At 40.8% G+C, this 115,343-nt stretch carries 90 protein-coding genes and 3 pseudogenes (2 of these 93 running past the window's edge); 30 read left to right on the forward strand and 63 right to left on the reverse strand.

Features of this window, described 5'->3' with window-relative positions; all coding sequences use genetic code 11:
* Nucleotides 1–1,518: the 5' portion of an NAD-dependent malic enzyme gene (locus N473_RS15400; protein WP_063368683.1), read on the reverse strand. It extends 177 nt beyond the left edge of the window; only the first 1,518 of its 1,695 coding nucleotides appear in the window; it begins with the start codon at nucleotides 1,516–1,518; its stop codon lies beyond the left edge, outside the window.
* Nucleotides 1,519–1,690: 172 nt separating this feature from the next.
* Nucleotides 1,691–3,463, reverse strand: a complete 1,773-nt coding sequence (gene ggt / locus N473_RS15405) for a gamma-glutamyltransferase (protein ID WP_063368684.1) — start codon at nucleotides 3,461–3,463, stop codon at nucleotides 1,691–1,693.
* Between the two features lie 81 nt (nucleotides 3,464–3,544).
* On the opposite strand from ggt, the gene rrtA reads away from it, so the two are divergent.
* Entirely contained in the window at nucleotides 3,545–4,135 is a 591-nt protein-coding gene (rrtA, locus tag N473_RS15410; protein WP_063368685.1) for a rhombosortase, read from the forward strand.
* A 98-nt stretch (nucleotides 4,136–4,233) separates the two neighbouring features.
* Here rrtA and N473_RS15415 read toward each other — a convergent pair whose 3' ends face one another.
* The 5 genes from N473_RS15415 to N473_RS15435 form a co-directional block, all read right to left on the reverse strand.
* Nucleotides 4,234–6,717: a prolyl oligopeptidase family serine peptidase gene (locus N473_RS15415; RefSeq protein ID WP_063368686.1), complete on the reverse strand. Its 2,484-nt coding sequence runs from the start codon at nucleotides 6,715–6,717 to the stop codon at nucleotides 4,234–4,236.
* A gap of 279 nt (nucleotides 6,718–6,996) precedes the next feature.
* The gene (locus N473_RS15420; RefSeq protein ID WP_063368687.1) at nucleotides 6,997–7,935 is read right to left on the reverse strand and encodes a YeiH family protein; all 939 of its coding nucleotides are present in this window, start codon (nucleotides 7,933–7,935) and stop codon (nucleotides 6,997–6,999) included.
* A gap of 57 nt (nucleotides 7,936–7,992) precedes the next feature.
* Nucleotides 7,993–9,141, reverse strand: a complete 1,149-nt coding sequence (locus N473_RS15425; RefSeq protein WP_063368688.1) for a 5-(carboxyamino)imidazole ribonucleotide synthase — start codon at nucleotides 9,139–9,141, stop codon at nucleotides 7,993–7,995.
* A 1-nt stretch (nucleotide 9,142) separates the two neighbouring features.
* Nucleotides 9,143–9,625, reverse strand: a complete 483-nt coding sequence (gene purE / locus N473_RS15430) for a 5-(carboxyamino)imidazole ribonucleotide mutase (RefSeq protein WP_039610090.1) — start codon at nucleotides 9,623–9,625, stop codon at nucleotides 9,143–9,145.
* Nucleotides 9,626–9,804: 179 nt separating this feature from the next.
* The gene (locus tag N473_RS15435; protein ID WP_063368689.1) at nucleotides 9,805–10,020 is read right to left on the reverse strand and encodes a hypothetical protein; all 216 of its coding nucleotides are present in this window, start codon (nucleotides 10,018–10,020) and stop codon (nucleotides 9,805–9,807) included.
* Nucleotides 10,021–10,156: 136 nt separating this feature from the next.
* Here N473_RS15435 and N473_RS15440 point away from each other — a divergent pair, with 136 nt between their 5' ends.
* Complete coding sequence (locus N473_RS15440) at nucleotides 10,157–10,681, forward strand: TetR/AcrR family transcriptional regulator (protein WP_063368690.1); 525 nt, start codon at nucleotides 10,157–10,159, stop codon at nucleotides 10,679–10,681.
* A gap of 91 nt (nucleotides 10,682–10,772) precedes the next feature.
* The gene (locus N473_RS15445) at nucleotides 10,773–12,560 is read left to right on the forward strand and encodes a sensor domain-containing diguanylate cyclase (RefSeq protein ID WP_063368691.1); all 1,788 of its coding nucleotides are present in this window, start codon (nucleotides 10,773–10,775) and stop codon (nucleotides 12,558–12,560) included.
* A 21-nt stretch (nucleotides 12,561–12,581) separates the two neighbouring features.
* Here the strand turns inward: N473_RS15445 and N473_RS15450 are convergent, their stop codons facing one another.
* Both N473_RS15450 and N473_RS15455 read right to left on the reverse strand, forming a co-directional pair.
* On the reverse strand, nucleotides 12,582–14,204 hold the full coding sequence (locus N473_RS15450) for a PepSY-associated TM helix domain-containing protein (protein ID WP_063368692.1): 1,623 nt from the start codon (nucleotides 14,202–14,204) through the stop codon (nucleotides 12,582–12,584).
* The gene (locus N473_RS15455; RefSeq protein ID WP_063368693.1) at nucleotides 14,201–14,512 is read right to left on the reverse strand and encodes a hypothetical protein; all 312 of its coding nucleotides are present in this window, start codon (nucleotides 14,510–14,512) and stop codon (nucleotides 14,201–14,203) included. Before N473_RS15455 ends, N473_RS15450 begins: the two co-directional genes overlap by 4 nt.
* A 1,064-nt stretch (nucleotides 14,513–15,576) precedes the next feature.
* Here N473_RS15455 and N473_RS15465 point away from each other — a divergent pair.
* On the forward strand, nucleotides 15,577–17,376 hold the full coding sequence (locus tag N473_RS15465) for an acyltransferase family protein (protein WP_063368695.1): 1,800 nt from the start codon (nucleotides 15,577–15,579) through the stop codon (nucleotides 17,374–17,376).
* Nucleotides 17,377–17,545: 169 nt separating this feature from the next.
* Here N473_RS15465 and msrA read toward each other — a convergent pair whose 3' ends face one another.
* Nucleotides 17,546–18,757, reverse strand: a complete 1,212-nt coding sequence (gene msrA, locus N473_RS15470; RefSeq protein ID WP_196766424.1) for a peptide-methionine (S)-S-oxide reductase MsrA — start codon at nucleotides 18,755–18,757, stop codon at nucleotides 17,546–17,548.
* A 400-nt stretch (nucleotides 18,758–19,157) separates the two neighbouring features.
* Between msrA and N473_RS15475 the strand changes: the two genes are divergently transcribed.
* The 8 genes from N473_RS15475 to N473_RS15510 all read left to right on the forward strand — a co-directional run bounded on the left by N473_RS15475 (nucleotide 19,158) and on the right by N473_RS15510 (nucleotide 27,324).
* Nucleotides 19,158–20,672 carry a leucyl aminopeptidase gene (locus N473_RS15475; RefSeq protein WP_063368696.1) on the forward strand — a complete coding sequence of 505 codons (1,515 nt, stop codon included), beginning with the start codon at nucleotides 19,158–19,160 and terminating at the stop codon, nucleotides 20,670–20,672.
* A gap of 164 nt (nucleotides 20,673–20,836) precedes the next feature.
* On the forward strand, nucleotides 20,837–21,493 hold the full coding sequence (gene pxpB, locus N473_RS15480; protein ID WP_063368697.1) for a 5-oxoprolinase subunit PxpB: 657 nt from the start codon (nucleotides 20,837–20,839) through the stop codon (nucleotides 21,491–21,493).
* Nucleotides 21,487–22,425, forward strand: coding sequence for a biotin-dependent carboxyltransferase family protein (locus N473_RS15485; RefSeq protein ID WP_063368698.1), 939 nt, complete (start codon nucleotides 21,487–21,489; stop codon nucleotides 22,423–22,425). The genes pxpB and N473_RS15485 overlap by 7 nt, the downstream gene beginning before the upstream one ends.
* Complete coding sequence (locus N473_RS15490) at nucleotides 22,422–23,159, forward strand: DUF969 domain-containing protein (protein WP_046355092.1); 738 nt, start codon at nucleotides 22,422–22,424, stop codon at nucleotides 23,157–23,159. Before N473_RS15485 ends, N473_RS15490 begins: the two co-directional genes overlap by 4 nt.
* Nucleotides 23,156–24,178: a DUF979 domain-containing protein gene (locus N473_RS15495; RefSeq protein ID WP_063368699.1), complete on the forward strand. Its 1,023-nt coding sequence runs from the start codon at nucleotides 23,156–23,158 to the stop codon at nucleotides 24,176–24,178. Before N473_RS15490 ends, N473_RS15495 begins: the two co-directional genes overlap by 4 nt.
* Nucleotides 24,171–24,833 (forward strand): pyroglutamyl-peptidase I, encoded by a 663-nt coding sequence (gene pcp, locus N473_RS15500; RefSeq protein ID WP_063368700.1) that lies wholly within the window; start codon nucleotides 24,171–24,173, stop codon nucleotides 24,831–24,833. Before N473_RS15495 ends, pcp begins: the two co-directional genes overlap by 8 nt.
* 202 nt (nucleotides 24,834–25,035) lie before the next feature.
* Nucleotides 25,036–26,709 (forward strand): asparagine synthase B, encoded by a 1,674-nt coding sequence (gene asnB, locus N473_RS15505; protein ID WP_063368701.1) that lies wholly within the window; start codon nucleotides 25,036–25,038, stop codon nucleotides 26,707–26,709.
* 141 nt (nucleotides 26,710–26,850) lie between these two features.
* Nucleotides 26,851–27,324: a peroxiredoxin gene (locus N473_RS15510; RefSeq protein WP_063368702.1), complete on the forward strand. Its 474-nt coding sequence runs from the start codon at nucleotides 26,851–26,853 to the stop codon at nucleotides 27,322–27,324.
* A gap of 171 nt (nucleotides 27,325–27,495) precedes the next feature.
* Here N473_RS15510 and N473_RS15515 read toward each other — a convergent pair whose 3' ends face one another.
* Nucleotides 27,496–28,473, reverse strand: a complete 978-nt coding sequence (locus N473_RS15515; RefSeq protein WP_063368703.1) for a DUF1852 domain-containing protein — start codon at nucleotides 28,471–28,473, stop codon at nucleotides 27,496–27,498.
* A 406-nt stretch (nucleotides 28,474–28,879) separates the two neighbouring features.
* On the opposite strand from N473_RS15515, the gene N473_RS15520 reads away from it, so the two are divergent.
* Together N473_RS15520 and N473_RS15530 are read left to right on the forward strand one after the other, a co-directional pair.
* A complete protein-coding gene (locus N473_RS15520) occupies nucleotides 28,880–29,692 on the forward strand; it encodes a sulfite exporter TauE/SafE family protein (RefSeq protein ID WP_063368704.1) in 813 nt (270 codons plus the stop codon).
* A gap of 269 nt (nucleotides 29,693–29,961) precedes the next feature.
* Nucleotides 29,962–30,168 (forward strand): hypothetical protein, encoded by a 207-nt coding sequence (locus N473_RS15530; protein ID WP_063368706.1) that lies wholly within the window; start codon nucleotides 29,962–29,964, stop codon nucleotides 30,166–30,168.
* A 55-nt stretch (nucleotides 30,169–30,223) separates the two neighbouring features.
* Here the strand turns inward: N473_RS15530 and N473_RS15535 are convergent, their stop codons facing one another.
* The 5 genes from N473_RS15535 to N473_RS15555 form a co-directional block, all read right to left on the reverse strand.
* Nucleotides 30,224–31,129, reverse strand: a complete 906-nt coding sequence (locus N473_RS15535) for a glycine betaine ABC transporter substrate-binding protein (RefSeq protein ID WP_231099576.1) — start codon at nucleotides 31,127–31,129, stop codon at nucleotides 30,224–30,226.
* Between the two features lie 322 nt (nucleotides 31,130–31,451).
* Complete coding sequence (locus N473_RS15540) at nucleotides 31,452–32,669, reverse strand: YncE family protein (RefSeq protein WP_063368708.1); 1,218 nt, start codon at nucleotides 32,667–32,669, stop codon at nucleotides 31,452–31,454.
* 228 nt (nucleotides 32,670–32,897) lie between these two features.
* Complete coding sequence (amt, locus tag N473_RS15545; RefSeq protein WP_196766419.1) at nucleotides 32,898–34,802, reverse strand: ammonium transporter; 1,905 nt, start codon at nucleotides 34,800–34,802, stop codon at nucleotides 32,898–32,900.
* A gap of 254 nt (nucleotides 34,803–35,056) precedes the next feature.
* Nucleotides 35,057–37,066, reverse strand: coding sequence for a methyl-accepting chemotaxis protein (locus N473_RS15550; protein WP_063368709.1), 2,010 nt, complete (start codon nucleotides 37,064–37,066; stop codon nucleotides 35,057–35,059).
* Nucleotides 37,067–37,362: 296 nt separating this feature from the next.
* Nucleotides 37,363–39,396 carry a winged helix-turn-helix domain-containing protein gene (locus N473_RS15555; RefSeq protein ID WP_063368710.1) on the reverse strand — a complete coding sequence of 678 codons (2,034 nt, stop codon included), beginning with the start codon at nucleotides 39,394–39,396 and terminating at the stop codon, nucleotides 37,363–37,365.
* Between the two features lie 145 nt (nucleotides 39,397–39,541).
* On the opposite strand from N473_RS15555, the gene N473_RS15560 reads away from it, so the two are divergent.
* Nucleotides 39,542–41,857 carry a CocE/NonD family hydrolase gene (locus N473_RS15560; RefSeq protein WP_081221210.1) on the forward strand — a complete coding sequence of 772 codons (2,316 nt, stop codon included), beginning with the start codon at nucleotides 39,542–39,544 and terminating at the stop codon, nucleotides 41,855–41,857.
* A gap of 285 nt (nucleotides 41,858–42,142) precedes the next feature.
* On the opposite strand, the gene N473_RS15565 is transcribed toward N473_RS15560, so the two are convergent.
* The 6 genes from N473_RS15565 to N473_RS15590 all read right to left on the reverse strand — a co-directional run bounded on the left by N473_RS15565 (nucleotide 42,143) and on the right by N473_RS15590 (nucleotide 47,597).
* Nucleotides 42,143–44,014 carry a DUF885 domain-containing protein gene (locus N473_RS15565; RefSeq protein WP_231099577.1) on the reverse strand — a complete coding sequence of 624 codons (1,872 nt, stop codon included), beginning with the start codon at nucleotides 44,012–44,014 and terminating at the stop codon, nucleotides 42,143–42,145.
* A 180-nt stretch (nucleotides 44,015–44,194) separates the two neighbouring features.
* Complete coding sequence (locus tag N473_RS15570) at nucleotides 44,195–44,821, reverse strand: LysE family translocator (RefSeq protein ID WP_063368712.1); 627 nt, start codon at nucleotides 44,819–44,821, stop codon at nucleotides 44,195–44,197.
* 99 nt (nucleotides 44,822–44,920) lie between these two features.
* A complete protein-coding gene (locus tag N473_RS15575) occupies nucleotides 44,921–45,301 on the reverse strand; it encodes an MmcQ/YjbR family DNA-binding protein (RefSeq protein WP_063368713.1) in 381 nt (126 codons plus the stop codon).
* 3 nt (nucleotides 45,302–45,304) lie between these two features.
* The gene (locus tag N473_RS15580) at nucleotides 45,305–45,733 is read right to left on the reverse strand and encodes a DUF3574 domain-containing protein (protein WP_196766420.1); all 429 of its coding nucleotides are present in this window, start codon (nucleotides 45,731–45,733) and stop codon (nucleotides 45,305–45,307) included.
* Between the two features lie 131 nt (nucleotides 45,734–45,864).
* Complete coding sequence (gene def / locus N473_RS15585) at nucleotides 45,865–46,368, reverse strand: peptide deformylase (RefSeq protein WP_063368715.1); 504 nt, start codon at nucleotides 46,366–46,368, stop codon at nucleotides 45,865–45,867.
* 212 nt (nucleotides 46,369–46,580) lie between these two features.
* Complete coding sequence (locus N473_RS15590; RefSeq protein ID WP_231099578.1) at nucleotides 46,581–47,597, reverse strand: D-cysteine desulfhydrase family protein; 1,017 nt, start codon at nucleotides 47,595–47,597, stop codon at nucleotides 46,581–46,583.
* Nucleotides 47,598–47,867: 270 nt separating this feature from the next.
* On the opposite strand from N473_RS15590, the gene N473_RS15595 reads away from it, so the two are divergent.
* Both N473_RS15595 and N473_RS15600 read left to right on the forward strand, forming a co-directional pair.
* A complete protein-coding gene (locus N473_RS15595; protein WP_155735626.1) occupies nucleotides 47,868–48,584 on the forward strand; it encodes a hypothetical protein in 717 nt (238 codons plus the stop codon).
* A 323-nt stretch (nucleotides 48,585–48,907) separates the two neighbouring features.
* On the forward strand, nucleotides 48,908–49,795 hold the full coding sequence (locus tag N473_RS15600) for an alpha/beta hydrolase (protein WP_063368717.1): 888 nt from the start codon (nucleotides 48,908–48,910) through the stop codon (nucleotides 49,793–49,795).
* A 72-nt stretch (nucleotides 49,796–49,867) separates the two neighbouring features.
* On the opposite strand, the gene N473_RS15605 is transcribed toward N473_RS15600, so the two are convergent.
* A complete protein-coding gene (locus N473_RS15605) occupies nucleotides 49,868–50,269 on the reverse strand; it encodes a GFA family protein (protein ID WP_063368718.1) in 402 nt (133 codons plus the stop codon).
* A 144-nt stretch (nucleotides 50,270–50,413) separates the two neighbouring features.
* Between N473_RS15605 and N473_RS15610 the strand changes: the two genes are divergently transcribed.
* Entirely contained in the window at nucleotides 50,414–52,906 is a 2,493-nt protein-coding gene (locus N473_RS15610; protein WP_063368719.1) for a cation:proton antiporter, read from the forward strand.
* Between the two features lie 5 nt (nucleotides 52,907–52,911).
* Here the strand turns inward: N473_RS15610 and N473_RS15615 are convergent, their stop codons facing one another.
* Nucleotides 52,912–53,412 (reverse strand): DUF523 domain-containing protein, encoded by a 501-nt coding sequence (locus N473_RS15615; protein ID WP_063368720.1) that lies wholly within the window; start codon nucleotides 53,410–53,412, stop codon nucleotides 52,912–52,914.
* Between the two features lie 256 nt (nucleotides 53,413–53,668).
* On the opposite strand from N473_RS15615, the gene N473_RS15620 reads away from it, so the two are divergent.
* Together N473_RS15620 and N473_RS15625 are read left to right on the forward strand one after the other, a co-directional pair.
* Entirely contained in the window at nucleotides 53,669–55,678 is a 2,010-nt protein-coding gene (locus N473_RS15620) for an alpha-amylase (protein ID WP_063368721.1), read from the forward strand.
* A 128-nt stretch (nucleotides 55,679–55,806) separates the two neighbouring features.
* Nucleotides 55,807–57,216: pseudogene (locus N473_RS15625) on the forward strand (alpha-amylase); the annotation flags it as partial.
* Nucleotides 57,217–58,040: 824 nt separating this feature from the next.
* Here N473_RS15625 and N473_RS15630 read toward each other — a convergent pair.
* From N473_RS15630 to N473_RS15645, 5 genes are all read right to left on the reverse strand, one after another.
* A complete protein-coding gene (locus tag N473_RS15630; RefSeq protein ID WP_063368723.1) occupies nucleotides 58,041–58,304 on the reverse strand; it encodes a hypothetical protein in 264 nt (87 codons plus the stop codon).
* 128 nt (nucleotides 58,305–58,432) lie between these two features.
* Nucleotides 58,433–58,723, reverse strand: a complete 291-nt coding sequence (locus tag N473_RS15635; protein ID WP_063368724.1) for a hypothetical protein — start codon at nucleotides 58,721–58,723, stop codon at nucleotides 58,433–58,435.
* Nucleotides 58,724–58,819: 96 nt separating this feature from the next.
* Nucleotides 58,820–58,966, reverse strand: coding sequence for a DUF7710 domain-containing protein (locus tag N473_RS26535; protein WP_196766421.1), 147 nt, complete (start codon nucleotides 58,964–58,966; stop codon nucleotides 58,820–58,822).
* Nucleotides 58,967–59,070: 104 nt separating this feature from the next.
* Nucleotides 59,071–59,682, reverse strand: a complete 612-nt coding sequence (locus N473_RS15640; protein WP_063368725.1) for a hypothetical protein — start codon at nucleotides 59,680–59,682, stop codon at nucleotides 59,071–59,073.
* A 35-nt stretch (nucleotides 59,683–59,717) separates the two neighbouring features.
* Nucleotides 59,718–60,221 (reverse strand): hypothetical protein, encoded by a 504-nt coding sequence (locus tag N473_RS15645; protein WP_063368726.1) that lies wholly within the window; start codon nucleotides 60,219–60,221, stop codon nucleotides 59,718–59,720.
* Between the two features lie 84 nt (nucleotides 60,222–60,305).
* Between N473_RS15645 and N473_RS15650 the strand changes: the two are divergent.
* A pseudogene (locus N473_RS15650) lies at nucleotides 60,306–61,213 on the forward strand (IS110 family transposase).
* Nucleotides 61,214–62,075: 862 nt separating this feature from the next.
* Here N473_RS15650 and N473_RS15655 read toward each other — a convergent pair.
* The 12 genes and pseudogenes from N473_RS15655 to N473_RS15720 form a co-directional block, all read right to left on the reverse strand.
* Complete coding sequence (locus N473_RS15655; protein WP_063368727.1) at nucleotides 62,076–62,738, reverse strand: hypothetical protein; 663 nt, start codon at nucleotides 62,736–62,738, stop codon at nucleotides 62,076–62,078.
* Nucleotides 62,739–63,233: 495 nt separating this feature from the next.
* Complete coding sequence (locus N473_RS15665) at nucleotides 63,234–63,713, reverse strand: hypothetical protein (RefSeq protein WP_063368729.1); 480 nt, start codon at nucleotides 63,711–63,713, stop codon at nucleotides 63,234–63,236.
* Between the two features lie 591 nt (nucleotides 63,714–64,304).
* The gene (locus N473_RS15670; RefSeq protein ID WP_063368730.1) at nucleotides 64,305–65,129 is read right to left on the reverse strand and encodes an alpha/beta hydrolase family protein; all 825 of its coding nucleotides are present in this window, start codon (nucleotides 65,127–65,129) and stop codon (nucleotides 64,305–64,307) included.
* A 161-nt stretch (nucleotides 65,130–65,290) separates the two neighbouring features.
* Nucleotides 65,291–65,815: a hypothetical protein gene (locus tag N473_RS15675; RefSeq protein WP_063368731.1), complete on the reverse strand. Its 525-nt coding sequence runs from the start codon at nucleotides 65,813–65,815 to the stop codon at nucleotides 65,291–65,293.
* A gap of 957 nt (nucleotides 65,816–66,772) precedes the next feature.
* Nucleotides 66,773–68,398 carry a methyl-accepting chemotaxis protein gene (locus N473_RS15680; RefSeq protein ID WP_081221211.1) on the reverse strand — a complete coding sequence of 542 codons (1,626 nt, stop codon included), beginning with the start codon at nucleotides 68,396–68,398 and terminating at the stop codon, nucleotides 66,773–66,775.
* Between the two features lie 828 nt (nucleotides 68,399–69,226).
* A complete protein-coding gene (locus tag N473_RS15690) occupies nucleotides 69,227–71,776 on the reverse strand; it encodes a glycoside hydrolase family 3 protein (protein WP_063368733.1) in 2,550 nt (849 codons plus the stop codon).
* Nucleotides 71,773–73,026 (reverse strand): sugar MFS transporter, encoded by a 1,254-nt coding sequence (locus tag N473_RS15695; RefSeq protein WP_063368734.1) that lies wholly within the window; start codon nucleotides 73,024–73,026, stop codon nucleotides 71,773–71,775. The genes N473_RS15690 and N473_RS15695 overlap by 4 nt, the downstream gene beginning before the upstream one ends.
* Nucleotides 73,027–73,119: 93 nt before the next feature.
* Nucleotides 73,120–76,086 carry a TonB-dependent receptor gene (locus tag N473_RS15700; protein WP_063368735.1) on the reverse strand — a complete coding sequence of 989 codons (2,967 nt, stop codon included), beginning with the start codon at nucleotides 76,084–76,086 and terminating at the stop codon, nucleotides 73,120–73,122.
* 580 nt (nucleotides 76,087–76,666) lie between these two features.
* Nucleotides 76,667–79,324: pseudogene (locus N473_RS15705) on the reverse strand (family 16 glycosylhydrolase); the annotation flags it as partial.
* Nucleotides 79,325–79,604: 280 nt separating this feature from the next.
* Nucleotides 79,605–80,447 carry a LytR/AlgR family response regulator transcription factor gene (locus N473_RS15710; protein ID WP_063368737.1) on the reverse strand — a complete coding sequence of 281 codons (843 nt, stop codon included), beginning with the start codon at nucleotides 80,445–80,447 and terminating at the stop codon, nucleotides 79,605–79,607.
* Between the two features lie 15 nt (nucleotides 80,448–80,462).
* A complete protein-coding gene (locus tag N473_RS15715) occupies nucleotides 80,463–81,569 on the reverse strand; it encodes a sensor histidine kinase (RefSeq protein ID WP_063368738.1) in 1,107 nt (368 codons plus the stop codon).
* A 255-nt stretch (nucleotides 81,570–81,824) separates the two neighbouring features.
* On the reverse strand, nucleotides 81,825–82,811 hold the full coding sequence (locus N473_RS15720) for a rhodanese-related sulfurtransferase (RefSeq protein ID WP_039608899.1): 987 nt from the start codon (nucleotides 82,809–82,811) through the stop codon (nucleotides 81,825–81,827).
* 265 nt (nucleotides 82,812–83,076) lie between these two features.
* On the opposite strand from N473_RS15720, the gene N473_RS15725 reads away from it, so the two are divergent.
* The gene (locus N473_RS15725; protein ID WP_063368739.1) at nucleotides 83,077–84,405 is read left to right on the forward strand and encodes a DEAD/DEAH box helicase; all 1,329 of its coding nucleotides are present in this window, start codon (nucleotides 83,077–83,079) and stop codon (nucleotides 84,403–84,405) included.
* 3 nt (nucleotides 84,406–84,408) lie between these two features.
* Entirely contained in the window at nucleotides 84,409–85,236 is an 828-nt protein-coding gene (locus tag N473_RS15730) for a S1 RNA-binding domain-containing protein (RefSeq protein ID WP_063368740.1), read from the forward strand.
* A gap of 130 nt (nucleotides 85,237–85,366) precedes the next feature.
* Here the strand turns inward: N473_RS15730 and N473_RS15735 are convergent, their stop codons facing one another.
* The 4 genes from N473_RS15735 to N473_RS15745 all read right to left on the reverse strand — a co-directional run bounded on the left by N473_RS15735 (nucleotide 85,367) and on the right by N473_RS15745 (nucleotide 87,924).
* Nucleotides 85,367–86,464 carry a serine hydrolase domain-containing protein gene (locus tag N473_RS15735; RefSeq protein ID WP_063368741.1) on the reverse strand — a complete coding sequence of 366 codons (1,098 nt, stop codon included), beginning with the start codon at nucleotides 86,462–86,464 and terminating at the stop codon, nucleotides 85,367–85,369.
* Between the two features lie 176 nt (nucleotides 86,465–86,640).
* Nucleotides 86,641–86,817: a DUF6435 family protein gene (locus N473_RS26280; protein WP_155735627.1), complete on the reverse strand. Its 177-nt coding sequence runs from the start codon at nucleotides 86,815–86,817 to the stop codon at nucleotides 86,641–86,643.
* A 94-nt stretch (nucleotides 86,818–86,911) separates the two neighbouring features.
* A complete protein-coding gene (locus N473_RS15740; RefSeq protein ID WP_063368742.1) occupies nucleotides 86,912–87,268 on the reverse strand; it encodes a VOC family protein in 357 nt (118 codons plus the stop codon).
* A 215-nt stretch (nucleotides 87,269–87,483) separates the two neighbouring features.
* Entirely contained in the window at nucleotides 87,484–87,924 is a 441-nt protein-coding gene (locus tag N473_RS15745) for a GFA family protein (protein WP_269202349.1), read from the reverse strand.
* A 368-nt stretch (nucleotides 87,925–88,292) separates the two neighbouring features.
* Between N473_RS15745 and N473_RS15750 the strand changes: the two genes are divergently transcribed.
* The 3 genes from N473_RS15750 to N473_RS15760 all read left to right on the forward strand — a co-directional run bounded on the left by N473_RS15750 (nucleotide 88,293) and on the right by N473_RS15760 (nucleotide 94,285).
* The gene (locus N473_RS15750) at nucleotides 88,293–89,174 is read left to right on the forward strand and encodes an alpha/beta hydrolase (RefSeq protein WP_063368743.1); all 882 of its coding nucleotides are present in this window, start codon (nucleotides 88,293–88,295) and stop codon (nucleotides 89,172–89,174) included.
* Between the two features lie 813 nt (nucleotides 89,175–89,987).
* Nucleotides 89,988–93,149 (forward strand): M43 family zinc metalloprotease, encoded by a 3,162-nt coding sequence (locus tag N473_RS15755; protein WP_063368744.1) that lies wholly within the window; start codon nucleotides 89,988–89,990, stop codon nucleotides 93,147–93,149.
* Between the two features lie 134 nt (nucleotides 93,150–93,283).
* Entirely contained in the window at nucleotides 93,284–94,285 is a 1,002-nt protein-coding gene (locus tag N473_RS15760; protein WP_081221216.1) for a sensor domain-containing diguanylate cyclase, read from the forward strand.
* Nucleotides 94,286–94,325: 40 nt separating this feature from the next.
* Here N473_RS15760 and N473_RS15765 read toward each other — a convergent pair whose 3' ends face one another.
* Nucleotides 94,326–95,513 (reverse strand): hypothetical protein, encoded by a 1,188-nt coding sequence (locus tag N473_RS15765; RefSeq protein WP_063368746.1) that lies wholly within the window; start codon nucleotides 95,511–95,513, stop codon nucleotides 94,326–94,328.
* 463 nt (nucleotides 95,514–95,976) lie between these two features.
* Here N473_RS15765 and N473_RS15770 point away from each other — a divergent pair, with 463 nt between their 5' ends.
* Both N473_RS15770 and N473_RS15775 read left to right on the forward strand, forming a co-directional pair.
* On the forward strand, nucleotides 95,977–98,151 hold the full coding sequence (locus tag N473_RS15770; RefSeq protein WP_063368747.1) for a LodA/GoxA family CTQ-dependent oxidase: 2,175 nt from the start codon (nucleotides 95,977–95,979) through the stop codon (nucleotides 98,149–98,151).
* A gap of 2 nt (nucleotides 98,152–98,153) precedes the next feature.
* The gene (locus tag N473_RS15775; protein ID WP_063368748.1) at nucleotides 98,154–99,248 is read left to right on the forward strand and encodes an NAD(P)/FAD-dependent oxidoreductase; all 1,095 of its coding nucleotides are present in this window, start codon (nucleotides 98,154–98,156) and stop codon (nucleotides 99,246–99,248) included.
* 288 nt (nucleotides 99,249–99,536) lie between these two features.
* Here the strand turns inward: N473_RS15775 and N473_RS15780 are convergent, their stop codons facing one another.
* The 8 genes from N473_RS15780 to N473_RS15815 all read right to left on the reverse strand — a co-directional run bounded on the left by N473_RS15780 (nucleotide 99,537) and on the right by N473_RS15815 (nucleotide 104,501).
* Nucleotides 99,537–99,878 (reverse strand): hypothetical protein, encoded by a 342-nt coding sequence (locus N473_RS15780; RefSeq protein WP_063368749.1) that lies wholly within the window; start codon nucleotides 99,876–99,878, stop codon nucleotides 99,537–99,539.
* Between the two features lie 788 nt (nucleotides 99,879–100,666).
* Nucleotides 100,667–101,224: a hypothetical protein gene (locus tag N473_RS15785; protein WP_155735629.1), complete on the reverse strand. Its 558-nt coding sequence runs from the start codon at nucleotides 101,222–101,224 to the stop codon at nucleotides 100,667–100,669.
* An 84-nt stretch (nucleotides 101,225–101,308) separates the two neighbouring features.
* Nucleotides 101,309–102,190 carry a PhzF family phenazine biosynthesis protein gene (locus N473_RS15790; protein WP_063368751.1) on the reverse strand — a complete coding sequence of 294 codons (882 nt, stop codon included), beginning with the start codon at nucleotides 102,188–102,190 and terminating at the stop codon, nucleotides 101,309–101,311.
* Nucleotides 102,191–102,252: 62 nt separating this feature from the next.
* On the reverse strand, nucleotides 102,253–102,705 hold the full coding sequence (locus tag N473_RS15795; protein WP_063368752.1) for a pyridoxamine 5'-phosphate oxidase family protein: 453 nt from the start codon (nucleotides 102,703–102,705) through the stop codon (nucleotides 102,253–102,255).
* A 52-nt stretch (nucleotides 102,706–102,757) separates the two neighbouring features.
* Nucleotides 102,758–103,249, reverse strand: coding sequence for a hypothetical protein (locus N473_RS15800; protein ID WP_063368753.1), 492 nt, complete (start codon nucleotides 103,247–103,249; stop codon nucleotides 102,758–102,760).
* Between the two features lie 47 nt (nucleotides 103,250–103,296).
* On the reverse strand, nucleotides 103,297–103,641 hold the full coding sequence (locus N473_RS15805; protein WP_063368754.1) for a VOC family protein: 345 nt from the start codon (nucleotides 103,639–103,641) through the stop codon (nucleotides 103,297–103,299).
* Between the two features lie 33 nt (nucleotides 103,642–103,674).
* Complete coding sequence (locus tag N473_RS15810; protein WP_063368755.1) at nucleotides 103,675–104,124, reverse strand: GNAT family N-acetyltransferase; 450 nt, start codon at nucleotides 104,122–104,124, stop codon at nucleotides 103,675–103,677.
* Between the two features lie 2 nt (nucleotides 104,125–104,126).
* Nucleotides 104,127–104,501 (reverse strand): MazG nucleotide pyrophosphohydrolase domain-containing protein, encoded by a 375-nt coding sequence (locus N473_RS15815; RefSeq protein ID WP_063368756.1) that lies wholly within the window; start codon nucleotides 104,499–104,501, stop codon nucleotides 104,127–104,129.
* Between the two features lie 226 nt (nucleotides 104,502–104,727).
* On the opposite strand from N473_RS15815, the gene N473_RS15820 reads away from it, so the two are divergent.
* Entirely contained in the window at nucleotides 104,728–105,582 is an 855-nt protein-coding gene (locus tag N473_RS15820) for a CPBP family intramembrane glutamic endopeptidase (protein WP_063368757.1), read from the forward strand.
* A 133-nt stretch (nucleotides 105,583–105,715) separates the two neighbouring features.
* Here N473_RS15820 and N473_RS15825 read toward each other — a convergent pair whose 3' ends face one another.
* The 5 genes from N473_RS15825 to N473_RS15845 form a co-directional block, all read right to left on the reverse strand.
* Entirely contained in the window at nucleotides 105,716–108,646 is a 2,931-nt protein-coding gene (locus tag N473_RS15825) for a M14 family metallopeptidase (protein WP_063368758.1), read from the reverse strand.
* A gap of 206 nt (nucleotides 108,647–108,852) precedes the next feature.
* Nucleotides 108,853–109,224 carry a DUF2237 family protein gene (locus N473_RS15830; protein ID WP_063368759.1) on the reverse strand — a complete coding sequence of 124 codons (372 nt, stop codon included), beginning with the start codon at nucleotides 109,222–109,224 and terminating at the stop codon, nucleotides 108,853–108,855.
* Between the two features lie 199 nt (nucleotides 109,225–109,423).
* The gene (locus tag N473_RS15835) at nucleotides 109,424–111,058 is read right to left on the reverse strand and encodes a methyl-accepting chemotaxis protein (RefSeq protein WP_063368760.1); all 1,635 of its coding nucleotides are present in this window, start codon (nucleotides 111,056–111,058) and stop codon (nucleotides 109,424–109,426) included.
* Between the two features lie 933 nt (nucleotides 111,059–111,991).
* Complete coding sequence (locus N473_RS26290; protein WP_155735630.1) at nucleotides 111,992–112,153, reverse strand: hypothetical protein; 162 nt, start codon at nucleotides 112,151–112,153, stop codon at nucleotides 111,992–111,994.
* 70 nt (nucleotides 112,154–112,223) lie between these two features.
* Complete coding sequence (locus N473_RS15845) at nucleotides 112,224–112,466, reverse strand: helix-turn-helix transcriptional regulator (protein ID WP_155735631.1); 243 nt, start codon at nucleotides 112,464–112,466, stop codon at nucleotides 112,224–112,226.
* A 202-nt stretch (nucleotides 112,467–112,668) separates the two neighbouring features.
* Here N473_RS15845 and N473_RS15850 point away from each other — a divergent pair, with 202 nt between their 5' ends.
* A complete protein-coding gene (locus N473_RS15850; protein WP_063368761.1) occupies nucleotides 112,669–112,935 on the forward strand; it encodes a helix-turn-helix transcriptional regulator in 267 nt (88 codons plus the stop codon).
* Nucleotides 112,936–113,596: 661 nt separating this feature from the next.
* Here N473_RS15850 and N473_RS15855 read toward each other — a convergent pair.
* From N473_RS15855 to N473_RS15870, 4 genes are all read right to left on the reverse strand, one after another.
* Nucleotides 113,597–114,007 (reverse strand): GNAT family N-acetyltransferase, encoded by a 411-nt coding sequence (locus tag N473_RS15855; RefSeq protein WP_063368762.1) that lies wholly within the window; start codon nucleotides 114,005–114,007, stop codon nucleotides 113,597–113,599.
* 108 nt (nucleotides 114,008–114,115) lie between these two features.
* The gene (locus N473_RS15860; RefSeq protein ID WP_231099579.1) at nucleotides 114,116–114,466 is read right to left on the reverse strand and encodes a lactoylglutathione lyase; all 351 of its coding nucleotides are present in this window, start codon (nucleotides 114,464–114,466) and stop codon (nucleotides 114,116–114,118) included.
* Nucleotides 114,467–114,525: 59 nt separating this feature from the next.
* A complete protein-coding gene (locus tag N473_RS15865) occupies nucleotides 114,526–115,032 on the reverse strand; it encodes a GNAT family N-acetyltransferase (RefSeq protein WP_063368764.1) in 507 nt (168 codons plus the stop codon).
* A gap of 194 nt (nucleotides 115,033–115,226) precedes the next feature.
* On the reverse strand, nucleotides 115,227–115,343 hold the end of the coding sequence (locus N473_RS15870; RefSeq protein WP_063368765.1) for a carbon-nitrogen hydrolase family protein. 621 nt of this gene lie beyond the right edge of the window; 117 of the gene's 738 nt are visible here — the last part of the coding sequence; its start codon lies off the right edge, out of view; its stop codon occupies nucleotides 115,227–115,229.

Raw genomic sequence — 115,343 nt, forward strand, 5'->3', positions numbered from 1 at the left:
GCTACCCTTACCAGTATTTGCCCAAGGTGATGATTCTGCTAGTGTTTCACTCGCAACCATCAACATTGATTCCGTAATACGAGTCGCCTTTGCGGCAAGTGCACCTAAACCAATGCCTGGGAAAATATAACTGTTATTACACTGAGGAATTACATGTGTTTTGCCGTCAAACTCAACAGGTTCAAAAGGACTACCAGTAGCAACAATCGCCTGACCTTGAGTCCATTCAATAACATCCTTTGGATGTGCTTCCACTTGGCGAGATGGGTTACTCAGTGGGAAAATAATAGGTTGCTCACAGCCTGAATGCATTGCTTTAATGACTTGTTCAGTGAATAAACCAGGTTGGCCTGATACACCAATTAAAATGTCAGGTTGTGCACAGTGCATCACATCTAGCAAAGATGCGTATTCTCCACTATAGTTCCAGCTTTCTAAGTTTGCTGAAGTCTGTACGAGAGCAGCTTGGAAGTCTCTAAGCCCTTCCATTCCTTCTGTTAATAGACCAAATCTATCAACCATAAATACTTGGCTACGAGCTTGATCATCCGAAACGCCTTCAGACACCATTTGTGCGATAATCTGTTCCGCGATACCACAACCTGCAGAACCCGCGCCCACAAAGACAACTTTCTGTTCTGAAAGCTTGGCTCCTTTAACACGACACGCAGCAAGCAAAGAGCCTACAGTGACAGAGGCTGTACCTTGGATATCATCGTTAAAACAACAAATTTCGTCACGGTAGCGCTTTAACAATGGCATTGCGTTTGGCTGTGCAAAATCTTCGAATTGCAGCAATACATTTGGCCAACGGCGCTTAACTGCTTTGATAAACAGGTCTAAAAACTCATCGTATTCTTCTTGGCTAATACGCTTATGCCTTGCCCCCATGTACATTGGGTCGTTTAATAATTTCTCATTATTAGTACCAACATCCAACATCACAGGTAGCGTATATGCAGGGCTGATACCCCCACACACAGTATATAAAGCAAGCTTACCGATCGGGATCCCCATTCCACCGATACCTTGGTCACCTAGGCCAAGAATACGTTCACCATCAGTGACAACAATAACCTTTACTTTGCCTTTTGTCGCATTTCGTAAAATGTCATCGATGTTATGGCGATCTTCGTAAGAAATGAACAATCCACGAGAGCTACGGTAAATATCAGAGAACTTTTCACATGCATCACCAACAGTCGGAGTGTAAATGATAGGCATCATTTCTTCCAAGTGATCTCTCACTAGACGGTAATAAAGCGTCTCGTTGTTATCTTGAATAGCTCGTAAATAAATATGTTTGTTTAGATTATCTTTGAAACTTGAAAATTGTTGATAACAACGTTCTACCTGCTCCTCAATTGTTTCATAACGAGGAGGTACTAAACCTGCAAGGTTGAAGCTTTCACGCTCACGCTGGCTAAATGCACTGCCTTTATTTAGAAGCGGAGTTTCCAATAAAGTTGGGCCAGAATATGGGATATAGAGGTAATTAGGGTCGGTTTGTTTAGTCATATTTACAAGCTGTGACTCTTAATTTTTTGATATAAGGGATCATTATTGTCTAAGTACACAAATTTTCAATATCTTTAGTGCACATCAGACCAATAAAACGGCCCTGTAAACGGAAGAGAGATCCGTAAACAGGGTTATACATTATAACTGAATAATCTGTAATATCCTACGCTTACTCGCTAGATTCTCCGAGTGCGACCCCTTCTCTTCGAGGATCTGCACCACCAAAAAGAAGGCCTTCTTTAATTTCGATTGCATGGATCCCTGAATTTAGGTCAGAGATACGTACTTTGTGTCCTTTCGACTCAAGCCATGGCTTCATTGCTTTAAGCGCAGTTCCTTTCTCCAAAGTCGTATACTTATTCCTATTGGTCACTCTAGGAAGGTTTATCGCTTGTTGAGGAGTGAGGCCCCAGTCCAATACACCAATCACTGTTTGGGCAACATAATTTATAATTCTGCTACCTCCAGGAGAACCAACAACTAACTTTAAACTACCATCTTTATTGAAAACCATTACAGGCGCCATTGAGCTTCTTGGCCGCTTATTTGGTTCTACTCTATTGGCAACCCAGTTTCCCCCGACTTTAGGCGCTAGCGAAAAGTCAGTAAGTTGGTTGTTCAATAGGAAGCCATTAACCATCACCGTAGATCCAAAACCCATCTCAATGGAGCTAGTCATAGAAACTGCGTTACCTTTACTGTCTACAATGGAAAGGTGGGTAGTCGAGGGTAATTCATAGCTGTTATCTTGTGCATACGTTAATTTGCCTTTGGTAGGATCGCCCACTGGCATATTTTGATTGTCCCTCTCGCCAATTAATTTAGCTCGAGACTTCAAATAAACTGGGTTAAGTAGCCCTTGTGTAGGTACATCAACAAAATCTGGGTCCGCAATATAAAAGTTACGATCAGCGAATGCTAAACGGGAGGCCTGTGTAAATAAATGAACAGCTTCTGGGTCATTTGGCTTATATTGTGCTAGCTTTTTACCTTCCAACAGCTTTAATATTTGTAATACCGTTAAGCCCCCACTGCTGGGAGGTGCCATTGAGCAGACTTTGTAGTCGTGGTAAGAAGTACAAACTGGGTGACGCTCTTTACTCTGATAATTAGCCAAATCTGACATTGATAAATGACCTGGTGCTATTTCAGAGTTTTGTACCGCCTTTACCATATCCTCGGCATACTTACCTTCATAGAAAGCCTTTGGTCCATACTCTGCGATTTCTCTATACAAGCTAGCTAATTCAGGGTTTTTAACAAGTGCACCAATTTCTAAAGCTTTTCCATTAGGATAAAAGTATTCTTTGGCTGGGGACAGCTTTGTGAGACCCGGATTAAACTCCTTTTTTAACAGCATATGCAATCTTGGCGATACCTTAAACCCTTTACTTGCAAGTTCAATAGCGGGTTTAAATAACTGTTTCCACTTAAGTACACCATATTTATCATGTGCTTGCTTCATTGAATGAATGATGCCAGGCACACCCACCGAGCGCCCGCCAACAACCGCTTCTATCCATCTTACAGGTTTGCCCTCTTTGTCTAAAAAAAGCTTATGATCAGCTTTTTTAGGCGCGGTTTCTCGGCCATCGAAGGTTGTTAAATAGTCATTTTGTTTATCGTAATGAAGAATGAAAGCGCCCCCTCCAATACCTGAAGATTGCGGTTCAACCAATGTGAGTACAAGCTGTGCAGCAATCGCTGCATCAATAGCGCTACCACCTTGCTGTAGCATCAACTGCCCAGCTTTACTCGCATGAGGATTGGCTGCAACAACCATGTATTTTTCTGAAATTTTTTCTTTTTTAAGAGTAAGCCCTGTTGCCGCCTCCGGCTCCCTCGCTTCTCTTTTTTTAGGGTCAGCTTGATCTGCTAGCGCAGGAAAGCTGGATGCAAGTATGAGTGCAATGAATGTTTGCTTAAATTTGATTGTATTCATTATTTATTTTCGATCTTCGTTGGCATCATAAAAGTTAACAGGCACAATATATAAAAATACCTTTATTATTGTAGACATAGCATGTTTGGTTTCAACCTTCCTATCAGCCCTCAATACATAATTCCACCGGTAACTCTGGCGATAATCGCGACGTTACTAATGCTGTTTGATATGCGAGATACCCTTGAGTTTCATCGTCAGTTGATCAGTGAAGGTCAAATTTGGCGAATTTGGAGTAGTCAATATATCCACACTAACTGGATGCACTTAGTTTTGAACCTTGTCGGCATTTTATTTATATGGGTACTGCATGCGGAGCATACGTCAATACGCCGCTATTTTACACATGTATTATTACTCGGATTATGGACCGGGTTAGGTATATGGCTATTTTGTCCAGATATCAGAGTATACACAGGATTGAGCGGATTGCTACACGGAATTATTGTTTGGGGCGCGCTTAAAGATATTCAAATGAAAGAGCCAACCGGTATGCTTTTATTCCTGGGCATTGGGGGTAAACTCGCTTGGGAGCAATATGCTGGACCAAGTGCAGAGGTAGGTAACTTAATAGATTCTCGTGTGGCAATAGAATCGCACCTTATTGGCGCAATAGGTGGACTTTTGCTGGCAATCCCTTTACTAAAAAGTAACCACAACTCTGTCTCTTAAACAGGCAGTAAATAACGCAATTTAACAGTGTAGAATGAATTCGCACTGCTCAATAAGATTCAAAAAAGCCAGCAATATGCTGGCTTTTTGTATTTTATTTAAAGGTTTTCTTTAAATAGCTTGTAGATACGACGATATTCATCTAACCAGCTTGAAGGTTGAACGAAACCGTGCGGTTCTACCGGGTAGATAGCTGTTTCAAAATTTTCTTTTTCAAGTTCAATGAAACGCTGCACTAATCTGACCACATCTTGGAAAAACACATTATCATCAATCATTGGCGCATTGATTAATAGAGGTTTATTTAAGCCTTCTGCAAAGTAGATTGGTGAGCTTCGCTTATATGCAATTGGATCTACATCAGGTCTATTCAAAATATTTGACGTGTACGGGTCATTGTAATATGCCCAATCAGTAACAGGACGAAGTGCAGCACCTGCCTGGAAAAGTTCAGGTTGCGTAAACAATGCCATAAAGGTCATGAAACCACCGTAAGACCCACCATAAGTACCTACAGAACCTGAGTCTACATTAGCGTTTTCAGTCATCCATTTAACGCCATCGGCCAAGTCTTGAATTTCAGGCGTGCCCATTTGACGATAAATTGCTGTACGCCAGTCACGACCATAACCTTTAGAAGCACGGTAATCCATATCCATTACTACATAGCCTTCGCTGGCAAGTAGTGAGTGGAACATAAACTCGCGGAAATAAACCGACCAACCCATATGTGAGTTTTGTAAGTAGCCTGCTCCGTGATTAAAGATAACCGCTTTGCGCTTTTTACCCGTTTCACCAGGTTTGTAATCAGCCGGATAATATACTTTCGCATAAATAGGCTCATCGGTGTGGCTAGATGGTACAGCAACTATCTTCGGGGCTATTAGCTTTTTGTTTAAAAACTCGTCTGATACAGTATTTGTTAGGCGCTTAGGCTGGGCATTAGGTTTTGCATCAGCAACATAAAGCTCTGTTGGCATCATTATCTTCGAGTGCTTAAGCAATACTTTTGACTCATCAGGACTTAAAGAGTAATCCGTTAAGCCATTGAGATCTGTAATTGCAACTTTCTCTTTGGTATTTACATCAACCGTGTAAATTTCATAAATACCTGGGTGATCAACATTTGCCTTAAAGAAGAACTTGCTGTTGTCACGGGTAAGTTTTGGTTCAGAAACAACAAACTTACCTGAAGTCAATTGCTTAGCTTTGCCATCAATAGGCTTTACATATAAGTGACTATAACCAGATTCTTCGGATAGGAAGAACAGCGTATCTTCGTTATTCAACCAACCAAAATCATTGTAAGCATAGTTAACCCAAGCTTTGTCATGAAGTCTATGTTGAGGTTCAAGCTCACCTTTATCAAAATCTAATGTGGCGATCCAACGGTCTTTGTTGTCCCATGCTTTAAACATTAAGGCAACTTGATCGCCTTTGCTATTCCACTGAATTGGAGACTGCGACCAGTACCAATCTAACATCATCTTGATAGCTCGCGGCTCTTTTACAGACTTGTAAGTCTCACCTATTGCTTCAGCATTTTCTCTTTTGACATCCGCTAAGACGTCTTCATCAAACCCAGGTAATGTCTCAAAGCCAATCGATTTTTCAACACCCGTTTTTAAATCGAAATAACGTACTTCAACTTCTACTGGTTTGTTATCAGCGACTCTGCTTCGAGCTTGCACTGGATCGATGTTACCATCTTGTCCAATGTAGTTTGGCATAATGTCTTTACTAGTCGCTTGAGAAAAAACATCATCTTTACTCACTACCACGATGAGCTTGTCGCCGCTTGGGGAAATACTTGACTCTACAAGTCTATTCCCTTCGCCAAGGTATATTTGCTGGTTTGCAATTGAGCCATTTTGCGACTCAATATCTGCTTGACGAGCTTCCCTATCAAGAGCATTTTTATGAGTAAGCGCGACATAATCAATAAGTTTATGTTGCTCTTTAGCGATGTAAGTTGATGGCTCTGGCGTACCCTGTGGCTTATTACCTAGGTGTAGCTTTACAAGTTCTTGTGTCAGGCCTGTTTCAACATCAACAGAGAAAATTGTATTCTTTACTTTATATGCAAGCTGTCCAGAGTTCATGAACTGGATAATTCTTTCTTTTTCACTTGATAGAGTCAGCTGTTTAATCTGTTGCGTTTCAGTATTTTTGACAAAAATATTTCCTTGAAACGTGTATGCTTGCAGCTTACCATCGGCAGAGTAAATGGCGTTATTACTACCAATCTTATGAAGGTCTGACAAAGCGATTTGCTTTGTACCTTTACCATTGATTGAAAAAGTATCCCTAAGCTGATTGCCTACTTGTTTTTGATTGAAGTAGATTGTCTCGCTATCTGCACCCCAGTACGCACCTTCTGGAGAGCGACTTATCCAATCTGGATCAGCCATAGCTTGCTCGAGCGTAATATTTTCGCTACCAAAATCAAGCGGTGTTTGTACGTTTTCTGCAACAGTTTTCGTACTATTATTTGCGTTTTCAAGATCAGATTGTTGGCTTGTTGTTTGACAGCCCGTTAGCAGTAAACCTGCTACGGCAATGCTCAAAAGGGATTTTTTCATTAGAGCTCTTCTTTTAAGATTTTAATCGTCGCAATTTAATCAAAAGATAGAACATTATTCGATAGGTTTAAGACCAATAAACAAAGTTTTTAGCTTGTTTGCAGGTGTGTTCACAAAAAGATAACAATGAAGGGTAAAAAAAGGCCAGTAAAGCTACTGGCCAAATACTCTCTGCGCTCACATAGTCGTTGATGAACAACGAATATGAAATGAGGCATATCCAAGCCTCACATATTAAGACTAGTGCAAAATTAAAAGGTTCAAAAAAATTTAGTAATTTTATTTAATAAAACCATCAATAATTAATACAAGTATGACAGAGCTAACAATAATCCATAAAATCAATGCCATAACGAAAGGTTGCCAGCCGCATTGCGATAGAACTTTTTTTGAAATCCCAGAGCCAATCAAAAACAAGGTACCAACCAGCAGTGCTTTGGCTCCCTCGTAACTTAATTCCCAAATTGGTTTGAGCGATGGTACCCAAGTATTAATTCCTGCGGCTAATAAAAAGCCAATAATAAACAGGGGGATACTTGCGCGTTCCTCCGATCGCCAAAACACACCTGCCAAAGCTGTGTAAGGGACAATCCACATTGCACGAGTTAGCTTAATTGTCGTTGCCATAGCAAGTGCTGCGGGACCGTAGGCAGCTGCAGCCCCAACAACACTGCTCGTATCATGAATGGCAAGCGCACTCCAAACAGCAAATTGACTTTGGCTAAGTTCAAAATAATGACCGAGCCAAGGGAATACCAACAGACCAACAGCATTAAGTGAGAACACAATGGCCAGTGCTACGGCGATTTCGTCTTGTTTAGCTTTGATCACCGGCGCCATCGCTGCAATAGCGCTGCCACCACATATGGCTGTACCAAACGATATCAAAGTCCCTGTATTTTTGTTTAAACGAAAAAGCTGAGTTAAAATCTCGCCCAGGCCAATAATTGCGGTAATACTGACAATGGTTAAAACGATAGAGCTTCGACCGACCTCCAACACTTGCATGATGTCTACATTGAACCCTAGCCCTATTACTGAAATTTTAAGCAGCATCTTTGATAAATTTGCACTTTTAATTTCGAACGGATTTCCTAAAAAAAGCGCAAATGCAATGCCTAAAAAAAGCGCGCTTGCAGAGCCCAACAGTGGGCTAATAGATGCAATGAAACAGAATATGTATAACGCTTTAGAATAGTTTGGGTTATTCGTGAACATAGACGGACTTAGTAAATACTTAATACAATAAAAAGCCGAGCTATTGCTCGGCTATTTTTAATTCAAAATCAAACTGTGGCTTGTGGCACCGACACCAGGATAATCATCCTCAGGGAGGATATCAGCGAGCTCTGCTAACCTCTCACCTAATTGATGCAAGTTGTCTGCCGACACATTGATATGTCCCATCTTACGACCTGGTTTTGACTCTTTACCGTACCAGTGACTTGTACAATCAGACACAGTTAAAACACTGTGTGGAATGTTTTGCTGTCCGAGTACATTGATCATCGCCGTCGGCCTAACCAACTCAGTCGAACCAATCGGCAACCCAGTAATTGCGCGCATATGGTTTTCAAACTGACTAGTATGTGCGCCTTGCTGCGTCCAATGTCCTGAGTTATGAACACGAGGTGCAATCTCATTGACCAACAATTGACCGCCGACATCGAAAAACTCGATCGCTAGTACACCAACATAATCTAACTCTGTTGCTAGCTTTTCAAATGCAGACTCAGCCTGAGCTTGAATTGCTGCTTTTTCCTTACCTGCAATAGATAGAGTTAAAACACCATTAGTATGCTGGTTTTCAGTTAAAGGATATACATTGCACTGCCCATCTTTAGTGCGCACGCCAATAATGGACACTTCCCTATCAAACGGTATCATTTTTTCTGCAATGATAGAATGTGGTGCATCACCCGTGCCAGCATCTAAAAAGTCTTTCATTTCAGACCAAACTTGCTCTGCATCATCTGGTGTCTTTAAGCGCCATTGCCCCTTACCATCGTAACCTGCTTGGCAGGTTTTGATCACAAGAGGTAAACCAAGTTCATCTATGGCGTCAATGAATGCTTGTTTTTCTGTTATTAATGCGTAGGGAGCACAAGGAACTTGCGCATTGTCTAACAAAGACTTTTCTTTACTACGGTCGCCGCCTGTCGCGATAGACTCAGCGCCAGGGAAGAATTTTCCGCTTTGTTGGCAGACGCGTAAAACATCTTCAGGAATATGTTCAAATTCAGCCGTAATAGCATAAGACTGTTCGACTTCCTGTTCAAGTGTGGTTGGTTTTACTTCAAAAGTCACCGGGTTTATCACTTGTTTAGAACTTACATCGTAAGCTAAAACATCAATACCCAAGTGTGTAGAAGCTAGGCTCATCATGCGGGCCAATTGACCCGCGCCTAGAACTAATACCTTCATGTTACTCAGCAGGATTAGGGTTGGCTAGAATTGTTTCAGTTTGCGCTTTTCTGAACGCTTCTACCTTTTCAAAAATCTCTGGTTGTTGACAACCTAAGATTTGAGCAGCTAGCAGACCAGCGTTTGCGGCACCAGCATCACCAATTGCGAGTGTGCCTACTGCAACACCTTTTGGCATCTGACAAATAGAAAGTAGAGAATCAACGCCATTTAGCGTCTTAGATTTAACAGGAACGCCAAGTACTGGTAAGCTTGTAAATGCAGCGGCCATACCTGGTAAGTGCGCCGCACCACCTGCTCCAGCAATAATAACCTTAATACCGCGATCAGCAGCTGATGATGCATAATCGGCCAATAATTGAGGAGTACGGTGCGCCGAAACCACCTTTGTTTCATACTCAATGCCAAACTTATCTAACATATCTGCCGCATGTTGCATTGTAGGCCAATCCGACTTAGAGCCCATGATAATGCCAACCGTCATAATAAATCCTCAATTCTAAATTAAACGATACTTACTACAGCGCTAAAGGGGTTGCGCCGAAATCGGGAGTATTATACCCGAGTGATACGTTAAAGCGAGCATCAATAATTAAAAAACCGCAGAGTGCGGTTTTTTAGCTGCAATATAACTCATTGCAAAGAATACGTTTTTACCAAATATTATCCAATTGGACTTTCTTGGACTGATTTTGGATCAGTAGAACGCTGTTCTGAAGCTAAGCGCCAATGCTTCAAAAACGCTTCTGGACCAAGAATCAAAATAAATAACATCAATCCCCCAGGAATAAGAATTAACTTTAGTACGGGACCAAGTACATAACTATAAAAAGCAATAAATGGAACGAATAAGATATAGCCGAGAATTCGCGTTAGCATCAAACACCTCCTAATAATTGAGCGCGCTCAATTAATTTAATGAGCACGCTCAATTTTGTCAATACCAAAGATAAGTTTGTTACATTTGTAGTAATTTATGATAAGCTTCCACATGTGCTCAATACTTTGATTTAATATGAAAAAAAGAGAAATAACAGCTCAAAAAATACTAGATGTTAGTTGGGGCTTATTCCAAGAATACGGCTACGCAGAGACAACAACGCGCCAAATTGCGACACATGCCTCTGTTGCAACTGGCACGGTGTTTAGCCATTTCCCTAATAAAATTGATATTTTAAAACTAGCAATGCACCAGCGTATTGATGAAGTACTTAAAACTGCACATCAAGAAAATGAACAGACAAGTCCTCGTTTGCGTCTTAGGCATTACGCCAAGTTTTTGTATCGCTTTTACTGTGAAAACCGCCCTTTTAGCAAAGCGCTTTTGCAGGACTTAATGTGGCATAGTGCCTTTTTTGAAGAACAACTTACAGAGTTTAAACACATGCTTTTTGAAGGTCATAAGTATGATGAAATAAAAGCTACGGCAATGATGGATTGTTACTTTATGACACTCATCTATGGGCTAAATAATGAGCACCTATCCTCTGTCGACTTAGTATCACTTCTTACTGCGAAGCTACAAATGATACATACATAATACTGTATGATGTGTTCTTTGCATATTGTTTTTGCTCAATTGGATATCCACTTCTAAGCTTTAGATAGAGTCATTACCCAATCTACCGCTTGTGAAAACCATATTCGTGTTATTGTTTTGCTTCCTGTCCTCTGCTTATGCAGCTGAGTCAGATCTAACGCTCACTAATGGCAAATACGTTAATCTCAGCGCAGGAAGTCAGTATCTACAAAATAACCAATTTGGTATCGTAGATGTGCTTTCTTTACCAAAAAACCATTGGACAACGAATAAAGTCAACAACTTTAACTTGGGGTATACCGATCATATTTATTGGGTTAAAGTAGATTTCTCATTACCAAGCGACGAACACACCTATCTAGTTGAAATTGCCTATCCCGTTCTTGATAGTTTAAAACTCTACTTGATGGAAAATGATGATGTACTTAGCTATGCCAAACTTGGTGACAAACAGCATTTCAACGACCGCTTAATCAAACACCACAACTTTATTTTACCCATAAATAAAGATATCAGTGGCCCTCTTACTTTGTTTATTCAAGCAGAATCAACCAGTGCTTTACAATTACCTATACGACTTTGGGAACAACAAGAGTTCTATGAAACCGATCAACTCAACACGCTTTTTCTCGGAATTTATTTTGGCTTGATGAGTATTATGGTAATTTACAACATCTTTATGTACTTATCTCTCAAAGACGACACTTTTCTATACTACGTTGTTTACGTCTCGGCCATAATCGCTTTTTATTTCAGCTTATCTGGACTTGCCTTTAAGTATCTGTGGCAAGGAAGTTTATGGTGGAACGACCAATCTATTCTATTTTTCTTGGTGGCAGCTGTTTTAGCGGGTACATTTTTTATTATCAAACTGTTAGAGCTAAGAAGAAATAGCCTTATTTTATACAGAGGCTGTCTCATCATTATAGGCTCAGGGATCTGTTTGTTATTTGCATCCATGTATTTTACATATGGTACGATGATTAGAGTTATCATTTTATATGCTTCAATAGCCTGCTCTTGGGGCGTCATTACTAGGACAGTCAAGCTTTTTGAAGGCACTCATTTCTCGACATATTATTCATTGGCATGGAATGCAGCATTGTGTGGCGGACTTATCCTTGCCGCAAACAAGTTAAACTTTTTACCTAATAACTGGTTTACCGAGCATGCGTTAACTATTGGTACGTCCATAGAGGTTGCTTGTTTGTCCTTTGCTATGGCAGAACGAATAAACTCAGAAAGAAGGAAGCGTTTTGTCGCGCAAGCTAGAAGTATGACAGAAATTCGCAAAGCTAATCAGCGTCTCGAAACTGAAGTCATGAACAGAACTAGAGAGCTTCAAACCGCATACGACAAGCTCAAACATATTTCTCGTATTGATGAACTCACACAAGTATTTAATAGACGAAGCCTCAATGATGCACTCAATACTGAATGCATGAGAGCGAAACGATTCGGACATTCAGTCAGCTTATTAATGATCGACATTGACCATTTTAAAAAAATTAATGATACCTACGGTCATCAGTGTGGTGATAAATGCATTGCCCATATTGCAGATATGCTAAAAAAAACGTGTACACGAGCTGGAGATATGGTTGCTCGTTATGGAGGTGAAGAATTTTGTATTTTGCTCCCAGAATGCAATGAAGGAGATGCATTTGAGTTGGCCGAGTTAGTAAGAAAGCACACAGAAGCATCATTCGTTAAGTTTGAAAATACAGCAATTAAACTGACTGTAAGTATAGGCATAGCTACGCGTTGGGGTATAGATTTAGAGCCACATGAATTGGTTAAACAATCCGATATGGCCCTATACTTTGCCAAACAGCACGGTCGCAACCAAGTGTCTCTCGGTTCAGTTTTAGACTCTTAAACCGCCGGCTAAATGAGAGTATTATGCCACTCGACTTTGAGCGTGTGACAGCTTACTCATCTTAGGACAATACCAAATACTGTTTATTTCACCTTCATAAACTCTCTGTCGAGCTCGATGTAATGCATAGTAAGCTGCCAGTGCAAACCCAATCGCACCCATTTCAATACCGAAATCAGCCACCGAATTAGGGATCCAAATCCCGATTGAAGGCAGCACTAAAGCAATCATTGAATTAAGCGGTATCATAATACACAATGCAATAAACAAGTTTAAGCCAATTATGCTGAACCTTGCTGCACCTATGATAAATGAGCCCGCCATTGTGCTTAAGAACAACGTATAGTAAACCCACATATAAGCAATATTGATATTCCAGTCAGCTAATGTCAGCCATTTGCTAGCTGCGAAAGTACCTGCCAAACCAATTGCACACCCTAGCGTCACGCCAATCGTTAAGTTCGCCATAAAGTGACTAGAGCGACTTTGATCGATAGATTGTTTTTTACGCCTTTTTTCTAGCCAGATTAGGTTTCCACTGTAAAACAAAAACGCGCCACCTAAGCCCATTACAAAATAAAGCCATCTTCCGAGTTCTCCGCCATAACTCCCAAAATGTAAGCCAAAAAAGCTCGTTACGATTGCGCCCCAGACGCCTTGCTGCCCATGATCACTAGTGACGCTGCTCGAGTTAATCTCTAATGTGAAAGGGTTCATAAATATATAATCATTATGTGGACCCCGCATTAAAGTACGCTCACTAACTATCATTACTGTTGCAGAGGGGTGTTCGGTTGTTAAGCGGCTTAAACTAATGCTTTTTACTTCATAACCTGGTGCATAAGTTAATGCAGCTTGCTTTATTTCATCTAATGATGGCAGATCTTTTAATTCATATTGGACCTCTTCATGCGCTTCACCGCCACCAAACATGGGTTTATCACCGTAAACTTGACTTAAACCACCGTAAAATAGGTCATGAAATGAAAAAACGATTACAGTCACAGCGATAATGATATGAAACGGCAAACTCGCAATACCGACAAGGTTATGTGAATCTAACCAAAAACGGTTTGCACCTTTTTCTTTTCTTAGGGCAAAAAAGCTTTTTACTAAACTTGGTAATAAAAAAATTACCCCAGATACAATGGCAATAAAATATAGAAATGCTGCAATGCCAAGCACGTACACACCAGCTTGGTCATGTCCAAGCTCACCAATGATCCCCGCTGAACGATGTAAGTAGTCCACTAACATAGAAAGCTCGTTCACATGGCGCAGCTCGGTGATCACATCTCCCTGTTCATTTAATGTTGCATGCCAAACTTGGTCATCCATCGAAAATCCACGCGCAGAACCATGCCCATACCATGATATTGGTGAACTAGCTTCTTCAAAGCTGACTGATATCCCTTTGAGTGCTTCTTGGTTTGAAGACAAAACTTGTTGTAATAATACATCATGCTGACCCGGCTCCACCTGAGGTAATTGATAGTCTGGCGGTGTCGCCCAGTCGTTAATAGCGGAGCTAAACATAGTAAGCGCACCGGCAAAAAAGCCTATGAACAGCAATAAGCCTGCTGTAATACCTGTCCATGTATGCACGCTCTGGTATGTCCTTAAAATATCTGACCTAATCTTCATAGGTAACTCCTTAATGCATAGACAATTGTAATTGATATAACAGCGCTACTGCCAAGATATAACCAAGCTTGCTTACCGGTCTTAAACATATAAACAAAGCTTAAGATCAAGCACCAAACAGGTGTGATCATCCACATATTAAATTGTGTTTTCCAAGACCTCTGCTCGGCCGTAATTTGCTCCGTTAGGCCTGTCGGACCAACCCACGCAAAAATTCCTACCAAGCCAAGCGCTAAGAAAAACCCTGCGAACACCCCTGCTAACGTCTTACTCCACCAATGTGGTTTGATTTTGTCTGTTTGAGACATGCTTAATTCCTTTTAATAAATAGCGCGACAAACGGAAAACAAAATAAAGCTGCCATTAAAATAAGGAGCCACATAAAAACACCTGCCGAACCAACAAAATAAAGCCCCCCTACCAGAGTCGCCATAACTAACAACCCATAGCTTACTTTTTGGTATGTTTTAGAGAGCGGTTTTTTTAATAGCCTTTGGTGTCTATTAGACAAATATGAAAAAATCACACCAGTGCTTATCAATAGCACCATAAGAAACGAGTACATACCTATGCTCCTGTCCTTAGTAATCAGAGTATTTGGGATGCGGGATTATAAACATAATAGGAACATCATTGCACCGCCTAAGTGTAATGATAATGGTTTTTATTATAAATACGGCGTGGAAATTTCTATAAAATGAATTTGTTCATACTCGTAGCCTTTGGTTTATATAGAAATGGACACTTAGCATAAAAGTATGCTTTGACTGAAAAGTAATAGTTGATAATGGGCTATTATCCATTTTTATCTATCACTGATTTCAAGAGGAACACTCGACTTAAAGGCAATAATGATGACTAAAAATTCGGCTTAATACACAATATGGGTCTCTATGTTTCTTTCGATGTAGGCAGTGGAATTATTTTTAGTCAGTTTACTTCAGGTAACATTAGCGTCAGCATCGTCATAGGGGCTTTTGAGGCTTTTTAGTTAGTCTTAATAGCAAATCTCAATGATGACTTATTCTTGGCTCTAATGACCATAAAGCTAGCAAACTTCGTCAAGACTATTAAGGGCCAGATTCATTTTAAAAATAATACGAGTTTGTGATTTCAACGTTCAGTATTTCTTTTGAAAATCCTTTTAGGCGGCTACAATCACCATAGTTGCCAAATATCATTTTAGACAATATTAGTTGTATCACCACGATGCCTAACATAGTGACATATTGTAAAGTTGTTGTTAGGGTGTGCAGTAATACAAAACGTAAAAATTTGCCATTTTATAAGGTAATAATTGTGCTAGTACTATTTGACGCTTCTATAAAATAGAAATGTTGCGCGTCTAGCTCTTATTGGTTTTTGAGGAAATATGAAATATAGATCAGATATACAAATGCTTAGAGGGGTTGCAGTTCTCTATGTAGTACTTTTTCACTTGGGGATCCAAGCTATACAAAGTGGCTTTCTAGGTGTTGATGTGTTTTTTGTAATTAGCGGCTTTTTAATGGCTGTGTTATATAAAAGTGATGATGTTAAAGGCTTTTTCATACGACGAGCAAGAAGACTTCTACCAGCTTACTATGTAGTGATTTTAAGTACTTTAGTAATCAGCTTTTTAATAAATACCCCTAATGAAACAAATCAAGTAATATCTCAAGCAATTTTCGGTTCTACATTTTTATCCAATGTAGGCTTCTGGTTACAAAATTCATATTTCAGTAAGGCTGAATTTAACCCATTACTGCACCTCTGGTCTTTAGGTGTTGAAATCCAATTCTATTTAATCGTCCCAATACTTGCTTATATCTTTCACAAATTACGCTTTTCACTTCTTTTTATTTTATTGTCGTCAATGTTATTGTGTTTTGCGGTCTTAACAATCTCTCCTAAAACCTCGTTCTTTATGATGCCCTTAAGAATATGGGAATTTTTACTAGGTTTTGGTTGCGCCCTATATCTAACCAATAATGGTGATGTTAAACGTCAAGAGTTTAGGTGGTTAGGAGCCGTTGGACTTTTATTTATCTTGCTCATTCCTTTTTTAAACGTGGATGGTGTCGCCCTCAGTGTTATCACAGGCCACCCGGGATTGTTTGCACTTTTGGTATCTCTGGCTACCTGTATGGTCTTAATTTTTGGACTCCCAGTTATTGCTGAACAAAATATCATCGGACATTCATTAGCTAAACTGGGCAATTACTCATACTCTATTTACCTGGTTCACTTTCCAATCATAGTATTATTTCTATCTGAGCCATTTGGCGGCACAATTCTTGATATCACTAATGCGGCAGATTGGTTTATTATTTTTGGTCTAATTGTTATCTCATCGACCTTACTACATAAGTTCGTCGAAACCCGAAAGTTTAAAATCAGTATCGTAAAGCTCTCTGCAGGTTTCGTCTCTGCAACGCTTGCACTAGCAATTGCATTGCCTATCGTAAAAACCTCGATGATTTCAGAGCAAGAAGAGAAAATATTCAGCGCATTCGAAGATAGATCAACTTACAGATGTGGAAAGTTAATTAGAATGATTAACCCTGCAGCAGTTTCCTGTGAACTATCAAATGAATCTCAAAACACACATGAAGCGATTTTACTGGTAGGTAATAGCCATGCCGACTCGATTAAAACAACGTTTGCAAAAATCGCTGAAAAGAATGAAATATCAACTCATTTCATTGTTCACAATAATCCTCTTATGCCTGGCGGTTTAACACCAAACCAAATCGTTACTGAGGCAAAGTCAAAAGATATTAATCACATTGTTGCCCACTTTTCGCCTATGGGCATAAAGTCTGAGGCACTGACAGAGCTCGTTGCATTATCTGACCAAAACAATATACGTGTTACTTTTATCGATCCTGTACCAGTTTGGGCTGAGCACGTTCCTCAAAAGATGTATTTTCAACTAAAAGGGTCTGTTGAAAATCTTCATCAGACAAAAGACGAATACATGTCACTGCATAGAGAGTTTTTTGACAATCTTAGTCAAATACAAACAAGTAACTTTGAACGAGTGCCAGTGGTAGATTATTTTTGTAGGCCTGATTGTATGTATAAAAATGAAGAAGGAATACCATTGTATTTTGATCAAGGGCACCTTACTTTAACAGGAAGCAGAGTACTGGAAGAAGCAATCAGCAAAATAGTTGTTCAAACCTTATAAGGTGTAATAAATGTAAAAAACTCTGCTGGCAATACCTACAATTTCTAATAGTATTGCCAGCAAGTTTTAACAGTGATGATTCGAGAGGTTGATAACGAAACCAGTCTTCTCACCTTTTCTTAAAAACACACTATGTCAACTTGTGCAGATAAAGGCTATTCAATTAGTATCAACTTTCATTATTCGGAATAAAATCCAAAACATTGGCATTAATACAGTATCTATCTGTGCCTTTAGGCCCTTCTTTTTCAAATACATGACCTAAATGGATACCAGTTGATTTTGATCGGATCTCAGTTCTTACCATGCCATAACTCAAGTCCTGATGGTACGTCACACTGTCTTTAACTGGATATTTAAACGATAACCAACCTGTGCCTGAATTAAACCTATCTTTCGTATCAAACAATGGTGCACCACTAAGCTTATCGACAAATACACCCTCTCCTGTATTTTTAAAAATATCATACTGCTTGCAAAACGGTCTCTCTGTACCCTTTTGAAACGCAATCTTATATGCTTCTGTGTCACCTAACTTAAAAGCGCCGAGCACCTTATAGAAGGTCTCTCTATTCATAAAACCTTGATACCCTGCGACCTCTTTGCCATCTTCAATAAGTAAAATAGTTGGTGTCGCCCAAGTAGCCGACATTATATCTATGCCTTGTAACTGATCTGCGTACCTATAGTGAAGTGGAATTGATCCTTGATAGTCATTGAGTACGGTGCTTTTTAATTTTTCGCAATATGGGCAGTAACTGCGAGAATCTAGAATGACAATATGTTTACCACTCTTCAAAACATCGTTATCAACAAATTTTGTTTCTTTTTTTTCAAAAGTCACCCCTGTACTGTGATCTGGACAATATCCGTTGGGGTTTTTTGCTAAATAATTCTGATGGTACTCCTCCGCTGAATAAAATCGTTCAAGTGGCTTAATTTTGGTTTGAATATCTCCGTAACCTTCTTGTTGTAATAACAACTGGTAACGCGCTTTTAAATCATGAGCTTGCTTGGCTTGTTCATCTGTATCAAACAAAATAATTGAACGATATTGAGTACCCACATCGTTCCCTTGGCGATTCTTTTGCGTAGGATCATGACTTTCAAAATACGACTTAATCAGAGACTCAGTTGAAATCAAATTAGCGTTATAAGTAACTTTCACCACTTCTGCATAATTGTTTTCATCAAAACGTCTACGAGGGCTGATAATATTTTTATAAGTTGCTTTAAAACCTCGACCATCAGCATAACCAGACTCGGCATCAATCACACCTTTCATAGCTTCATAGCGTTTCTCTGGCCCCCAAAAACACCCAGAGCCAAGCACAAGCGTTTGAATATTCACACTCGCATTTTCCATTTCAGGCTTTGGCATATCAGCGCCATAGCTAAAAGCCGAACATAAACCCAGTAACAAAGTAAAGGTAATCTGCCTTTTCACTTAAATGCTCCTATCATAGTCATCTAATCAATGGGACCGTGCTTCCCTTAAAACCATTTCAAAATTTTGTATAGTAATGACAAGCACACCAAGTCTAAAAACTGCGATATTAGTGACATATCTAGAATAAATATGAATAAAAACCTTATTTTTTAACTAAGTTTTTATGCGCTATGCAAAGTTTAAATCTGATTGCTACACTCATTTCACACGTGCTATTTGTTCGCTGCAATTGCAACTCACCCTACAATACGAGCAGTTCAACGACATTAGATTAATATGCCTATTAAAATAAGGTAAAACATTGCCACGCAATATCCAGAGGATTATAAAAATGTCTTTTATCTCTCGCCTTTCAGCGATCGCAGTCGCACTTGGTACATCAATTTCGGTCAACGCTGCAGACATCCAATTCACTTCTACACTTGATAACGCAGATTCTTTAGTTGTGTTCAAAGCTGAAGATAAAAAATCGGCTTTCAAGTTTCTAGACAAACCGACTAGAGCGCAATTAAACAGAGCATTAGAAAGTGAAGACTTCCAAGGTAAATTTGGAAAAACAGTTGAAGTACTAGCGCCGGTATCCTCTGACTATAAACGCATTATTGTGGTTGGTCTTGGTAAAGAAGACGAACTAAACGCAAGCAAAATGACAAAACTTGGTGGCAACTTACACGCCAAGTTAGAAGACAAAAAGTCTGCCAGTGTTGCAGTAGCTTTTGAAGACTTTGACGGTGAGTTAAATAACTCACAGCTTGCGGCTCAACTAGCACATGGTATCAACCTTCGTGACCACACTTTTGAAGTGTACAAAAAAGAGCCAAACAATTTTAATGTAAGCTATAGCATTGATGTAGACAGCAAACGTAAAGCAGCTAAAGAGTACATCACTCTCGAGCACATTCAATCAGGTGTTTTCTTAGCGCGTGACCTTACATCAGAAATTGCATCAGAAATGACACCTGTTGATTTTGCAAAAGCAGCAAAAGAGCTTGAGCAATATGGTGTAGAAGTCAAAGTACTAGAGCCTGCTGAAATTAAAGAACTAGGCATGGGTGCACTAGAAGCAGTAGGTCGTGGTAGTGCGCAAGGTTCACGCCTTGTTATCGCACACTATAAGGGAAACAACGACACGCCTATCGCATTAGTTGGTAAAGGTATTACCTTTGACTCAGGTGGTTATAACGTTAAAACAGGCAAATCTATTGCGTTAATGAAAGTAGATATGGCTGGTGCTGCTGCTGTACTTGGTACCGTACAGGCTATGGCAAAAGCAAAAGCAGATGTAAATGTGGTTGCTGTAATGCCTATGGCTGCAAACATGGTATCTGAAAACTCTTTCGCACCAGGTGATGTGCTTCGCACAGCGGAAGGCCTAAGTGTTGAAGTCCTTAATACGGATGCTGAAGGTCGTCTAATTTTAAGTGATGCTTTATGGTACGCTCGTGAGTTCTATAAGCCAGAAATCATGATTGACCTCGCTACATTAACTGGCTCAAAAATCCGCGCAGTTGGTAACGATTACTCTGCTATCTTCTCAGAAGACGACGAGCTAGTAAAAGAGTTCACCATTGCAGGTCAAACCGTTAACGAACAAGTATGGCGTTTACCTCTCGGTTATAAAGACGCGCTTAAGTCTGATATCGCAGACATGACAAATGTCGGTTCATATGGACCAGGTGCAACAACTGCAGCGACTTTCTTGCAGCAGTTTGTTGGCGACACACGTTGGGTACACCTTGATATTGCAGGTAATGCAATTTCTAAGAAAACCAAAGATGAAGTACCAGCAGGTGGTACAGGTTATGGCGTACGAATTCTTAGTGAATGGTTATTAAGCAGTAACTAATCTATTTTCAGAAAAGGCCATGCAATTGCATGGCTTTTTTTGTTATTTCTAATAGTGTGGCCTCGCACACCAGAAATATGTATATTAAACACGCATATTCACCTAATATGACAACGCCAAAATAATAAGAATATCGTGTTGCAAATTATAATAAAGACAACGTAATGACTAACAACAAGATCTATATCCTAGGCGAGCGTGCACTCGTTTTAGAGATCACACAAGGTAGCCTATCCCAGGAACAACAAAGTAAACTTTTCGCGCTTCACGCGTGGATGCGAGACCAAAAGGCCTTTATTGATATAGTCCCTGCAAAAACCACAATCACTGGCTATTTGATGCATTCTCAAGACCCAGAATATTGGTTAGATAAGATGCAAGATGCTTGGCAAAACATAAAGCCAGAATCTTATGAACCAACTGTCCATACAATTTTGACACATTATGGAAAACATTTTGGGCCAGACCTTGAGTCTGTCGCTAGTTTAACCGGCCTTTCACAGTCTCAAGTGGTAGAGCTTCATAGTCAATGCAGCTACCAAGTTAAGTTTTTGGGCTTTTTGCCCGGCTTCGCTTACCTTGGAGAATTAAACTCGCAACTACACTTGCCGAGACTGGACTCACCAAGAACGCATGTTCCAAAAGGATCCGTGGCCATCGCACAAGACTTAACCGCTGTGTACCCGAGCGAATCTCCGGGTGGTTGGAGATTAATTGGTCATACAGACACCGCATTATTCAATCATAATTTAGATTCACCCAGTATTTTACAACCTGGAGACGTTGTGAAATTTATACCTAGCACGGAGGGCATATGCTAACAATCTTAAAATCTGGTATTCAAGCATGTATACAAGATTTAGGAAGAGAAGGCTTTAGGCACTTAGGGGTTTCACAATCTGGTGTGTTAGACCCATTGGCAGCAAAAAGTGCCAATATACTGCTAAACAACCAACAAGAAACACCTGTTATAGAAATTACAGTGGGTCTATGTCAGTTTAAGTTTGAGAAACCAACAAATTTTGCAATTACAGGGGCTGATCTTGGTGCAAAGCTTTCTGGGCGGCCATTGGCGGTTGGTTGGCGCTACTATGCTAACCAGGGTGATACGTTAACATTTGCTACGAGTAAAACCGGGCTTAGAGCCTATTTAGCGATCCAAAATGGTTTTTCAAAATTATCCTCTGTCATGAATTCTTATTCTACAGACTTACAAGCTAAGTTTGGTGGCATAAGTGGAAAACCTCTTACTGATGGTGACATGCTTGAATATGAGACCAACACAGCTCTACGCTCCATCGGTGCTGCGCTGCCAGAGTATACTGACACAATACGTGTCATTGTAGGGCCTCACATAGATATCATGCCAAAAGACAAACAACAAAGCTTGTTTGAGCAAAATTGGGGGGTATTGCCGCAAAGTAATCGTATGGGCGTTAGGCTATCAAGCGAGGCTGACTTTACCCACAACATCAGCATTGCAAGCCAAGGCGTTTGCCCAGGAACAGTGCAATTGCCGCCAAATGGCGAACCCATTGTGCTATTGAATGACTGCCAAACCACGGGCGGTTACCCCATCGTTGGTCAAGTTATTGAGGCAGATCTTAGACAGTTTAGTCAGCTTAGTACTGGCCAAAAATGTAAGTTTTTATCCGTCGATAGGACGCAAGCTTTACAGGCAAAAACGCAACAATTACAACATTTAGCACAGCTTGAAATCGCTGTACAACATCACAATAAGAAAAACACATGACTGAATTAAACTTACTCCCACTTACGGGGATTTTGGTAGTCGTATTGGGCTTTGCCCTGCGGTTCAATCCCCTATTAGTCGTCACCGCAGCCGGTCTTATTACTGGTTGGGCTGTCGACCTAAACTTTTCTGAATTACTAGCCACCTTTGGCGAAAAATTCATGAATTCGAGGCAACTTGCCAGCTTCTTACTCATCTTACCCGTGATTGCTATTTTAGAGCGCTATGGTTTACAAAACCGTGCTAAAAACTGGATAGCCAACATCAAAGGCGCAACCACTGCCAGAATACTAGGTATGTACTTTGTTGTACGTGAATCCTCTGCAGCTCTAGGACTTTTAAGCCTTGCAGGTCAAGCACAAACTGTGCGTCCACTACTTGCTCCCATGGCGCTAGGCGCAGCCGCGAACCAACATGGTGAATTGCCAAAAGAAGTAAAAGATATGATCAGTGCACATTCGGCTGCATGCGATAACATTGCAGTCTTCTTTGGCGAGGATATCTTTATCGCCTTTGGCGCAGTCTTGTTGATGGATGCGTTTTTGAAAGAAAATGGTATAGCGGGCATAGAACCACTTCATATCGGTTTATGGGCGATCCCCACTGCTATTTTTGCGCTTATTGTTCATTTATTCCGCCTCGCCCGACTTGAAGCCAAAATTTGCAACAAAATTGCTGAAATCAGACAGCAAGAAGCACAAAACAAATCAGCAACGTCCGAGGAACCAGCATGAGCGCAGTAAATCATTCATCACAAGCTGAAGTACCGGCATTACTTTCCATTGAAAATATTTATTTGTTGATCGGGTTTTTAGTATTATTCCTCGTTGTCAAAACACTTCAAGATAAAGGGCACCCAAAACGCTACACCACTGCCCTGTTTTGGATGTTGTTTGGTAACGTATTTTTATTTGGCGACCTTTCAATTGCTCTTATTGGCGAAACGCTAACGTACCAATGGGTTGGTGTGAGTGTTATCATCATCGCCCTGCTAGCAGGCATGGGCAAGGTATCCATGGGAACTTATTACACGCCAAGCGATGAAGAACTCGATCAAAGTGCAAAATCAATTGGCAACAAACTATTTATACCTGCGGTACTGATCCCAATTATCACCGTAATTTGCACATTATTCTTGGGCGGTATTAACCTAGGTGGTACCTATTTATTTGACCAAAACCATTTAACACTAGCGTCGTTAACTCTGGCGTGTGGTGGTGCTTTATTGGTGGCTTGGAAGTTCACTTCTGGTAGCCCAATTCAAGCAATTGGCGAGTCTAGACGCCTTGTTGACTCCATTGGTTGGGCTGCAATTTTACCACAAATGCTCGCCATGCTTGGTGGCGTATTTATTGTGGCAAACACAGGTACCGCAATACAAGATATTGTGACTATGTTTATTTCGCCAGATAATCGCTTCATGCTCGTTGTGCTCTACTGTGTTGGTATGGCACTGTTTACCATGGTTATGGGTAACGCGTTTGCGGCATTCCCAGTGATGACCGCAGGTATCGCCGTACCATTTTTAATTCAAGGACATGATGCAAGCCCAGCGCCTCTGGTTGCGATAGGCATGTACTCGGGATACTGCGGTACGCTTATGACGCCGATGGCTGCGAATTTTAATATCGTGCCTGCAGCGCTGCTTGATTTAAAAGATAAATACCAAGTGATCAAAGTACAAATACCTACTGCGATCGCCCTACTCATCATCAATATTTTCTTAATGTACGGGGTAATATTTAATGACTAAACCGAATCACCCTACGGTATTAATAACCGGTTTTGAACCTTTTGGTGGCGAAGAGATCAACCCATCATGGCAAGCTGTGCAAAAATTAGAAGGATTAATCATCGAGGGCCACATGGTGGTGACTCGTGAATTACCTTGTGAATTTGATACGTCACTGGAATCTCTATATAACAGCATTGCGCTTCACGAACCAAATCTTGTTTTATGTGTCGGTCAAGCTGGCGGCAGAAGTGATATCACCATCGAGCGTATTGCTATCAATATCAACGATGCAAGGATCAAAGACAATGCAGGCCACCAGCCAATCGATACCCCTGTAATTAAAGACGGTCCAGCGGCAGTATTTGCCAAGCTGCCGATAAAACAGATGCTCTGGGATCTACACGAAGCGCACATTCCTACCAGTATTTCAAATACTGCTGGCACCTATGTGTGTAATCATGTGATGTATGGTTTATGTCACTATATCGAAACACACAAGGCCAATTTGAAAGGCGGGTTTATCCATATTCCATATTTGCCTGAGCAGGCAGTGCACCACAGTGGTGCACCAAGTATGGCGGAGTCTACAGTCATTGCAGCACTGAAAGCCATGGTTGCTTCTGCTTTGACTCACGATCAAGACTTAGCCATCGCTGCGGGCACCACCCACTAAGCCCCTGCCTTATTTTGGTGCAGAAATGCACCAAAATCCTCCTTTATTTTCTTCTCTTATGTTTAAAATTTTCTGTGTGACTTAGCCAAAGTTTTCTGTTAGTTATAGTTTAAGCTTTATAAAAAATAACAATATATATCGCAGTGATAAGCCACCAAGTCAGTGTATAACCACTGGGTGTCGTAACAGGAATGAGGGTACTATGTGTTCAATATTTGGTGTATTAGAAATTCAAGGCTCGGCTGATAAGTTAAGAGCACAAGCAATAGAAATGTCTAAAAAGCTTAGACATCGCGGACCTGACTGGTCAGGGGTATATTCAAGCGAAAAAGCTATTTTAGTACACGAACGACTTGCTATCGTCGGTGTCGCCAGTGGTGCGCAACCACTCTTTAACCCCGAGAAAACCCATGTACTTGCGGTAAACGGAGAAATTTACAACCACAAGACACTTGCCGAACAGTTGGAAGTACCATTCGAATTTCAAACAAAGTCTGACTGTGAAGTTATTCTGGCACTGTACAAACAGAAAGGGCCAGAGTTTTTAGATGACTTAAACGGTATTTTTGCTTTTTGTTTGTATGACGAAGAGCAAGATGCTTACCTTATTGGTCGAGATCATATTGGAATAATTCCACTGTATACTGGCCGCGACCAACACGGTAACTTTTATGTTGCCAGTGAAATGAAAGCCCTAACGCCAATTTGTACTCAAATAGAAGAATTTCCTCCTGGCCATTATTTATATTCAAAAGAAGGCACGTATCATAAATACTATCAACGTGACTGGGAAAAATATGATGCCGTCAAGGATAACCCAGCCAGTGCACTCGATGTTAAAAATGGCTTAGAAGCAGCCGTTAAAAGACAACTTATGTGTGACGTGCCTTATGGCGTGCTTTTATCTGGCGGTTTAGACTCATCTGTGATTTCTGCAATTACACAGCAATACGCCGCTAAACGAATAGAAGACAATGATGCCAGTGATGCATGGTGGCCCAAATTGCACTCTTTCTCCATTGGCCTTGAAGGGTCACCAGATTTAGCCGCAGCACAAAAAGTTGCAGACCAAATAGGTACCGTCCACCACCCTATTCACTTTACAGTGCAACAAGGTTTAGATGCGCTTAAAGAAGTTGTATATCACTTAGAAACATACGACGTGACGACGATTCGTGCATCCACGCCCATGTATTTGATGGCAAGATATATTAAAGCCATGGGGATCAAAATGGTGCTATCTGGTGAGGGAGCCGATGAGCTATTTGGTGGCTATTTATACTTCCACAAAGCCCCAAATAGTAAAGAGTTCCACGAAGAGCTTAATCGTAAAGTGTCAAAGTTACACATGTTTGATTGCCTGCGAGCCAACAAATCTATGGCAGCTTGGGGGGTTGAAGCTAGGGTGCCGTTTTTGGATAAAGAGTTTGTAGATATCGCCATGCGTACCAACCCTGAATACAAGATGTGTAAAGATGGCCGTATTGAAAAACATGTGATCCGCGAAGGCTTTGATGGTTATATTCCTGATGATGTGCTTTGGCGTCAAAAAGAGCAATTCTCAGATGGTGTTGGGTATTCTTGGATTGACTCGTTACGTGATTACGCACAGGCACAAGTGTCTGATCAAGATATAGCCAATGCACATTATCGTTTCCCAATTAATACGCCGGATAGCAAAGAAGCGTACTTCTATAGAACCATCTTTGAAGAGCATTTCCCGGGGGATGCCGCAGCTAAATGCGTCCCTCATGGTAAATCTGTTGCGTGCTCTACGCCTGAAGCACTTGCTTGGGATGCAAGCTTTGAGAACAATGCCGATCCGTCGGGTCGTGCCGCAAACGTACATAATGACGCATATAAGCAAAAGCAGTAATCCCTATCTTATTTGTTGACTATTCAAGCGGCCTATCAAATAAATTGTTAGCCTGCTTGAATAACCCTTCACATTATCGGTTTTTATCTTTGCTTTTACATACTACACTTGCAAACATATTAATCTAGTAGAGAAAAAACAATGATTGAACAAGGAAAACGCATTCCTGATTCGGTACTAACAGAACTTACTGCTGATGGTATGCAAAACCATACGTCAGACGCACTTTTTGCAGATAAAAAAGTGGTTGTATTTGCTGTTCCTGGTGCTTTTACACCAACCTGCTCAGCTGCGCATTTACCGGGTTTTGTTGCACTTGCTGACAAAATTAAAGCAAAAGGCGTTGATAGCATTATTTGTGTATCTGTAAACGATGCGTTTGTTATGAAGGCTTGGGGCGAAGCACACAATGCGGAAGCATTATTAATGTTGGGCGATGGCGATGCAAGCTTTACCAAAGCATTAGGCCTTGAAATGGATACTGAGACTTTTGGTGGCATTCGCTCACAGCGCTATGCAATGATTGTCGAGAACGGTGTTGTGACTCAACTAAATGTTGAAGCACCAAAAACTTTTGAAGTCAGTAAAGCCGAAGTTATTTTAGAAGCGCTTTAATCACTGATACCGTCAAACGAAAGGATCATTCTTTCGTTTGACTTATTTTTGTTAGGTAAATGACCCTTGAGCGACTTTTTGGCATTTCAATGGTGCCTATAGCACCATCAGTGTCGACAATCTTCTCTTTGATACCAAAAATACGCTCACCGTTTTAAAGTGTAAAAGTCATTATTGAGCGCAATGAGCTGACCACTGCTCAAGGATAGTTTGGTACGGCTTAATAAAGTGCTCTTCTGCAAATTTTCCCTGCTCAATCGCTAGGCGACTGCGTTCTTCTCGGTCATAGACAATTTGTGTAAGTGAATGGTCTAAGTTTTTCAAATTTGGCTTATACACAGCACCTGCGACTGCATTGGCATTATAAATTTCTGGGCGATATATTCTTTGGAATGTGCCCATCGTGCTGATTGTACTGATAAGCTCCAAGTTCGAGTAGTCATTCAGCAAATCACCGAAGAAGTAAAATGCAAATGGTGCAGCGCTGTTCGGCGGCATGAAATAACGCACTTGTAAGCCCATTTTTTTAAAGTACTGCTCAGTTAATGACGACTCATTGGGCAAGTATTCAAAACCCAACACAGGATGTTGATTTTCAGTTCTGTGATACGTTTTATTATCTGAAACACTTAAGCAAATCACCGGTAGTTTTTTAAAGTTTTGCTTATACGCCTCAGAATTCACGAAATACTGAAATAGTTTTCCATGTAAATCACCGAAGTCTTCAGGAATACTAAACTGTGGCTTGCCTTTATTGTAAGCAAGCAATCTAACGCTGAAATCGTAATCTCGTACATAGGATGAGAAGTTGTTACCTACAATACCCTCTATACGCTCACCAGTCTTGTTGTCTAGGATGTATGTTTTTAACACCTCGATAGAAGGAAAGCTTTCACCACCTCCATCAATATCAATATCTACAGAGATAATCTCAAGCTCTACTGAATAGCGGTCGCCTTGTGCGTTATCCCAATAAGCCAACGCATTAAAGTTATTATCAATCATTTTTAATGCGTTACGCAGGTTAGCTTGACGGCTTTCACCTCGGGCTAAATTTGCGAAGTTAGTCGTAATACGTGTGCTATTTGCCGGATGGTAATTTTCGTCTAATCGTAGGCTTTTAATTGTAAATGTGAAGTCTTTGCTCATGGTACTATTACATCCCAAATTAGTTAGGTAACCCTAAGTTTATGTCTCGCTCTATCGGGCTTCTTTTTCCAGGCTGCGACTCATCCTCCCTAAATTTGGCCCTATGGCGAACTTAAGATTTGGATTTTGGACATTTAGACGTCTAGAGCTATGCGATGAATTATTTATACTCTTAAAGCTAAATAATTAAAAATGTTATTAATTCAAATCGGACATGAGGAAAATTAATACACCATAAGAATCAATACCTATCGCTATATAAACGCATGATTTAAATGTGTTCTAAAGGTCAAATGCTGAGTTGAACGATGTCAAAATACATATCGTTACCTTCAAAATTACGAGATGCTAACCCCATTTCAATGCTGTAGTATTGCAAACTCAATTATAAGAAGAGATAAGTTGAATGAGTGAATCGCTATTATTGGTCCTATACTGCGCATTGCTTGGCAGTGGTGTTGGTTTCCTTGCTGGCTTGCTTGGTATAGGGGGCGGATTGGTGATAGTACCAATTTTGAGTGTTATTTTACTTCAATTTGAAATACTGCCTCCAAACCAAGTTGTTATAGCGGCCATAGCAACCTCACTTGCGTCGATATTATTTACATCGACTTCATCAGCACTTGCGCATCATAAAAATGGAAATGTGCCATGGGAATTGGCACCATGGATCATGACAGGTGTCGCGTTTGGTGCATTGCTCAGTGGATTTTTAGCCTCCCTATTACCAGAAGAAATGGTGAAATGGGTATTCGCTTCATGTGTAGCGCTCATCGCCCTTAAAATGCTCTATAGCAGTAACAAGCACGAAGGAAACGAAGAAAGAGTAATGCCAAATAAGGGCATTTTAACCGTTTTAACAACCATCACAGGTGGTTTATCTGCCATGATTGGTATTGGCGGTGGCGCTTTGTTAGTCCCTCTCCTCACTTATTTCTCTGTAAATATGAAAAAAGCGATTGGTTGTTCATCAGCTTGTGGAATTGTAATCGCTCTATTTGGTTCAATAGGTTATATAAGCTCAGGTGTTAATCATTTTGATTTAAAGGATGGGTTTGCAGGATTTGTTTATCTCCCAGCGCTCTTTGGCATAGTTTGTACGTCTTGGTTCACCGCCCCCCTGGGCGCAAAAGCAACAAATTATTTGCCTGTATCGACAGTGAAGAAAATCTTCGCTGGCCTGTTAGTTGTTATGGCCGGAAACATGGCTCTGAGTTAGGCTCTTTACCTATGCCCAACAGCCCCAGTTTGTATTTGGGGTTGCTTACCTATAGCTATCCCTTTCGCGTTCACCGTTGTTAATCCCCAGAATTTAAATTAATCCTAATTTTTTTGCTCGGAACTGACCAAAAACTGTATGCATAAAGTTGAAAATATAAAAATTTAAATAAAATCACCAACCAATTAAACAAGGCATTTACAAAAACAAAAAAATAAACAAAAATAGTCAACAGATGTGATAACAAGTTAGAAATAGCGATAATAATAATGAAAAAACCCATATTTCTGGCACTATTTACGTTGATAGTGTTTACAACGTCACTTTTTGCAGATGCACGTTCATCTACTTATGTACTCTGTTACAAGCAAAACAAAGTCGCATGGAGTGAAGAATACTATGACCCTCGCTCGGTGCAATCGGCATACTATCGTTGCGTCAACGAAGGCGGTGCACCACAGTTGGTTATTTATTAAAATCCAAACGGTTATAACGTTGATTATTACTTTGTAGGCATGTTCTAAGCCCCATCTATATGTTTACTAAACACGTTGGTTCTATCCATTTGTTCACCTCATTTTGATATCTAATCAACCAACGTTTAGCTGCTTTTTTCTCTTTGTGGCCATCGAACACCACAAACGATGAGGCATCAGCTATCATATCTGCTGAAAAATCAACTTTCTTAATTAAGTTATAGACACACGGGTTTGCTCTCTCTAAACCAGGCCAACCTGCTTTTCTCAACCACCCTTTTTTAGGATTGCCGCAATCATTAATCAGAGTGGAATTTATTCCCCAACTTGCGTCTGTTTCACATTCAATTGAATAAGAAGGAAATTCAACAAAACGACCCGGTATATGCAAATCTGTCCAGTTAGGTGTCCAATTGATTAGTACAATTGGCTCTTTATTTAGCCAAGCGATTTCAAGTTTACGCCATAGTTGATCTTCATTTTGGAGCCTCTCAATTGTAAAGTTCATCTTTAACGATCTGATCAAATCTGCATCTTGATAATCCCAATCAATAGTATAAAACACGCCTTTTTCAGGGTTAGACTCCTTAGCAAACAATAGTGCGCACTGATCAAGTGCTTTCCAATCTGGTAAACCTGGGCATACTTGCTCAACAAATTCTGGGTACCACCACTCTTCACGCACAACCACTTGGTGAATACCTAAGTCTGCTATCAAGTTATTTGCAACCATACGATTAAACTGGCCAGCCATTGATTGTTGCCAGATCTCAATTTGAAAATGAACTAACCCCTTTTGCATGGCGCCCCATTGATCACCAGCAGGCATATCGTGGTAGGTCACTGTGTTGCCATATTGCTCAATAATATCGCCAATGGCATATGACAAAACCCGTTGACTCATCCAGTTATTTAATGGAATTGCGATTTCAGATAACTTTTCTGAAGCACTCAACTTCAAAAATGGAAAACATAACGCGAAAAAAAGGAAATAAATTGTCAAAGTGTGTCGCATAAAAGCATTACCGAAAGCAATAGGAGATGTTTTAATTAATTTGCGTATCAAAGACCGCAAAGTTAAGTATAGTTGAGGTTTAAGAGCATACTAACTTTCAAACTTCACATACCTGTGCTTAGCCTTGCTCAATTAAATATGGAATAAAACAGCGCATTTCTTGAAACTGAATTATGATTTGGTAAAACGCTTAATAGAAGATGTTTGACACTGAGCACAAATGCAAAAGCACACTGCCTGTAGCTATGGCAGTGCGTTAACCACTATCTTACCAAATATAAGTTCCTTGAATTGGATAACTGCCAGGCATTTCAATTTCACGAGAAATACTCAAAGTCTCTAAATCAATTTCTATGATACGGCCATCATCACTTGCCGCAGTATAGAAATAGCGGTCATTTTTTGGATCAAAAGAAGACGTATGAGACTGCGTCTTTCTGCTATTTGACGATGCAGGAGGACTGACTTCGATATTCGCCAATTTTGTATGACTGTTTAAATCTATTACTGTCATAAATGTGTCTGAATGGTTAGTAGAAACAGCCAACATACGTCCAGGGATCATCGTTGTATGGCCATTGCCAGTGCCAGTATCGATAACAGACACAATTTCCATCGATACCTTATTGATAACATATGTTTTGCCTTCATTTGATCCAAGATAGATATGAACCCCATCAGGATGGAAAGATGCGTGATGCGCCCCCATTTCCTGGACATCGACTGTGGTCGTAGGCATCAACTTTATCTGCTGCTGGTATATTTTTTTATCTGAAAGTTCAAATGCCATGATCCCAGGTGCAATACCCTGCTTTGGCGCACCTTCCAATACAGCATAAAATACATTTTTCTGTGCGCCTTTAGAGTTAGGTGCCGCTAAAATATGATGTACCGATGTAGGTGTGGGTAAAGTATAGGTATGTGTAATTGAATACTCTCCCTGTGCAGTTTTTACCTCATATAGCTCTAGTGTTCGCCTAGCCCTATCTAAAATTAAAAACTGACTATCAGTTAACCAGAATGGGTGCCCTGTTGCTAAGCTGCCACCAAAATCTGAGGGGGTTAGAGCGCGCTCATTTCCTACTGTTGCGATGACCTCGTTGGTAGTTGTATCTATGATACTCGTGACCGCTTTTTGAGTACCAGACACTGCAGCTAGCTTTTTATTCTTATTATATGTAACTGAGCGAGGAAAGTGAGTTAACGGTATGACTCCACCAATCTCTAACGACTTGCTCGCAAGTATATCTAGAGACTGCGTATTCCTTGTTGTTACGTAGACTTGCTCTAAACCCGCTTTATCGATTGGGTAAGGACTATCACCAATCGTATTTAAAACCTCTTTCAACTTCATTGTCTGAGGCTGAAATGTGACGACCTGATTATTCTCCTTATCAGCGTAAAAACCAGTACTATGGCTGTGTGCAATAGCAGACTGAATGCTTAATGTTGACAATATAGAAATCAGTAAGACCGTTTTTCTCATTTTTTTTCCTTTCTTTTTGATTTTAACAATGAGAGAAGAACGAACAGATTTAAAAGTCAGGGTAAGTGCCTAAATCCAGTTGATTTAAACCTGACAACATTCTTCCTTGTTCTAATGATTATTGCAGAATCACATTAAGTAGGTTATACCCTTTATAGGTTCAAAGATAGAAAAGAACCCAGATTATGAGCAAATATCAACTTATTACATAGATGCTCGACATCAAGGTTATGTATCCTCCACACCACCGAGCTTAACTTGATTACGACCATTACTTTTTGCTCTGAACAAAGCCATATCCGCATCATCAAATAACTGCTGGGCATTTATTTCATCGTGATGCGACCAGCAGGCAACACCGATACTCACAGTGACTAAATCATCTTCTGCAGCTTTATGTGGGATCGCGAGATCACAAACAGCAGCGCGTATTCTTTCAGCTATGTTCATAGCCGATTTTTCACTGGTATTTGGCAGTATTATCGCAAACTCTTCTCCACCAATACGTGCTAACAGTGCATTTTTTACAGTTAGTTTACTAGAAAGAGCCTGACATACATTTTGCAAGCAATAATCCCCCAACTGATGCCCATAATGATCGTTGTATTGTTTAAAGTTATCGATGTCGATCACCAGTAGGCTAAAGCTAGATTTATGTTTTTTACTGGTCTCAAATGTTTCGCTTAACTTTTTATCATATACTCGTCTATTTGCGATGCCTGTCAATGGATCCAAACTCGCTAAACGTAATAACTCATCTTCTCTGGCTTTAAAGTGCTTACTTGTATGATCAAGTAAATAGTTATAAGTCATACATAAAGAAGCGTTGTTTGAACCATGCTCCACATTCAAGTGTTGAGGTGTATGTTCACTGTTCGAAAGATTGTCAAATTGCTCCATCAACTCAATTAGCTCATCTTTCATACCATGCTCACCAAAATTTAATCCAATTGTTTCTGTTTGAGCTGATACACGTAATGGATGTACCTTGTTGACTAGCCACAAAAAGCTTAACCCAATCCCACATACCCAAAATGCACATGCCGCAACCCCAGTTAATTGAACTAGTAACTGCTCTGTATGAGATTCTAGCTTGAGCTGTTCTAGAGGAACAAACAACGCCACAGAAATAGTGCCCCAAACACCCCCACCTAAATGCACAGGTACAGCACTGACAACATCATCGATTTTGCACTTTTCTAATAGGTCACCGAGCAAAACACTGATACACCCAGAAATGGCACCAATAACAATTGCAGCAGGTAAACTTACTAAATCGGCGCTTGCAGAAATTGCTACCAGCCCCGCAAGTAAGCCATTCAACACATAACGGATACCTTGCATAGAATGTAAGTTCCATGACAGTAATAATGCGCTCACTCCACCAGCACATGCTGATAACGCCGTGTTTGAGAATACCCTCGCGAGTTCAGAGTTAGGTGTGTGAACACTGCCACCATTGAAACCAAACCAACCTATAAAGAGTAAAAAAGTACCCAGTGCTGACAAGGGTAAATTTTGGCAATACATTTCTTTTGATCGCCCTTCATGGGTAAATTTACCAAGCCTTGGGCCGACCTTGATCAATGCGATTAACGCAATCCAGCCCCCCACGGAGTGAACCACTGTAGCGCCTGCAAAATCAATGAACCCAATGTCAAATAACCACCCTACCTGCGCTTGTTCAAAATGTTTACCATTCCAAATCCAATGACCAACAACAGGAAATAAAACGGTTGCTGTAAGAAAAGAACAAATAATGTAACCCGAGAAACGCATTCGTTCAGCAACGGCACCCGATAAAATAGTCGCCGCTGTACCACAAAACATCATCTGAAATAAAAAATGCGCAAGTACATTGGGATTGTCGTAACTATTCAATGCAAAACCATCTGTACCAAGCACACCACTTTGGCTTGCACCATACATCAAACCATAACCTACAAGCCAAAAGCAGACTCCGCTGATGCAAAAATCAGCCACGTTTTTAAGGGCAACATTAATGTTATTTTTACTGCGTACCAAACCGCTTTCAAAACAAGTAAAGCCAGGTTGCATTAGTAGCACCAGCGCGGTGCACAGCAGTGTCCATGTGATGGAGATTGTTTGTGAGTCTATTTCAATATTTGCCAAAGATGCCCCATGCGATCAGATGGTTCATATATGCAGCTTAGACAAGCTCCTTCTAATTCTCCAGATGAATCACGTTGTATTCTTTCTGCTATTTTGAGCGTGCAAGTTCATTCAAAAACAGATACAAGCTTGCGTTCCAAAAAACTCTTTCATTTGGTTGAGAGGTAGAGTTAGTGTTTAAGCTGTATTTTTAACACACTAAGCTTATCAAATAGAAAAGTTGACACTGCCCAAATTGCAGTGTCAACTATATGCTAGTTGAGCCTAAACTCTTCTAATAATCTAACTAACTCTGCTGATTGCTCCTTGAGCTTATTCGCAGCAACTTCTGCATTTTGAGAATCTGATAGTGACCGCTTGCTCGAGTCATCTACTTTTACTATTTCTTTGGACATATCAGCAGCGACTGTGGCTTGCTCTTCTGTATCATTGGCAATGGATTGGATCATACCCGAAATTTCTTGTGCACCACTGACAATTTCATTCAAAGAGCCGCCCGCTTGTTGAGCAAGATCTACACTGTTATTAACTTGCTCAACACTCACATTCATGGCATTCACAGCTATTTGCGTTTTATCTTGGATAGCTTGAACTGTAGAGGATACTTCACCAGTGGCTTTTGTCGTTCTTTCTGCCAATGTTCTTACCTCATCAGCAACCACCGCAAATCCTCTACCTTGCTCACCAGCTCTTGCTGCTTCAATAGCCGCATTTAATGCAAGTAAATTGGTTTGCTCAGCGATACTCCCTATCACGCCAATCACATCACCAATTTGCGCACTTAAATCCCCTAAACTTGTGATAGTACTCGCCGTTTTTTGTACTTCACTCGCTGCATTCGTAATTTCTTCTACAGTCTGCCTTACAACCCCTCCACCTTGATCTGCCAAGTCTCGTGCACTTTCTGCATGATCTGCTGCATCTTTTGCTCGTTGTGCCACTTCGGCCACTGTGGCACTCATTCGCTCAATTTCAGACGCAATAATGGTTGACTGTTCAGAGCTGCTTTGACTTAAACTCGCTATTCTCTGATTGATTTCCGCGATATCCTCACCTGATAGCTCTACGTTACTGGCCACCTGATCAACGTTTCGAATTAGGTTGCTTAGTGACTCTACCATCTCATTTGATGCACTCGCTAATCCATCAATTTCATCTTTCCCATCATGTTCAAGTGGTTGTAAAGACAGATTACCACGGGCTGTTTCGCTCGCCACATTAAGTACTTTGGTGATTCTTGAAGAGATTGAGTTGCTCAATATGAACGCGACAGCTCCACTGCCGACAGCCGCAACAACCGTCAATACCACAATAATAGTGAGCATTGACTGCATATCTTCATCCAATTGGATCAACGCATTTTCCGCGTCAGCTTTTTCTTCGTTTGTCGATTTATCTAAAATGGCTTCCATTTTTTCAAATAAAAGCACCTCAAGCTCATGTACAATCTTGATAGACTTTGATTTGGCACTTGGGTCAAAACGTTTAAACACCTCATGAGCACCATCGTACAATTCATCGTGAAGTTGCTTAATTTTATTCAAATTAGTCACTTCAATCGGCTTTCTTTCTAGGGGTTTTAGTAACTCAAGATATTTTATAAATCGCTTAGAGCCTTCCTCAAATGCTTCTTTTTCATCCAGTTCACCTGTCATAAATTCAGTGAGTGATGCGAGCATATCACCTTTTTCATCAACCATTTCAAGGTATAGCCGAACGCCTGGCAGGTCATCAGAAACAGCTTCAACAATATCAGTCGTTTTTAATGCATCGGCAAACTCTTCTTCTTTAAGACGGTCAAGTAACGTTTCAAGTTCGGCACCCACTGAGTTTTCAAGCGTATCGACAAATTTAAATGCCCACCTTTCTGTGACAGGATCATAAACATCGAATACTTCCCTTTGCGCCCTAGACTTAAATTCATTAACAATGCGCTCAATTTCAGCCATCTTAGCCCTGTCAGATTCAGTTGCAGACTCAAGCGGTCTTAGACTTTTAAATACATCCATGAACTCGTCATAATTTTCATAAAATTCCGCTTTTTTACTCTCATTACCCACCACGTAATCAAGTAACTCTACATGCATGTCGCCAATTTCATCCATCAATTGCAGATAATAAATTGCTGCGGGCACGTCGTCACTGTGTACCTCTTCAGTTACACGAGATAACGAAGTAACTTGAAACCAAGTTACAGAACTGGAAATGACCATTAACATGACAATAATGCCAAAAGACAGGTAAAGTTTTTTATCTAGTTTCATAGGGCGCAACTTTATGTGAATGTTCTAGAAAGATAGCTCAACAGAAAAACAGCGCAAAAGACGGTCTGGTTTAGTCCCTATGATTATGAAAAACTGGATAATTCAAGTAGAAGCGTCCATGTTTGAATGACCATCTCGCCAGTTCAAGTGTGAGAAATCAGTCAGTCGAGATACATAAAAGTTAGTCTAAAAACAAAATGTTTCAAGATTCTCAACTTTGAACCTTCGTTTAGAAAAACAAGTAACTTAAACAAACATTGCCAACAAACCTGTTAGGGGCATGGCTTAGCTGTCTTTTAGTTCATCGGTGATGCAGTGTAAATATCAGAATTGACGTAATGCACAGAGTTATATAACAGTTTGTCGTTATGCCAGTCAAAATCGCTGCTGTCTGAAGTAATCAATAATTTTTGTCTATCTTTTAGCTCATCATATTGATATAGCTGGTACCTTCGGGATTTGACTTGCTGCCAAAGCCAACGGCTTCCCCGTTTTTGCAGGTTAAACCGGCTTTGTACAACCATTGGGATCGCGTTTATTTTTTCTGAGGTGACTGGCTTATGATCTAGGCCTGTGAAATATTCACCATGGATATCTTGCCAAATGATATCATCCACAACTTCTGAAAATGATACAAACTGCCAGTTGGGATCTTCACTAGTGAGTTTATCGCTAAGAATATCATAAGAGTGTATTCGCCATTTATCACTCTCTTTTAAACTGAACGCAATCGTATTGTCGTCTTTCACTGACAATCCAGCAATTTCAGTTTGAGGAATTTTTAATTGTTTGATGTGACCACTATCGACTGAGATTTGAAAAATCATGTTATGAGTTAAGACAAAAATAAACCTGCCATTGAAAGCCCACTTTAAATCAACTATCTGATGTTGCTTATCAAATTTTGTAAGTAATGTTCTGCGCTCGGTATTAAAGTCATACAGCCATACTTGTTCACGACCCGTCGCCAAACTTATATAAGCAACCGAATGATTATGGTATGAAAACCTTGCAAGTCGCTCATCAACAGAAGTGGCTGCTAAGGTACTTTGAGACGCCGTTTTCATCGAATAATACGTAATATTCCGATCCCGTGAGCCTGTACTAAACAAGTACCCCACACCATTAGGGTGACGACTCAGTCCAAACAAGGCGTGACTATTAGAATAAACCACAGCCCTGTCACCGCCATTTAAATCCAAACTCACTATCTCATTTGTGGGATAACCACCTAGTAAAATAATCCGCTCTCCAGAGTGGTCCCACACAGCACCGCCATCACTGTTAAATAAGTGATAAAATGTATGATTTTCGATATCTATGACGTACAAACCAGTCAAGAACTGGCTATCTGTAGCACTAATTAATAACTTATTTTCTGTTGGGTGCAAATCTAATTGGCTGTAGCCACCAAGCCCTACAAGTGGTTGTGCTAAGCGTGTTTTGACACCCGTTGATAGCTGCAAGCTAAATAAATAAAACGGCCCTCCTGGGTAAGCAGCTTCATTAAAAATCAGTAAATCATCACTGTGTGTAAAAATAATTTTGCCATAGCTGCCAGTACGGCAGTTATGTATCAACTTTGCTTCGCCCAACACTCCATCATTAAAGCTTCTCAAATAATACTGACAACTATTCGCTTTGGTGGTCAGATAAACAAATGCTTTACCATCTTTACGCCATGAAGCCGGCCCCTCCCAAGTATCAATACCATGATCAATGATTTCCACCTCTTCGGTAAGGAGAGTTTTTAATTTTAGACTGATACTTCCATCATGCACTTCAGTAAACAATAGGTATTTACCATCTGGAGACAAATGAGGGTTGAGTTCCAAGCCCGGTTCACGCGTCAATGCGCTCACATCGCTGAGCCGATCTTCATTGGGTGTATCATTACTTTGAAGTACAAAGTAGAAAATGGACAACAAGAATAAAGCCAAAGCGCCCATAGAAACTTTCTGCACTTTGTGAAGCATTATTTTGTTTGTCTGATGAAGTGGGTTAACGGGTCCCTCATCCTCCACAGCTCTAACAGCTGCGATAAATTGATACCCTTTTTTTGGGAAGGTCACAATAAAAGCAGGCTGTCTTGGGTCATCTTGTAGAGCTTTTCTTAACTTGGTGATCACACGATTAACGGCATTATCTGTAACTATGCGCCCTTGCCATACATGATCAATTAAATCGTCTCTTGATACCAACATATACGGGTTCAAACAAAAAAATCGTAATACCTCTGAAACCATAGGCTCAAGCTGGGTCTTTTCACTATCAGAAGTCAAAGTTAGGGTTTTATCACAAAATGTAATTTCACCAATTTGCCAACGCATCACATCTCTTTATTATTATTAAGTGATTGTATTATATACTTAATGTTTTTTAGTCACTAAAAGTCATCAAAAGTTTCCTAACCATCACTACTTTACAGCCAATCAAAAATAAGCTGATTTAGATTATTAATATAGGAAATCAGCAATGTGCATTTTATCTAAATTAACTGCGAAAGTAATTGCTTTATCGGCAGTTTTATTGTCGATGAGCTTACTTGTGCCATTAAAAGCAAAAGAAAGTAAACAGTTTTTAATGCCTTCAAACCTAAAAGTGCTTTTAGCTACTGACAATATAACCATGACTCAGATCGCTGACTCTGAGTTGTTTTTTAAATCCTTATTACCATTAGTTAACCAGTTTCCTAAAGAGTTGATATCTAAACAGCCAGCTGACGTTAAAATAGGTTTGAGCTTATTGCAGCAAAATAAAAAATATTTAGACGCAACACTTAGTAAACACAGTGCATCATCAAAATTCATTCAATATCAGCAATTTTATCAAGCAAATTTTCAATCAAACAGCACATTGACACTTAAGCAGACAATAACACAAGAATTAGAAGCACTCAGTTACGCAGCTTTGTACGATTATGAAACCAACTTAAACACACGTTATAAGCAACAGCGTAAACAACTCGCACACGTTATTAATAATATAAAGCAATTAAACGCCCTCAGTGAGCAGCAGTTGACCTTACTCGCTTCAAGTGCAATGAACCTGAAAGTACTCAAGAGCGTCTATGTTATAGCGCACCCAGTAATTCAAAAAAAATGGCAAGAAAAGTACATTATTGAACCTGCAAGGCTTATCTCAACAGCACAAGGTATAGAGCATACAGCCACCATAGTAAGACCAAAAAACAACCGAGAAACTTATCCAACAGCTTTTCAATTTACAATTTATGCTGATGAAAGCCGACATATTCAAACCGCGAAATACGCTGTATTACAAGGATATGTAGGAATTATCGTAAACTCTAGAGGAAAGAGGCTCAGTAACAATAAAATCGAACCTTGGATAAATGAAGGCAAAGATGCGCATAAGATCATTGATTGGATCAGCACACAAAGTTGGAGTAATGGTGAAGTAGTGATGTATGGAGGCAGCTATAATGGTTACACTCAATGGGCAGCTGCCAAGTACAAGCATCCTGCTTTAAAAGCAATTGCGCCCTACGCTGCAGCCCATCCAGCTCTTGGGCTACCCATGGAAAACAACATCTTCTTAACTGCCAATTATCAATGGGGATTTCATGTTACGAACAATAAAACGATGGATAATAGTGAATATGCAAACCGTGCACATTGGAACAATGTAAACAAAACTTTGTTCTCAAGCGGCAGAGCATTTAAGGATATAGACAAAATTGAAGGACGCCCAAATCCATTATTTCAAAAGTTTTTAAGCCACCCTAGCTTCGATGATTATTACAAAGCTATGGTGCCATATGGGAAGGACTTCGCTGATATTACTATTCCTGTACTCTCTATAACAGGCTATTTTGATGGTGGCCAAATATCCTCTATTTACTATATGCAAGAACACTATAAATATAACCCAAAAGCCAATCACAGCTTATTAATAGGTCCTTATGACCATTGGACAGCACAAGATACTCCTCTCAGTCATGTGACTAATTATCAACTTGACCCCGTAGCCGCCAAAAAAAACACTGAGAAAATAGTATTCGAATGGTTTGACCATATTTTAAAAAGCGCGCCATCTCCTGCACTTGTGAAAAGTAAAGTAAATTACCAACTCATGGGTAATAACAGCTGGCACCATATAGATAGTTTCGCTCAACTTAACCAACAAGGAATTAATTTTTATTTAGGCACCCCTTCAACGTCGAAATACCAGACATTAGTGACAACAAAGCCAAGACAATTAAGCAAACACACGCAACAGGTTGACCTGTCTGATCGCAGTGTTCAGCATAACATTGATCACATGAATATTATCCTGCCTAAACTCCCCGACGACACTGGTATTGTGTTTATCACGGATGTATTCAAACAAGATATGCAGTACGCTGGGACACCCACCGGGCATATTTCTATCTCTATTAATAAGCGTGATGTCGACATTGGTTTTAATATTTATCAGATCCAACCTGATGGCCAAACATTTCATTTAGCGCATTATCGCAGTCGAGCAAGTTATGCGAAGAATAGCGCAACGCGTCAACTATTAACCCCTGGCCAAAAAACAAAGCTCCCTCTCGTCAATACACGGATGAGTGCTAGAAAACTGAACAAAGGTAGTAAGATCGCGCTGGTATTGGATGTTAATAAAAATGAGCATGCTCAAGTTAATATGGGAACAGGTCAAGACGTCAGCCTTGAAACCATTGAAGATGGTAAAGAGCCGTTAGTTTTAAATTGGTATACGGATAGTAAAATTCACCTTCCGATCACACCGATGTACAATCAAGCCATAACAATGTCAATCAACCAATAACGCGAAGATATTGCGGACATAAAGAATATTTAACAAAAATTAGGGGCAAAGCGGCCCCTATTCAGAAGTGATGCCTATCACGATGTTGTTAAAGGAACAGTCACCATTACAAAAACAAATGAAGCGACCAAGTACGAGATGATCCCTACAGGCTGATTGAGAATTTCTGGCAGTTGAGACCAAATCTTTTCCTCATCGGTTATTACAAACTTCACGAATATCTGTAAGAAAAAATGCACACGCAAACAGCGTGTGCATTTTTGTCTACTCAAGAACTCGGATTAATTATGAGCTTTTTTGCTCATCAATCCATGTATTTACACGCCTTTCTAAAATAGACAGCGGCATTGCTCCGCCACCTAATACCGTGTCATGGAATCCTCTAATATCAAATTTATTGCCTAACTGGCGTTTAGCATGTTCTCTGAGCTCTAAAATTTTAATCATACCAATTTTATACGATGTTGCTTGCCCTGGCATAATCATGTATCTACGGATTTCTGAGCGTGCCGAAGTTTCATTTATTGGCACATTGCTCATAAAGTAAGATACTGATTTCTCTTCAGACCAGCCTTCAGCATGAATACCAGTATCAACAACTAGTCTTACTGCGCGCCACATTTCATTCGACAAACGACCAAAGTCGCTATATGGGTCTTTGTAAAAGCCCATTTCTTTCGCAAGCAGTTCAGAATACAATCCCCACCCTTCAGAATAGGCTGTAAAATGCGCTTTTGTTCTAAACTCTGGAATTCCCTCTAATTCTTGTGCGATAGACAGCTGCATATGGTGTCCAGGATTACCTTCATGATAAGCAATCGACTCCATGGTATTTTTAGGCATCGATGTCATGTCAATTAAGTGGGCATAATAAACACCAGGTCGAGAGCCATCTTTGGTGCCTGGCATATAGTGTTGTGCGGCACCAGGGCGTTCTCGGAATGACTCGACTCGCTTAACTACCAGCTTTGACTTAGGTAATATCCCGAAATAGTCAGGTAGTTTCTTGTTAAGCTCGTCTAAATATGCAATTGAGTCATCAATGTAACCTTGCCTACCTTCATCATTATTTTCATAGAAGAACTGTGGATCGCTTCGGAAAAATTCAAAGAACGCTTGCATAGAGCCTTCAAATCCAACTTGTTCGATGATTTTTTCCATTTCAGCTTTAATACGCGCTACTTCATCAAGGCCAATCTTATGAATTTCATCCGCAGTTAAATTAGTCGAAGTTTGATCTGCAAGTCTGTAATTATAAAAAGCTTTACCATTTGGTAATTCGCCCACACCATAGCCATCTTGTTGCTTTAAGTTGGCCATATCTTGCTCAAACCAATCTATCAATGATGTATAACTTGATTTGAATGCACCTTGCAACGCAGCTTTGGTTTGCGCAAGTATCGCGTCCCCTTCTGCTTGACTAATCTTTTTATCGTCAATCAATTTTTGCACTTTAGCTTTGGCATCTGCCCATAAAGGCGCATCTTTTTCGCTGTCAGTAAACGGCGCACCATCAATGATATTTTTAGATTGAGCGATAACGCCTTCATAGGAGAATTTTGGTGGTCTGATGCCTTTCTCAGCTCTAGATTGCGCTTGACCCAGAAGCTCTACAATCGTTTCGGCTCCTCTCACTAGACGAGTATTGTAAGCCTGCATGTCAGCCAGAGTATCTACTTTGTGGTAGTTAATCATGAACTGTGCAAAAAATGACTGTATGCCAAACATGTGATTAAACACATAAGTATTTTCAAAAAACTTTGCCTGCTGCTTCTGTTTCTCGTAGTCGTACAACCACAAATCGTAAGAAATTTTTGCCTCAGCATCTAACTTGGTGTAATCAAATTGCGATCTTAATTCAGCCACAGTGCCAGCGAGCCACGCCAGCTTGCGTCTCTCAGCCTGCTCTGACACTTCATCGATTTGGTCATATTTATCTTTTCGCCCATAAATCGTCATCGTGATTGGGCTCATTTGCAATTCTTGCTCGTATTTTTCAGCAAACCAAGCGTTCAGCCTTTGGGTTTCTTTTTCTACGGCACTTTGGCTTTCGGTTTGTACTGTTGTATTGACTGAGTTAGCCTGCGTGCCCGCTTTATTTGCTTGACACCCAGCTAAAACGGCCACGACAGACATTGCAATAATGGATTTGTACACTGTAGCTCTCTCCTGTGACTTTTTTAGCTACATTAAATAAAAACTGCATTCAATCCAACACATTACATACGTTTAAATGTAACTAAAAATGAATATGGTTACAATGTGCCCCTTCCTCGTTGTCGTAAAATAATCAATTAAATTAACCGTACTTTTCTGCATGTAAGCTTAAAGTCAGTGCTATCGCTGTTTCATTAACGCCACGGCAAGACCAGAACCAATAAAAGTTGCGCCAGCAGAAATATTTAAGCCTTGTAACACTTTTGGTCGATTTATTAGGCAGTTTTTCAATTGAGAAGAAAATACCCCCATTAATGTAAAGCCGATGGTGGTCAGTGAAGCGAACCAAAACCCGTAAACCAACATCTGCATTGATACACTACCCAAATTTGGGTTGATAAACTGCGGTATGAATGCCAATACGAATATGCCAGGTTTAGGATTCAGAGCAGCTGAAAGAAAGCCTGTGGTAAATATTGATTTCAAAGATTTTGCTGCGATGGGTTCAATCGTAATTAAATTGCGATTGCGTAGCACTTTTATCCCTAACCAGATTAAATAACTTGCACCAATTATTTTGACAATAAAAAAAGCAACCATTGATGTTTGAATTAAAATGGTCAATCCTGCGGTTGCCGCAATAACATGGAACAATATTCCGACTCCGGAAGCACTTGCTGAAACACACGCAGCCAAACGGCCTTGGCTCACGCCTCGGGCTATCGCTAAAATATTATCTGGACCGGGTGAAATCACGAGTAAAAGGCATGCGGCGGTATAAGCAACAAACACATCGATTGGAAACATAGTCCTTTCCTTATCTTACATAAATAAAATAAGAAGGCTTATACGGCTAAAAGTTCAAATAAAAGTAAAAACTAATTGGTTAATTATTGAAGGCATCAATTACAAATGCGGTAAAATGGCTTGTCGATCGCTTTTGTTCATTTTGTTTACAACCAGCAGATAAGAATTATCAATCATACGTTCAATTTCACCTTCAGGAATTGAGCCATCCAAAATTACAGTATTCCAATGCTGTTTATTCATATGATATCCAGGAATGACTGAATCGAAAATATCTCTTAGCATCTGGGCTTCATGAGGATCACATTTAAGATTTAACCACCAATGCCCTGAGTGCGATTGCCGCATTTTTTCTGGTGCGAGCGTTGCAAACATTTTATCTTTCACTTTGTATACATCTACACCTTCTCCAAATGGCTGACTTACGCTGCTCAATGGCTTAGATAACAAATACTCATGAACGGCATCTTTATTTAGCATCTGTCATTCCTTCCCTACAAAACTAATTTGAGCGACATTAAGCCGTGCTATCAACACCGAGTCTTGATTAAACAACCTGCTATATTCTTTGGCTAATCGATTTGCAGACTCAATATCAGCTTTGGAAACGTTATAGATTGTTACGACTTTTGCAGGTTCTTTTTCTCCTTTGTAATAACCCACCGCATCGACCACACTGAACCCAGTAAACGCCTGAGCCAATTGATTAGACTCAAATTTTTGCCACTGCTGTGCTGTAATCAAGCCTCCTGTTGGGATTGATAGTCCGAAATACATTTTAATTCCATCACTTTTCGATGCCACAATCGACGAGGATGCAACCATACTGTTGTTTGTCTCTGTCACACTTGTGCTGGCACACCCTATAAGCGTGACAGCTAGTAAACATATTGCCGTATTGAGAAATCGCATCGCTTGGTCCTTCGTTCGTTTTGCAGATAACAGTGTGGTTAAAAATAAACCATACAAGATGTGCTTAGAGCACTCAAGAATATAAAGGAATAAAAGCAGTATTGGCATACTGCTTATCAAAAGATTTGGGTTTAAGCGTGAAGCTTTAAGTATTTCTTCACCTTTTTCATAGCCATTTTTTGTTTTAAAGGTGAGAGATAGTCAATAAATAAATTACCGTGGAGATGATCAATTTCGTGTTGCATCACAATTGCCAAAAATTCATCATTTTCTATTTCAATTGGGTTGCCCTGCCTGTCTTGCGCTGTGACTTTGACTGAGGTGAAACGTTCAACTTCAGCAAAATAATCGGGCACAGATAGGCACCCTTCTTGTCCCTTTTCTTTGTTTTTACCTTCGGACACTTCAGGGTTAATCAAAATAATTGGTTCATTTCTTTCGTCTGAAATATCAATCACAACAACCGCTTCGTCTCTGCCAACTTGTGTTGCGGCAAGCCCAATGCCATTGCTCGTTGCGTACATGGTTTCTAGCATATCATCTACAAGTGACTGTACTGCATCAAAGTCTGTGACTTTCTTGGCTATCGTTTTTAAACGTGGATCAGGGGCTGTTAAAATTTCAAGGACTGCCATGGTTTACTTCCGTTCCATAATTCATTTTGAAAATTGAAATGACGTAATGTCATACTGCTTAAAGCGGGTTTACTAGCACATCGTTTAACGTGCTATTTTGCTGGTGGATCAAGCCAACGCGGGCAAATTTATCGTACTCAAAATATAATTGCAATTTGAACGCTTAGCCTTCAAACCAAGCGCTTCTAGGCAATGTATCGCTTACAGTACGGCTAAACGAGCATGCCTGAGTAAGCAAATAAAGAAGGTACTCCTCCTGTGTGCCAAAATAACACCTGTTTATCCTGTGGTAAATTACCGCTTTTAATCTGATCGACCATGGCAGCAAAAGCCCTCCCCGTATAAACTGGATCTAATAAAATGCCCTCAGTTGTCGCAAGTAGCTGAATAACTTCTCGTTCTTTCTCTGACAACACGCCATAGCCTGCACCTAAATAATGACTATCTAAAGCCACCTCTTCCTGTGTATATACAAAGTCTAAATTTAAAAATGAGGCAGTTGCATTCGCCAGCTCTAAGACTTCTTGTTTGAATGTTTTACCCGCTAATTCAGCTTTATCAATCTGTATTCCTGTCAGTGTATATTTATGATTTAAAATAGATTTTGCAATCATCAAGCCAGCATGTGTTCCCCCTGAACTCGAAGCAAAAAACATCTGGCTTAAATTCTCCATATCGATTTGATCACTAAGCTCCAAGCCAGCTTCTACGAAGCCACACGCCCCCAATTCGTTCGATCCCCCATAAGGGATAACATACGGCGTATGGCCAGCTAACTTTAAACCCTCAACGACATTTGGAATATCTTCTCCTTTTCGATTTTCTTTAGTGAAATGAATATGTGCGCCAAACAAAGAGTCTAAAAGCAAATTGCCTCTAGCTTCGCTAGGCCTATCTCCGCCTAAGACTAAGTGGCAATGTAGACCGAGTTTGGCTGCGGCCCCCGCGGTTTGCCGACAATGATTAGACTGCTGCGCACCAGCGGTTACGACACAATCACCCCCTTTAGCGACAGCATCTCCCAAAATGTATTCAAGTTTGCGAGTTTTATTACCGCCAAGAGCCAGCCCAGTTAAATCGTCTCGCTTCATTAATATTTCAGGGCCACCTAAAATACGAGTAAGATTTTCTAGTTTAATCACTGGTGTTGGCAGATAACCAAGTTTGGCTTTTGGTAATTGCTGCAAGATTGAGTATTGTTGCATGATGAAGTCAGCTTTACAGGTCATTAAGACACTCTTTTTAACACGGTGTTTAATTAGTATGCAACATTTCAAAATATGTCTTTATAGTAGAACAATAAAATTTATTTATATTAATGATGCAACTTAACTAAATAGTGAATTATATAAGCAGTGTAAAATGGATTACGCAAAAAGCCTAGATCTCGTTTTGGTGAATAGTAGATATTTGTACATACTAAAAATTAATAACTAAAGACCCTAGCTCAACTGTCGATACGTAAACCAATGACACGTCTTCTGTATAAGGATTATGTAATGAAGATAACGAACCAATCCAATTTTCAACCACCAGTCCCCAGTAACGCACCAAACAAGAATCTTTCATCTATGGATGTCAAACCCATTACTGATGAAGTAAAGATACTTGCAGCGGCACACGTTCAAAATACCTCACATGACGATCTCTATATAATCAATGACCCAAATGTTGGTGAAATGACGCTTGAATCCCATACCTACGACCCTGAACGACTCAACAAAGTCTCCCAGACGTTGTATTTTGGTGGTGTAGCAGACCTATTTAGAGGTATGCAAACACACTACCAATCATTTATGAGCGAGTTAAAAAACACAGATCCGAAACTTGCCGAGTCAACAGGCTGGGGATTTTCGATTGATGAAAAAGGTGAATTTATCGTCAATGGCACCCTCAGTAACGAAAGTAAAAGCTATTTAGAAGAAAAACTAAATGCAAATGAAGACCTGCTTGAACTTGCAAAGCAAGTTCCCGCCCTGTTCATGCAAGGTTTAGCCTACGATAGAGGTGCTGATGGTAAAGGTCCAGCTTGGGGTAAATTTGACGTCAATACAGACAACTTTAAGGACATCATCGATTTTAAAGAAGTGTTTGATGCATCTTACAGTTCAATGGAAGACATTAGCTTTTTCAAAGGCAACTTTGATGTTTTAAAATACGCGCAAAATGTGGGTGAACAACTACATAATAAAGCTGAAGCAAAATTTGGTTATTAATATAAACTCGTGAATTTACCTTAATTCATGCGGCCTTTATCCTTTACGAATTGTATGTAGCGCTTTCGGTAAGCCAAACTAATTGGAAAAGGCCTATCTCAATTCACATTAGAACTACCAATGTAAAATTATTCTGTCTCTACTCGAACTCGCATTGTTTAAGTCCGCAAAGCTCACGATACCCCACAGCTATAGATAGCCTCTGGCTCAAAATATATAAATATTTTAATTAAATGACTTAGGTATCTTTGCAACCTCGCTGTAAAACTAAACAATTGCACAGTAGTTACGTCCTTAAAATAACTAAAACAAGGAGTAAACTTATGAAGCAGTTCGCTTTCCTATTGATGTGTGCCTGTAGCTTTTTTACCAATGCCTCTTACCTTGACTATAAATATGAACATCTACCCACTGAACATACCATTTCGTCTTCAACACTCGGTGAAGAGCGCACTGTGTGGGTAATTTTACCTGAAGGCTATAACGCACCAGAAAATAGCACCAAGCAATACCCTGTTATTTACACCACTGACGGCGAGAACTTGCAATATTTAACAGGTCACAATATGTGGTTCTTACAACGCTCAAATATGTTGCCAGAGGCAATTTTAGTCGCTATCAATACTCGCCATCACAGAGCGCGTGATTTAACCCCTACAGAGCCTAAAAATAGCCCAATTCCCGTCGCAACCGGACAAAGCCACCAACTAAAAGCGTTTATCAAAACTGAAGTGATCCCGTTTATTGATAGCACTTACCGCACTGATGACTTTAGAGTGCTGTCTGGTCATTCACTTGGCGGGTTATTCACAATCACTAGCCTATTATCAGAGCATATGCAGCCTTTATTTAAAGGCTATGTCGCCATTGACCCTTCACTGTGGTGGGACGATGGCATTGTTGCAAAGTGGGTTGAAGCAGCAGAAGACACATTTGATGAAAAAGCGTTCTCTGTGTATATCGTTGCTGCACATGAAGAAAATATTCCTCCTGAGCATCAAGCGCTTTACTTGCAGCACATCACCGCAATCGATGACGCCGCAAAAAGTCTCATTGACACCGATGCGACCACAATTCGATACGACATTACCCATGACGAAAACCATCGTTCGGTATTGCATGTCGGTGTATTTAGAGGATTAAGAGAAGTTTTTAAATGCTACCCAAGCGTTTGCCCTAAAGCAGACGAAGATGAGTCAGAACAGGACTAAGCAAGACCTGATAAAACACATTATAACTGCCATATAATGAGGTGCCCCTTTGCACCTCTTTTTCAAAGCAGACTAACCAATAAACCCATCATGCTGCTGACCTTCATCACCAATTTCCTCCCAAGAAGCTTTTGAGCTCACCCACATGTGGTGAACCACCTTGGCACCCGCTAAATCATCATTGGCGATTAACCCAACTGGCACGTACATACGCTGCTCATCGTTTTTGCCAGGCAAGTTTGACCCACACTGTGTGCAAAAACTACAAACCCAATCATGTTCAGGTTTATGCCATGTCTTGATTTTGTCGGTGCCTGTCAGCCAAGTAAAGTGTTGGTTATTCACCACAGCAACCGACACACCATTTCCGCCACTTGCTTTTCGGCAAATTGAGCAATGGCAAACATAGATATCCGTTATTGGTAAACTGATTTCAAATTGCACTGCGTTACAATTGCAACTACCTTTGACCATATTCAACCTAATTACATCACACACTATCTGTTTCTATTGTATGAACATTTTTGAAATTTAAACACCCTCTATCCCGCTTAATCTTAGCGAACCTGACATTCCTTTTCTAAACTTAGAGCATTCAACCTGCATAGGCACAGTACTATGGCATTTAGCACAGGGCTGTTGATCCTGCTGTTTGTGATCTTCGCACTCTTTATTGGCGCATTTGTGCGCCATATTTTAAAAGGCACACAAGTCCCCTACACGGTTGCGCTGTTATTGTTAGGCATCGCAATCGGGTTGCTGCAAAGGGGAGATTTATTTAATGCATATGCCCCAGAGTTTGGCCAAAGTTTATCTTTGGTTGCCGAAATAGACTCTCATCTATTCTTATATCTGTTTTTGCCGACGCTCATTTTTGAAAGCGCATTTGCCATGGAGGTGCATTTATTCCGCCGCATGTTTACGCAAATCGCTATTTTAGCCGTTCCAGGTTTAATGCTCGCGATTTGGTTAACAGCCGAGCTCATCTTTGCCATTGTGCCCGATGGCTGGGGCTGGAGCTGGGCCATTTGCCTGATGTTTGGTGCTTTGATCAGTGCCACAGATCCTGTGGCTGTCGTCGCGCTGTTAAAAGAGGTCAGTTCTCGAAAGCGCCTTGAAACCCTCATTGAAGGCGAATCGCTACTCAACGATGGCACCGCAATCGTGTTCTTTTCACTTTTTTTTGTATGGGTTAGCGCCACTTACAGCGGTGATATCAACGCTGGACTTTCATCGCCTTTGCATGTCACAGCCGAGTTTTTACAAGTCGTATTAGTAGGTCTGGCAATAGGCTTAGCCGTGGGTGGTCTATGTATTATGTGGATAGAGCATGTATTTAACGACCCAATGATCGAGATCTCTTTAACTATTGCGGCGGCCTATTCCGTTTTTTTTATTGCAGAAAACTTCCACGTATCAGGGGTTGTTGCGGTTGTCACGTTAGCCATAATGTTTGCAAGTATCGGCCGAACTCGGATCAGCCCCGAAGTCGCTGGATTTTTACATCATTTTTGGGAAATGATGGCCCACATGGCCAACACACTTATCTTTTTACTGGTTGGCATATTGGTCGCTATCCGTGTACCACTAAATGATATGCAAGCATGGAAAATGCTGGCATTGCTTTACGCTGGTATTTTAATCATTAGGGCAATCTCTATCACCGTTTGTATGCCTGCCCTGACTAGGTTAGGTATTGGTATTAATTTTCCAAAAGCAGCGGTGCTGTGCTGGGGTGGACTGCGCGGTGCGGTGTCATTAGCCTTGGCACTAGCCGTAGTCGCCAGTGATGTCATACCAAAAGAAATTGGTGATCGGGTACTGTTTTTATGTGCAGGCATCGTGGTCTTAACCATATTAGTCAACGGCTCCACGATGGGCTGGTTACTTAAAATACTAGGCTTAAACTCATTACCTCCAGCAAAACAAGCAACTGTAGACAAAGCCCAAGGCACAATCAGTAATGAGCTACACGAGATGCTACCGGTGATGATGACCAACCCATTTTTGCAAGGCGCAAACTGGGAAACCGTAAAGCAAAAATCGCAGCTAAAAGCACTCAACGAGGCTGAATCAAATAGTCGAATAACCACAGAAGAGCTCAACACCGCATACAAAAGACGACTGCTCGAGACTGAACGCAAACATTATTGGACGCAATTTGAGCAAGGAATGTTGAGCAAGCAAGCGACTAGCAAATTAGTCGAAGCGGTTGAATCAGCCCTTGACGGTGAACCCCAAATTAGCCCAAGAACCTCCATTTATACGGTATGGCAAACCCCCAAATGGTTGCAACCACTTAGACAGTACTCATGGTTAAACAAGCTCTTATTAACCTTTTATTTTAAGAAACTTGCCTTGGGTTACGATATTGCTCGGGGGTTTATGCACGCACAAGAGGCTTTGCAAAGTCATGTGCAAACCTTAGCGCCCAGCCAGTCTGCTGCCGATTTAGTGTTAAAAGATGTCAAAGATAACAAAACACGCACACTTGAGCGCATGAACGAATTACATGAGAGCTTTCCAGAAATTATTCAATCCCTGCAGACACAAGCTGCGACTAGGTTATTGCTCAATCGCGAGCGCGCAGTCATCAACGCACAACTTAAGCAAGCTGTGTTAGATAAGCCCGAAGCTCAAAGGTTATTGGCATGCGTTGAAGACAAAATGGCCAACCTCCAAAATGAGTCAATCTTCAAAACGACCAAGCAACAACAATTTACTAATGATATTCCTTGGGCTAAGAACTTACCGCTCGCAACACGTGAGAAATTGTCCGCTTTTGTAGAGCATCAGGTTTATGAAGCGCAGCAAGTAATTTGCAACGAAAATCAGCCGCTGTCTAAAATTGGCGTTATTGTGAGAGGAAGCGTTAAAGAACAATGGAACGTATCATCAGGTAATGACGTAAAGCACACTTGTACAAATAAAGGGCCCGGCGAATCAATTGCCCTAACCGCATTGCTAAGCGGTGCATGCGCAACCGACATCACCAGTGACACCCCTTGTGATATTATGTGGCTACCTTGCGACAAACTTAAGCAATTAATGCAAAATGATAGCCAATTAACTCAAGTAGTTTGCAAGTTAATGCAAGAATATACTAACTAATTGTTTTAGATATCCGTTTCGCTATTACGTTCTAGCTGCTCAATTAACTGCATAACAGAGTGTTGGCTATAGACTTTGATGCCTTTGGATCTGAGCAGTTGTGCAGTGACGCCAGCACCGTTTACTTTCTTACCAGAAAAAGTGCCATCATATATTTTTTCACTTCCGCAAGATGGGCTGCCCTCTGCCAAAACCGCGAATTTTATTTGTTGTTGCAAACAAATTTGCAGCGCTTGATACGCACCATCTAAAAAAGCATCGGTCACATCGACTCCATCATCTCCGACAACACGCGCTTGTTGGTGGATGACATCACGCCCTTCGCCTCCGATAATTTCTGCTGGCGCTCTAGGTATCGGTAAACCAGCCGAGACTTCTGGACAAAAGCCAACAAGCTTAACGTTTAGATCTAACCAACGCTTATCTGACTCATCCAGCGACAAGCTACTTCCGTTATACCTTACTTTATTACCCATTAAACAGGCGCTCACAAAGACCTTTTGCATCCATACTCCACATTTAAATACTGTACTAACTTCTATATACCCATAAAAAGTACGTAGAGCTCATTATAGTAGAGTAGTTATTTAACACTAAAGAAATATTAATTCTTTATGGAGAGAAATAACAACTAAAACAACCTGATTTATAGCATTTAAAAACAACAACATGCAACTTTGATCCTGTTTTGCATACGTATTCAATGGAATGTTCCTCAAAGCGCCTTATATTGTAAAACTCATGTAAATGAGAGGCACAATAATGAAAAATATAATACTACCAATCGTCGCAAGTGTTTCGGTACTTGCATCAAACAGCGCCTATGCTACGCCTAGTAACACGGGTACACCAACAACATTTGTTCACCTGTTTGAGTGGTCTTGGCCTGATGTCGCCAAAGAATGCGAAACCTTTTTAGGGCCACAAGGCTATGCGGCAGTTCAGGTTTCGCCGCCGAGTGAACATATCACCGGGAGTCAATGGTGGACAAGATATCAACCTGTTAGCTATCAACTTGTCAGTCGCGGCGGAGATAGAGCTGCGTTCATCGACATGGTATCTCGATGTAAAGCTGCAGGGGTTGATATTTATGTTGATGCAGTGATAAATCATATGGCACACGGCAGCGGTACAGGGGTCGCAGGCAGTCAGTTTGGTAACAAACAATACCCCATCTACAGCCCAAATGACTTCCATCAAACCTGTGCAATTAACCCTGAAGATTACGGCAATAACCCATGGCGCGTGCAACATTGTGAATTAGTTGGGTTGCACGACTTGGACACCGATGCACCTTATGTGCAGTCGCAGCTTGCAAATTACTTAAATGACTTGCTCGATATTGGCGTTGCGGGCTTTCGCTTAGATGCAAGCAAGCATATGCCTGCAAACGACATCGGCGATATTCTAGGTAAACTCAATAAGCAATCTGTGGTGTTCCAAGAGGTCATAGATCAAGGTGGTGAAGCTGTTCAAGCGTCTGAATACTTTCAAAATGGCTTAGTCACTGAGTTCAAATACAGCATTAAACTCAGCGAAACTTTTAAAACAGGTCAGCTTGCTTGGCTTAAATCTTTTGGTGAGCAATGGGGCTTTATGCCCAGCTATAAAGCCGTTGTATTTTCTGATAACCATGACAATCAACGCGGGCATGGCGGTGCTGGCTCTATAGTCACCTTTCACGACGGCAAACTATATGAACTGGCCAATGTGTTCATGCTTGCCTACCCCTATGGCTATCCAAAAGTAATGTCTAGCTATGAATTTAATGGCAATACCGATGCCGGCGGCCCAACTGTGCCCGTTCATCAAGGTAATAATTTAAATTGCAACGCACAGCAATGGCAATGTGAGCACAGAAAGCCCTTTATTGCAGGCGCAATGCGCTTTAGAAATCACACCAATGATGACTGGTCTGTACAAAACTGGTGGGACAATGGTAATAACCAAATTGCTTTTTCGCGCGGTAATTTAGGGTTTGTGGCCATCAATAGAGAGTCAAACAATATGAATGTGAGGCTAGCAACTGGTCTTCCTGCGGGCACATATTGTGATGAGCTTTCTGGTGGTAAAAGTGCGGGATATTGCAATGGCAGAACAATTACGGTTGATGGCGATGGAACTGCTCAAATATCACTATCCTCTATGGATGCAATCGCGATCCATCACCAAAGTATGACCACAGATACCCCTAATGACGGCGACGGAGATTGGCAAAGAACCGTTGTGTTTATAAAAGCACAAACGCAAAACGGCCAAGATATGTTTGTTCGCGGCGGCTTGGACCACAATGCAGCGTCACAACGTGGATTGCAATGCGACCAAAATCCTGTACTTTGTCAAATTCCAATTAGACATCTAAACCTCAGAAATCAAACCACTGCACCATGGAAATCAGGAGATACCTACCTTGACTGGCAGGCAACTGAGCCTGGTCAATCAAATCAAGCCCAAGGGACAGCTTTAGATTGGACAACCAATGTTTGGCCCGCAAATTGGGGCGAAAAGAAAACCTACGATCTTCATGGATTTGGTGAGTCGGGCTTAAACCAATGGGGACCACACTACTGGAAACTGGATGTAGAAATGGATTGCAGTCAAACTCACCAAGGCTGGTTCGAACTAAAAGCATTTGTCAAAAATGGTCAAGGATGGGAAAGTGATATTCTCCAAGCAAACCGACCTTATGCTAGCAATAACCACTTCGCACAGTGTGGCAAGCTAAACGTATTTGAGTTTGGTAAAAACACGCACCTCATACAGGCTCTCTAGTGTTAAGATAACAACTTAAAATTTGTGTATGGCAACCGTTTTTGGTTGCCATTTTGCATACGTATTCAATACGATTATTCCCATAAGACCGATATATTGTCTTTCTCAAAAAAATGAGAAATATAAGAATGAAAAATAACCGACTCCATACCCTAGCTGGACTTGCATTCATTGCATCTACCAATGTGAATGCATCAGCGCATACCCCTACCACATTTGTACATTTGTTTGAGTGGTCTTGGCCCGATATTGCCACTGAATGCGAGACGTTTTTAAGACCTCAAGGATACAAAGCAGTTCAAGTATCACCACCTAATGAACATATTGCTGGCGATCAGTGGTGGACAAGATATCAGCCCGTCACTTATGAGCTGAACAGTCGAGGTGGCAACAAAGTGCAATTTGTCGATATGATAAAGCGATGCAAAGCGCAAGGCGTGGACATCTATGTCGATGCAGTGATTAATCACATGGCCCACGGTAGCGGTAAAAGTATTGCTGGCAAGTCGTATGGCAATAAGCACTACCCCATTTACTCTCCTAAAGATTTCCACAAACCCTGTGCTATCAATGGCACTGACTACGTAAATAACGCGTGGCGCGTGCAAAACTGTGAACTGGTTGGCCTACATGATTTAGATACTGACTCTATCGGTGTTCAGGCAAAAATCGCCAGTTACCTAAACAAACTTACAGGCTTAGGCGTGGCAGGATTCAGACTTGATGCCAGTAAACACATGCCCACTGAGGATATCGCCGCAATTTTAAAACAGCTCAATGACTCACCGCTTATTTTTCAAGAAGTCATAGATCAAGGGGGAGAAGCAATCTCATCAGTGCCGTATCTCAGCAACGGTATGGTCACAGAGTTTAAATACAGCGTCAAACTGAGCCATGTTTTTAAACAAGGGGAACTGGCGTCACTGAAAACCTTTGTTAAGGACTGGGGTTTAATGCCCAGTGAAAAGGCCATCATATTCACAGACAACCACGATAACCAGCGCGGTCACGGTGGTGCTGGCGACATCGTCACGTTCAAAGATCAAACACTGTATGACCTTGCTAACGTATTTATGCTTGCCTATCCGTATGGTTATCCAAAAGTGATGTCCAGTTATGAATTTAATGGCGATACCGATGCTGGCGGACCAAAAGTACCTGTTCACCAATCTGGTAAACTCAACTGCCAAGACACTTTGTGGCAATGTGAACATAGAAAGCCCATGATAGCCGGCGCAATGCGTTTTAGAAGTTATACGGCCGACAATCCAACCATTTCAAATTGGTGGGACAATGGTAAAAACCAAATTGCGTTTTCACGCGGAGATCTTGGGTTTGTCGCGATTAATCGCGAAGATAAAACAATGCACGCCACGCTTCAAACCGGTTTACTACCCGGCACATATTGTGATGAGTTGAGCATGGATACCAATCTAGGGTCATGTACAGGTAAATCTATCACTGTAAAACAAGACGGTACTGCTTTAATACAACTAAAACCGATGGATGCAATCGCCATACATCACCTTGCAAGATTGAAGTAGTATGGCCTTGGTGCAAAGCGCTATCGTACGAAAGGTGAATAGCGTGCAAAATGTAACGACTGCGAGCAAAGCGAGTACGTTCAATTTGCGCAAGGTGAAATGAGCAACTTTAACCAAAGGTAATCGATACATCTCTATTAAACCAAAGCAGATTCTCTCTACGTCATTCCGGACTTGCTCCGGAAACCATAGAATAGTCACAGAAAAAATAGATCCTGAATCAAGTTCAGGATTAACGTGCAAAATGTAACGACTGCGTGCGAAGCGAGTACGTTCAATTTGCGCAAGGTGAATATCGTGTGAAAGGCTAATGACACAGCGCGAAGCGCTGACATTCTTTTCGCGCAAGGTGAAGTGAGCAATTTAACCAAAGGTAGTCGTTACGCCCCTATTAAACCATAGCATGTTCTCTCTACGTCATTCCGGACTTGCTCCGAAAACCATAGAATAGTCACAGAAAAAATAGATCCTGAATCAAGTTCAGGATTAACGTGCAAAATGTAACGACTGCGAGCGAAGCGAGTACGTTCAATTTGCGCAAGGTGAAATGAGCAATTTTAACCAAAGGTAATCGATACATCTCTATTAACCCATCGCATGTTCTCTCTACGTCATTCCGGACTTGCTCAGGAAACCATAGAATAGTCACAGAAAAAATAGATCCTGAAACGATATATGGACTCCACCACACTTCACATACAGTGTAATTCCAACGGGCTATCTTGAGGCAGCATAATTCTACTAATGAACTGTACTAAAGTTGAGGTAGTTACAGGTGTATTACCGATAAGACATCTACATCATGAAAACTCTATTCATCAAAAGTAGATTCTCTCTATGTCATTCCGGACTTGCTCCGGAAACCATTGATTAGCCTTACCCATTAAAATAGATTCAGCGATTTTCGTTAGTTTTTCAGATGAACATAATTGTTGAATAGTTTGGAATTTATCATTAGCCCCACGGATACCGTACTTTGGGTAGGTTTTAGGAAATTCATTTACTTCCGCTTTTATAGATTGCATTTCACATTGAGGTAGAAAGCTCTCCAATATCTCAAAGCCGTTTTCTCTAATATTCAAGTTTCACAGCTCCCTTAAGGCAATATAATGCCGTAAATAAGCGGCTAATAATAGTTGGCTATAATTGGTTAGGTACGAACCAAATCAAGCTTTTTGGTTCCGCTCATAATGCGCTTGTTATGTACCAACTAAAACCAATTTAAAAAGCTTTTAAAACCCAATACAACTAAAAATAAAAGGAAAACTACGAAAACAGAAAAAATCGAGAAAGCAAGAGTGGTAAATTTCGGCTCTTGGTTATTTTTCAAAAAATCAGTTTCGAGCTTAGTTACTCCATTAAAACCGTCAAGTTCATTTCCAATGTACTCGCCTTGTTCAATCGCTTTTTCACAAGCATAAATCAAATTTCTTAAACCAGATTCATCACCAACAATGTGGCGATCTATTTGAAAATCACTTCCATCTTTTAATTGAGGCATAGTCTTCCTAATCAGCAGACCAAATTCTTAGCACATAAGGCACGAGCAAAGCCAACTGTTTTTGTCCGCACTTATTAATTTTCTTTGTTATAAGGCCTATATACCTTGATCAAGTGGATATTTAGTCAAAACCCCAGTTAGTGAATTTTCTTTGATCCAACTCTCAGCTAATTCGGGCCCACTGAAAACATGGGCAGAAAAGTCAGCATTGCTTTTTTGAATACCTATATTGACTTCATTCACTAAACTCCAAAATACCTAACGCTTTGCTAAACGGTAGTGATTTTGCCAGCGAAGCATAAAAGTAAAAAGCGCCACAGTTTACGGAATCCGTTTTGAGCAACTTGTTATATTTCATTAACTCGCCATTCAATTTGTTCTTTTGACACAATGACTTGCTGATAGTTGCTTATAACACCTTTTTCAGACAATAATACATGATCAAATGGTGCACTAACATCAAACCATTCTCCAGAAGTAGATACAAACCCTTCAAAATCAAACTTTGAAAGGTCTGCTACTTTCCCACTTATCCAGTCTATAGCTTGTATTTTGGCAACGCATACGATTTGATGTGTTGGAATCGCATTATGGAAGAACACTCTACTATGTATATCTGTTTCATAATCACTGCCAGTTCCGTAAATAACTAAACTTTCATTCGGATTGCAAATGACGCGTTCAACAAGTAGCTCCCAATTAGATTGAGCCCAATCGTGAAAATACTCCTCAAACGTAACTGCAAAATCACTGGGTCGGTTCTCAGCCTCTTTTGCATATCGTTCGTATGCTAACTTAATTGTTTCAAAACCGGAAACTAAGTGATTTCTAAAATTCTCCATTGCCGGTGCTACAAGCTCTACTTTCATAAAATTAACAAGGTTCGATTTAAATATAACGCCGCTAATAAACGGCAAAAAATAGTTGGTTAAAACTGGCGATGAAGGAGCACAAGCCATACGTTTTGCGCCCTTTTTAGTAACGTGTTAGGTTTTCAATACAGAGAATTTTTATAACTTGATTTATATCCATGTTCTGTACTTAAATAATTGGGCCAATTTTTAGCAATAATACTATTTAAGTTATCGGATATTGAAGCCCATTTTTCGGTATTTTTATATACCTGAACTCTTATCATTAAGGGCATTGGAATATGTTCAGGTGAATCACCAACTATCCAAATCCTTTTGTCTACATTTATCCACAAACCATCTTTTGAACATAAGGAAACATTAAACATATTTAATGAATCGTTTTGCCTTATATCCTCAAAGAAACGAAGCCCATTTTTATCCGCAAAGTTTTTTAAGGTGATTCGTAAATCTTCCCATTTAGCTATTTCCAGATCAAGAACTGCTGAATAATTTGGAGTTTTCCCAATCATATTTCTTGAGAAATTACCGCCATAACATTCTTCAATATATCCTTCAGGTGTTTTACTCCCTTCACCACAACTACATAGCAAAAATAGAAGTGAAATTAGTATGCTGAGTCTCATGAAAACCTAACAAATGATATGGATTCCCGGCCACTTCCCCACAATGTGCCATAGTAGTGTCGAGCAAAAACGAGGAGAGTCCATATGTCTTTAATTCAAGTTGTTGGCATCAATTTAGCCAAATACGTTTTTAGTATCCATGAGGTTGTTGAGCATGGCAAGTGCAAATCGCATAAACTATCGAACGAAACAAATTCTTAGCTGAAATTACTAAATTACCGCCCTGCTTGATTGGTATAGAAGCATGCTCAAGTGCACATTACTGGGCTAGAGCGTTTACTAAACTCGCAACACAGTGCACATAATGGCTTCTAAATTTGTCATTCCTTATCTCCAAAATGAATAGAATGACGCCAATGATGCTGAAGCAATTTGTGAAGCTGTTGCTCGTCCCTAAACACGTTTTGTCTCCATGAAAAGTGAAGAGCAACAAGCTGTGCTGTGTTTACATCGTATTCAACAAGGATTAATTAAAGACCGTACTGCCAATATCAATCGCTTACGCAGTTTACTTGCTAAGTTCGGTATCGTAATACATCAACTTGCTCGTGAGCTATTGACCGATGAGTGGCTCGGCATACAAAGCCTTAATCAATAAATATTAAAGTACGACCAGCAACTCTATGCGCTTTCAAAACAAATGCCTACTGCAAAATTATTAATGAGCATTCCAGGTATTGGAGAAGTCACAGCAACCGCTGTTGTTGTGACTGTTAATGACGCTAAACATTTTAACTCTTGCCGCCAACTCCTGCATGAATTAGTTTAGTGCCACGACAATACAAAACAGGGGGCAAAGTCCATTTAGGCGCATCAATAAACGTGGTGAAAAGCATATTCGCACATCACTTATACATGGTACTCGCGCTGTGATTACAAACTGTAAAACAAAAACAAATAAAACCAGTGTGTGGTTACAAGGCTTGATTGAACGACATGGTTGTAAACGTGCTGTTGTAGCCCTTGCTACGAAAAATGTCTGTTTAATCTAGGAGTTGCGGCAATCAGGTGGGTGACAAATAAAATGAGCAGACACATTTTAAAGAACGAAGTAATTTTAAAGAGCGAAGTAATTTTCGACATATCGGGCTATTCACTATAAAAAATTGTGCCTGTCCTATTTTGATTATTAACCAAAGGTAATCAACAGACCCTTTAAACGCACCAATCTAGTCGCAATAGGTTAAACATGGATCCTGAAGCAAGTTCAGGACGACGGATTTGGAGATTGGTGTATTACTGATAAGAAATCAACACCATGACACCACAATTAATTTTGAGGATGTTCTCTTGTCGTCATTCCGGACTTGAGCCGGAACCCATAGAATAGTCGCAGACAAATGGATCCTGAAACACGTTCAGGACGACGGATTTGGAGATTGGTGTATTACCGATAAGAAATCAATATCATGAGACCACAATTGATTTTGAGGATGTCCTCTCTTCGTGATTTCGGGCTTGCTCCGGAAAACAAAAATGAACAGACACATTTTAAAGAGCAAACTAATTTTTGAATTATCATTCCAAGACAATGGGCTCTTCACCATAAAAAATTGTACCTATCCTATTTTGGTTAGTCTGGGCCCAACTGCAATCAGGCAAAGATTATCAGGTTGATTATGTGTGATTTAATTAACTAAACGAGGTTCACCAAAACGGTTAACCCCACCGAGTCTCAGCAATGGCTATTGACAATAACACGGTCAGGGCGATAGCGTAGCAAAGCTAATAAACACCGTATGTAGAGCTGCTGTCAGATCCTCTTTTTTTCGAAGTCACCTATTGCTTGAGTCCATGTAGCCTTACCTAAGTAGGAACAAAAACCAACTTTTTTTGTCCTACTTGAACGACTTGTTATGCTCCGATCTCTACTAGGTACTTACCTTTTATTTCTTTCACTTTAAGACTTTGGTTTATCTCTTGCACCTTTGCTAGTTGGGCGCGATTCATGAAGTTATTTTTGAATATATCCCGGTAGCCACCATTTTCATAATCATCCATCCATGCCAAATGCTCATATGAAACTTTAACAGACAGCCCTCCCAGAATTCCCTTTTTAATCTTTGTTTCCGTGCTAATGTCATACCCAGCTTCGATTTCTAGTTCATATGCATAGCTCATGACACAACTACATATCAACTCACGAATTACCTTTTCAAAAGTTAAATCGTAATCCTTCGGGTTATACCAAATAATTAACTCACTATACGTATGCTCATTGTAAACTGCATTAAATAAGAGTTCGAATCCTACAACATTTTCAGTAACACCACTTAAAGCATAATATTTGTCGTGCCCATGTTTTTCGAGTTTATTTCTAAAAGCTTGAATGCCACAAGATGAGCCTTTTCTTATCCCATAAGGACCGCCGATATCAAAATCCAATGGTATTTGTAAATTATTTTCGAAAAAAAACAGAATGAAGTCCATCAACTTAGGTCTATCTATTTTATTCTGGTCATCGTCAATAATATAGAATTTATAAACTTTGAATTTTTCACTTTTCTTGAAAAACACAGCTTAACTCCCATAAGGTGCATAACGCCCCGCTAAACCCAGACAAGTACGGATATTGCCTTGAAATAAAATGAGCGAAGCGAATCACAAGGCAGCTGGCGTGTTGGGCTTTAGTTTAAGCGGTTTGTTATGTGTTTATTTCTAATTCTTTAAAATAGGTTTCGAAAAGTAGGTCTGCTTCTTGGCAGCCATTCGAAACTGTATATGTGACTAACTCCTGAGACCCTACTACATCCCAAGATTTTTCCTTAGGTTTGAAGCCTCTTTCTTTAAACCATCCCGTAACTTTATCTAGCTCAGGGGAGTCATTCTCAGTTTCACATATTATGAATGAGATTAGGCTACTTTCTTTCCTGAAAAATTTATTTAACATAAAGATAGATAAACACTCATTAACATATAACGTCCGCATAACGGACTAATAATGCTTGGCTAAAATTGGTCAGGCACGAGCCAAGCTTTAAAAGTCTATGCGTTGATGCGCTTGTTAGATTTTTAAAATGCATTGCCGCCGTTTATTATAATTGGCGCAGAACTTCTGAAGAGTTCCTTGTTTCTACCTGAGATAAAGCCTGAGGCAATGACTCTACCATTAAGGCTAGATACTGTAATTTTCCCGTGGTAAACCCTAGAGGAACATGCAACATTCCCTTTACCAAATGGAATATGATATGTGGTAGTCGCTCGGCCATTTAATACTAGTTTTTGGCCTGTTGTAAGCTCAGATTCCATACCGTTATTAGCAGTTCCTCCATGAACCAAAGGAGCACCATTTATTGTATACAAATCTAGTTTTATTGTGGTTTCAACATCACTTAAATTTGATATTACTAGTGATAGCTCAGTTACATGATTCGCATCACAATACTGATTTCCAGGCACAGAAAACTCAACAGTTCTGTCGTTTGCATAAATACCTGAACTGAAGAATGCTGACAGCAATAATAGTTTTATAAAATGTTTTTTGATTTTCATGGTCATCCCTTTTTGTAGTTAAAAATATAACCCCGCTAATAAACGGCAAAAAATAGTTGGCTAAAAATTAGCAATTAAGGAGCACAAACCTGCTGTTTTGCGTCCTTTGGTTTAGGCTCTTATTATGAGAATTTACTCGATTTCCCATTCTAAAATTCCATCTACTGGGCGTGGTAACCTGCTCTCTAACCATTAAGCACAGGTCCCTGGCCTAAAGTCCATGTTTTCACACTCTATTACCCAAGATAAGCACTCTTCAGGCCCTCCATTCATGTACGGCGGTGGCGAAACTGGGTAAAAAGATGTTGGAAGCCTCTCACCTAATGATAAATAATTTAAAACATGTCCTAACTCTTGGACTGTATTCCACGCTAAATGATGAGTTGTATCAATTGTGAATTTAACCCACCAACTTTCTTTCTATTCAGAGCCATGCGCTATCGCACCTGTGACCGAGGGTACTTTTTCTCAGAATGCAATTAATTTTGAAAATGCTCGACTATCCATAATTCACATAACGCCCCAAGCAGTGTTGACAAGTATTGGCGGGCTTTTTGCCCGCGAAGTGGGAAAGAAAAAATCGTGACAATGTTACAAATCTGGCTGACTTGGCTTGTTATAGCCACTCACCACGTCCACTACCGAATTTAAAACGGTTTGGTTCAAAAACAATCTGTGATCGCCATCAATTACATGGTAATCAACTTTTTTACCTGCTTTTTTAAGTGCAGCAAAATACTCATTGCTCAGATACGGTCTCGTTACCTTATCATCTTTACCAACGAATAATGTAATACCGATTTCATTAGCCACATTGTCAATCAACTCAATTGGCGAAATAGTAGCTAGACTTTTTTTAAAGCCTTCATAATGAGAACTTTTATACATATCCGCTCTCCATCGAGGAATATTACATGGGCAGGATACAATAAATGCATGGTTAATAAGCCTAGGGTATAGAGCAATCAACTTAGCTGTTATGGCAGAACCTCCTGAATGGCCAGCAAGGATCACTTTAGCTGAATTGTGGTATTCCTTCAGTTTTTGAATCGCTTTTGCTATTTGATGGATTCTTGATTCATCATAATTATCCCCAACCGTTTCACCTCTAATACCATCAGAAGTCCGTTTTAAATGATCAGTATATCCAGGGCGAAGCATACCCACGCTTACAGTATTTATAGAATGCAGAGCTATTTGATTTGCAAATTCATATTGATAAGACGGGTTATTAAATGGTGAGTCACCATGCAAAGCAACTACAAGTACTGGAGCTTTTGTGATTTCTTCACTTTTGTAAGTTTTTATTTTAGTACAAACACCCTGAACATTTACGTCATTCAAAGAACTATTACATTGAGCCTCAACCGTATTTACGAAAAAAAGACTAATTGATAAAAATAATAAAAATTTCAATGATACTTCCTGATATCGATTGTGGTTATAACGCTTAGCTAACAGGCAAAATTGAATAAGCTAAAATCGAGCGAAGCGACCAGCTTATTAATTTTTCCCTAGTTTAGCGCCTTGTTAGATGCCTCTATAGTTTCTATCAAATCTACATATACGTTCATTACTCATTTTTCCAATTGAAGGATTTCTAATATTCTTGAACCCTCGGTGAATCTTATTTCTACAACTTTACCTTCAATTTTGTCTATTTCCATTTGGTTGAGGTCAATATCAAAAATCCCCCTATCATCCAATCTATAATCAAAAACAATACCTCCGACCTCAAATCTTACGAGATCCCAGTCTTTATTATACGAATGCAAACTTTTTAACGTTCCTTTTATGGAGTCAGAATTACTATAAAGCTCATCTAACTGACCTATCTCTAATACCGATTTTCGGTAAGAAAAATAAAGTAAAAGAGCAAAAATAACTATGGCTATAACCAAAATAATCGGAAACAACTCACGTTGTTGCGATTTTATATTTCCCCTATAACTACTAATAGCAGATTTTGTTATCGGCTCATTTAACTTAATATGTAATTTCAAAGCAGCAATAGAAATCAAGACAAATACTGCAAAACCAAAGGGTATAGCAAATGCTTTGTAGTAAATGAATTCTGGTGAAATTTGGTAAATAATATTCATAAGCTGGTTCTACTTATGTGAGAAGTATTCATAAATATCCAAAAGCACCTAACAATTTAATATCGACCCAATGGGTCGTTTTTCTCACTGTACCAGTTTTATCACAATAACTAACTTGTTGCTACAGATATATTTTTCAATCATTATAGACATTATGGGTCGTTTTCTTGACCGTAAAAGAAACACAATAGAACTGTATATAAACACAGTTACCTTTTAGAGCTAACTTAATAAGAGCTCGTGCACCATTTTAAACCACATCGTCTAGTTTATGTTGACTAAGCAATATTCACGCAGAACCGTTGATACACATCTCAACTGGATTGCTTCCTATGTTCACTTTCAAGATTAGCGCCCTCCAGCTTCATTGCTTGGTAACAACGTGCAAAATGTAACGACTGCGAGCGAAGAAGCGTGTACGTTCAATTTGCACAAGGTGAATATCGTGTGAAAGGTTAGTGACACAGCACGAAGCGCTGACATTCTTTTCACGCAAGGTGAAATGAACCATTTTAACCAAACAAAAACAATACCCTTATTAACCCAAAGCAGATCCTCTGCTACGTCATTCCGGACTTGCTCCGGAAACCATAGAATAGTCACAGAAAAAATGGATCCTGAATCTTGTTCAGAACGACGGATTCGGGAGGAGGTGCATAACTGATAGTAAATCAATATCATGACGCCTCAACTAAACCATCGCACGTTCTCTCCACGTCAATACGGAACTGCTCCGGAAGCCATAGATTAGTTACAAAAGACATGGATCCTGAATCAAGTTCAGGACGACGAATTCAGGGGCATGTGCATAACTGGCCATGAATCAACATCATGACCCCATCTATTAACACATCGCTGATTCTCTCTACGTCATTCCGGACTTGCTCCGGAAAACATTGATTACCAACAGAACAAATGGTTCCTGACTCAAGTGCAAAGCAACAAACACTCATGAACTTATGCTTTAAAAGAATCGACTTTTTCTTTTAAGCTACTGGTGTAGTCACCCAATGCACTACTTACTTCAGCATTTAGCTGCGCATTTTTAGCAATTTCAATGATGCTATTGTTGAACTCATTAATGTTGGTACTTATCTCCGCAATCACAGAGGTTTGCTCTTCAGTCGCAGTCGATACTTGCACATTCATATCGATAATCTCGTTCACCGCGCTATTGATTTCATTCATATACTTAGCAGACTCGTTCGCTTTTTCAACGCTCGAAGTTGCACTCGTTTGCGCATTTTCCATCGCAGTAACGGCATTTTGCGCCATTGACTGTAACTTTGTGATCATCTCTTTAATTGACTCAGTTGCTTTTTGCGTATTATGCGCCAGCTGCCTAACTTCATCCGCAACGACCGCAAACCCTCTGCCCGACTCACCAGCCCGAGCAGCTTCGATTGCGGCATTTAATGCCAATAAATTGGTTTGCTCAGCAACACCTTGAATCATCAAAACAACTTGGTTAATTTCGTTACTTTGCGTATTTAAAGCTTGAATTTGTTCGGTATTGTCTGCAACTAAGCCAGCCAACTGCTCAATCGACTGGATATTTTGTGTGATCGTACTTGTGCCTTGCTGCGCGAGCGTGCCTGAGGTTTCAGCTTTTTGTGCTGTTAACTGCGCATTGTTAGCCACTTCTTGAATAGCAGCGCTCATTTGCGTCACAGCTGTCGCAATCATGGCTGTTTGCTGCTCTTGATCTTGAGACGTATTTGCCATCGATGAGCTGATTGATGTCAAGTTGTTAGATGTCGAGGTCAATTCCCCTATCATTTCAATCAGACTTTGAACAAGGTTATGTAAACAATCGACCATCATATTAAAGTCGTTGCCTATTTCGCTAAGCTCGTCTTCGCCAACCACTTTTACCCGCTGCGTTAAATCCGCATTTTGTGCAATGGTTTTAATGGTGCGTCGCAAGCCTTTCAATGGCTTATGGATAGAGCCATAGATCAACCAACTGACACTCAACATCACCACAATCACAAGTACAGACGCGACTATCATTCCAACTCTTGCTGCATCGGCTTCTTCATGGCTCACTTCAATCAGTTTGCTGGCCTCGTCAAGCTGCAAAACCATTAATTCATTGTAGCCTTCGCTAAGCGGGTCAAACGTCTCGTAGAGGTCTTTGACAAATTGATTGTAAGGTACAGAATCAAAGTTATCTTGTGCAATTAAGCGCTGGTATTCTTGAATTAGCTGATTAACTTCTCGCTCAGACTGCTTAATTTGCTGAACAATCGATTGCTCTTTACTGGTCAACTTACCCCCTAAGTAAATTTCCCACTCAGCAATCGCAATTGATTTGGCCTCTTCAATATTATCAAGCGCTTGTGATGGTGTTAATTGCTTGCCTCTTAACTTATGAAATGTATCAACAATAACCACCGCATAGTTGTCTGAGACCACTTTAATCTCTTTAAGTGGTAAGACTCGGCCAGAATACATCTTGTCCATATTCGTAACGAGGTGGGAAATCGTAGTGAGCGTAAACACTGTCGCAATCACAAAAAGGATTGCGGGTAATCCAGACAACGACAATAAACGGCTTTGTACAGAGAAATTATTCAACATCAATTTTTCCTTAGGCTTTGCCTAGTTACCTTGATATTTGAGTATTGACTAACTATGTGAAATTACAATGTAAAAACGTGACTGATCCACTAAAGTATTGAATCACAAAGACTGTTCAAACCACTTTGTCACATAATCGAAAACGATCACTGTGTGACGAGCGAATTTAGCGACGCATTCAATATTATAAACTTGCGATGTAATAGACTTGGCAAACTACTGCTAAATAACTTAAAAACAGTACTTTATGTACAATGGGCTGCTGAGTCTTAAATGCAGAAAAAAACGCGAAAATGAATGAAAATATAAGAGAGATGAAGCATATAATTGCCAAAAAAAATACAATTTTTTGCGGTACATAAAAATCACAGTCATAGGAGCACCCATAAAAACGCTCTATCATTAAGCAAGCCAATATCGTTTGTGACACTCCCCAAATACTTAAAAACAGCAAAGCAGTATGTGGCAAGTTCCAAAAAACAAATGCTTGTTTTTTAATCACTAAAATATCCTTTTACAAAACACACCGACATAATGATAATGTCACTATGACTCAAAGCTTAATAGGCGTTCAATCACATAAACATCACGCACCGGTATAAAATGCGTTCCCTCTTCCAAACTGATATTTCTTTCATTCTTTAACTCAGTCATTTGCAAATTCAATCTTCATCTTAATACCATTGTTAGATACGCCTTTAAAGTTGATACCCTATTACGCCAATGAAATAACAAAGAGGTTATTAAAACACATTGATAAACGAACAAATTATGTCTGGACTTAAAAATAATAAAGCCCGCTATTTGCGGGCCTTCGTAAAGCACATCCTAGTTACATTCAACGATTAAAGCTTCGGATGTTGATGCCCTAAGCGCTATTTTGCTCAACCCTACTTCAGCATTGCCAACAAGTGATAATTTAAATGGAGACATTGTCTGAGATAACTTAGCCCCAAGGCTTGCAAAGCAAGTCAAAGGCACGGCTACCTGCTGCCAACCATTTGTGAGCGCGCTCAATTTTTCAGCTGGTATTTTAACTTGTGAGCGGCATTTGATCTCTTCCTGACAATTCATCCCTATATAGGCTTTTGAAATTGAGCCTGATTTTAAAGACATATCAAATGTTAAGTACGCACTCGAGTTAACATATGCGCTGAGATCTTCAGGGAAACCATGTTTGCTAAGCAATTGAACACCCGCTATTTTTGCATCACTAAAAGACAATTGCAGGCTGTCTTCCTGCACAAAACGGTCAATCGTTCTGTAATCTACGCCATTGAGCTGCTCACTATTAGAGCGGATCGGTTTTCTCTTATAACTTTCAGTGAGATATAGCGTCCATGGCTTTTTAGGCTGGCCATCATATAACAACTCTACTTCATTGACGCTGGCACTAATATCAAAATACTCGCTCAAATTGTCTTTCAAAATATCCTTTGTTTCGTAATCCAATCCAAACCCGTATTCAAATAATGGGCTTTGTCCATCAAAACGATTGACGTGTTGCGTCGGTGAATTCGGCCACGAAAATGACAGTTTACCTGTAAAGTCATATTGAATACTGTCATTTTTATCTTTTAGCAGCACGTCAGCAACCCCTCCGCCTTCAGAGCCTGGTAGCCAAAGTGCCACAAAAGCATCGCTGGCGTTTAGCTCAGCATTCATCCACATTGGACGACCACTAATGAAAAGTGATACAACTGGGATATCTTGCGCTTTCAATGACTTTAATAACATCAAGTCTTTGTTAGTTCCGTATTGATATGCCAAATGCGGTCTATCCCCTTGTCCTTCTGCGTAAGGCTCCTCTCCAAATACAACAATTGCGACATCAGGCTTATTATCCTTATCGTACGAACCATCAAGACTCAGGGTAATCTCACCACCCGCTTTTAACACCTGTTGTTTAAGACCTTTATAAATAGATGTACCACCAGGAAAGTCAGCATTAGCATTATTGGTTCCCTGCCAAGTGATGGTCCACCCACCTGACTGTTTACCAATATTGTCAGCACCATCTCCAGCAATTAACATGTTTTGTTTGGGAGACAAAGGTAAGATCCCAGCTTTGTTCTTGAGCAGCACCAGAGATTTTCTCACTGCTTCTCTGGCAAGAGCTCTGTGTTGATCATTACCCATTATTTTGCTGTCACCAGCATACAGTCGCTGGGCAGGGCTTGACTTATTGAACAGGCCTGCGCGTATTTTCACTCTAAGAATACGGCTCACCGCATCATTCACTCGACTAAGCGCTATGGTGCCGTCTTTTACTTGGCGTACCGTATTATAAAACAATGGTTTCCAGCTTTGAGTCGGCGCCATAAACATGTCCAATCCCGCATTGATTGCTTGTGGACAATTGTCATTAGCACACCCTTGGATTTGCCCATGACCATTCCAATCTCCGACAACAAAGCCATCAAAGCCCATTCGGTCTTTCAACACTGTCGTCAGCAAGTATTTATTGCCATGTATCTTGTCGCCATGCCAACTATTAAAGGATGCCATTACTGACTGAGAGCCCGCTTTTAAGCCACCTACGTAGCCTTGTGCATGAACTTTAAATAGTGTTTCTTCGTTAACAACGTTGTTTCCTTGATCATCTCCTTTTAGAGTGCCACCGTCACCAACAAAATGTTTAACGGTGCTGATCACATGCTGCTCTTGAAATACGGTATTTGAGCGCCCATCACCTTGAAGCCCTTTAACAATGGCATAGGCATAGTTACCGACTATTTCTGGGTCTTCTGAATACCCTTCGTATGTTCTTCCCCATCTGTCGTCTCTTACAGTCGCAACCGTGGGTGCGAAGATCCAATCAATGCCCGTAGCCAGCACTTCTTTTGCGGTAACTTGAGCGATTTTTTCTATCAATGCAGGATCATTTGCAGCACCCAGACCAATATTATGAGGAAATAAAGTCGCACCAATCACATTGTTATGACCGTGAACCGCATCGGTGCCCCACATCGTCGGGATAGAAGAGCCGTCCAAAGAAGTATCAATAGACGCTTGATACATCGACTCAGCCAATGCCACCCAATCAGCCACTGATGCATGTTTGTCGCCATTTGGAAAAGCCCCGCCGCCATTTAAATAAGAGCCGAAGCCATATTTGCGCATATCTTCAACCGTGATATCGCGTATTTCTGGTTGGATCATTTGCGCGACTTTCTGTTCAATGGTCATCTCAGCAAGTAAAGCTTTAATCTGTAATTCAACCTCTTCAGATTTTTCAATTTCAGACACAATATTTGGCCAAATAGTTGGATCTTTGCCCTTATCAGCTGCTGTTTCTAATCTTTTTGACTGTCCGCACGCACTGAGCAAACTCACCATACACACACAAACTAAAGAGGTTTGTTTTAAGTTGTTCATTGCGCTATCTCCTTTATCGATTTTTTATGGCACCCCCAAAGTCCAAAATAAGCAATGAAGATATAACAAGCAGCGGGTAAGAAGAATGAACCCTGAAGCCCGATATTGTCAGCAAGCAACCCTTGTAAAATAGGAATGATAGCGCCGCCGACAATCGCCAAGCACAATAAACCTGAGCCACGGCTCGCATCTTTACCTAAACCCGAAATAGCTAAACTGAAAATCGTAGGAAACATAATAGAGTTGAATAAACCAACCGCGAGCATCGCCCACATTGCAAGTGCGCCGGTTTGATTTACGGCAAATACAATCAAGCACATTGAAACAACAGCATTAAACGCCAGTACCTTTCCACCCGCGATTTTTTGCATGACCGCGGCCCCAATAAAGCGCCCGATCATTGCTCCGCCCCAATAGTACGCAATGAGCTTGGCAGCTTCTGCTTCATTTAAGCCTGCAATGCTGGGTTGATGTAAAAAGCTTACTAGAAAACTGCCAATCGACACTTCTGCACCTACGTATAAAAAAATGCCAATAGCGCCTAAAATCAAGTGTGGATGATCAGTCAGCGGCCTGGTACTTTTTGGGCGTTCATCCTGTGATTCGACCAATTTTGGTAACTTAAGTGCAGAAAACACAAGTGCTAATACCCCTAAGATAGCAGCAAGCAATAAGTATGGTGCTTGTACCGCTTCAGCACCACTCGACACCGAATCTTGCCCCGAAAACAGCAAATATGCACCAAAAAATGGCGCAATAGTGGTACCCAGTGAGTTGAATGCCTGTGTCAACGTTAACCTAGATGGTGCGGTTTCAGGTTTACCCAGTGCGCTTACATAAGGGTTCGCAGACACTTGTAACACGGTTATCCCTGACGCCAATACAAACAGAGCAAGTAAAAAGACTTCATACAGTCCAATAACAGCTGCTGGTCCAAACATGACACATCCCAAAGCAGCAATGAACAGGCCAAGTACAATGCCTTTTTGAAAGCCAATTTTACTGACGAGGTTTCCTGCGGGGATCGATACAATGACATACGCGCCAAAAAAGCAAAATTGCACAAGCATCGCTTGCGTGTAACTAAGTTGAAATGCCCCTTTTAGATAGGGAATTAAAATATCGTTCAAGCAGGTAATAAACCCCCACATGAAAAATAAACTGGTGAGCGCACAAAGTGCAAATCCAATGTTTTTAGGGTATTCGGACGATTGCACTTGCGCAGCTTTTGAAGCAAACTCGGTTGCCATAATAAAAACTCCAACCAGCATCGAGCCAATGCAACAATGTCTGTTGCATGCTCAATACTTAAAAATAACTAAGAGATAAAAAAGTGATTAGATTTATTGAAAGCTGTATCTCACACCCAGGGTATATCTTGGACCGTACTGCCTTGCGAATAAGAACTGTCGTTCATACCGACCAAAGCCTTGTTCAGTTTCGTCGTTGAGGTTTATGCCCTCAAAAAAAACCGTCCAGCGTTCATCAAGGTCATAATTCACACTGGCATCTAGCTGGGCATAGGCTTTTGCAAATTGAGGCGGGTTGTCAGCTGAGCCTTGATCTTGGCCAACACCTATCAAATATTCGTCACGCCACGCGTAAGTGAACTTAATAGACAGCCCATCTTTTTCATAAAAAACTTGTGCATTTGCAGAATCGCTTAACCCCGTAAGCGGTGTTTGCTGATCTAAGCTATTTACATCAAATTCTACGTCGCCATCGACAAATGTGGCATTGAGTCCTATGCCAAAGCCGCTCTCACCAAACACATGTTGAAATGCCACTTCGAAGCCATCGACCTTTTTAGTATCTGTCGCATTAAATGGTTGGGTTATCTTCCAGAGCAATAACGGATCATCGTCAGCAGGTTCAATGTAACCTTGCGAGTTAAGCGTCGCGCCATTGGCCTGCATTTGCAGAAAAATCGCATCACTGGTTGCTTGCTCACCGCGTGCTTCAATATCGGCAACCGCCTGATTCCATTTCGGACCTTGATAGATATCTTTAAATCCATCAATGGTTGTTTCAGTAACCCGACTGCCAATGAAGTTTTTGACTGACTTTTTAAAGTACCCGATTGCTGCGTAACTACTTTCATCGTAGTAATACTCAAGGCTTAAATCTAAGTTTGTAGATTCGAATGGTTCTAGATTCGTATTACCTTCATTGCCGTTTCGAGAGCCTATTTTAGGGCTACCAGAGAGCACACGCCCGCCCGCCAAATCTCCCAAAGGTGCACGAGTAATGGTTTTACCCCAAGAAACTCGGCCTACCAGCTCATCGGTAATATCTACTTTTACATCAAGCATTGGCAGTAGCACATCATGCTGCCCTTCAGACGTATATGTATTATCCTCTGGGAGATATTGTGTGTGCCACTCACTGCCACCTAGCCACCAAACCGAAATCGGAATTTGTTGTTCATCAATACTAGTTACGTCGGTTTCTTCATATCGAACACCGATGTTTAAAGCAACAGGGAATGAGGCGACTTCAAACTCCCAAGCACTCTGAACATAAAAGCTCATTGTCTCTTCTTGCACAGAGCTACGAGAAAAGGTGCCCAAATCATGGTATGCCGTGGTGGCGAAATAATCGTCACCACCGAGCACGTCATTGGTAAGGAATGCTTCAGAGCGTGCGACGACCTCGTCAAAGTCAAAGGTATAGTAGTAATTCGGATTTAAATTTGCACCGCCGCTGGCAAATGCATCTAAAAATCCATTGGTATCGTTTCTGATAAACATGCTGTCAGGGAACATTTGTGGCCATGCCGGATTAAATAAAAACCCGCCAATTAAACCACTCCAAGCGTTAGACCCGCCCATCGTTTGATCCGTCATAGCAACACCAAATTTGACATCAATCAATGGAATGTCAAAGCGGTCATTTTCCCATGTTGCATCTATTTGTAGCTGCTGAACCTCTGCCTTTCCAGGCGAGTGAACAAACTGGCTAAAGTGCGAGTCAATTTCACTTTCAAGCAGTGTTGTAGAGCCATTCAACCAATGTATTTGCGCATGTGGAACATCGCCAGTGCGATAATCATAGTTTTTAGTGCGTAGCTGATCGGATCCTAACACCAAAGAACCTTCACTACCGATGCCTTTATCAATACCGTTATCAGTTTCGCTTGATGAGTCGTGATAATCCACAGCGATATGCCATACGTTATTAATTTGCCAATCGATATTGATACCTGCTGACTTTTCAATGACTTCGGTTGTTGAGCGTGATGCGGTAAAAGAGCCGTCATTGCCACTAATATCGGCAAAAACCGCTGTACCATTTTTATCTAATTCATAGGCATTGATGTTGCCACCATATTCATTCCACATCCCCCAACCAATACCATTTTTGCCTGTCACGGCTTTGGTGTGGGTGTAATCTACTGAAAGCACCAAGTCGTCAGTGGGCGCATACTGAAACACAACGTGGCCGTTGGTTCTGTCCCTTTCCAAATCTTCAATGCCATAGTTCATGTCTCGAGGAAAAAAGTAATCGCCTACTCGATTTCCGTCATTATCTAATGGTCTAGGATCAATCACCTTGCTGTCATCGATATTGCCGGGCAAATCGACATTGGCTTGCCACCCTTGAATGTGCGCCTGCTGCTTTTGAAAGTCTCTTTCATGATGTGTAAGAGAGAACGACACACCCAATGTATCGTCAATAAAGGTGTTTGAATAAAGCGCTGATAACTCGGGTGTCACATCGTCATTTTCGACGTTTGACGAATCATGGATCGCTTTTGCCGAAAAGGTATAGCGCTCACCGGGACTTGCCAGCGGTTTTCTAGTCACAATGTTAACTGTGGCGCCTAGACCACCGCTTGGGTTTTCTGCGCGTGCTGTTTTGAATACCTCTAATGCCATTACACCATCAGCAGATAAATTCTCAAGACTGTAAGATCTTGAGTTACCTGTGCCCGGCATTTGGCGACCGTTTAACGTAATTAAATTGAAATCGGGACCAAAGCCTCTGACTGTGATCTGGGAACCTTCGCCATTACTTCGGCTGACCGCAACACCGGTAATACGCTGTAGAGATTCAGCTAAATTGGTATCTGGGAATTTGCCCATTTCCTCAGCTGAAATCGCATCCACAACCCCAGATGCAATTCTTTTTAGATTCATAGCACGGGTCAAACTGCCCTTGATCCCACGGATCTCAATGACTTCTATTTCTGGATTTTGCGCATCTGTCGCTAAATTCGCTGTTGATTGTTCTTCGGCAAATACCTGCCCTGATAGAGCTAATGACACACACAAAGCCACGCGCGAAGATACAAATTGAACTTGTTTCATAACTAACCTACATAAATTCTCTGTTCTGGGGGGAAATTTATCCCCCCTTGTATTTGCCGCGTTACGGCACCGTGATTTCTGCGTTATCAACTCTGTAAACCGCACCTTCGCCAGTGCCCCATGCAGGGAACACCATTACAACATTGATTTTTGATAAATCTAAGCCTGCGTCAGCCAACGACTGTAAAGAGTAGGTATAGGTTTGCCACTGCCCTGTAACTGGCGCTTGTGCTTCAATGCTCGCACTCAAATCAAGCTCAACAGCTGTTTGCGCATCGAGTGATTCAATTTTGAATTTCCAAGTACTACTGGCGTCATTGGGTGCATTGAGCACTTTCATGTCAAAGCGAACAACCCCTTCTGCTTGCAAGGTGCTGGCATCAAAATGTGAACCAGTATTTGCCAAAAACCCCATCACTGTAGGCTCGGCGCCAATAGAAAATTCGGCGGTCATGCCATGCTCTGTATCATCTTGTTGCTCTGTAGGGGTAGAGCCTCCACAGCAATCCCACATTGGCCAGCTACTGTTTTGTCCATCTTTAAAAAGCGTAAGAGAATGTGATTGAGGTACTGAGCTTGGATTGTAGATAAGCACATTATCTAGCCTAAATACTGCCCCGTCACCTGTTCCCCAAGCGGGAAAGACCATCACAACATCAATCGCTGTCACATCTAACCCAGCTTCTAATAAACTTTGCAGGGAATAAGTATATGTTTGCCACTGGCCAACGACTGGCGCTTTACCTTCTTGACTTGCAGCCAAGTCCAGCTCTACCGCGGTAGTCGCATCCATAGATTCAATTTTGAACTTCCAAACAGACTCTGCGTTGGCTGGCGCACTCACCACTTTCATCTCAAATTGAATGACACCCGATTGCAAAAATGCACTGCTGTCTAGATAAACACCATCATCTGCAAATAGGCCAACAACTGTCGGTTCGCCACCAATGGTGTATTCAGCAGTCATGCCATGTTGTGCATCGTCAGTGACGAGCTCAGGTGTTGACCCACCGCAACAATCCCATAGCGACCATTGTGACAACACATCATCTTGAAACAGCACATGCCCTTCAAATGTTGGTGCATCCATTGGTTGATAGAATTTAAGATTATCGACGCGATAAAGTGCACCTTCACCCGTGCCCCACGCAGGAAAAATCATCACCACATCAATACCACTCACATCTAACCCTGCACTGGCTAAATCCGATATCTTGAATGTATAGGTTTGCCATTGACCCGTAACTGGTGCCAATCCTTCAATACTGCTTGCAAGGTCAAGTTCAGCTGCGGTTTCAGCGTTATTACTTTCTATTTTTAGCTTCCAAACCGATTCGGCATCCGCTGGCGCATTCACCACTTTCATTTCAAATTGAAGCATACCATCGGAAAACATGGACGAGGCGTCAAATGGTGCTGGTGATACTCCAGCTTCGGTGATATTGTCAGCGCGCGATATAAAACCTAAAACAGTTGGCTCACTCCCCACAGAAAACTCAGCAACATTGCCGTGCTGGGCATCGTCTTCAACAATTTGTGGTGTTGTGCCTCCGCAGCAATCCCATAGTGGCCAAGCTGGGTTAATCGACTCTTCAAAAACGACAAATGATTGAGGCGCAGATACACTATCACCGGAAATACGCATGTTTGTCACTTGATATACCGCGCCGTCGCCACTGCCCCATGTCGGGAATATCATCACAGCATCGATTGCACTCAGGTTAAGGCCTCCATTTGCCAGCGCTTGCAGAGGAAATGTATACGTTTGCCACTGGCCAAGTGCAGGCGCTTGACCTTCAACACTGGTGGTCAACGCAACTTCAGCAGCCGTTGATGCATCGACGCTTTCAACTTTTAAAAGCCAAGGGGTGTCAGCGGCACTTGGAAGGCTAACAACCTTCATTTCAAAGCTAAGCGTACCGCCATCTAGAAGTGGGCTTGCATCAAATGGGGTGGCTGCTCCCGTCTCGTCAGTAATAAACTCATCTCGAGAAATAAACCCATTCACGGTTGGGCTCTCTCCAACCACAAACTCATAAGCAGTGCCCTTTTCAGCATCATCAACTAAAGTAGGTGTCGACCCGCCACAGCAGTCCCAAGCCGGCCAATTCGGATTGGGTGTACCGGTAAAAATATCTAGATTCTGGGCGATGCCGGAGGAAGGCGGAATTGGCGTGGGCGCTTTACCCTCAACCAATGCATCCTCTAAGCCATCAAATCCTCCGCGCACTGTGTCACACCCTTTCCCCGTCTCTGGATTAATTTGGCATTGATACACACGCACGTAATCGATTTCAAAATGCTGACCGTTGGCAAAAGCAGAGGCATCGACGCCCAGTTCATTCACACTTTCAGGCCAGTTTCCACCTACCGCAAGATTGAGCAGCATATGGAATGCTTGGTCATACGGCGCGTTATCCCAATGGGTTTCTAACTCGCCAGAATCTTGCCCAAAATACTCCGTAAACCATCCGCGATAAATTAGCCCAACGGCATCACCATCTCCATTATATAGCGCTTGCGAACGGCGCTGAGTTTGGTACAAGTAACCATCCACATACCAACGAATTTCCCCTTCTTGCCACTCAATGGCATAAGTATGAAAGTCATCCGCGGGGTTCATATCATCTGGTAGTAGATATGCTTTACCACTTGATTCGTTGTCTGGCCAATCTTTGCCATAATGCAAAGTGCCATATACATGTCGTTCTAAAGTCCCATCTTCACGTTTTGCTTTTAGATTAACCGACTCAACCACATCAATTTCACCGGACTTTGGCCAGCCGCCATATGCTTCATCGGTGGGTAACAGCCAAAATGCTGGCCAACTTCCTTGGCCAGATGGTAATTTTGCCCGCACTTCAAAACGTCCATACTTGAAATCTGCTTTGTTTTTTGAACTTAACCTCGCTGACGTATAGGGTTTTTGCTCTCCCTCTGCCGCCGGTAAAGCGACAATGTGTAGTACGCCATTGTCAATGTAAGAGTTATCGCTACTGGCTGTGTAACATTGTTGCTCGTTGTTACCGCCACCAGCACAATTCACTTCATGTTGCCACTTATTAGCATCAATGGTGTCTGTATCGAACTCATCGCTCCATACGAGTTGCCAATCAGATACGGGAACTTCTGGTGAGATTTGGCTGGTATCAGTGTTTGTTTCAGCGCCCCCGCCACACCCTTGCAGTGTCGCACTCAGCAGGCAAACACCAAACACTTGGTTTACTGTTGGTTTCATTTCATTGCTTCCACATTTGCTCACAGTGCATATGTGATATTTTCTTATTTAAAAACATCACTCTGTGAACCTTGGCACATTTATCGTTGTCATTTGGCCAAATGCATTTAGTTTAAATGCAAATTAAAAATGTAAATTTGGCAGTTAAAATATTGATAGAAAGATAATAATGTGACAATTGAAATGCGCTATCGCGGTGCAATTTTGCGTCAATGCTGGTGCAGATGCACCGCACACGACAAGACGAAACAATTACACGATGAAATGTGAGGCATGCTGGTTACAAAAATGCATCCCCCACACGAGATTTCAACAATGACTTCAATGTGTCACTATAATTCCGACTCACTTTGAGCCGGATATCTCCCCCTAAATCCAACATCGATTCATTATTCTTTAGTGTGGTAAAACTTTTAACAAAATTCACATTGACCAAGGTGGATTTATGAATTCGTGCAAACGTCGCTTTATCTAACTCTTCACTGAGTCGCTTGAGTGTGATCCGCACAATATAGTTTTCTTTGTCGGTATGAATACACATGTAATCTCCAGCGGCATCGACCCACATAATGTCATCAACGCACAAGAACACTTGCTCATTATCATGATTCTTGATCAGTAATTCATGTCTTGGTTTTGCCGGAAAAGGTGTGCTTTCTTTATCTAACCACTCTTGTAACTGTGAAATACTTAGGCCTGATGATTCACCTAACGCTTTTAAAAGCTTTGCTTTCTCTTCACTCTTTTGAGCGCGAGATGATTCACTTAGAGAGCCTCGGATCCTGTCTACTGTTTTTTTAAGCCTGCCAAGATTCACAGGCTTCATCAGATAATCCAACGCGTTGAGTTCAAAAGCTTCTATCGCGTAGTCGCTATATGCACTAACAAATACAACCAGCGGCATCGTATCTGACTGCAACCCTTGAACCACTTCAAGTCCACTGAGTCCCGGCAGCCTTAAATCAATAAACAATACATCTGGCTGGTGTTCATGACACAAGCGAATTGCATCATCGCCGTCAAACCCTTCTCCTACTATCTGAATATCAGATATGTTCTCAAGTCTAAGCCTTAGCCCTTCTATTGCTAGAGGTTCATCATCCACCAATACCGCAGTAATCATATTTGTTTCCAATTCTTATTTTTCTATCACAAAGGGAATAACCAAAGTGACGCGTGTTTTTGTATTGCCATTCTCTACACCGAGCTCACAGGGTGTACCAAAAAAAGTTTCTAGGCGCTCTTTGGTATTACTTAACCCTATCCCAAACCCTTTTTCATTGGGCTTGTCTGAGGCTCCACCGTCGTTTTCGACCAAAATATTTAAATGACCATCTTGTTTGGTAACCCGAATATCGATTTGGTTTTGCTGCTTTCTCGCTTCAACCCCGTATTTAATCGCGTTCTCTACAATCGGTTGCAAAACCAAAGGAGGAATTTTGGCCTGTTTTGCCGTGTCATTGATGTCAAAGTTGACCTTCAGGCGTTCACCAAATCGTACCTTCTCAATACTCAAATACAAATTGAGCAGCTCAAGCTCTTTACCAAGGTGACTGGCATCTGATGTGTCATGTTGGAGCGATGCGCGGAAGAAATCACAGAGTTTGTCTAACATCTCTTGTGCCATATCATTCTCTTTTTTCATGATCAAAGTCGAGATGGCATTCATGGTGTTAAACATAAAGTGAGGATTTAGCTGATATCTTAACATTTGCAGCTGTGCATCTTTTGCCGCCGTTTGGGCTCTAAGCAACATTTCATGCTCTTTTTGCAAACGCGCGTTGTAGAGCATAATAAAAAATATCGCTGTCCACACAAACATGGTAGAAACCGAAAACAAAAACCATCCACCAAACTCAAGCATATTGAGCTCTTGATACCATACTTGGTTGTAAACAATGGTTTTGTATGAGGCCAGCTTAATAACATTAAACACTAAACCTAAAATAGCGGCGCTGACAAAGCTCGTTATTAAAGTGCGTTTAAGCGGCCAATGCACTATGCGCCTGATGATCGACCACTGTAAAAACGACAAAATAAAGCCAAAACCCACCTCAACCGCCAAATTCAATAATTGGCCCGTTAAGTTAAAGTCGCTGTCATCAAACTGTGGGTGAATAATCGAGATAAATACAACGACGGTGTAACCAAGCCAGCCTAAGATCTGTAAAGACCAAAATTGATGACTTTGCTTGGAAAAAGCCTGAAGTGAAATGGTTAATTCTGATTGGGTTGGCGCATTCATTATTATTGTACGATATAAACTTATCCTACTTGAGTATAAGCGCACATATCAGGGGAACCCAAATCAGCAACAAATATTATTGAGCATGCTCAAATTTATTCTTTGGGCAGAAAGCTAAATTATAATCTATTGAATTTAAGTAGATTTATAGAATGAATAAAAGGAATATGTGTTGAGGCATGCAAACAAAAACGCCCCCAGCCATATGACCGAGGGCGTTAAAAATCGATATTGCTTTTTAAAAGCTAGAGCAAATTAAGCTGATTGCTTACGCTGCGCTTCTTTTTGCGCTTGCTTTTGCTCTTTACGCTGACGCAGTGCTTCTTGCGCTTCGTGACCAATATGACCTTCACCACGCTCTTTTGCGAGCTCCATTTGCTTTTGGCGTTCTGCAAAGCGAGCTTTTTGCTCTTCAGTCACATTGTCGAAGCAGTGGTGGCAAGAAACCCCTTCCATGTACTGCTCTAATTGCATTTCTTCTTCAGTGATAGGCATGCGACATGCGTGACATTGCTCGTAAGAGCCTTTGTTTAGGTCATGATCAACCGCGACACGGTTATCAAATACGAAACACTCACCTTCCCACATTGTCTCTTCTTTTGGCACGTCTTCTAAATACTTAAGAATACCGCCTTCAAGGTGATAAACCTCTTCAAAGCCCTGCTCTTTCATGTAAGCAGTTGATTTTTCACAGCGAATACCACCAGTACAGAACATTGCTACTTTTTTGTTCTTCTTAGGATCTAGGTTTTTTTCAGCCCATTCAGGGAATTCGCGGAAAGTTTTAGTTTTTGGGTCAACCGCATTTTTGAACGTGCCAATTTCAATCTCGTAATCGTTACGTGTATCAACAAGTACTACTTCTGGGTCTGAGATAAGTGCATTCCAATCTTCAGGCTTAACATAAGTACCTACCACTTTTTTCGGGTCGATACCGTGTACACCCATGGTCACGATCTCTTTTTTCAACTTAACTTTAGTACGGTAGAACGGACATGTTTCGTCGTAAGATTCTTTGTAAACGATGTTGTCTAAACCTGGTTGTTTGTCTAACCATGCTAGTAATGCATCAATGCCTTCACGCTGCGCTGCAACGGTACCGTTAATACCTTCTTCTGCTAGAAGTAGCGTACCACGCACTTCATTTTCTTCCATTACTTGCAATAAAGGTTGGCGGATCTGCTCAAAGTTAGGCAGTGAAACGAACTTATACATTGCACAAACAACATAAGGTTTAGTCATAATAATTCTCTTTTATAAGCTTTAAAACAACCTACACTTAAACACGACGCATAGGCACAAACCGAATCGTAAATCCGGCGCTGAGGCGTGTATTTTACGGATTTATGAAACAAATGCAAAACACACATAATCAAGTGCTGAGTTTTTGTTCCAAGTGATTAAAACAAAAGCAAAAACAGTTTTAGCCCTATATTTATATAGTGCCTTTGTCTGGCACTTTGCTATAATGGCGCGTTTTTTAGAATAATGATTGGAGAAAGTAACTTTGAGATTTTCCGAACTCGGCCTTGACCTACGCTTTGAGAAGCAATTAGAACATCAAGGAATTAATGAGCCAACAGAGATCCAAGCTCATGCTATCCCTACCGCACTTGCAGGCCACGATGTTTTTGCCCAGTCAAAAACCGGTTCAGGAAAAACCTTGGCGTTTTTATTACCTGCTGTTCAGCGTGTAATGAAACAAAAAGCGCTGAGTAAACGCGACCCACGTGTACTCATTGTTGCTCCTACCCGTGAACTTGCTAACCAAGTATTTTCACAGTGCCGTCTATTAATCGCAGGTACTGCGATGACAGCCACTAAGGTACTCGGTGGCGAAAACTTTAATGATCAGGTTAAAGCGCTACGTAAAAACCCGCATTTTGTGATTGGCACACCGGGTCGTATTACTGACCACCTAGAACAGCAATCGCTTCGTTTGTCTGGCCTTGAGCTACTTATTTTTGATGAAGCAGACCGAATGCTTGATTTGGGCTTTGACAAGCAGCTTAATGCGATTAACAGCCAAGCAGACCACCGTCTTCGCCAAACCATGTTGTTCTCAGCAACTTTAGAGCACGCACAAGTTGAGATCACTGCCAAATCACTTTTAAAATCTCCAAAAAAGATTCTATTAAGTGGCAGTAACGAAAAACACGGCGACATTCAACAGGCGCTGTATTTCGCAGATCACCTTGATCACAAAGAAGCCTTACTTAAACACTTTGTACAACAAGACGAAGTTGGCCAGTGCATCATCTTTACAGCGACTCGCCAAGACACTACACGTTTAAGTGAGCTATTAAATGAGATGGACATCAAAGCAATTGGCCTTGCAGGTGATTTAGCGCAAAACAAGCGCCTAGATATCATGGATGCATTCAGCCGTGGCATTTATAAAGTGTTAGTGACTACCGATGTCGCTTCGCGCGGTCTTGACCTGTTGAACGTCACGCACGTAATCAACTTTGACCTGCCAAAACAAGCGGAAGAATACGTTCACCGTATCGGTCGTACAGGACGCGCAGGATTTAAAGGCACTGCTGCATCACTGGTTGGTCCAAAAGATTGGAAGAGCTACAAGGCGATTGCTCAGTACTTAAAAGAAGAACTGACTTTCCACACCGTAGAAGGCTTAGAAGGTAAGTTTAAAGGCTTTAAAGAAAAGCCGAAAAAGCCTGCTTATAAAGGCAAAAAGCCGCAAAAAGCGAACAAGCCAGAACAAAAACGTAAGTTTACTAAAAAGCCTAAAGCGCCGAAAAAACCGATTGCAGCACCATTTGATGTGGATGGTCATGCACCACTTCGCAGAAAACCAAAGCCAACTGAGGAGTAAACCATGCTAGGAACTAAGCAATTTTTAATGATTGAAGAGATCTGTGCAGAAGGCGCATACCTCGACGGCAAAGAACTTGGTGATGTATTTTTGCCTTTGGATGAAAAGCCTGAATATTTAGAAGAAGGCGATAACGTCGAAGTCTTTATTTATTCAGATAACCAGGGCCATGCCTGTGCAACAACCAAAGCTCCCATTGCACAAGTGGGTGAATTTGCCTTACTTCGTGTGAAGCAAATCAACAAAGTTGGTGCATTTATGGACTTAGGCATTGCAAAAGATGTACTTGCACCTTACAACGAGCAAAAGCCAAAAATGCGTGAAGGCTATAGCTACCTTGTAAAGCTTTACTTGGACAATGCCAGCAAGCGTTTATGTGCTTCAAGTAACCTCAATAAGTTTGTTAATAAAACACCTGCAAATTACGAGAAAAACCAAGAAGTCGACTTAATCGTGGCTGCTAAAACAGATCTTGGCTACAAAGTCGTTATCAACGAAACGCACTTCGGCATGGTGTTCTTTAATACCGTATTTAAGCGTATGTACATCGGCCAGCGTATGAAAGGCTTTATTAAGCAAGTACGTGAAGGCGACAAAATTGATGTCTTACTAGAGAAGCCAGGTATCGAGAAGATTTCAGGCCTTGGTGAGCAAATCCTTGCCAAGCTAGAGGAAAACAACGGCTTTTTACCTTTAGGTGACAAGTCAGACCCTCAGCTTATCAAGCAAGCTTTCTCAACCAGTAAAGCGAACTTTAAAAAAGCCATTGGTGGCTTATTTAAGCAAGGCAAGATTGATATTGAAGCGAACTCTATTTCACTTCGAAAATAGTCTTTTTGGTGACTTAAACTCAGTTTGAGTCACCTCTCCTTTTCATAGCGCTAGTGATTAACCAATTAAGCAGGATTTAAGCGGCCCGACATATCTATCTAAACCTCGTTTCGAACCATCCTTTAAGGCTCTACAATGCAAACCCTTCGATATATTCTGCTGCTATTTTATCGGCAAAATGAATGGGTAGAGCACCAGCAAGGTTTGTTAGCACAACTACAGACACGTTATCTTTTGGATAATACACCATGGTTACCGCGTTACCGCCGCTTGCACTGACCGCAGGGTGATTTTCTCTGTCTATCACTTGCCAACCAATGGCATAACCATTTTGTAATTTATCAAAGCCCCTGATAGTGCCATCATTAAGCACCACCGGCGTCCAAAGTCCATCCAAGTTTTTAGTCAGTTTCTTGTTTGTAAGCGCAATCAGATAATTGGCCAATTCTGTCGCTGTTGAATTCATACCTGCTGCGGTTCTCATCATGTATGAAAACTGACCCTGAATGTTGATAAAGCGCTTGTTTTGACCATCATAAACGTACTGCTGCGCCTGATCTTTAATCACTGGCGTCATATACTCAAAACCAGCGTCAGCGGTTAAAGTCATCTTAGCGCGTTTTAGCTGATGCTCTGTTATAAACTCAATAAAGTTACCATCAACGTATTTATCAATGATTTTACCGATTATCACATAACCCGTTTGGTTATAAGAAAATTGGCTATTCACTTCAGACGCCATAGGTAATGTTTGCACTTTATCCCAAGACGCTTTTGGGTTGCCTCTCACAATTAAGTCTATATTGTGCCCGCTTAAAATCCTTGGTAAACCAGAGGTGTGGGCCATCAGGTGTTTAATTTTAATCTTTTGCCACGCTTTTGGTAAATTAGGTAAATGCTTGCCTATTTCATCATCAATTGACAATATACCTTGCTCCTCCAATTGCATTAAGGCAACCCCGGTGAAGGCTTTTGTCATTGAATTTATCGAAAAGATAGAGCTATTTTTAACTGGTACGTCATGTTGTAAGCTAGCCACACCATAGCTTTGGGCTTTTATTATTTTATTGTTCTTCACCACTGCAAGTTGCAACCCAGGAATATTGCGTTTTTCCATGGTATTTTTTATGAGGTCGTCTACGGAATTAGCGTATGCAGACAATGTCGTGCCAGCAATTATTGTGTAGAGTGTGGCAAATCTGGCCGATTTTAAAACCGATGTCATCATCCGTATGTTGTCCTTGTTTTTAATACATATTCACAAGGAGGATACAACAAATAACATATTACAGTAAGTGAAGTGTGCCTATTTATTCCATAAATAAGAATAAATTAGTGCAAACGACCATACCCTTAATTTAGAATGGCCGTTTTTTGTGCATTATTAATCGCAACAACGTCAAGCTACTTGCTTTTATTTTGCAATGTCTCAATCTCTTTCCAGATAGCCTCAGCTTCAGCTGTTAACATAGCATAGCCTTTAATGTCTCCATTTCTTTGCGCATGCATACCTTGTTCAAGCTTTTTGTCGTAAATCTTTCTGAGTTTTTTTACTGGGTCAGGTTTTAAAAATCCAAACATACCTTTATCTCGTGTTAGCCTTTTCTCACTAAACGAATTGAGTAACGGTATGGATCAGTTGTGCTTTTTAATTCCCTGAGATAGTTAAATTAAACTACTGCGTTTCTGACCAGACAGCGAATTCATTACCGCTTGGCTCAATAAAATGAAAACGACACCCTCCAGGGAATTCAAAAATAGGCTTTACAACTTCACCGCCATTTTCAACTACCTTTGCCTGTGTTGCCTTAATATCACGACTATAAAATACCAATAGCGCACCACCACTTACAACCTGACTGGACATATCAGCTTTATAAAAACCACCATCTAACCCTTGGTTTGAAAAGGCAGTGTATTCGGGGCCATAATCGACGAACTCCCAACCAAAAACCTGAGTAAAGAAAGCTTTTGTCGCTTGCAAATCATTTGCAGCAAACTCAACATAATTGAGTTTTTCATGTTGATCCATGATTGTTTTCCCCCAAATTTGACTAATTTTTTTAGTGATAATTACGACAAACTTGTGTCATTAGTTACCCGTGCCCGGCCTTTTTTCTTTTGGGAGTTGATCTCCACCACTGCCACCAGATACACGCTTTAACAGAACATCACATGTGATCACTTTAAATATATTTTTTATCATTTCACGCTCCTTAATTATTAATACAACAGCTTGTGAGATTATCAAACCTCAGCGTTAACATGCCACCACTTCGGCTTTTTTGATATATAAGAATGTGAAGTTACCCTAAGTGTGACTCTATTAGGTGAATCAAAAGTGCCAAGCACCAAAGCAACCACTGAGTCATCATCTATCGCTCCTAACGTGCGACCACACACATCACAAAAGTTGCGAGATAAATAGTCAAAAGAGCGCCAAGTTTTCGGCATACCGCCCGGTCCAAACCAGTTAACATCTTGTTTATCAAATTCCACCCATACTTGAGTTAATGAACCACTATGACGTTGACACATTTTACACGAGCAAATGTGTGGATTGCGTGCTTCCTCTGATGCAACAAATCGAATGCTTCCGCACAAACACCCGCCGTTATACTCCCTAGCCTCGAAATAATTCCTTATTGTTGTGTAGACGAATAATACAAATGAAATAAAAACAAACACTTACATCAATTCCAAAAAGTTGCTATGAGCTGTGAGTAAAGAGAAGTTGGAAAGGTGTTGCTGCTTATTACCGTCAGTCACATTTATGTCGCCACCGCTTTTTTTATTGCTCTACCCAATACTTGTTTGAACAACTCTCCGATGAGTGCGTTGTAGACTTTCAGCGCACAATTATACAATCATAACCCATTGTTTTTATTATAAAGTATGCAGCAGGCTATAACACTAAATCTACTTAAAATCTGTTGGTGTGATGTCTGAATATTTGAACAAAAGTTTACAGAAATCGTACTGCAACGATGATAAAAAAACAGTACAAATTTCAAACAGCCACTCTACATTTTTACTTAAATAATAAGGAAGATTTTATGCATGTACTCATAGCTATATTACTCTCGGTATTCAGTTTTACAGTATTCGCCAACTACGAGCCATTCACTTACAAACACGAGCCAATAGCACATACGTTCAGCCCAAATATACTGGCTGAAAGCAAAAACGTTTGGGTTGCGCTGCCGACTGGCTACCATGCTCCTGAAAATAAAAATAAACGCTACCCTGTGGTATACATAACAGATGGTGCGGTGTATCAATTTATTACCGCCGAAAGTATGTGGTTTGCAAACATGGTTGGCTATATTCCGCAAGCTATTTTAGTGGCAATTGACACGGTAGAGCATAGAGCGCGAGACTTAACGCCCTCGGTACCCAACGACGGCCACAGCACGGACCTAACAACCGGAAAAAGTGCGATTTTTCAGGATTTTATTAAACAAGAAGTCGTTTCTTTTATAGATCAAAACTACCGAACTAATGACTTTCGGGTTCTTGCTGGTCACTCATTAGGTGGACTATTTACCATGACAGCGGTACTTAACCCAGAAATTCAAGACACCTTTAAGTCGTATATCGCACTCGACCCGTCCATGTGGTGGGACAATGCAGCAACCGTAAACCAGTTAGAGCAGTCATTCGGCCTATTAAATAGCAAAGCATTTAATATTTATGTTGCAGCTGCCCACAATCAAAACGATGCTGCGAATGATACAGCAGACTATCTGGCTCACATTCAAGCCATCGCCAGAACCGGACACATGCTTTATGCATCCAACAAGACGACTGGGACTTATGATGTTTTCCAAGATGAAACTCATATGTCTATGTTACATCAAGGTCTTTATAAAGGATTAAGAGCAGCTTTTAAGTGTTATCCGACAGCTTGCGACAAGTCAATTCAGACAAATAATTAGTGCCAACAAGCAATAGGCATTCTCTTTTATGCCTGTAAGCTTGATGCATAGCATAGAAGCTTTAGTCACTTTTGATTTAGCTTCTCTGCGCCTGTGTTTTTTAAGTGCATCGAACCACTCCAAATAAACCAATATAAAGCAAACAACAACAGTTTCCTATCATAAGTTACGCTCATGTCATATCTCGTTCCCCGTCGCAACTTAATGTCTCGACTCCCAATACCCGCAGGTTACGTTAATTATGCTAACAATGAAAAAACTAACACTGAATTGTTTTATATCTCGATACGTTATTGAAGGCTTCAAGGTCATACAGCAATTTGTGCCGCAACTGCACGTGCCTTAATATAAGCAACTCGAAGCGTCGGCATATTCAATGAGCACGCTCACTTGGTGTGAATTTCGTTCAATATCCCTTAAATTACTACCCGCCTTCTCTTAAGCTTGTTTAGCATATAGATAAAAAGTTGCTATATAGACACTTTTAATTACTTACCCTGAATTCACTATAACTTCATGTATTTTATTCAGTAATTTTAATTCCACAGCTAATTTAAACTAACAAAAAACCTAAAAAAGAACCTCGCTATAAAATATATTGTATACAATTTATTTTCATTGATGTAAGTTAAGAAACGTTTATTACATGTAAACACGCATTACTCTAATAAAAAAACACCCTAAATAACTGAAACATAACAACTAAACCACAATCAAGAGGAATGGTAACTATACCTTTTGTTAACTTTTACAGAAATCAGATAAGCAATAAACCCAGAAGTTAGCAACAAAACTAGATGACAGGAGAACAACATGTATTTGTCTAACTGGACGCGTTTGTCGTCAGCTAAACATTCTAAAAAGCTTAACTACATCACCGCTGCACTACTTTGCGTATCTGCAAGCTCATTCGCAGGTAAGGGAGTACCAGATAATATACTACATGCAGCTTTAGCCACTCAACATACACATAAACACGCAGGAGAAATCTGTGGTACCGACCAAAACAGTCAAAACTGGTCAGCAATTCAAAAAGAAAGCGCACAGCAAGCAAAGTTAAGCACCAGCTTTTCATCTCAAATATTGACTACCCTCGCCGCGCAAGACAACTTCGCTGCGCAAAATGGCAATGGCGTTGCTGGTCGATATTACATACCTGTTGTCGTACACATCTACGGGGACAGGTACAACTGTGACACAGGGACTTACTGCCTTACGGAGCAGAAAGTGATTGATGGACTCAACAAATCTAATCAAGACTTTTTAGGACTCATCACAGATGATGGCCCTATTGCCCCAGAATTCCAAGCAATACGAAAAAACCTGAATATTGAATTTGTGCTAGCCAAAACAGACCCAAATGGGCAGCCAACGACAGGGATTGTCCGTTACCCAGAAAAGGCGGGCTATGGCAAAGGCAGCGGCGTTGATGAGCAAATCGCTGCTGATGCATGGGATAACTTTAAGTATATGAATATCTATGTTCAGCAAGACTTGTACGATGATGGTAAAACTAATAATTCAGGTGTTGCCTGGTACCCGCAATTGAGCATGTCACAAAATGGGCTTTCCCGTGTTGTCTATAATGGCGACTACATTGGTGCCAATACCAATGAAAATTTTCGCTCCGTATTAACCCATGAATTTGGCCATTGGTTGAACTTACCGCATACGTTCGATGGCGGATGTACTATTCACTCTGAGGCATTTTGTAACGCGACTGGAGATGGCACCTGTGACACCCCACAGATGAGTAGCAGTATATTGCAAGACAATGCAAAAAATTGTCTAGGGCAAGCCACCAATACCGAAAACTTCATGCACTACTCCGATAATTATGCGATGTTTACCAAGGATCAAGTCGATCGTATGACCGCTGCGCTCCACGGTCCAGCCCGCGCGACACTATGGTCTAACGCCAACCTCATTGCTACTGGTTTGGGAGAATACACCAGTAATGCTGATCATCCTTGGGATGGCACATCAGGCGCCGTCGTTCCACCTAAAGGAGAAGTGCTCCAATCATTTACTAACCTATCCGGTGCAAAAGGCGAAATAGATAACTTCGAGATTCAGGTACCTGAAGGCACTCAAGCTGTCGCTTTTTATCTTGACGGATACGACGAAGATCCTGATATGTATGTGTCAAAAGGCAAAGCGCCTATTAAAACGGGCGATAATTGGGAGGCGGATTTCATCTCTTTTAGAAGTGCGGGCTCTCCTGAGCTAGTTACTTTGTCAGCGCCATCGAGTGTTGAAAGCTATCACACCGCCATCGATGCTTATAGTGCTTATTCCAACGCGACATTGAGTATTATTGCTGGTGCTGATAATACGCTGTGCTCAGGGTGCGAGCGTGTTTTTTTAGCTGAAGTTAAAGACTTGAAGTCAGCCAAAGGCGCTGAACCTAAAACCTATCAATATGACATCCCAGCTGATGCTGTGCGCACGGTAGCAGTCATCACGGGCGGATATCAGGGTGATCCTGATTTATACGCTAGCATGAATCAAGTCCCAACCAAAGAAACCTTTGATTGTGGGCCCTTTAGTGCACCGAGGCTGAGTGAATACTGCGAATTATCTGCAGGTGGTGGCACACTCAACCTCTTAATTGACCCATTCTTAGAATACAGTGACGCGTCTCTTGTTGTTTATTATGAAAGAGCATCAGACTCCGATTTGCCGGTCGCACAGGCAAATGGTCCCTACTCTGGCTTACTTGACAACCCAATCAGCTTTAGTAGCGCAGGATCATTTGATGCAAATGGCAATATCACAGCTTATTTATGGGAGTTTGGAGATGGTAACACATCAACAGAAGCAAACCCGACGCATGCCTACCATAGTGCTAATACGTTCTCAGTTAAATTAACCGTGACCGATAATGACGGTAACACCGCAAGTGATATTGCAACCGCTGTAGTTAGAGCACAAAACCTTGCACCGATAGCTGTTGCGAACGGTCCATATACTGGTGAAGCTGGCAAAGATATTCAATTCAGTAGTGCAAATTCATCTGATCCAGATGGCAATATTGCCAGTTACCTCTGGCAATTCGGTGACGGCCAATCAAGTACTGAAGCAAACCCTGTTCACAGCTATACAGAAGCTGGAGATTACACAGCAACCTTAACTGTCACCGATAAAGATGGTCTAAACCATAGCGCCCAAGCGAGCGTTAGCGTAAACAGCATCAGCTATTGCGAAGCAACAGGTAACACTAGGTATGAATGGATAGCCAAAGTGCAATCAGGCGCATTTAGCAACGCTTCACAAGCTAACGGCTATAGCGATTTTACCTCACAAGTCATTGAGCTAACTGAAGGTGACAATCAGTTTACCTTAACCCCAGGTGGTAACTACACAGAGCATTGGGTTGCGTGGATAGACTTTAATGAAAACGGACTGTTTGAGCAATCAGAGCAGGTACTAAATAACCTATCAGGCAAAGGCACTGTCACTGGCACTGCCACCATTGCGAGCGGCAATGTTGGTAAATCTGTTCGAATGCGTATCGCTATGAAATATAATGGTGAAGCCAACTCGGCTTGTGGCAATATCGGCGATGGCGAAGTTGAAGACTATACAGTAACTATTAAACCAAATGACGTAATACAGCCAATTCCCAATGCTTGTGCAACGCAATCGCCGATTTCTGGTGGTCGGTTAGAGGCCGGAAAAGCGGCGTGCCTTGGCGGAGATGGCGCACTTTGGTTAAGTATTGGCGGTGTCGATTCAGCACGTAACGTCGCCATTACTACCGCACATGGCCAGAGTAACTTACATATCTTATATAAAAATGGCGGATGGCCAAGTGATGATGATAAGGATGCTGAGTCTAACTCAGGCACCACGTCTGAATGCATCACAATTCCTGCTGGCAATCAATATTGGTCCTATTTAAAAGTTTCTGGTGATACACAAGGCACCAGTATTATCGTCGACTTTGATAGCGAGCAATGCAGACTGCCATAGGCCAATTATTTCAACCTTTACACCAAAAGCATCAACCTCTGAGTTGGTGCTTTTTATCTCCCGTCGATTTTTAGATGATTTTGGTACTTGAACTATACTCTAAGTTCGTGACCAACCACCCTTAGTCGATACGTATGTCTTATTCAACTCGTCATGACACAATTTGCCTTCCGATAACATTCATTAATGAATTGTCGAGGTCGAATGATTTGCATGAGACATTAACTTTAATTTCAAATTGGCTTCCACAAATTATTGAGTCAGATAGAGCGAGTGTATGCTTGAACAATGGTTCGGAAGAAACATTGGAGGTGTTCGCTTTGTTCGGTAACAACGCCATAGAAGCAAACACCATTTTACCCATAAGCAGCACAATGGTTGGTCGAGTGTATTCAAATAAGCAACTGGAAATAAATAATAATCTTGCACAAAGCAAAGACCTAGATTGCCAAATTTTACACAAAGGCGGTCTAGGGTCGTGTATTGATGCGCCGCTACAACACTCAGGGACCTGCTTTGGCACGCTAAATTTAGGCAGTATCGAGTCCGATGTTTATAAACCAGAAGATGGTGCCCAGCTCGAATGCATTGCCAATTGGCTAGCCAATTATATTCACGCTCAAATGGAAATCACAGAGCACAAAAAACGTGCAGAGACAGACCCACTCACCAAAGCAAACAATAGGCACTGCCTTAATACCGTTGGCAATGAACTACTAAAACTCTGGGAGACGGATAAAAAGCCCTTTTCTATGATCATGATAGATATTGATCACTTTAAATTATTGAACGATAACTATGGCCACCATGTTGGCGATCAGGTGCTGGTGACCTTTAGCAAAGTCATTAATCAGGTCATTCGTAAGTCAGAACACTTTATGCGTATCGGCGGCGATGAGTTCATTATTTTACTAGAGGGTAACGCAGAGCTTGCAACAAAACTTGCTGAACGTATTAAGGTCGCAATCAAAGACATGGCCGTTAAACATAACGAAGACAACCTCATCATTACGGTGAGCTGTGGTGTAACCTCGGTGCAAAATCAAGACAGCTCTTTAGAATGCCTGTATAACCGAGCTGATAAAGCACTGTATCAATCTAAGAAAAACGGTCGAAATCAAACCACAGTAATTTAAACGTGGCTTGTTTGAGTCCGTTGAACCCACCTCATCATTCCTACTCCCGCTGCTTTTTTGAGTCTGAATCAACGGCTTTAGCAATACTATTAGTACTACCAATAATGGCACTGCCGCTACCAAGTGAGGTCGTAGATACTGTTGAAGTCACTTCTTTGGTTATGTCTCTCGTATAACTATTGATAAAAGTATCTCCTCGCATATGTGATGCAACTGTTTGAGTTGTAGTGACTGGACTCAAAATGTTTGTTAGCGTAGTTTGCAACAAATTCCTTAAACCACTGACAATGGATGCCAATAAAATTAAACACAATGGCATTGATAACATCATTACAGAAAACTTCATCAGACCATCTTTAAGTCTATGTTCCATTATGTTACCTGAATAACCCAACACCGTTATAAAAAATATGCCCGCCAAAGCATACTTGCCGTAGTCTAATTCAATATAATAATGATAAAGATATAAAGTTGCCCATACACTGACACTAAGCCACGCTTGGGTTTGAAGTGATTTGAAAATATCCCATAATGATTTGAGTTGATAGAGGGTATAGACAATGAGTATTGGTAATAAAATTGGGAATGCCATACAAACCGCTAATAGCACTAACGATAGCACCACGCCCTTTAACATCTGCTTCAACTTTTTCTCTGAATATATGTAGTAAGCAAAATACATAAAAGATAGCAACAAAGTGGCTGCGATTGTAATAAAGAAGGCTTGCTCTCCTTTTCCTGTAAAATAAAAAAGAGCAGAAAATATGCCAACATAAACCAGTGCCCTTGCTCCCTCAATTTCTGATTTATCTTGTTTCTCTTCAGCAACTTTCTTATTTGAGGCCACAACGTCTTGGTCACTAAATTGTGTCTGTGCGTTTAGTGAAGTTTTACTATCATTGTTACTCACACAAGAGACATGCGGTTGCGTATCAAGTTGATGAATTGTTGTGTTTTGAGGAGTGAGCTCGGTAGGTTGTTGAGCCGCCTTTCCTTTTAACTTTTCGACTTTACACTCTGTGTAAATACCTGCAGATTTGAGCTTTTTTTGTATTAGCTCTGCTTTCTCACGTTCTAGATTCTTTTTAATGGCATACGCCCGACCATCAAAGAGTAAATGCGCTTTGGATTCTGGTAATTTTAAAAACCGAGCCAGCGCTTTGCCGATTTTAATTTGGTCCTTCTCTGGCGCAATTTTACCTCTAAATATAATTTTATAGGTACTCATACTTATCCTTAGTCGTTCCTTGTAGTGACGGTATCAAAATCACGCTTTGCTGAACATATATTTTTAACTAGTACAATCGCTTCTGCTGTCTTAGGTGAGTTTTTTTGGATTCTATTAAGAGACGATTGATACATATACTATCTTTATTAAGCACCGAAGCTTCTGTTGTTCTCCCATTAGAATCGACTCTTTCAGATAGTAAACATGACTCTAGTATAATCAGAACACAGCCACAAAGTCTGACCTCTCAGTCACTCCTCACGTCTATCTCTCAAAGCTCCGGTACAGCTTTCGATATACGTGGGCTTGGCAAATCGTGTAATTATTTGTAATAGATAAAACCAGTGGAGTGGCTATAGTTTTATTTCTTTTGACAAGAGCAAACGCTTAATCTTTGGTTCATTCCATGGCAATCATTGCCGGGCCAAAGCATTGAGCTAATATTTTTAAGTAAGGATATTTTATGCCAAAGTACTACGTTTATCCGGCCATAGGTATTGCTCGTGTGGGCAATTCGGAATCAAAATTTTTTGTCGGCCCCGAGGTACCCCATCAAGAAGTGAATCCAAATTATACCGGAGATAATTTTGGTAGTTGCTATGAAGCAGGCAGTTTGCAAAATTTACCCGGTTCATCATTAGACTTTAAGGATGCTGAGGGCAAGGTTAAGCGTCAAGCAGCACGTTTTAGAATATTTGAAGTAAGTGACTGTGGGAATAATGTTAGGGAAATCACTGACAAAGACGCCAAAATTGAGTGGCGTGTCAACTTGGCTAACCGAAAGTCAATCAATTATCAGTTTGAAAATGCCATGGATCTAGGCAAGTTATCCAAAGACTGTAAGCTGCGTAATGACTTCATAACAAATTTAGATGAACGAAAAAAGAAGCTACTCATTAAGCCCAGCCAATGCAAGATTCAAGGGTGTAATCAGTCAGATAAACCAGCCTATCAGTTCAATGATGGAACCTTTTTTGCGGGCACAAGCTACGAAACTCAAGTATATTTGGGTGAGCTAAGAACAGACAGTGAAGGTCGTTTACTGGTATTAGGTGGGCTTGGACACTCGGCCAGCTACAATAATAGCCCCATTACTACTTTTGCCAATAACGAGACCTGGCACGATGACATCAGTGATGGTACTGTCCGTGCAACAGTAACGATAAACGATAAGCCAATTGAGGCTGAGCCTGCCATGGTAGCTGTTACCCCGCCGAACTTTGCACCGGGTATGCCAGGTGTGATCACCATGTATGACGTAGTGAGTGACTTGCTCTTAGACGCTAATACTAAAACTGAATTTTACCGCGACATTTACCCTATCCTGTCAAGCTTAGTTGAAAACCAAGGCGTGAACGAAGGCTATTTTATGGCTTTTGGCGATTATTCTCCTGCCAACTTCACTCAGCCGGACATATTAGAAAAGCTTGAGTCTAATTCAGAACAATATAAATCGTTTAGAACTGCCGTATTTGACTTATTTCGAGTTACACCTGACATAACTGCGACGCGCAGAGCTGAGAAAGTTGAACAGTTACTGCAAGATCCAGCAGTTCAAGATGTAAATAAGCAAGTATTAGAGCCTATTTTTGTCGAGGCTGTAAAGCAAACGCAAACGGCGGTTCAAGCAGATAAGCTACCACCAATATTCGGCGATGGTTATGGGGATTATGCGGACTCCCCACTGATAGGCCTCAGTTTAACCAACACCCAATATAAGCATTTAAAAAACTGGGCTGATGGTAAGTTTGAAAAAGGAGAAAACCCCAGAGAGGCGACAATCAACTCAAGCTGTACCATCACAGATCCGCTACAGGTGATCAATGACCAAAATAATTGGCCGCATACTTTAACCAAAACCAACCTGCAACAATGTTTGGGCGGTCCATTCCATCCTGGCATTGAATTGACTTGGTTTTTACGCCGTAAATCAATGTGGAATACAGCGGATCCGTTCGACCCTATGCGTCTTAATATTGTTGAATGTGACGATGATGTGCAAGATTACTATGGTCCAATTTTAACACCTGAGGTTGCACTCAAGGATATGTTTAATGTCAGTGGCCCTGGAACGTTAACCCGATTTATGGGCGTACCATGGCAATCTGATGAAGGCAGCTGTCAATCGAACGAAAGTTATGATCCTGCTCAATACTTACCAACAATGACATTCTGGTCTGCACGAGTCCCCAATCAGGTACTGAGTCAACGCTCGTTCGAGCAACTGCAAAACGAGGCAATAGGACTTGGACAAAGAGCGAAAAGTTACAGTTATAGACAAGACTGGCTGCGCTTTTTAAGAGAAGGTGGTGAAAAGGCACGTGTAAATATGGTGAAGTATTGGGACAAAATAGGCATCGTAGTGAAAACGCCAACCACGGCTCTAAAAGCTGATCACAACAATGTCGACCACATTTGGGTAGAATCTCAAGTAAATGAGCGCTTTTTAGCGAATGATACAAGCTATCGTCAACTACTTAATCTAGAAAACTTGGCACACTTTGAAGGTAATGACCTCATGCTAGGTGAAAATGCAGTGACAAATGAACAACTCGACCTGCTAGATAAAGAAGACGAGCAAGCCTGTGAGCAGGGCCTTACCCGAAGAAAAATCACGATACGACAAGATCAAAACTAACCATGCAAAGTCTACATTACAACGTAGCTATCATTGGTGCAGGTGTTGCGGGTTTAACCGCAGCACTTGTGCTGGCTAAGCAAGGATTAAAAGTGGCTGTTTTTGACAGCCAGGGCCCAGAAAAACGGAGTTTTGGTGAGTGTGTTCACGGCAATATTGCACCAATTTTGGCGAAATTAAACTTACTGGAACAGTTCGAGCAAACAGGCCACTTCGCTTTACAAGGGTATCAGATCGAATGGGATGGCGCCGGAGAATATGAACGTCACCTACTCGCTAGCCCGCATGGCACAGGATGGATTTTAAATCGCTCTGCTTTTGATAAAACGCTGTTTTTGCAAGCCCAGCAAGCAGGTGCTGAGATATTCTGGCATGCCAGATTACACCACCTCAAATTGCAAGGCGAAAAATGGGATTTAGTTATAAAGCACGATGATGGCACACATTCATCAGTCACTGCCAATTTTGCAATCGACGCATCTGGACGTGCGAGAGTATTAACCCGTAAACTCGGGGTTTTTGAAAAGAAAGCCGATACATTGATTGCGTGTTGTAGTTATTTTCAGCATTCAGCTAAACATTCTATGTTTGCAAAAAAAGCAATCATTCAAAGTGATCAGTATGGCTGGTGGTATTTGGTTCCTTTTTCGTCTAGTCAATCCAGTTTATGCTATTTCACTGATACTGATTTATCGATCCCTAAATCTGCTGATGCGTTACTAGAAATGGCGAATACACATTCTGCATTAACCCAATATCTAACGGCCTGTGAACCAGACAAAACGACTCCGTTTAAAATTGTACCGGCATATTCATCCAGCCTTGCGAGTTATTTTGGTAAAAGATGGTTAGCGCTCGGAGATGCTGCTTGTAGTTATGACCCATTGTCATCATATGGAGTGACATCGGCATTGGGTAGCGCATTTTATGGAGCAAGCGCATTACTTAAATATTTTAATAATGAGCCTCAATATTTAGGTGTGTATCAGCAGTTAATGCAAGCTCGCTTTTTAGATTTCTTAGAACAAAAAGATATTGAGTACAGTAAGGTATCACACTATCAATCTGCTTTTTGGCAAAGAAGAAAAGTAGCTTAATTTAGCTACTTGGTAGGTTGTCATTGAATTGGTACAAAACATGGATGTGAAGGGCTATTTAAATTCGTTATGTTCGCACCTACTCTAAAACAACACTCCCTAAATCAGCAAGGGTGTCATGACGTTGATACCCTATCAATCCAAACCCTACCCCGTCATTCTGACTTGATTCAGGATCCAAAGTTCAATTCGCACTTACATTGGTAATTTCTATTGAGGTTATAAATTAGGTTAGAGATTGACGAAACATCACTATTTTATACAGATTTAGGTCTGGGATGATTATATTTACACAATCGCCCAACCAGAAGTCAAATTAGCTTCAAAACCAACAAGTCCACAGCCTGTAACCACTAAAATCAGAGCCGCATACCAAGTGAACTTAATATCTGAACTTGCCTTCATCAGCGCCTTATTCTTTAGTTTGACACACTCATTGCCGAAAATTATCGGGTAAAAATCATCAAGTTGAGCCTCATAAAACGCTTGAAAAGATGGCTTCCCCCAAGAAATCCAGTTTGCTTTTTCCTGCTTTAACCAAGCTCGATAAAAAACCTTACAAAAATAATAATTCAAAGCGATAACAGCCGCGAGTATCCCTAAAATACTGACAGCGATGATATCAAACATATTGAGCACCGATTAAGTCGTTCTGATACAAGGGTAATGCAGAAAACAATCAAACGCTAAAAACCAAGCTATGCACTACCCAAATTCAACCAACCCTCTTCGGTGCTCAAGTGACTTACCCGTTGCTTTATCTTCTCCGAATAAAAACGCGTGCCTGACGCATCGTGATATACAGTGATAGTACTTGGTATCCACCAAGCTAACTTGTCTCTTCCTGGCTATTGCCATAAAAAAAGCCATCCATACTTTAACATTCACTAAGGTATAGATGACTTTTTGAGCTAACCCCACATTAAGATGGGTGTCATGTTTATTTTGTTAATATAGTTTCCGGAGCAAGTCCGGAATGACATAGAAGTAAAATGGTAGAGCATGCTTTAAAACAATATGTCCTAAATTAACATAGGTGTTATGATGTTGATTCCGTATTGATAATACACCTAACCTCTAAATTATCGTCCTGCATATGGTTTAACATATTGAACCCTGAAACAAGCTCAGGTTGACGTAGATGGGTATAGTAAAAAGCTTTGTGTTGAACAGAGCTTCAGAGCACTTTCTTTCATCATGTCAAAGACAAAGGAACTCGCTGCACCCGCTGTCACAAAGGCTTTTCACCATACACTTTATAGCGCGTCATCCTGAACTTGCTTCAGGATCCATGTGTTTTGAAGCTAATATATGACTCTGGCAGCTAGCCAGAATGACATAATGGTAATTAAAAAGGCCCTACCCTAAATTAAAACGGTTGTTATGCTTAGTTTCTCAAGTTAGAACATTCTATATTTTTATAACCCTACCGCGAGTTCAGCTTCTCCCATTAACATTTCACATTTATTGATAGGCTCTTTTCTTACGCCATCCCTAATCATAATCCCTTGAATTTTTCCATGCTCATTAAAGTTAACAACTAAATATTTATACTTTGGCATTTTATTATTAATAACTTTCAAGGTCATTTCATGTGGATTAATAGTTTGATCTACCACATAAGACAGTAATTCTTTGGAAGAAAATAGAATATCCGGAAAAACAAAAACTCCTTTCGCCATATTATATATAAACTCGCCATCACTATCATTAGGGTAAAAATCTTTATACCCACTAGCCAAGTTATCTAAATCCCACATTGAAAAAAGTTTATCTGCATTCCCAGAAACATGTAAGTTATCAATGTAATATAAGTAGTTATTATACTTCTTCAAATATTCATCAGAACACACATCGTCGCCTTGAGCACAGGCCGATTGAGCAATGACCAACATAAGAGTTATCAAAGGCCATTTATAACCACATACCATTATTTTTTCTCTTTTTATTATAAACAACCATAAAGCGTTAAGCATTACACAATATCAACAAGGCATACTGATATTTTATTACCTCAAGCGCAGACACCATTGAGTGGTTAACCATTCAGAATTTAAACTCTAAAGTTCTAGTAAAATACGCTCTTTATCAAACACCTGTGCAAAACCACCGACTTTCACCTCACTCACCTGCCCGCTGTCAAATTGAATAGACGCAGAGATTTCGGATGCGCATTTCATAGCACGGCCTTGCTCAAATAGAAAATCAATGGTCGTGCCTGAGTCAGTATTGGTATGCTTCGTTAAATAACATGCAAGGGCGCCACTGGCGCTACCCGTTGCAGACTCTTCTGGGATCCCAAAAAGTGGTGCGAAATTCCTACAACTGGCGGTGTAATTTGACTTTGAGTCACTCAATTCAAATACATGTGCTCCGACCAAGTTATGCTGTTTGCAAAATGCACTCATCAAGTCTTCGTTGAGCTTAACTTTATCAAGGTAGCCCATTGGTACAGGCACAATCATATCCGCAAGCCCTGTACTGACCACCTCAATGGGTAGTCTTGCGGCCGCCAATACCTCAGTATCCAACCCAATTAATGGCGATACGGCTTGATAAGAAAAACTGCCCAAAAACTCAGGTAAACGTTGTTGCATGACGACTTTTCCATTGCCCTCAATATACACTTCGAGTATACCGGCCTTGGTTCTTTGCACATATTTTCCAACGTTAATGATGCCCTGCTCAAACATCACTGAAAACGCAGCCAATGTTGCATGTCCGCAGAAGTCGACCTCTTCGGTCGTTGTATAAAAAGTCAGCTCAAAATCCACCTCTTCATCACGGGTCACAAAAGCTGTTTCTGAAAAGCCCACAGTTTGAGCAATGTGAAGTTTTTCAGCTTCGGATAAGTGCTCAGCATTCAATACAACACCAGCGGGATTGCCGCCCGAACCATCCAACACAAATGAATTGACCAAATACGTTTCAACTTGTTCCAATCTAAACCTCTCCAAGATTTATAGTTATGATTTTATTTAATTTTATAAAGCTATCGCGCTCATTATTTTACGCCGTATGTATTTTTAGCATTTTTAATTTGTTCGGCTTCGGTGATGTTTGGGAAGAGTTTGTAGCTGGGCGCCACAATGGGCTTTACTTTATTCACCACAATATGAATAACGCCTGCAACGGGATACTTTTCTCCTGTTATAGGTTCTATTTCTTTAAATAATAAAGGGAAGTTACTATCACTTCTAGCGACATGACTGGCTGTACCATAAAGCCCAAAGCCCTTTTGCGTAAACACATCCACACAGCTCACGCACACATTATCGTTATATTTTATGTTGCGAACACTGTTTGCAGATGCAATATTCGCGATGAGCAATTCACTGTCTTTATAACTAACAAACACTTCTTTAGGTGAAACACTTGGACACCCCTCTTTGTCAACCGTTGCCAACCAGCATAATACGCTCTGTTGAATTGATGACTTAACTTCTTCTGTAAACATGCTCATTCCTTTTAATAAAAACGTGCTAGGCGTTAAATATAAACAACTTACCTTACGATTTGTCCTGTTCTGATATAAATGCAAGCAAAGCAGGTCTGACAACACTCAAAATAAATACAATTAAAATAATCGCTGCCATGGTCAGTCTCATCACCTCAATAAACCAAGGTTGCTCCCATAACTCGGCTTCAGCTTGCGCACGTGAGTTTTGCTCTAAAAATGCCTGATAAGCCTCATCTAAGTCACTGTGTTTGATGATTTTTGGATAATTAATGACTATGCCCACTTTTGCCAAAGAGATACGTGCGTGCTCGGTTTTTGCTTGGTCAACATACAGCATGTGGTTTTTAACGTCGGCATAATATGCGATGCGCTCTTGGTCGAGGATATCCGAAATAAGTACTGCGTCGACTAAACGCATATCCTGCACAAGTGGCCTAAATATTGGGTTGTCTTGCCTTGCCCATGCAATAATGAACACAGCAAATATGATAGATGATACTAGTACAAGTAAAAGCTTATTGTGTCTTGTGATGTTCAGCATTTAGTTACTCTATTGTTATTATTATTCTTATTAGAAGGCTTACTTATTTAAAGCTGCCATAAGCCTTGCTCATTTCCACCTAAAATATATATCGCAAATTGCCCTTTACCTGGTATTTCCATCGGCGACATTGCTATTTCAGCGCCTTGCTTTTGCACTTTACAGACAGCTTCATCAATATCATCCACCAGCCAATATGGGCGAACCACAGATGCTTCTGTCTCTCTAAGTGGCGCTCGAACACCCAATAAACTGCCATCATCAAGCTTGCACGTTTTTGCACCACCAAGCAGAGGTTCTGCTTCAGAGAAAGTTTTTTGATATATTTTTTCGTATGCTTGCACCACAGTCTCGACATCCGTAGTTACAATCTCTAAGTAATGTAATTTCATTACACCTCCTCCAAGAAATTTTGACTTGAGTATTTATGACAAGTTTAGATAAAGCCTCAGCATATCTTTATGTTGAATGCCATTTTCAAAGATAGGTTCAGAATACGTTTGCAAAAAATGGTTTTTAGCAACAGACTCAACTCGGAACCCTAACCTCTGATAGTACGTTAATTGATAACCAAATGACCCTGTGCCTAGCTCTACTCTTGTCATGCCTTTAGATTTCAGCTCTTTTAATACATAGCGCAACAAGTTTGTGCCAATCCCTAAACCTTGGCGACTTGGCTCTATAGATATGTTGTCAATTTCAGCTAAGCCGCTCACCCTTTGTGTTACCACACATATGCCGATAATTTGCTTGTCATCCATCGCAACAAAACACCATGCGTCCTGTAAGTAAGACAAAACATTTTCTCTACTTGGGTCTGCCTCAAGAAGCAATTCAATAGGTACATCCGTGTTGTTTACTTCCATGTAAGTCATTTTTAGCCTTTCTTAACTTTACTTTGTTCTTCTTCAAGCATTTTCTTTTGCTTTTCTTTCACCCCCAGCCAACTACCGCCTTGTTCAATCGTTGAAACTCGTTGTTCATACTTTTTGACGGCACGATTGAATATAGAGTGCATGTCGATACCTGATTCTTTTTCAAGGGCCAAGATGATGTTTAAGTAATTCCATAAAATATCTCCCAACTCGTCTTCTAAATGACAAATTCTTTGTTTTGGGATCTCCTCTAATACTTCAGCTAATTCATCTTTTAAAGCAGATAAATAGGTCTCAGAGCCTGAGTACCAACTGTTAGTTTGATCATAAACATATTTACGTTTGGCAATATCTAACAAACTTTTTAAATCTCGCATATCTCTCTCAAAACAGACCTTTAACGTTAAGCGTATGATATTTATGGTTGAAAAGCGATACTGCCTCTCTCAAATTTCGCAACAATACTACACAGGTAGTATTAAGAGAAAACATCATGCCTACCAATTAAAGTACCCGTATTAAAAACAATGGTAATTTTATCTGTTTTGGGTAAAATGGGCGAAATTTAAACCAATAAGGAGATATTAACCGGACTAAAAAACCATGTTTGCCACATTCTCGATCACTCGACTTGTCGCCTATTATCTGCTCTCAGCCTTGCTAGTAATCATTCCCGCAGCCATTATTGTGATTTTAACGGACGACATACACAGTATATTTTTTGGCTTATCCGAGCTGCAAGGGGAAGAAATGCTCAATGTGCTTTGCGATATACTTTTGCTTGCTTTAATTGTGCGCTTTATTAAACCCAAGCATAGACGCTTAATGTTTATGAGTACCATCCCGAAGCCAAAATTTGTCCACTTAATCGTTTTAACCTTTGCTATGTTATGTGTATCGATTGCTTGGCTAGACATTATGCAACTATACACAGAAGCAGATTTGAACCTTGTTGATTCAAGAGAGCTGGATCCCACCATTTCGGCTCAAGACAGCGGTTTCTCTTTTTATATGGGTTTACTGTTTATTGCAATGGTCATCGTTGCACCTATTTTAGAGGAGCTGATGTTTAGAGGGATCCTGCTTGATAGATTGAGTTTAAAACTCTCTCCTCTGTGGGCTATTGCAATTACCTCATTGATATTTGGCTTGTTGCATCATGATTACGTTGGCAACATCATTTTTGGCATCGTTTTGTGCTTGATCAGGTTAAGGTATAGAACGCTTTTTGCGCCCATATTTATCCATATGCTTAACAACTTAATCGCCTTTTTACTTATCTTTTCCTCTTACTTTTTCGATCTTAGCCAATACCCGTTTACCTCTATCTTTGTTGGCCCAGCAAGCTATGAACAGATTGCCATATTACTGCTGTGGTCATCGATAGTGATTGGCCCATATTGTTATCATGAGATCTTAAAAACACCGAATAGCCGATTCAAAAAAAGTCGGCAGTGAAGAACTTCTGTAGGTCATCGCAACGACAACACAATGTTATTGCCAGCGTTCAAATACGATGTGGTGTTGATATTTAAAAACTTAAAGGCTCAACCATAAGAAATGCCCTCATGGTAGAGCCATCCAATAAACCTTATAGCTTGGTGACTGGCGTGTGTGCACCGAGCCCTGTGCCATAAACAATCGCGTTAAGTAACAAACGATTAGTAGCAAGCGTTGAACCTCTAAATACAGGTTGGCCCGAGAACAGAATAATTTGACCATCGCCTTTGCTTTCACGTGTCAAGTACGCTGAGTTCGCAATGCGTTTGCTCGCCTCAGGCCATAACAAGCCACTCATTCGTAAAGTCAGGTTTTGCTTTTCAGGTAAAGTTGCCCAACCGATCTTACGAGCAGCTTGGCCATCTTTGGTGCTTTTGACCTGTTTCTTCCACGCACTGTCATCCACCTCTTGGTAAGTACCAAACCTCACCGGAGACTGGACATTCCCCTTTGTCATCAAGACCGGATCGCTCGATGTCAAAACAGGTAATACCGCTGGTGCGCCAAAGGTCAGCCAATGTTTTTGATCTGTACGCGCTGCGACAATCGCGCCTGCAGTTCTAAACTGTGCAAGCCACTGGTCTTGCTTTTTCAGCTGCTTTTCTGAGGGTAGTTTTGCGTTAGCATCCCACGGGTAATGTACTGTATCAGCAGCGGTATGTTGCCAGACATTGCTTATTTCAGGGTAGCTGTTCTGCTGCGCTAACCACTCTTTTTGTAAAGCAATATCATATTGCTCAATCTCTTTAAAAGCGTCTTGTATCTGTCTAACTTGGCTTATTTTCGCTTCAGGATTAGTCAATTGTGGCACTGAGCCATCAATGGCAATCAACGTGCCTCCTGCTTCAACCCAAGTGGAGATCTCTGCTAGCGTCTGTTTACTTAGGGTGCTTCTCCATGTCGACGGTAGGATCAAGGTGTTGTATCGCCTTAGGTCTGTTTGGTTAAATCTGCTGCTATCAATGTGTGAATGACGAATACCTAAGTGGCTGTCTATACTGTGCCAAATCGCGCCAAAATCTAATGAACTGATGCCATTACCGCTCAATATTGCCACTCTAGGCTGCTCAAGTACTTTAAAATGTGAGCCACCAAAGTCAGGTAAATCGCCATCACCTCGTCCACCAGCAATCGCTTCGGCTGTTACCTGCATTTCTCGTGCTGTTTTCTCCACCACCGCATCTAAGTCACCAGCAAAAAACTCATTGTCATATTTAGAGACAATGATTGAACCACGACTTATGTTTACGCCATCCAATATCGTCTCTTTATCGATAATGCGCGTCGTCACACCACGTTCCATTAATCTTGCTGCAAAGCCGACCGATGCATCATTTTGACCATCTACCACATAAGCTAACGAATTGGCTTTTTTAACAATGGGTGGGCGATTTTGAGGTGCATCATACGGACGGATATCATCAGTGATATCCTCTTCGACCGTCAAAGCCTCTAAACCGTACATCATAGTAATATTCCAAGCGGTCGCGTCATACATTAAACTCGAACCATCTCGAAGCAATCGTTGACGCTCTTCAATTAGCACTTCGTCTGTGATCTGTGCGTCAAACTCTAACATGGCTGACACCAAACGCCCCTGAGCCTGTCTATTTCTAATTAAGAGTGTCCCTGCTGGCAGCTCTGCTTTGACCATTTCACCAAGTTGGTTTTTAGCTTTACTGACTTTTATTGGCCGAGTGCTTTGATGTAGCTCAAAGCCTTGTAATTGCATCAAGTCAACAAATTTGGCCATTCTTTGATGGTTTTTAGTGGGGAGTATCGCAAAGGTTTGCTCAGCAAAAGGGCTTCCTTTTGAGATAAGCTGACGTTTATCTTTGACAAAGTCACGGTAAATATCTTTAGAGTGTTTTGCTAGCGTTTTAATGTTAGCGATACTGCTCACATATTGTTTATCTACCCCTTCTGCATAACTGGCAATACGTCCATTATATTGTCTTACACCATCTTCTTTGATCCGCGCTTGTTCATATAAAATATGAATGGTCCCTCTAAACGCAGCGTAACTTGAGTACCCTGGATACAAGTTCTCTAGCCATTCTCCCATATAATAGGGCCAGTTCTCTTTGTCCAAAGCATCTGCCTGATCTTTTTCAAACACACGCCCCCACTTTCTAGCGTAAGAGGATAGGTTCTTGTTCACAGGCTCTCTCGCTAGACCAAATAAGTAAGAGTCCATCGACCCCATTTCATGCGCGTCTATCATCAACTGGGGATTCCATTCATTGATAGATTTGACAATTCCCCGCGTTTCTGGGTGTACGCCCAAGGTAAAGTCACGGTTTAAATCAAAAAAGTAGTGATTACTTCTACCTGTGGCCCATGCATCTGTATGCAAGGTGGATTGGGTATCCACATTCGGCGCAACCCCTCGGCGCTGTTGAAGCTGCTTAGTGAAGCGAGCACGCCCATCAGGGTTCATTAACGGATCAACAATAATAACGCTGTCTTTAAGCAGTTTTTCAATGTCCTGCTCTTGAGATGCGATTAACTGATAAATGGTCGCAAGTGCGGCGTCACTGCCTGATGCCTCATTGCCATGAATGGTATAGGCTAACCAAGACACAGCTGGAAGGCGGTTAATAATTTGCGCTTCTTCAGATTTGGACAAATTGGTAGGATTGGCGAGTCGGCCTAAATCAGACTTTATTTGTTCAACATTTGCTAAGTTTTCTGGCGACGAGAGCACCACATAATGCAGTGGCCTACCTTCGTGAGAACGCGCATACTCTACGACTTGCATTCTATTGCTCTCTTGCTGCCACTGTGAGAGCGCCTCTGTAATTTGCGCAGGTGTCGCAGCCCTTTGTCCAACAGCAAAGCCAAGCATATCCTTGGGTGTCGTAATCGCCGGGTTAAGTTTCCCTTCTACCAAAGGTTTGTTGTAATTCAATCCTTGTAATTCTGTCGGTGAAAGCTTTACTCCGGCGTTTGCGTGGGCGCTTATCGCCAAAACGCTGGCAATAGCAATGGACAATGCCTTTTTTGAATTGCGCAAATGCATTATTGATTTCCTTGTTATTTTAATTTAACGACTACTGATTATTTTTATAAAGTTCAGCACAAAAAAACTATCACTGAGCATTTTTTCGGTCAAACCTTGGTCGATAAAGTGAAGAAATATAAGACAAAATTCAAATTCAGGTGGTAAGTATTGAGTGAACTGGTATAGAGCTACCAGCTCGATTTACATGATTTCAATGTATGAACTCAGTCAATGCTGAACTCTTTCAATACATCCAAGTCGACATACTCCAAGACTTTTTCATGCGTTGCACTTAACTTAACAGGTGGCGCAAAGCCTGCTATATACGCTTCTTTCCATCTCAGCGCACACAAACACCAACCATCACCCGGCTGTAACCCTGGAAACTGATACTGAGGCATAGGTGTGCTTAAGTCATTGCCTCTCGCTTTGGTAAATGCCAAAAATTCTGCAGTGACGACTGCGCACACTACATGTGTACCATGGTCCATATCATTCGTATTGCAATGGCCATCACGCATAAATCCGGTTAACGGATCGATACAGCATACCTCTAGGTCTCCACCCAATACATTTTTCGCTTTCTCTAACGCCATTATCGCGACTCCATTTATTTTGATGGTCAATCATAAAAAGTAAATGGTGGTACGAGGTACAACTAAATAGGGATTACTTTTTAGAAGATTAAAATCAGGCTTATACAATATCAATTGTACATCAAACCTATCATTCGTTGTTAAAACAAAGGAGCTACAAAATAACAGCATTCTTTCCTATGTTGTTTAAAGCAAAACTCTACCCTAACTTAAAACCACCAACTGCCTCGCGCAGTTTTATAGCACTGGCCATCGTTTGATCCGCAATCTCTTCATTTTCGACAGCGGTATCAAAGTTATGGCGTGTGCCTTCGGACATTTGCGTCAGGTTGCCGCTGATGTCTTCTGTCACCTTACTTTGCTGCTCTGTCGCCGTAGCAGTTTGCGCTGCGACATCCGAAACACGTGATGATGCTTGCGCAATTTTATCTAACGACTCCAGTGTCTGCGCAGAGCATTCCACCGTTGAACTCGTTGACTCACTGCCCTTTTCAATAGATGAGACTGCCTGCTCAACACCTTGTTGTAAATTAGAGATCATTTCTTGAATATTTTCGGTTGATTGCTGTGTTTTACTGGCAAGCGTGCGTACTTCATCAGCAACCACTGCAAAGCCTCGGCCCTGCTCCCCCGCCCTCGCAGCCTCAATGGCCGCATTTAACGCCAGTAGATTCGTTTGCTCAGCAATGCCTCGAATAACATCTAAAACAGACGCAATATTCGTTGAATCTTCGGCAACCTTAGTGATTGTATCTGACGCATGTGCAACCACCTCCGATAACTGCGTTATTTGGCTAACCGTTTGATTGGTAACATTCGTGCCTTCGTCTGTTAGCTCATTGACATGAGATAAATCTTGCGCAGTTAAACTGGCATTTTTAGCTACTTCTTTAATTGCATAAGACATTTCATTGACGGCAGTAACAATCACTTCAATTGCTTGTAGTTGATTAGAGCACGTATCGTGGATATCTTTAGAGCCCCGTTCAAGAGACTCCACCCCTTTAACAACCGACATAGACTCATCAACAATGGTGCGAATAAGTTCTGATAGACCAGCCACGAATCTATCAAACTCATTGGCCACATCGCCTAATTCATCATCGCGGTCTGAATTAATACGTTTCGTTAAATCCCCATCACCATGGCTCATCTCTTTTAACTGCTTTGCCAAATCATTGAGCGCATTAGCCATTTTTTTAGGTGCTACTACCCCAATGGCAATAATAATCGCAACCACTATGGCGCTGATCACCCAAATCACGGTCAAAGTGCTATTTACTTCACTGATGGACTCGCTGCTCACCTCACCACTGATTCTATCAGCGGCCTCCCCTGCCAAATTAAAATACTCTCGAAGGTCGTTAAAGCTTTGTGTTGCCACCCCCTCACTTTGGATTATGGCGGCACTTTTATCGCCTTGGCGCATCAAATCAAACACTTTTTGAGAGTCACTGAGCCAAGTCCTGTACTGGTTATCAAACCCTTGCAGCGGAGAAAGTGCACTGGGGTAATCTTGCATTAACTCACGGTATTTATTCATACGATCAAGCGCCTGCTGCGCGTTTTCTTGATAATCAGCGTATAAGCTGTTGTAGCTGCTATCTAGGTTGGTGCTATATAAAGTGTGCTGTTCCGCTGATAGCGCTTGGTATAAGTCTCTATCCGCATTGATAACAGCCGAGATTGCGGGGTTAAACTTGTTGCCAACTTCACTGAGACTGTTTTCAGTTTTAGATATGAGGTATAGATTGATAGACACAACCGCGATGAAAAACACAGAGATGGCAAAAAACAAAAACGAGTATTTGACTTGTAGGCTTTTAAAGTTCATCTAAATTCACTATTAACTTGTTACTTATTACAAATATAGTTAGAAATAGCGAGTTTTCAGGGGAAATTGGTGTTGAGCTAAACTTTCTTAAACACCGACATCTTCAGAATACCTTGGACGATCGTATGCTCTTAGCTGCTGAAACTGTTCAAATTAAGCACCGTTTTGGTTATGATTGGGGGAAATAAAAACTCCGCTTTTGCGAGCTTAGCCTTTATCAGTCACTACTTTTCAAATGGATACTCATAATAAAGAGAGTAATAAAATAAGGAGGCAGTTAAGACTGCCTAGGAATAGCCATGAGTAATTAATGTAAACATCACATGTGATGTGAAAGTAAAAACTTAGACGGGAAATGTCACGATAACTCCTCTTTTTTAGAATAGTGACCTCGTAAAGCATCGACAACCAATGAAAATATAACCATAACTGATAAAATTGAGAGGGCCCATTTAATAGATTCAAAGGAGTTATAGATAAATAATGGATTATATTCGGTCAGTTTTCTTATTGCCCTCTCGACAAGAGAAGCTACGTTAACCATAACTGATAACAGTAAAATAACTACGTACATCAACTCATTAGAAGTCAACCTGAAATCTGTTATGCACTTTTTTGAGAATTCACTCACTCCCAATAACTTCATGTTTGACAGGAAATAAGCTATTTTGAATCTGAACAAAATTAAAGCTACTAAAAATAAGTCTAAGGTACTTATAATTACATAAAACCATGTACCAGTAGTAAGTGCCCATGGATATATCACAACATCAATGGTTCTTATAATTAAAATACAGGAAGCAATCCACCTGACTGTAGGGCTGCTTTACTTAACAGTACAGATATAAGCAACAAAGTCCAAATGGACATGTTAATTATGTGATTAAAATCAGTGGGTAATTTAGAAATTATATCCATATATATCCATTAACACTACTTATCTATTTTTACTAATTTAAGCGGAGGCAAGATTTTTCGTGCAGAAGCAGGATCTACCTGACCTCCACCACCCGCAACACCACCTGCGCCCGATATCGATTTTAAATAAGAGCACTCTAATAAAAAGTAGGATTTGCTCAATTTATTTTTCCCCATATTCTTCCCATTATTGATGTGTTTTAATTTATAGTGTAACAAATAAAAAATAGTTATTCAGTCTATTACTCTAAGGTATTCTAGCTTTGTCTACATCTTTTACTTTTAATTTGCACTGTTTCTTTTCTCCTAGCTTACCTTGAGGCAATAGTGATTTTGGATTCAACCCACATACAATGTACATTTTAATTAGTAAACTTGTGTCTGGAGATGTCTCTCCACTTTCCCAGTTGTATATTGTTTGCTTTGAAACACCCAATTTTTTGGCAAATCTACTTACATTATAATTTCCAGCTAATCTAATCTGCTGCACTAACTTTTTTTAATCAAGAGTCAAAGTATTTTCCTGAGTTATCTTTACCCTTTGTTAATTTACATATTAACCTTTGGTTACATTTATTTCACCAAGATTATATAAAAACAGACACGATAGTCAAACCTATTTGACTCTGAAGAGAGTAATATCAAATACAACTGTTTTGAATAAAAGCTTTTTAAGAAAGAAGGATGATGATGTGAGAAACGCTACAATAATAAGAAAAAATCAAGTCTGTTACTTTATGTTAGAAGTACAAAAAAATCTACGAGAAACTAGAAAAAGAAAAAAACTTACTCAAGCCCAATTGGGTGCAAAACTTAACGTTGATCAAGCGACAATAAGTAACTTTGAAACTGGAAAAACCATCATGACAATAGCACAGGCGTATGAAATATATTTACTTTTTGGAGAAGAGTTTTATTCTCCAGGGATTAGTTATTTTGAGAGCAAATCAAGGCTATAGACTAATTGTTACTAACAAAACTTACCGTTGACTAATTTTTCCTTGTACGATAGTAAGCATTGCTTACAATTCTAAATGAGCTCAGGTATAGGTAGCTGCTTCATCCAAATCAGTACTCTGTCCTTAAGTGACTACAAAAAACTACCTATTTACCGCACTTAGCTCAAGCGCTACATATATCCACGTCTAGACCTAAGTTGAATAAAAAAACACAACCCATCAAATGCCGTTGTCTGCATAGTAAACTATTTTAGCCGCCTTTACCTCTCAGAGAAGTTTGAACGTGAATCCGAAAGCGCGAAGCACATCAAGATATTTGCACAAATACGATAATAAGCACATCAAGGTATACTCTGAATATAGAAACTGCATTTTGAAGTCTTTTGGTTTATAGCTGCGATGAATTCCCACAAAGGGTTAACCACACGCTACTTACAAAATCTGTAGATAGGTGCACACTCTCGTCTCATCCGCATTAACTCTTTCAATACTTATTCGCGACTTTGCGTATAACTTTGTGATCTATGCCTATTGCGCTACATCTAGCTTTATTGGAATACTCCTTCTTTGACCATGGTATGAAAATCGCAAAAATACACCTCAGTTTTTAATACAAAGAAGGCAAATATTCGAAGGGAAGCACATACTCCCCTTACCCAACTCAATTAGCTCGATAAAACTTCTTTGTCATGCCCTGACTTTTTGGTGCCACCAAGCGATAGCCTAGTTTTTCGTAAAATACCGGCTCATCAGCGATCATGGATACATACGAGCCTTCAAGCGCTGCCGATGTTAAGTATCTATCTATATATTCCATCACTTGTCGACCTAACCCTTGCCCTTGATATCTAGGGTCAACCGCGACATCTACAATTTCAAAATTACATGCACCATCGCCGACAACTCGTCCCATACCAATTAACTCACCATCATGACGAATAGATACACCGTATAACGTATTTGGTAAGCCAATTTGTGCAGCTTTTAAGGATTTCGCTGACAAGCCAGCAGTCACGCGCATATCGCAATATTCTTGGGGTGTAGGCACATGTTCTTCAATTGTATAATTCATAATCACTCCTCGGTAATACTCGAACGATTATACATGCAACTGTATAAATAAACAGTATTATAATTTATTAGCCCATACCCAGCACTGACGGTTAAAATATAGGTTTAGTCACGTTGCCAGTTCTGTAATGTGCCACATTTCTCCTGAAGGCCCCCAAAGGTAGATGATTTTACCCCAGTGCGCTTCTTTGATGGGCTCATACCTTATATCTGTATTTTGTACCTTTTGGATAGAATTAAGTGCCGCTTGAATATCTGGCACAATGAGCTGAAACATAAGGTTAGCCTCTGTGCCTATATCGACAGTTTGATATAAAAAGAAGGTACATGTTCCATTACTTATTATGGTCATTTCGTCATTGGTATCATCACTTTCAAACCCTAGCGCCTCATAAAATGCTTTCGACACATTCAACTCTTTGACTGGAATAAATGGACGGATATCACGTGAATTCATCATCGCTCCTCAAGCATTTAGTACCTAACGCTATATTCATTCAATTGGTAACTGCCACAAAGTTAAACGATAGATTTGCTCAATACATAATTTAAATGTTGTTCTTCATTTAATACAAAATAAGTCTCTCCGATCTCTTCAAAACCATGGCGGTTATAAAAAGCCCGAGCTCTGGTATTCTTATGATTTACCGTCAGCCACACCCGTTCATAACCCAAATTTTTGCACTCTTTGATGGCAACCTTGAGTAATTGAGAACCCAAACCCTGTCCAGTAAATGGCTCCTGAATATAGAGCCTATCAAGCTCCGGGGCTGTCGTTTTTGTAATAGGGCAAATGCTGGAAAAGTCCAGCGAGATCAAGCCTATTAAATTACCATCGCGCTCTGAGACAATATATTTGTAATCATCAGCGCTCAGTTTTTTTGCGATATTTTGAGAAGTAAACTCGCGAAGAACATAGTCCGAAATGGCAGTATTAATCCCTTCAGTGGCGTAATTATGCAACCAAACTTGTGCAGACAATACTGCAATATTCGCGCTGTCATCAAAAGTTGCGATTCTATACATATTCCTTGATCCCCTATCAATGACACACCTAACGTTTAAATGGTTTCCGGAATAAGTACGGAATGACACAGAGCATACCTGCTCTAGATTATTAGAGGTGTCATGATGTTGATATTCTATTTATCACGCATTTATTTTATCTATACCAATGACTTACTGGCCCGTCATCACTGAAAAATGACTCTGCGATGAGTCTAATTAGGTACTTCGTGCACCTCGCCGACCCAGTGACCATCGCATTTTTGGGCGATAACCAACGCGTCTTGCGACTCCCCAGCTTGTGCAAGTAAATCTCCTTTGAACCATATCGC

It is taken from the genome of Pseudoalteromonas luteoviolacea CPMOR-1 (genome assembly GCF_001625685.1).
GTDB classification, from domain to species: domain Bacteria; phylum Pseudomonadota; class Gammaproteobacteria; order Enterobacterales; family Alteromonadaceae; genus Pseudoalteromonas; species Pseudoalteromonas luteoviolacea_K.

Bases quoted from the DNA above. Each gene is read 5' to 3' on its own strand.
- ggt (WP_063368684.1), bottom strand. From the start codon at position 3,463: ATGAATACAATCAAATTTAAGCAAACATTCATTGCACTCATACTTGCA.
- rrtA (WP_063368685.1), top strand. From the start codon at position 3,545: ATGTTTGGTTTCAACCTTCCTATCAGCCCTCAATACATAATTCCACCG.
- N473_RS15415 (WP_063368686.1), bottom strand. From the start codon at position 6,717: ATGAAAAAATCCCTTTTGAGCATTGCCGTAGCAGGTTTACTGCTAACG.
- N473_RS15420 (WP_063368687.1), bottom strand. From the start codon at position 7,935: ATGTTCACGAATAACCCAAACTATTCTAAAGCGTTATACATATTCTGT.
- N473_RS15425 (WP_063368688.1), bottom strand. From the start codon at position 9,141: ATGAAGGTATTAGTTCTAGGCGCGGGTCAATTGGCCCGCATGATGAGC.
- purE (WP_039610090.1), bottom strand. From the start codon at position 9,625: ATGACGGTTGGCATTATCATGGGCTCTAAGTCGGATTGGCCTACAATG.
- N473_RS15435 (WP_063368689.1), bottom strand. From the start codon at position 10,020: ATGCTAACGCGAATTCTCGGCTATATCTTATTCGTTCCATTTATTGCT.
- N473_RS15440 (WP_063368690.1), top strand. From the start codon at position 10,157: ATGAAAAAAAGAGAAATAACAGCTCAAAAAATACTAGATGTTAGTTGG.
- N473_RS15450 (WP_063368692.1), bottom strand. From the start codon at position 14,204: ATGAAGATTAGGTCAGATATTTTAAGGACATACCAGAGCGTGCATACA.
- N473_RS15455 (WP_063368693.1), bottom strand. From the start codon at position 14,512: ATGTCTCAAACAGACAAAATCAAACCACATTGGTGGAGTAAGACGTTA.
- N473_RS15465 (WP_063368695.1), top strand. From the start codon at position 15,577: ATGAAATATAGATCAGATATACAAATGCTTAGAGGGGTTGCAGTTCTC.
- msrA (WP_196766424.1), bottom strand. From the start codon at position 18,757: ATGCCAAAGCCTGAAATGGAAAATGCGAGTGTGAATATTCAAACGCTT.
- N473_RS15475 (WP_063368696.1), top strand. From the start codon at position 19,158: ATGTCTTTTATCTCTCGCCTTTCAGCGATCGCAGTCGCACTTGGTACA.
- pxpB (WP_063368697.1), top strand. From the start codon at position 20,837: ATGACTAACAACAAGATCTATATCCTAGGCGAGCGTGCACTCGTTTTA.
- N473_RS15485 (WP_063368698.1), top strand. From the start codon at position 21,487: ATGCTAACAATCTTAAAATCTGGTATTCAAGCATGTATACAAGATTTA.
- N473_RS15490 (WP_046355092.1), top strand. From the start codon at position 22,422: ATGACTGAATTAAACTTACTCCCACTTACGGGGATTTTGGTAGTCGTA.
- N473_RS15495 (WP_063368699.1), top strand. From the start codon at position 23,156: ATGAGCGCAGTAAATCATTCATCACAAGCTGAAGTACCGGCATTACTT.
- pcp (WP_063368700.1), top strand. From the start codon at position 24,171: ATGACTAAACCGAATCACCCTACGGTATTAATAACCGGTTTTGAACCT.
- asnB (WP_063368701.1), top strand. From the start codon at position 25,036: ATGTGTTCAATATTTGGTGTATTAGAAATTCAAGGCTCGGCTGATAAG.
- N473_RS15510 (WP_063368702.1), top strand. From the start codon at position 26,851: ATGATTGAACAAGGAAAACGCATTCCTGATTCGGTACTAACAGAACTT.
- N473_RS15515 (WP_063368703.1), bottom strand. From the start codon at position 28,473: ATGAGCAAAGACTTCACATTTACAATTAAAAGCCTACGATTAGACGAA.
- N473_RS15520 (WP_063368704.1), top strand. From the start codon at position 28,880: ATGAGTGAATCGCTATTATTGGTCCTATACTGCGCATTGCTTGGCAGT.
- N473_RS15530 (WP_063368706.1), top strand. From the start codon at position 29,962: ATGAAAAAACCCATATTTCTGGCACTATTTACGTTGATAGTGTTTACA.
- N473_RS15540 (WP_063368708.1), bottom strand. From the start codon at position 32,669: ATGAGAAAAACGGTCTTACTGATTTCTATATTGTCAACATTAAGCATT.
- N473_RS15550 (WP_063368709.1), bottom strand. From the start codon at position 37,066: ATGAAACTAGATAAAAAACTTTACCTGTCTTTTGGCATTATTGTCATG.
- N473_RS15555 (WP_063368710.1), bottom strand. From the start codon at position 39,396: ATGCGTTGGCAAATTGGTGAAATTACATTTTGTGATAAAACCCTAACT.
- N473_RS15560 (WP_081221210.1), top strand. From the start codon at position 39,542: ATGTGCATTTTATCTAAATTAACTGCGAAAGTAATTGCTTTATCGGCA.
- N473_RS15570 (WP_063368712.1), bottom strand. From the start codon at position 44,821: ATGTTTCCAATCGATGTGTTTGTTGCTTATACCGCCGCATGCCTTTTA.
- N473_RS15575 (WP_063368713.1), bottom strand. From the start codon at position 45,301: ATGCTAAATAAAGATGCCGTTCATGAGTATTTGTTATCTAAGCCATTG.
- N473_RS15580 (WP_196766420.1), bottom strand. From the start codon at position 45,733: ATGCGATTTCTCAATACGGCAATATGTTTACTAGCTGTCACGCTTATA.
- def (WP_063368715.1), bottom strand. From the start codon at position 46,368: ATGGCAGTCCTTGAAATTTTAACAGCCCCTGATCCACGTTTAAAAACG.
- N473_RS15590 (WP_231099578.1), bottom strand. From the start codon at position 47,597: ATGACCTGTAAAGCTGACTTCATCATGCAACAATACTCAATCTTGCAG.
- N473_RS15595 (WP_155735626.1), top strand. From the start codon at position 47,868: ATGAAGATAACGAACCAATCCAATTTTCAACCACCAGTCCCCAGTAAC.
- N473_RS15600 (WP_063368717.1), top strand. From the start codon at position 48,908: ATGAAGCAGTTCGCTTTCCTATTGATGTGTGCCTGTAGCTTTTTTACC.
- N473_RS15605 (WP_063368718.1), bottom strand. From the start codon at position 50,269: ATGGTCAAAGGTAGTTGCAATTGTAACGCAGTGCAATTTGAAATCAGT.
- N473_RS15610 (WP_063368719.1), top strand. From the start codon at position 50,414: ATGGCATTTAGCACAGGGCTGTTGATCCTGCTGTTTGTGATCTTCGCA.
- N473_RS15615 (WP_063368720.1), bottom strand. From the start codon at position 53,412: ATGCAAAAGGTCTTTGTGAGCGCCTGTTTAATGGGTAATAAAGTAAGG.
- N473_RS15620 (WP_063368721.1), top strand. From the start codon at position 53,669: ATGAAAAATATAATACTACCAATCGTCGCAAGTGTTTCGGTACTTGCA.
- N473_RS15635 (WP_063368724.1), bottom strand. From the start codon at position 58,723: ATGCCTCAATTAAAAGATGGAAGTGATTTTCAAATAGATCGCCACATT.
- N473_RS15640 (WP_063368725.1), bottom strand. From the start codon at position 59,682: ATGGCTTGTGCTCCTTCATCGCCAGTTTTAACCAACTATTTTTTGCCG.
- N473_RS15645 (WP_063368726.1), bottom strand. From the start codon at position 60,221: ATGAGACTCAGCATACTAATTTCACTTCTATTTTTGCTATGTAGTTGT.
- N473_RS15665 (WP_063368729.1), bottom strand. From the start codon at position 63,713: ATGAAAATCAAAAAACATTTTATAAAACTATTATTGCTGTCAGCATTC.
- N473_RS15675 (WP_063368731.1), bottom strand. From the start codon at position 65,815: ATGAATATTATTTACCAAATTTCACCAGAATTCATTTACTACAAAGCA.
- N473_RS15680 (WP_081221211.1), bottom strand. From the start codon at position 68,398: ATGTTGAATAATTTCTCTGTACAAAGCCGTTTATTGTCGTTGTCTGGA.
- N473_RS15690 (WP_063368733.1), bottom strand. From the start codon at position 71,776: ATGAACAACTTAAAACAAACCTCTTTAGTTTGTGTGTGTATGGTGAGT.
- N473_RS15695 (WP_063368734.1), bottom strand. From the start codon at position 73,026: ATGGCAACCGAGTTTGCTTCAAAAGCTGCGCAAGTGCAATCGTCCGAA.
- N473_RS15700 (WP_063368735.1), bottom strand. From the start codon at position 76,086: ATGAAACAAGTTCAATTTGTATCTTCGCGCGTGGCTTTGTGTGTGTCA.
- N473_RS15710 (WP_063368737.1), bottom strand. From the start codon at position 80,447: ATGATTACTGCGGTATTGGTGGATGATGAACCTCTAGCAATAGAAGGG.
- N473_RS15715 (WP_063368738.1), bottom strand. From the start codon at position 81,569: ATGAATGCGCCAACCCAATCAGAATTAACCATTTCACTTCAGGCTTTT.
- N473_RS15720 (WP_039608899.1), bottom strand. From the start codon at position 82,811: ATGACTAAACCTTATGTTGTTTGTGCAATGTATAAGTTCGTTTCACTG.
- N473_RS15730 (WP_063368740.1), top strand. From the start codon at position 84,409: ATGCTAGGAACTAAGCAATTTTTAATGATTGAAGAGATCTGTGCAGAA.
- N473_RS15735 (WP_063368741.1), bottom strand. From the start codon at position 86,464: ATGATGACATCGGTTTTAAAATCGGCCAGATTTGCCACACTCTACACA.
- N473_RS26280 (WP_155735627.1), bottom strand. From the start codon at position 86,817: ATGTTTGGATTTTTAAAACCTGACCCAGTAAAAAAACTCAGAAAGATT.
- N473_RS15740 (WP_063368742.1), bottom strand. From the start codon at position 87,268: ATGGATCAACATGAAAAACTCAATTATGTTGAGTTTGCTGCAAATGAT.
- N473_RS15750 (WP_063368743.1), top strand. From the start codon at position 88,293: ATGCATGTACTCATAGCTATATTACTCTCGGTATTCAGTTTTACAGTA.
- N473_RS15755 (WP_063368744.1), top strand. From the start codon at position 89,988: ATGTATTTGTCTAACTGGACGCGTTTGTCGTCAGCTAAACATTCTAAA.
- N473_RS15760 (WP_081221216.1), top strand. From the start codon at position 93,284: ATGTCTTATTCAACTCGTCATGACACAATTTGCCTTCCGATAACATTC.
- N473_RS15765 (WP_063368746.1), bottom strand. From the start codon at position 95,513: ATGAGTACCTATAAAATTATATTTAGAGGTAAAATTGCGCCAGAGAAG.
- N473_RS15770 (WP_063368747.1), top strand. From the start codon at position 95,977: ATGCCAAAGTACTACGTTTATCCGGCCATAGGTATTGCTCGTGTGGGC.
- N473_RS15775 (WP_063368748.1), top strand. From the start codon at position 98,154: ATGCAAAGTCTACATTACAACGTAGCTATCATTGGTGCAGGTGTTGCG.
- N473_RS15780 (WP_063368749.1), bottom strand. From the start codon at position 99,878: ATGTTTGATATCATCGCTGTCAGTATTTTAGGGATACTCGCGGCTGTT.
- N473_RS15785 (WP_155735629.1), bottom strand. From the start codon at position 101,224: ATGCTTAACGCTTTATGGTTGTTTATAATAAAAAGAGAAAAAATAATG.
- N473_RS15795 (WP_063368752.1), bottom strand. From the start codon at position 102,705: ATGTTTACAGAAGAAGTTAAGTCATCAATTCAACAGAGCGTATTATGC.
- N473_RS15800 (WP_063368753.1), bottom strand. From the start codon at position 103,249: ATGCTGAACATCACAAGACACAATAAGCTTTTACTTGTACTAGTATCA.
- N473_RS15805 (WP_063368754.1), bottom strand. From the start codon at position 103,641: ATGAAATTACATTACTTAGAGATTGTAACTACGGATGTCGAGACTGTG.
- N473_RS15810 (WP_063368755.1), bottom strand. From the start codon at position 104,124: ATGACTTACATGGAAGTAAACAACACGGATGTACCTATTGAATTGCTT.
- N473_RS15815 (WP_063368756.1), bottom strand. From the start codon at position 104,501: ATGCGAGATTTAAAAAGTTTGTTAGATATTGCCAAACGTAAATATGTT.
- N473_RS15820 (WP_063368757.1), top strand. From the start codon at position 104,728: ATGTTTGCCACATTCTCGATCACTCGACTTGTCGCCTATTATCTGCTC.
- N473_RS15825 (WP_063368758.1), bottom strand. From the start codon at position 108,646: ATGCATTTGCGCAATTCAAAAAAGGCATTGTCCATTGCTATTGCCAGC.
- N473_RS15830 (WP_063368759.1), bottom strand. From the start codon at position 109,224: ATGGCGTTAGAGAAAGCGAAAAATGTATTGGGTGGAGACCTAGAGGTA.
- N473_RS15835 (WP_063368760.1), bottom strand. From the start codon at position 111,058: ATGAACTTTAAAAGCCTACAAGTCAAATACTCGTTTTTGTTTTTTGCC.
- N473_RS26290 (WP_155735630.1), bottom strand. From the start codon at position 112,153: ATGGGGAAAAATAAATTGAGCAAATCCTACTTTTTATTAGAGTGCTCT.
- N473_RS15855 (WP_063368762.1), bottom strand. From the start codon at position 114,007: ATGAATTATACAATTGAAGAACATGTGCCTACACCCCAAGAATATTGC.
- N473_RS15860 (WP_231099579.1), bottom strand. From the start codon at position 114,466: ATGATGAATTCACGTGATATCCGTCCATTTATTCCAGTCAAAGAGTTG.
- N473_RS15865 (WP_063368764.1), bottom strand. From the start codon at position 115,032: ATGTATAGAATCGCAACTTTTGATGACAGCGCGAATATTGCAGTATTG.